The sequence below is a fragment of the Burkholderia sp. LAS2 genome (assembly GCF_018417615.1).
Lineage (GTDB): Bacteria > Pseudomonadota > Gammaproteobacteria > Burkholderiales > Burkholderiaceae > Burkholderia > Burkholderia sola.
Window position 1 is genome coordinate 2,334,056 of the sequence record NZ_CP071052.1, and the last position, 112,897, is coordinate 2,446,952.

106 protein-coding genes and 1 other RNA gene (2 of these 107 cut by a window edge) are annotated in these 112,897 nt (G+C 67.3%); 31 read left to right on the forward strand and 76 right to left on the reverse strand.

Annotation, left to right across the window (positions count from 1 at the left end):
* A protein-coding gene (locus JYG37_RS10755) for a YciI-like protein (protein WP_050015457.1) crosses the window boundary here: on the forward strand, positions 1 to 254 show its 3' portion. 40 nt of this gene lie to the left of the window's left edge; only the last 254 of its 294 coding nucleotides appear in the window; its start codon lies off the left edge, out of view; it ends in the stop codon at positions 252 to 254.
* 40 nt (positions 255 to 294) lie between these two features.
* Here the strand turns inward: JYG37_RS10755 and corA are convergent, their stop codons facing one another.
* Positions 295 to 1,272 (reverse strand): magnesium/cobalt transporter CorA, encoded by a 978-nt coding sequence (gene corA, locus JYG37_RS10760; protein ID WP_050015565.1) that lies wholly within the window; start codon positions 1,270 to 1,272, stop codon positions 295 to 297.
* A 200-nt stretch (positions 1,273 to 1,472) separates the two neighbouring features.
* Between corA and cydX the strand changes: the two genes are divergently transcribed.
* Together cydX and JYG37_RS10770 are read left to right on the forward strand one after the other, a co-directional pair.
* Positions 1,473 to 1,619, forward strand: coding sequence for a cytochrome bd-I oxidase subunit CydX (gene cydX / locus JYG37_RS10765; RefSeq protein WP_063772904.1), 147 nt, complete (start codon positions 1,473 to 1,475; stop codon positions 1,617 to 1,619).
* A complete protein-coding gene (locus JYG37_RS10770) occupies positions 1,616 to 2,233 on the forward strand; it encodes a P-loop nucleotide/nucleoside kinase family protein (protein WP_050015459.1) in 618 nt (205 codons plus the stop codon). The genes cydX and JYG37_RS10770 overlap by 4 nt, the downstream gene beginning before the upstream one ends.
* A 121-nt stretch (positions 2,234 to 2,354) precedes the next feature.
* Here the strand turns inward: JYG37_RS10770 and JYG37_RS10775 are convergent, their stop codons facing one another.
* Positions 2,355 to 3,455: a saccharopine dehydrogenase family protein gene (locus JYG37_RS10775; protein WP_034181371.1), complete on the reverse strand. Its 1,101-nt coding sequence runs from the start codon at positions 3,453 to 3,455 to the stop codon at positions 2,355 to 2,357.
* A gap of 489 nt (positions 3,456 to 3,944) precedes the next feature.
* A complete protein-coding gene (locus tag JYG37_RS10780) occupies positions 3,945 to 4,409 on the reverse strand; it encodes an Lrp/AsnC family transcriptional regulator (protein WP_006481526.1) in 465 nt (154 codons plus the stop codon).
* Between the two features lie 247 nt (positions 4,410 to 4,656).
* On the opposite strand from JYG37_RS10780, the gene JYG37_RS10785 reads away from it, so the two are divergent.
* Positions 4,657 to 5,208 (forward strand): Spy/CpxP family protein refolding chaperone, encoded by a 552-nt coding sequence (locus JYG37_RS10785; RefSeq protein WP_050015462.1) that lies wholly within the window; start codon positions 4,657 to 4,659, stop codon positions 5,206 to 5,208.
* 133 nt (positions 5,209 to 5,341) lie between these two features.
* Positions 5,342 to 5,773, forward strand: a complete 432-nt coding sequence (locus tag JYG37_RS10790; RefSeq protein ID WP_050015464.1) for a PGDYG domain-containing protein — start codon at positions 5,342 to 5,344, stop codon at positions 5,771 to 5,773.
* Between the two features lie 35 nt (positions 5,774 to 5,808).
* Here the strand turns inward: JYG37_RS10790 and JYG37_RS10795 are convergent, their stop codons facing one another.
* The 8 genes from JYG37_RS10795 to JYG37_RS10830 form a co-directional block, all read right to left on the reverse strand.
* Positions 5,809 to 6,171 carry a DUF3022 domain-containing protein gene (locus tag JYG37_RS10795; protein WP_050015466.1) on the reverse strand — a complete coding sequence of 121 codons (363 nt, stop codon included), beginning with the start codon at positions 6,169 to 6,171 and terminating at the stop codon, positions 5,809 to 5,811.
* A gap of 13 nt (positions 6,172 to 6,184) precedes the next feature.
* Entirely contained in the window at positions 6,185 to 6,973 is a 789-nt protein-coding gene (locus JYG37_RS10800; protein ID WP_050015468.1) for a YhfC family intramembrane metalloprotease, read from the reverse strand.
* Positions 6,974 to 7,028: 55 nt separating this feature from the next.
* Positions 7,029 to 8,072, reverse strand: a complete 1,044-nt coding sequence (locus JYG37_RS10805; protein ID WP_213345389.1) for a LacI family DNA-binding transcriptional regulator — start codon at positions 8,070 to 8,072, stop codon at positions 7,029 to 7,031.
* 318 nt (positions 8,073 to 8,390) lie between these two features.
* Positions 8,391 to 9,356, reverse strand: coding sequence for a 2-hydroxyacid dehydrogenase (locus JYG37_RS10810; RefSeq protein ID WP_089488654.1), 966 nt, complete (start codon positions 9,354 to 9,356; stop codon positions 8,391 to 8,393).
* A 4-nt stretch (positions 9,357 to 9,360) separates the two neighbouring features.
* On the reverse strand, positions 9,361 to 10,641 hold the full coding sequence (locus JYG37_RS10815) for an MFS transporter (protein ID WP_213345390.1): 1,281 nt from the start codon (positions 10,639 to 10,641) through the stop codon (positions 9,361 to 9,363).
* Positions 10,642 to 10,753: 112 nt separating this feature from the next.
* Entirely contained in the window at positions 10,754 to 11,746 is a 993-nt protein-coding gene (locus JYG37_RS10820) for a sugar kinase (RefSeq protein ID WP_089488460.1), read from the reverse strand.
* Between the two features lie 28 nt (positions 11,747 to 11,774).
* Positions 11,775 to 12,539, reverse strand: a complete 765-nt coding sequence (locus JYG37_RS10825) for an IolE/MocC family protein (RefSeq protein WP_050015475.1) — start codon at positions 12,537 to 12,539, stop codon at positions 11,775 to 11,777.
* Positions 12,540 to 12,701: 162 nt separating this feature from the next.
* Positions 12,702 to 13,595 (reverse strand): LysR family transcriptional regulator, encoded by an 894-nt coding sequence (locus JYG37_RS10830; protein WP_050015477.1) that lies wholly within the window; start codon positions 13,593 to 13,595, stop codon positions 12,702 to 12,704.
* 112 nt (positions 13,596 to 13,707) lie between these two features.
* Here JYG37_RS10830 and JYG37_RS10835 point away from each other — a divergent pair, with 112 nt between their 5' ends.
* Both JYG37_RS10835 and JYG37_RS10840 read left to right on the forward strand, forming a co-directional pair.
* Positions 13,708 to 14,784, forward strand: a complete 1,077-nt coding sequence (locus JYG37_RS10835) for a YeiH family protein (protein WP_050015479.1) — start codon at positions 13,708 to 13,710, stop codon at positions 14,782 to 14,784.
* Between the two features lie 115 nt (positions 14,785 to 14,899).
* Positions 14,900 to 16,633: a ClcB-like voltage-gated chloride channel protein gene (locus tag JYG37_RS10840; RefSeq protein ID WP_200891631.1), complete on the forward strand. Its 1,734-nt coding sequence runs from the start codon at positions 14,900 to 14,902 to the stop codon at positions 16,631 to 16,633.
* A 28-nt stretch (positions 16,634 to 16,661) separates the two neighbouring features.
* Here the strand turns inward: JYG37_RS10840 and JYG37_RS10845 are convergent, their stop codons facing one another.
* On the reverse strand, positions 16,662 to 17,282 hold the full coding sequence (locus JYG37_RS10845) for a TetR/AcrR family transcriptional regulator (RefSeq protein WP_213345391.1): 621 nt from the start codon (positions 17,280 to 17,282) through the stop codon (positions 16,662 to 16,664).
* Positions 17,283 to 17,470: 188 nt separating this feature from the next.
* Here JYG37_RS10845 and JYG37_RS10850 point away from each other — a divergent pair, with 188 nt between their 5' ends.
* The 4 genes from JYG37_RS10850 to JYG37_RS10865 all read left to right on the forward strand — a co-directional run bounded on the left by JYG37_RS10850 (position 17,471) and on the right by JYG37_RS10865 (position 24,466).
* The gene (locus JYG37_RS10850) at positions 17,471 to 18,580 is read left to right on the forward strand and encodes an efflux RND transporter periplasmic adaptor subunit (RefSeq protein WP_124556887.1); all 1,110 of its coding nucleotides are present in this window, start codon (positions 17,471 to 17,473) and stop codon (positions 18,578 to 18,580) included.
* Positions 18,577 to 21,738: an efflux RND transporter permease subunit gene (locus JYG37_RS10855; protein ID WP_213345392.1), complete on the forward strand. Its 3,162-nt coding sequence runs from the start codon at positions 18,577 to 18,579 to the stop codon at positions 21,736 to 21,738. The genes JYG37_RS10850 and JYG37_RS10855 overlap by 4 nt, the downstream gene beginning before the upstream one ends.
* Before the next feature lie 2 nt (positions 21,739 to 21,740).
* Positions 21,741 to 23,306, forward strand: a complete 1,566-nt coding sequence (locus JYG37_RS10860) for an efflux transporter outer membrane subunit (RefSeq protein WP_124630360.1) — start codon at positions 21,741 to 21,743, stop codon at positions 23,304 to 23,306.
* Positions 23,307 to 23,437: 131 nt separating this feature from the next.
* Positions 23,438 to 24,466, forward strand: a complete 1,029-nt coding sequence (locus JYG37_RS10865; protein ID WP_213345393.1) for a MerR family transcriptional regulator — start codon at positions 23,438 to 23,440, stop codon at positions 24,464 to 24,466.
* A 47-nt stretch (positions 24,467 to 24,513) separates the two neighbouring features.
* Here the strand turns inward: JYG37_RS10865 and JYG37_RS10870 are convergent, their stop codons facing one another.
* The 5 genes from JYG37_RS10870 to JYG37_RS10890 form a co-directional block, all read right to left on the reverse strand.
* Positions 24,514 to 25,200, reverse strand: a complete 687-nt coding sequence (locus JYG37_RS10870) for a hypothetical protein (protein WP_176015648.1) — start codon at positions 25,198 to 25,200, stop codon at positions 24,514 to 24,516.
* Positions 25,175 to 25,399, reverse strand: a complete 225-nt coding sequence (locus tag JYG37_RS10875) for a helix-turn-helix domain-containing protein (RefSeq protein WP_050015494.1) — start codon at positions 25,397 to 25,399, stop codon at positions 25,175 to 25,177. The genes JYG37_RS10870 and JYG37_RS10875 overlap by 26 nt, the downstream gene beginning before the upstream one ends.
* An 8-nt stretch (positions 25,400 to 25,407) precedes the next feature.
* Positions 25,408 to 25,968 (reverse strand): DUF2975 domain-containing protein, encoded by a 561-nt coding sequence (locus JYG37_RS10880; RefSeq protein WP_050015496.1) that lies wholly within the window; start codon positions 25,966 to 25,968, stop codon positions 25,408 to 25,410.
* A 173-nt stretch (positions 25,969 to 26,141) separates the two neighbouring features.
* Positions 26,142 to 26,666, reverse strand: coding sequence for a M949_RS01915 family surface polysaccharide biosynthesis protein (locus tag JYG37_RS10885; RefSeq protein ID WP_089488465.1), 525 nt, complete (start codon positions 26,664 to 26,666; stop codon positions 26,142 to 26,144).
* Positions 26,667 to 26,747: 81 nt separating this feature from the next.
* The gene (locus JYG37_RS10890) at positions 26,748 to 28,130 is read right to left on the reverse strand and encodes a sigma-54 interaction domain-containing protein (RefSeq protein ID WP_213345394.1); all 1,383 of its coding nucleotides are present in this window, start codon (positions 28,128 to 28,130) and stop codon (positions 26,748 to 26,750) included.
* A gap of 253 nt (positions 28,131 to 28,383) precedes the next feature.
* Between JYG37_RS10890 and JYG37_RS10895 the strand changes: the two genes are divergently transcribed.
* From JYG37_RS10895 to JYG37_RS10905, 3 genes are read left to right on the forward strand one after another with little or no spacing between them, the layout of a single operon-like run.
* On the forward strand, positions 28,384 to 29,268 hold the full coding sequence (locus JYG37_RS10895; RefSeq protein ID WP_050015500.1) for an MBL fold metallo-hydrolase: 885 nt from the start codon (positions 28,384 to 28,386) through the stop codon (positions 29,266 to 29,268).
* 31 nt (positions 29,269 to 29,299) lie between these two features.
* Positions 29,300 to 30,967: a bifunctional protein tyrosine phosphatase family protein/NAD(P)/FAD-dependent oxidoreductase gene (locus JYG37_RS10900; RefSeq protein ID WP_213345396.1), complete on the forward strand. Its 1,668-nt coding sequence runs from the start codon at positions 29,300 to 29,302 to the stop codon at positions 30,965 to 30,967.
* An 18-nt stretch (positions 30,968 to 30,985) separates the two neighbouring features.
* Positions 30,986 to 31,792 carry a sulfite exporter TauE/SafE family protein gene (locus JYG37_RS10905; RefSeq protein WP_050015504.1) on the forward strand — a complete coding sequence of 269 codons (807 nt, stop codon included), beginning with the start codon at positions 30,986 to 30,988 and terminating at the stop codon, positions 31,790 to 31,792.
* Between the two features lie 103 nt (positions 31,793 to 31,895).
* Here JYG37_RS10905 and JYG37_RS10910 read toward each other — a convergent pair whose 3' ends face one another.
* The 4 genes from JYG37_RS10910 to JYG37_RS10925 form a co-directional block, all read right to left on the reverse strand.
* Positions 31,896 to 32,717, reverse strand: coding sequence for an ABC transporter permease subunit (locus tag JYG37_RS10910; protein ID WP_124640148.1), 822 nt, complete (start codon positions 32,715 to 32,717; stop codon positions 31,896 to 31,898).
* Positions 32,714 to 33,640, reverse strand: a complete 927-nt coding sequence (locus JYG37_RS10915) for an ABC transporter permease subunit (RefSeq protein ID WP_050015507.1) — start codon at positions 33,638 to 33,640, stop codon at positions 32,714 to 32,716. Before JYG37_RS10915 ends, JYG37_RS10910 begins: the two co-directional genes overlap by 4 nt.
* Complete coding sequence (locus tag JYG37_RS10920) at positions 33,637 to 34,797, reverse strand: ABC transporter ATP-binding protein (protein WP_050015509.1); 1,161 nt, start codon at positions 34,795 to 34,797, stop codon at positions 33,637 to 33,639. The genes JYG37_RS10915 and JYG37_RS10920 overlap by 4 nt, the downstream gene beginning before the upstream one ends.
* Positions 34,798 to 34,883: 86 nt before the next feature.
* Positions 34,884 to 35,978 carry a polyamine ABC transporter substrate-binding protein gene (locus JYG37_RS10925; RefSeq protein WP_050015511.1) on the reverse strand — a complete coding sequence of 365 codons (1,095 nt, stop codon included), beginning with the start codon at positions 35,976 to 35,978 and terminating at the stop codon, positions 34,884 to 34,886.
* A 361-nt stretch (positions 35,979 to 36,339) separates the two neighbouring features.
* On the opposite strand from JYG37_RS10925, the gene JYG37_RS10930 reads away from it, so the two are divergent.
* Positions 36,340 to 36,543, forward strand: coding sequence for a DUF1289 domain-containing protein (locus JYG37_RS10930; protein WP_006493160.1), 204 nt, complete (start codon positions 36,340 to 36,342; stop codon positions 36,541 to 36,543).
* A gap of 83 nt (positions 36,544 to 36,626) precedes the next feature.
* Here JYG37_RS10930 and JYG37_RS10935 read toward each other — a convergent pair whose 3' ends face one another.
* The 3 genes from JYG37_RS10935 to JYG37_RS10945 form a co-directional block, all read right to left on the reverse strand.
* The gene (locus JYG37_RS10935) at positions 36,627 to 37,268 is read right to left on the reverse strand and encodes an OmpW/AlkL family protein (protein ID WP_124640150.1); all 642 of its coding nucleotides are present in this window, start codon (positions 37,266 to 37,268) and stop codon (positions 36,627 to 36,629) included.
* A gap of 65 nt (positions 37,269 to 37,333) precedes the next feature.
* Positions 37,334 to 38,524, reverse strand: a complete 1,191-nt coding sequence (locus JYG37_RS10940) for an NAD(P)H-dependent flavin oxidoreductase (RefSeq protein ID WP_213345398.1) — start codon at positions 38,522 to 38,524, stop codon at positions 37,334 to 37,336.
* Between the two features lie 122 nt (positions 38,525 to 38,646).
* The gene (locus tag JYG37_RS10945; RefSeq protein ID WP_050015516.1) at positions 38,647 to 40,083 is read right to left on the reverse strand and encodes an aldehyde dehydrogenase family protein; all 1,437 of its coding nucleotides are present in this window, start codon (positions 40,081 to 40,083) and stop codon (positions 38,647 to 38,649) included.
* A gap of 268 nt (positions 40,084 to 40,351) precedes the next feature.
* Between JYG37_RS10945 and JYG37_RS10950 the strand changes: the two genes are divergently transcribed.
* From JYG37_RS10950 to JYG37_RS10960, 3 genes are all read left to right on the forward strand, one after another.
* A complete protein-coding gene (locus JYG37_RS10950) occupies positions 40,352 to 40,717 on the forward strand; it encodes a hypothetical protein (protein ID WP_006488152.1) in 366 nt (121 codons plus the stop codon).
* Positions 40,718 to 40,927: 210 nt separating this feature from the next.
* Complete coding sequence (locus JYG37_RS10955; protein WP_050015518.1) at positions 40,928 to 41,479, forward strand: hypothetical protein; 552 nt, start codon at positions 40,928 to 40,930, stop codon at positions 41,477 to 41,479.
* 16 nt (positions 41,480 to 41,495) lie between these two features.
* Complete coding sequence (locus JYG37_RS10960; RefSeq protein ID WP_176015646.1) at positions 41,496 to 42,074, forward strand: polysaccharide deacetylase family protein; 579 nt, start codon at positions 41,496 to 41,498, stop codon at positions 42,072 to 42,074.
* 12 nt (positions 42,075 to 42,086) lie between these two features.
* Here JYG37_RS10960 and JYG37_RS10965 read toward each other — a convergent pair whose 3' ends face one another.
* Positions 42,087 to 43,052, reverse strand: coding sequence for a phosphotransferase (locus JYG37_RS10965; protein WP_213345399.1), 966 nt, complete (start codon positions 43,050 to 43,052; stop codon positions 42,087 to 42,089).
* 25 nt (positions 43,053 to 43,077) lie between these two features.
* On the opposite strand from JYG37_RS10965, the gene JYG37_RS10970 reads away from it, so the two are divergent.
* On the forward strand, positions 43,078 to 43,767 hold the full coding sequence (locus tag JYG37_RS10970; RefSeq protein WP_089488469.1) for a cephalosporin hydroxylase family protein: 690 nt from the start codon (positions 43,078 to 43,080) through the stop codon (positions 43,765 to 43,767).
* On the opposite strand, the gene JYG37_RS10975 is transcribed toward JYG37_RS10970, so the two are convergent.
* From JYG37_RS10975 to JYG37_RS11000, 6 genes are all read right to left on the reverse strand, one after another.
* On the reverse strand, positions 43,724 to 44,932 hold the full coding sequence (locus tag JYG37_RS10975) for a glycosyltransferase (RefSeq protein WP_050015526.1): 1,209 nt from the start codon (positions 44,930 to 44,932) through the stop codon (positions 43,724 to 43,726). The genes JYG37_RS10970 and JYG37_RS10975 overlap by 44 nt on opposite strands.
* Before the next feature lie 7 nt (positions 44,933 to 44,939).
* Positions 44,940 to 46,007, reverse strand: a complete 1,068-nt coding sequence (locus JYG37_RS10980) for an asparagine synthase-related protein (protein ID WP_213345401.1) — start codon at positions 46,005 to 46,007, stop codon at positions 44,940 to 44,942.
* The gene (locus JYG37_RS10985; protein WP_089488471.1) at positions 46,004 to 46,882 is read right to left on the reverse strand and encodes a GTP 3',8-cyclase MoaA family protein; all 879 of its coding nucleotides are present in this window, start codon (positions 46,880 to 46,882) and stop codon (positions 46,004 to 46,006) included. The genes JYG37_RS10980 and JYG37_RS10985 overlap by 4 nt, the downstream gene beginning before the upstream one ends.
* Position 46,883: 1 nt before the next feature.
* The gene (locus tag JYG37_RS10990; protein ID WP_176015640.1) at positions 46,884 to 47,882 is read right to left on the reverse strand and encodes a phosphotransferase enzyme family protein; all 999 of its coding nucleotides are present in this window, start codon (positions 47,880 to 47,882) and stop codon (positions 46,884 to 46,886) included.
* Positions 47,883 to 48,632, reverse strand: coding sequence for an FkbM family methyltransferase (locus tag JYG37_RS10995; protein ID WP_050015530.1), 750 nt, complete (start codon positions 48,630 to 48,632; stop codon positions 47,883 to 47,885).
* Positions 48,633 to 48,865: 233 nt separating this feature from the next.
* Positions 48,866 to 50,458 carry an ABC-F family ATPase gene (locus JYG37_RS11000; protein ID WP_050015532.1) on the reverse strand — a complete coding sequence of 531 codons (1,593 nt, stop codon included), beginning with the start codon at positions 50,456 to 50,458 and terminating at the stop codon, positions 48,866 to 48,868.
* A 159-nt stretch (positions 50,459 to 50,617) separates the two neighbouring features.
* Between JYG37_RS11000 and JYG37_RS11005 the strand changes: the two genes are divergently transcribed.
* A complete protein-coding gene (locus JYG37_RS11005) occupies positions 50,618 to 51,070 on the forward strand; it encodes a lipocalin-like domain-containing protein (RefSeq protein ID WP_050015533.1) in 453 nt (150 codons plus the stop codon).
* A 93-nt stretch (positions 51,071 to 51,163) separates the two neighbouring features.
* On the opposite strand, the gene JYG37_RS11010 is transcribed toward JYG37_RS11005, so the two are convergent.
* Positions 51,164 to 53,473 (reverse strand): AsmA family protein, encoded by a 2,310-nt coding sequence (locus tag JYG37_RS11010; RefSeq protein WP_213345402.1) that lies wholly within the window; start codon positions 53,471 to 53,473, stop codon positions 51,164 to 51,166.
* A gap of 152 nt (positions 53,474 to 53,625) precedes the next feature.
* Between JYG37_RS11010 and JYG37_RS11015 the strand changes: the two genes are divergently transcribed.
* Together JYG37_RS11015 and JYG37_RS11020 are read left to right on the forward strand one after the other, a co-directional pair.
* The gene (locus JYG37_RS11015) at positions 53,626 to 54,327 is read left to right on the forward strand and encodes an ABC transporter ATP-binding protein (RefSeq protein WP_089488474.1); all 702 of its coding nucleotides are present in this window, start codon (positions 53,626 to 53,628) and stop codon (positions 54,325 to 54,327) included.
* On the forward strand, positions 54,324 to 55,127 hold the full coding sequence (locus JYG37_RS11020; RefSeq protein WP_050015539.1) for an ABC transporter permease: 804 nt from the start codon (positions 54,324 to 54,326) through the stop codon (positions 55,125 to 55,127). The genes JYG37_RS11015 and JYG37_RS11020 overlap by 4 nt, the downstream gene beginning before the upstream one ends.
* Positions 55,128 to 55,161: 34 nt before the next feature.
* On the opposite strand, the gene JYG37_RS11025 is transcribed toward JYG37_RS11020, so the two are convergent.
* From JYG37_RS11025 to JYG37_RS11035, 3 genes are all read right to left on the reverse strand, one after another.
* On the reverse strand, positions 55,162 to 55,635 hold the full coding sequence (locus JYG37_RS11025) for a PliI family lysozyme inhibitor of I-type lysozyme (RefSeq protein WP_124556868.1): 474 nt from the start codon (positions 55,633 to 55,635) through the stop codon (positions 55,162 to 55,164).
* Between the two features lie 224 nt (positions 55,636 to 55,859).
* Complete coding sequence (locus JYG37_RS11030; protein WP_050015570.1) at positions 55,860 to 56,411, reverse strand: DUF6013 family protein; 552 nt, start codon at positions 56,409 to 56,411, stop codon at positions 55,860 to 55,862.
* A 163-nt stretch (positions 56,412 to 56,574) separates the two neighbouring features.
* Positions 56,575 to 57,591 (reverse strand): zinc-binding alcohol dehydrogenase family protein, encoded by a 1,017-nt coding sequence (locus tag JYG37_RS11035; RefSeq protein WP_089488477.1) that lies wholly within the window; start codon positions 57,589 to 57,591, stop codon positions 56,575 to 56,577.
* Between the two features lie 124 nt (positions 57,592 to 57,715).
* On the opposite strand from JYG37_RS11035, the gene JYG37_RS11040 reads away from it, so the two are divergent.
* On the forward strand, positions 57,716 to 58,666 hold the full coding sequence (locus JYG37_RS11040) for a LysR family transcriptional regulator (RefSeq protein ID WP_124556866.1): 951 nt from the start codon (positions 57,716 to 57,718) through the stop codon (positions 58,664 to 58,666).
* Positions 58,667 to 58,835: 169 nt separating this feature from the next.
* The gene (serB, locus tag JYG37_RS11045; protein ID WP_050015547.1) at positions 58,836 to 59,681 is read left to right on the forward strand and encodes a phosphoserine phosphatase SerB; all 846 of its coding nucleotides are present in this window, start codon (positions 58,836 to 58,838) and stop codon (positions 59,679 to 59,681) included.
* Between the two features lie 87 nt (positions 59,682 to 59,768).
* On the opposite strand, the gene JYG37_RS11050 is transcribed toward serB, so the two are convergent.
* The 4 genes from JYG37_RS11050 to rimO all read right to left on the reverse strand — a co-directional run bounded on the left by JYG37_RS11050 (position 59,769) and on the right by rimO (position 64,017).
* Positions 59,769 to 60,950, reverse strand: a complete 1,182-nt coding sequence (locus JYG37_RS11050) for a cystathionine beta-lyase (RefSeq protein ID WP_213345404.1) — start codon at positions 60,948 to 60,950, stop codon at positions 59,769 to 59,771.
* 113 nt (positions 60,951 to 61,063) lie between these two features.
* Positions 61,064 to 61,606: a hypothetical protein gene (locus JYG37_RS11055; RefSeq protein WP_213345406.1), complete on the reverse strand. Its 543-nt coding sequence runs from the start codon at positions 61,604 to 61,606 to the stop codon at positions 61,064 to 61,066.
* 119 nt (positions 61,607 to 61,725) lie between these two features.
* The gene (locus JYG37_RS11060) at positions 61,726 to 62,652 is read right to left on the reverse strand and encodes a sugar kinase (RefSeq protein ID WP_124593057.1); all 927 of its coding nucleotides are present in this window, start codon (positions 62,650 to 62,652) and stop codon (positions 61,726 to 61,728) included.
* Positions 62,653 to 62,655: 3 nt separating this feature from the next.
* On the reverse strand, positions 62,656 to 64,017 hold the full coding sequence (gene rimO / locus JYG37_RS11065; protein WP_050015555.1) for a 30S ribosomal protein S12 methylthiotransferase RimO: 1,362 nt from the start codon (positions 64,015 to 64,017) through the stop codon (positions 62,656 to 62,658).
* A 513-nt stretch (positions 64,018 to 64,530) separates the two neighbouring features.
* On the opposite strand from rimO, the gene JYG37_RS11070 reads away from it, so the two are divergent.
* From JYG37_RS11070 to JYG37_RS11080, 3 genes are all read left to right on the forward strand, one after another.
* On the forward strand, positions 64,531 to 65,109 hold the full coding sequence (locus JYG37_RS11070; protein ID WP_124593056.1) for an inclusion body family protein: 579 nt from the start codon (positions 64,531 to 64,533) through the stop codon (positions 65,107 to 65,109).
* A gap of 374 nt (positions 65,110 to 65,483) precedes the next feature.
* Positions 65,484 to 65,738: a hypothetical protein gene (locus JYG37_RS11075; RefSeq protein WP_124593055.1), complete on the forward strand. Its 255-nt coding sequence runs from the start codon at positions 65,484 to 65,486 to the stop codon at positions 65,736 to 65,738.
* A gap of 741 nt (positions 65,739 to 66,479) precedes the next feature.
* The gene (locus tag JYG37_RS11080) at positions 66,480 to 66,755 is read left to right on the forward strand and encodes a hypothetical protein (RefSeq protein ID WP_050014909.1); all 276 of its coding nucleotides are present in this window, start codon (positions 66,480 to 66,482) and stop codon (positions 66,753 to 66,755) included.
* Positions 66,756 to 67,019: 264 nt separating this feature from the next.
* Here JYG37_RS11080 and phaR read toward each other — a convergent pair whose 3' ends face one another.
* The 6 genes from phaR to JYG37_RS11110 all read right to left on the reverse strand — a co-directional run bounded on the left by phaR (position 67,020) and on the right by JYG37_RS11110 (position 74,143).
* Complete coding sequence (gene phaR / locus JYG37_RS11085; RefSeq protein WP_011549704.1) at positions 67,020 to 67,586, reverse strand: polyhydroxyalkanoate synthesis repressor PhaR; 567 nt, start codon at positions 67,584 to 67,586, stop codon at positions 67,020 to 67,022.
* A gap of 119 nt (positions 67,587 to 67,705) precedes the next feature.
* Positions 67,706 to 68,446, reverse strand: a complete 741-nt coding sequence (locus JYG37_RS11090; protein ID WP_006491801.1) for a 3-ketoacyl-ACP reductase — start codon at positions 68,444 to 68,446, stop codon at positions 67,706 to 67,708.
* Between the two features lie 134 nt (positions 68,447 to 68,580).
* Positions 68,581 to 69,762: an acetyl-CoA C-acetyltransferase gene (locus tag JYG37_RS11095; RefSeq protein WP_050014927.1), complete on the reverse strand. Its 1,182-nt coding sequence runs from the start codon at positions 69,760 to 69,762 to the stop codon at positions 68,581 to 68,583.
* Between the two features lie 99 nt (positions 69,763 to 69,861).
* Complete coding sequence (gene phaC / locus JYG37_RS11100) at positions 69,862 to 71,727, reverse strand: class I poly(R)-hydroxyalkanoic acid synthase (protein ID WP_050013180.1); 1,866 nt, start codon at positions 71,725 to 71,727, stop codon at positions 69,862 to 69,864.
* Positions 71,728 to 72,088: 361 nt separating this feature from the next.
* The gene (pgeF, locus tag JYG37_RS11105; protein WP_124557727.1) at positions 72,089 to 72,928 is read right to left on the reverse strand and encodes a peptidoglycan editing factor PgeF; all 840 of its coding nucleotides are present in this window, start codon (positions 72,926 to 72,928) and stop codon (positions 72,089 to 72,091) included.
* 6 nt (positions 72,929 to 72,934) lie between these two features.
* The gene (locus JYG37_RS11110; RefSeq protein ID WP_213345407.1) at positions 72,935 to 74,143 is read right to left on the reverse strand and encodes an RluA family pseudouridine synthase; all 1,209 of its coding nucleotides are present in this window, start codon (positions 74,141 to 74,143) and stop codon (positions 72,935 to 72,937) included.
* 41 nt (positions 74,144 to 74,184) lie between these two features.
* Here JYG37_RS11110 and JYG37_RS11115 point away from each other — a divergent pair, with 41 nt between their 5' ends.
* Positions 74,185 to 75,009, forward strand: coding sequence for an outer membrane protein assembly factor BamD (locus JYG37_RS11115; protein WP_046545840.1), 825 nt, complete (start codon positions 74,185 to 74,187; stop codon positions 75,007 to 75,009).
* A gap of 121 nt (positions 75,010 to 75,130) precedes the next feature.
* Here JYG37_RS11115 and yoaA read toward each other — a convergent pair whose 3' ends face one another.
* The 3 genes from yoaA to JYG37_RS11130 all read right to left on the reverse strand — a co-directional run bounded on the left by yoaA (position 75,131) and on the right by JYG37_RS11130 (position 78,471).
* Positions 75,131 to 77,380 (reverse strand): DNA repair helicase YoaA, encoded by a 2,250-nt coding sequence (yoaA, locus tag JYG37_RS11120; RefSeq protein WP_089488487.1) that lies wholly within the window; start codon positions 77,378 to 77,380, stop codon positions 75,131 to 75,133.
* Between the two features lie 55 nt (positions 77,381 to 77,435).
* Positions 77,436 to 77,651 (reverse strand): HP1242/YdcH family protein, encoded by a 216-nt coding sequence (locus JYG37_RS11125; protein ID WP_006478692.1) that lies wholly within the window; start codon positions 77,649 to 77,651, stop codon positions 77,436 to 77,438.
* Positions 77,652 to 77,727: 76 nt separating this feature from the next.
* A complete protein-coding gene (locus JYG37_RS11130) occupies positions 77,728 to 78,471 on the reverse strand; it encodes a hypothetical protein (RefSeq protein ID WP_089488488.1) in 744 nt (247 codons plus the stop codon).
* Between the two features lie 164 nt (positions 78,472 to 78,635).
* On the opposite strand from JYG37_RS11130, the gene JYG37_RS11135 reads away from it, so the two are divergent.
* Complete coding sequence (locus JYG37_RS11135; protein WP_050013184.1) at positions 78,636 to 80,960, forward strand: Tex family protein; 2,325 nt, start codon at positions 78,636 to 78,638, stop codon at positions 80,958 to 80,960.
* Between the two features lie 115 nt (positions 80,961 to 81,075).
* Here the strand turns inward: JYG37_RS11135 and JYG37_RS11140 are convergent, their stop codons facing one another.
* From JYG37_RS11140 to ndk, 17 genes are all read right to left on the reverse strand, one after another.
* Positions 81,076 to 82,992 carry a potassium transporter Kup gene (locus tag JYG37_RS11140; protein WP_050013185.1) on the reverse strand — a complete coding sequence of 639 codons (1,917 nt, stop codon included), beginning with the start codon at positions 82,990 to 82,992 and terminating at the stop codon, positions 81,076 to 81,078.
* A 275-nt stretch (positions 82,993 to 83,267) separates the two neighbouring features.
* On the reverse strand, positions 83,268 to 83,864 hold the full coding sequence (locus JYG37_RS11145) for a phosphoribosyltransferase (RefSeq protein ID WP_006478688.1): 597 nt from the start codon (positions 83,862 to 83,864) through the stop codon (positions 83,268 to 83,270).
* A gap of 7 nt (positions 83,865 to 83,871) precedes the next feature.
* Complete coding sequence (locus JYG37_RS11150; protein WP_050013186.1) at positions 83,872 to 85,218, reverse strand: adenylosuccinate synthase; 1,347 nt, start codon at positions 85,216 to 85,218, stop codon at positions 83,872 to 83,874.
* A 113-nt stretch (positions 85,219 to 85,331) separates the two neighbouring features.
* The gene (locus JYG37_RS11155; protein WP_069620837.1) at positions 85,332 to 86,480 is read right to left on the reverse strand and encodes an ATP phosphoribosyltransferase regulatory subunit; all 1,149 of its coding nucleotides are present in this window, start codon (positions 86,478 to 86,480) and stop codon (positions 85,332 to 85,334) included.
* A gap of 113 nt (positions 86,481 to 86,593) precedes the next feature.
* Positions 86,594 to 86,785 (reverse strand): DUF2065 domain-containing protein, encoded by a 192-nt coding sequence (locus JYG37_RS11160; protein ID WP_012328623.1) that lies wholly within the window; start codon positions 86,783 to 86,785, stop codon positions 86,594 to 86,596.
* Positions 86,786 to 86,821: 36 nt separating this feature from the next.
* A complete protein-coding gene (hflC, locus tag JYG37_RS11165) occupies positions 86,822 to 87,721 on the reverse strand; it encodes a protease modulator HflC (protein ID WP_050013188.1) in 900 nt (299 codons plus the stop codon).
* A gap of 15 nt (positions 87,722 to 87,736) precedes the next feature.
* The gene (gene hflK, locus JYG37_RS11170; protein WP_213345409.1) at positions 87,737 to 89,077 is read right to left on the reverse strand and encodes an FtsH protease activity modulator HflK; all 1,341 of its coding nucleotides are present in this window, start codon (positions 89,075 to 89,077) and stop codon (positions 87,737 to 87,739) included.
* Positions 89,078 to 89,124: 47 nt separating this feature from the next.
* On the reverse strand, positions 89,125 to 90,297 hold the full coding sequence (gene hflX / locus JYG37_RS11175) for a GTPase HflX (RefSeq protein WP_175975584.1): 1,173 nt from the start codon (positions 90,295 to 90,297) through the stop codon (positions 89,125 to 89,127).
* Between the two features lie 72 nt (positions 90,298 to 90,369).
* On the reverse strand, positions 90,370 to 90,609 hold the full coding sequence (gene hfq, locus JYG37_RS11180; protein ID WP_006399927.1) for an RNA chaperone Hfq: 240 nt from the start codon (positions 90,607 to 90,609) through the stop codon (positions 90,370 to 90,372).
* Positions 90,610 to 90,750: 141 nt separating this feature from the next.
* Positions 90,751 to 92,088 carry a ribosome biogenesis GTPase Der gene (gene der / locus JYG37_RS11185; RefSeq protein WP_050013191.1) on the reverse strand — a complete coding sequence of 446 codons (1,338 nt, stop codon included), beginning with the start codon at positions 92,086 to 92,088 and terminating at the stop codon, positions 90,751 to 90,753.
* Between the two features lie 247 nt (positions 92,089 to 92,335).
* The gene (gene bamB / locus JYG37_RS11190) at positions 92,336 to 93,481 is read right to left on the reverse strand and encodes an outer membrane protein assembly factor BamB (RefSeq protein WP_050013192.1); all 1,146 of its coding nucleotides are present in this window, start codon (positions 93,479 to 93,481) and stop codon (positions 92,336 to 92,338) included.
* 41 nt (positions 93,482 to 93,522) lie between these two features.
* Entirely contained in the window at positions 93,523 to 94,152 is a 630-nt protein-coding gene (locus JYG37_RS11195; protein ID WP_006478678.1) for a tetratricopeptide repeat protein, read from the reverse strand.
* A gap of 58 nt (positions 94,153 to 94,210) precedes the next feature.
* On the reverse strand, positions 94,211 to 95,551 hold the full coding sequence (hisS, locus tag JYG37_RS11200) for a histidine--tRNA ligase (protein ID WP_089488490.1): 1,341 nt from the start codon (positions 95,549 to 95,551) through the stop codon (positions 94,211 to 94,213).
* Positions 95,552 to 95,571: 20 nt separating this feature from the next.
* Positions 95,572 to 96,876 (reverse strand): flavodoxin-dependent (E)-4-hydroxy-3-methylbut-2-enyl-diphosphate synthase, encoded by a 1,305-nt coding sequence (ispG, locus tag JYG37_RS11205; protein WP_027806072.1) that lies wholly within the window; start codon positions 96,874 to 96,876, stop codon positions 95,572 to 95,574.
* 112 nt (positions 96,877 to 96,988) lie between these two features.
* Positions 96,989 to 98,002 (reverse strand): helix-turn-helix domain-containing protein, encoded by a 1,014-nt coding sequence (locus JYG37_RS11210; RefSeq protein ID WP_213345411.1) that lies wholly within the window; start codon positions 98,000 to 98,002, stop codon positions 96,989 to 96,991.
* A 219-nt stretch (positions 98,003 to 98,221) separates the two neighbouring features.
* Positions 98,222 to 99,361, reverse strand: a complete 1,140-nt coding sequence (gene rlmN / locus JYG37_RS11215; RefSeq protein WP_050013195.1) for a dual-specificity RNA methyltransferase RlmN — start codon at positions 99,359 to 99,361, stop codon at positions 98,222 to 98,224.
* A 55-nt stretch (positions 99,362 to 99,416) separates the two neighbouring features.
* Positions 99,417 to 99,842, reverse strand: coding sequence for a nucleoside-diphosphate kinase (gene ndk, locus JYG37_RS11220; protein ID WP_006478674.1), 426 nt, complete (start codon positions 99,840 to 99,842; stop codon positions 99,417 to 99,419).
* Positions 99,843 to 100,091: 249 nt separating this feature from the next.
* Here ndk and JYG37_RS11225 point away from each other — a divergent pair, with 249 nt between their 5' ends.
* The gene (locus JYG37_RS11225) at positions 100,092 to 100,790 is read left to right on the forward strand and encodes a Bax inhibitor-1/YccA family protein (protein WP_006484459.1); all 699 of its coding nucleotides are present in this window, start codon (positions 100,092 to 100,094) and stop codon (positions 100,788 to 100,790) included.
* A gap of 62 nt (positions 100,791 to 100,852) precedes the next feature.
* Here JYG37_RS11225 and rlmD read toward each other — a convergent pair whose 3' ends face one another.
* Positions 100,853 to 102,253: a 23S rRNA (uracil(1939)-C(5))-methyltransferase RlmD gene (gene rlmD / locus JYG37_RS11230; RefSeq protein WP_373452491.1), complete on the reverse strand. Its 1,401-nt coding sequence runs from the start codon at positions 102,251 to 102,253 to the stop codon at positions 100,853 to 100,855.
* Between the two features lie 220 nt (positions 102,254 to 102,473).
* Here rlmD and JYG37_RS11235 point away from each other — a divergent pair, with 220 nt between their 5' ends.
* On the forward strand, positions 102,474 to 103,328 hold the full coding sequence (locus JYG37_RS11235; RefSeq protein ID WP_124630761.1) for an endonuclease/exonuclease/phosphatase family protein: 855 nt from the start codon (positions 102,474 to 102,476) through the stop codon (positions 103,326 to 103,328).
* Between the two features lie 30 nt (positions 103,329 to 103,358).
* Here the strand turns inward: JYG37_RS11235 and JYG37_RS11240 are convergent, their stop codons facing one another.
* The 10 genes from JYG37_RS11240 to ffs all read right to left on the reverse strand — a co-directional run.
* Complete coding sequence (locus tag JYG37_RS11240) at positions 103,359 to 104,135, reverse strand: 3'-5' exonuclease (RefSeq protein ID WP_050013198.1); 777 nt, start codon at positions 104,133 to 104,135, stop codon at positions 103,359 to 103,361.
* Positions 104,136 to 104,138: 3 nt separating this feature from the next.
* Complete coding sequence (rpoS, locus tag JYG37_RS11245; RefSeq protein ID WP_050013199.1) at positions 104,139 to 105,227, reverse strand: RNA polymerase sigma factor RpoS; 1,089 nt, start codon at positions 105,225 to 105,227, stop codon at positions 104,139 to 104,141.
* An 11-nt stretch (positions 105,228 to 105,238) separates the two neighbouring features.
* Positions 105,239 to 106,126 (reverse strand): peptidoglycan DD-metalloendopeptidase family protein, encoded by an 888-nt coding sequence (locus JYG37_RS11250; RefSeq protein WP_050013200.1) that lies wholly within the window; start codon positions 106,124 to 106,126, stop codon positions 105,239 to 105,241.
* A 5-nt stretch (positions 106,127 to 106,131) separates the two neighbouring features.
* Positions 106,132 to 107,064, reverse strand: coding sequence for a protein-L-isoaspartate(D-aspartate) O-methyltransferase (locus JYG37_RS11255; protein ID WP_050013201.1), 933 nt, complete (start codon positions 107,062 to 107,064; stop codon positions 106,132 to 106,134).
* Positions 107,061 to 107,822 carry a 5'/3'-nucleotidase SurE gene (gene surE, locus JYG37_RS11260; protein WP_050013202.1) on the reverse strand — a complete coding sequence of 254 codons (762 nt, stop codon included), beginning with the start codon at positions 107,820 to 107,822 and terminating at the stop codon, positions 107,061 to 107,063. The genes JYG37_RS11255 and surE overlap by 4 nt, the downstream gene beginning before the upstream one ends.
* Positions 107,823 to 108,039: 217 nt before the next feature.
* Positions 108,040 to 109,245, reverse strand: coding sequence for a CaiB/BaiF CoA transferase family protein (locus tag JYG37_RS11265; protein ID WP_050013203.1), 1,206 nt, complete (start codon positions 109,243 to 109,245; stop codon positions 108,040 to 108,042).
* 80 nt (positions 109,246 to 109,325) lie between these two features.
* The gene (recR, locus tag JYG37_RS11270) at positions 109,326 to 109,922 is read right to left on the reverse strand and encodes a recombination mediator RecR (protein WP_006478665.1); all 597 of its coding nucleotides are present in this window, start codon (positions 109,920 to 109,922) and stop codon (positions 109,326 to 109,328) included.
* Positions 109,923 to 109,953: 31 nt separating this feature from the next.
* Positions 109,954 to 110,280, reverse strand: a complete 327-nt coding sequence (locus JYG37_RS11275; RefSeq protein ID WP_006482124.1) for a YbaB/EbfC family nucleoid-associated protein — start codon at positions 110,278 to 110,280, stop codon at positions 109,954 to 109,956.
* A gap of 95 nt (positions 110,281 to 110,375) precedes the next feature.
* Positions 110,376 to 112,760, reverse strand: coding sequence for a DNA polymerase III subunit gamma/tau (locus JYG37_RS11280; protein WP_213345412.1), 2,385 nt, complete (start codon positions 112,758 to 112,760; stop codon positions 110,376 to 110,378).
* A 127-nt stretch (positions 112,761 to 112,887) separates the two neighbouring features.
* An RNA gene (gene ffs, locus JYG37_RS11285) (signal recognition particle sRNA small type) lies at positions 112,888 to 112,897 on the reverse strand (it continues 89 nt past the right edge of the window).

Genomic DNA, 112,897 nt, shown 5'->3' on the forward strand with positions numbered 1-112,897 from the left:
TGTCGCGGCGCGACGCGTTCCGTGCGGAGCATCTCGCGCTCGCGCAGGCCGCGACCGAGCGCGGCGAACTCGTGCTCGCCGGTGCGCTGGCGGAGCCGGCCGATCAGGCCGTGCTCGTGTTCGAAGGCGATTCGCCGGAAGCGGCCGAATCGTTCGCGCGCGCCGATCCGTACGTGCAGAACGGCCTCGTGAAGTCGTGGCGCGTGCGGCCGTGGCGCGTCGTGGTCGGCAAGCACGCGCCGCGTCCCGCGTGAAATCGGGCCTGCGCAAGCCCGTTATTAGCGTGAACAGGCCCTACAGCCACCCTGCCCGCTTGAAGCGCCACCACAGCGCGAGATCGGCGATGGCCATCACCGCGATGCAGCCGTAGAACCCGTATTTCAGGTGCAGCTCGGGCATGTTCGCGAAGTTCATCCCGTAGATGCCGGCGATCATCGTCGGTATCGCGAACAGCGCGGCGAACGAGCCGAGCCGCTTGGTCACCTCGTTCTCCGCAAGCGAAATCATCCCGAGGTTGACCTGGATCGCGGTGACGACCATCTCGCGGCGCCCTTCGATCGTCTTCACGATCCGCTGCAGATGGTCGTACACATCGCGGAAATAGGCCGCCATCCCGCTGCAGACCTGCGGCACGCGCCCGCCGGTGAGCTTCGCGAGCGGCTCCATCAGCGGCGCCGTGTGCTGGTACAGCAGCACGAGCCGGCGCTTCAGCGAATAGAGATCCTCGATGATCGCGCGCGACGACGCAGGCGTCGCCTTCGCGAAGATGCGATCCTCGAGTTCCTCGAGTTCGGCTCCGAGCGTTTCGAGGATCGGGAAATACCGGTCGACGACCTGGTCCATCAACGCGTAGAACACAAACGCCGACCCCTCCCGCAGCAGATGCGGCTCCCGCTCGCAGCGCTTGCGCACGTCGCGGAAATCGTGCTCGGTATGGTTGCGGATCGACAGCACGTAATTCGGACCGACGAACACGTTCAGTTCGCCGACCTTGAATTCGCCGTCATCCTCGAGTTCGACGGTATGCAGCACCGCGAACAGCGAATCGCCGTATTCCTCGATCTTCGGCCGCTGATGTCCCTTGCGGGCGTCCTCGAGCGCCAGTTCGTGCAACCCGAATTCCTCGCCCATCAGGTCGATTTCCTCGGGCGTCGGATCCTTCAGCGCGACCCATACGAAGCATTCGGGCTTCGACACGTAATCGCTGATGGCGTCGATGTCGATGTCGGCCAGCTTGCGGCCGTCCTGGTAAGCAGCGCAGTTGATCAGCATGTTGTCCACGATGTTGCGGTTTGCGCATCAGTTTACCGGTTTGCTGCACGGACGGCCCGGCTTGCGCGGTACGCCGATATTGGTCATGATCGTGCTGCGTGCGCCGCAGCACGCGCGTCGGGGCACGTCGACAGGCCCACCGGGCCTGCGTTGCGCAACGCACAACGACCGTGCGACCCCACCGTCAAGGAGACAGACCTATGTGGTATTTCTCGTGGATACTCGGCATCGGCGTGGCGCTCGGCTTCGGCATCATCAACGCGATGTGGCTGGAAGCGGAAGTGTTCTCGCGCGGCGACAAGCGCAGCGACACGTCGCGCCAGGAGGCGGGGAGCCGGTATTCGTGACGCATCTCGTGTTCTTCTGCGGTCACGCCGGCACCGGCAAGACCACGCTCGCGAAGCGGCTCATCGGGCCGCTGATGCGCGCGACCGGCGAGGCGTTCTGCCTGCTCGACAAGGACACGCTGTACGGCCGCTACAGCGCGGCCGCGATGGGCGCGCTCACGGACGATCCGAACGACCGCGACAGCCCGCTCTACCTGAAACATCTTCGCGATCCCGAATACCAGGGCCTGCTCGACACGGCCCGTGAAAATCTCGCGCTCGGCATCGGCGCGCTGGTCGTCGGCCCGCTGTCGCGCGAAGTGCGCGACCGGCGCATCCTCGATCGCGCATGGCTCGGCATCGCGCCCGACGTCACGCTGACGGTCGTCTGGGTCCACACGTCGGAAGACGTCGCGCACCAGCGGATCGTCGCGCGCGCCAATCCGAACGATGCGTACAAGCTCGCGCATTGGGACGAATACCGGCAGCGCCGCTTCGTGCCGACCGGCCGCGAATGCGACGGCATCGTGATGTTCGACAACACCGCGCCGTCCGACGCAGACATCGACGCGCTGCTGCACCGCATCGTGCCGCCGCCGCAACCGGCGACGATCGTCCCGCCGCTGCCGGCCTGAGCGCGCCGCCCGGCGCCGTTCCCGCTTCTCCCAAAAAACAACGCCGGAAGCGCTGCTGCGCTCCCGGCGTCGTACGGCCCTCGTGCCGGAGATGGGCTGGCGAATCGTCTGATAACGACGGTCAGGCGACCGCGTGCACGCGCTCCATCGTGCCGCCTTCGTACAGTTTGCCGAAGCGGTTCGACAGGAACGCCTTCAACGACACCTTTTCCTGCGGGATGAAACCGCTCTGCGGCAGCTTCTTTTCGCGGAACAGATCGAGCACCGCGCACATCGCGCCGGCCGTCGTGATCTGGATCGCGCTCATGTGCATCCCGCACACGTCCTTCGCGAAGATCTTGCGCGTGAACACGTCCTGCACCAGCTGGCCGTCCTTCACGCCCGTCACCGTGACGAACACGAGCACGACGTCCTGCTTCGTCGACGGCACCGCGCGGCGCATGATCGACTTCAGCGTGTCGCGATCGGTCGACAGGCGCAGGTCTTCCAGCAGGAACTGCACGAGTTCGCGGTGGCCCGGGTAGCGCACCGACTTGTAGTCGAGCGTCTCGACCTTGCCCGACAGCGTCTCGCACAGCGTGCCGAGGCCGCCCGACGTGTTGAACGCTTCGTATTCGGTGCCGTCGAGCGAGAAGTGCTCGAGGCCTTCGAGCGGCTGCACCCACTGCTTGCGGCCGTCGCGGATCGCTTCGCACGGCTGGCAGTATTCGTTGATCAGGCCGTCGACGCTCCACGTCAGGTTGTACTTCAGCGCGTTGGTCGGATATTCGGGCAGCGCGCCGACGCGCATCTTCACGTCGCGCACTTCGCTGAAGCCGTTCACGAGCTCGTGCGCGGCGATGCCGATGAAGCCCGGCGCGAGGCCGCATTGCGGCATGAACGCGCGGTCGGAGCCGTCGGCCAGTTCGCGGATCGCATGGGTGGCGCGCACGTCTTCGGTCAGGTCGAAGTAATGAACGCCCGCGGCCTTCGCAGCGGCGGCCACGTTGACAGCGAGGTAGTAAGGCAGCGCGTTGACGAGCGCATCGAAGCCCTTCACCGCTTCGCGAATCGCATTCGCGTCGGCCGAGTCGACCCGTTGCGTCGCGATGCCTTCGCGCGACAGCTTCGCGAGCGCATCCGCGTCGCGGTCGAACGCGACGACTTCGTAGTCGCCCGTTTCGCGCAGCATGTGAGCAATGGTGTGGCCGATCAGACCTGCGCCGACGATGGCGATTTTCATGCGCTTATCTCCTGATGATGGGTTGGTGTTGTGGACGGCGTTGAGCCATGGACACAGTGTAGGGACGCTCAAAATCAGTTCCAAGACGAAGAATGATGCGAAACGACCTGTAGTTTCGACGTTATGACGATATATTTCGTCTAAACGACCAAATCATCTAAAAATCGCGTAGAGGCACTGCCGCAAACCGGCCGTTGGCGGTTGCGCATTGCGAGGACGAAAACGAGGACACACCGCGTGACATCGGACGCACGCACTGACCGTGCGTCAAGATGCAACACGCCGGTCAAAGCGGAATACGAAAGGAGATTCGGGAGAGATGCGCGAAGGGACGACCGCGGTCATCCGTGTCGATCATGAAGTACGACGAAGGCCAATACGAATGCGAGCGGAGACGTACCCGTCGTCAAGCCGAGCACCTGTGATGCACCGCTCCCTGCGCGGTGCATGCACGCGCGCCGTCATGCACGCGCCGCGTGCAGCAACAAGTCAGCCGCCGATCGTCCCGCGATCGATCTTGCGCGACAGGATGATCGACGTCGTCGTGCGCTCGACGCCTTCGAGCGTGCCGATCTGGTCGAGCAGATCGTTGAGCCGTTCGGGCGAATCGGCGCGCAGCCAGGCGACGTAGTCATACTCGCCGCTCACCGCGCACAGCAGCTGGACTTCCGGCATCCGGTCTAGCTTGCGCAATACGTCCTTGCCGAACTTCGGCGTGAGGATGATGCCGACGTACGCATAGATGCTCGCATCGAGCACGTCCTGCCCGAGCCGCACGCTGTACCCGGCGATCACGTTGGTGCGTTCGAGCCGCGCGATGCGCGCGACGACCGTCGTGCGCGCCACGTCGAGCTGGCGCGCGAGATCCGCGACGCTCGCGCGCGCATCGGCTTGCAGCAGCGCGACGAGCTGCCGGTCGAGATCGTCGAGTTGGTCGAGGCGGGGTGGACGCATGACGCTGGGCCGGCACGCACGTGCCGGCGGAGTGGAAAGTGACGCGATGATAGCGCCGAACGCCGGCGCGCCCAACCGGCATGGCCCGGATACGAACCGTCGATTTCGATTCGTATCGGATGTAAGCAAGTGTCGCATTCACTGCCGCCCCGCAGGCAACGTGCTACTAATAACGACGACGCGAGAGGCGCGCCGGCGGCGATGGCCGCCGCGCCCGCTCGCAAGACACCACCCCGGAGAGCCAACCATGAAGAAAATCTCGCTCACCCTCGCTACGCTCGTCGTTGCAGCCAGCGCATTCGCGCAAACCCCGGCGCAGCCGCAAGCACCGGCCCAGGCGCCGGCCACGACGGCCGCGGCATCGGCCCCGAGCGCCGAGCAGCGCGCGGCACGCCACGAAGCGCGCACCGAGCAGCGCATCAAGTACCTGCACGACCAGTTGAAGATCACGTCGGCGCAGGAGCCGCAATGGAAGACGTTCGCCGATACGATGCGCGACAACGGCGCCACGATGGGCCGCCTCTACAGCGAACGGATGGCCAAGCACGACGTGTCCGCGCTCGACGACATCAAGCAGTATGCGGAGCTGTCGCAGGCGAATGCCGACGGCGCGAAGAAGCTCGCCGACGCGTTCGCGCCGCTCTATGAGAGCTTCCCGGCCGAGCAGAAGGCGCTGGCCGACACGACCTTCCGCAGCTGGCTGCACCACGGCGGCGAGCACCACGGCAAGGGCAGGACGAAGGGCAAGGAAGGCAAGGCGGCCGCCGCGCCGGCCGCGAGCGCGCCGGCGCAGCCCTGACGCGCCCCGCCGGCGCCGTGCCGGCCCGCCCGGGCCGAACGGCGCCGCGCCGCGATCGGCGACGGCGCGTCACACGGCGCGCCGAATTCGGGATAAGCTCCCGGCTTTTCCCGCTTTCCCGCCCTTCCCCGCCATGCTCGAACTCAAGCAACTCGATCTGCGTACCGATCCGCAGGCCCGTCGTGTCGTCAAGGACGAAACCGTCGCCGTGTCCTTCGCGGACGCCGACGGCGAACTGATGAGCCTCGAAGGCCCGAACCGTTATGTGACGGGCGACGCGCTGATCACCGGCTCGACCGGCGACCGCTGGGCCGTGTCGCGCGCGCGCTTCGACGCCAAATACCTGCCCGCCGACCCGGCGCTCGCGCACGGCGCAGCGGGCGCCTACCGCAACCGGCCGGCCGTCGTGCTCGCGCGCCGGATGGACGAACCGTTTACGATCGCCCGCTCGGAAAACGGCGACACGCTGCGCGGCGTGGCCGGCGACTGGGTGATGCAATACGCGCCCGGCGACTACGGCGTCGTGCAGGCGCAGCGCTTCGCGCAGGTCTACCGCGACGCGTAACGCGTCACGCGCCGGCACGCGGCCGGCGCCACCGCTCACGCAAAGTCTTCGTCGAGCTCGAGTTCCGCGTCGCGCTCGACGGCCTCGCCGGCCGCGTGCCGTTCTTCGAGCGACCCGAGCATCGCTTCCGTATACGCATGCAGCACCGCATGGCTGCGCGCGCGCTGCATCGGCTTGAGCGCCAGATAGCGCGCGAGCGCGGCCGGCACGATCCGGATGTCGAGCGTCATCCGCTTCGGCGTCGCGCCGAACCGCATCGCCAGCCAGTGCACGGACAGGAAGCGCCCGCGCGCGTCGCTGCTTTCGGCGAAGCGCGTCTGCTCCGGAAACAGATCGCAGATCACGCGCGCGAGCGCGTCGAATTCCGCGCTCTGGCATTCGATCAGGTAGTCGTCCATTCCGTCTCTCCCGTCAGGCCGCCGCACGCGACGGCCGGCACGTCTTCACCAGCACGACCACCAGCACCGCGGTCAGCACGAAATACGCGGCCTCGACCCACGCGGCCGGCAGCACGCGCACCTGGTACAGCAGCGTCGGCGTCGCCGCGAGCGCATGCAGCACGATCGCGAGCGGCAACACGGCGATTCGGCCGGCCCGCACGCCGCGCCACACCAGCACCGACAGCGCCAGTTGCACCGCGAATGCCGCGCAGCGTTCGAGCAGCAACAGCAGGATCGACTGGGCCGACAGCGTCGCGAGCATCATGTGCAGCCGCACCACGGTGTCCACCGGCAGGTCGGCCAGCTGCGTCTCGAGCTGGCCGCGGCTCGCGAGCCACGCGAGATACGACCACTGGCCCCACACGAGCACGCCGACGAACCACGCTTCGGCGCCGCCGTGACCGATCCCGTAGCCGATCCCGCGACCGTCGCCGGCCGATGCGCCGTAGCGGCGCTCCAGAAAACGCATCCCGAGATAGCGGCCGACTTCCTCGAATACGGCGGTCGCGAGCGCGCCGTATGCGACGAATGCGAGCGGCTGCGTCAGCCAGCCGTCCTCGGGCGTGTGGCTCAGCACGAGACCGTGGAACGCGCGCTCGAGAATCATCGCGAACAACGTGAAAACGGCGACGCCGACGATCGTGTCGCGGCGGTTGAGCGCAAGCGGCTTGCGCAGGATGCGGTAAAGGACGAGCGGCAGCAGCGCGATGATCAGCGTGGCGGCGATCAGCGCCGCCAGCGTGACGGGAGCGACAGTCATGTATTTCCTTGGTTCGGGGCAGCGCACCTGACGCGCCGCGTGCCCCGAATGATACTCAGCTTGCGGTCGACGCGCGCGCGATCAGCTCGCCGGGCAGCATCGCGACGCGCACGTCGCCCGCCGCGCCGTCGATCCGCTCGTGCACGAATTCGACGGCCTTGTAGCCGATTTCGTAGGTCGGCTGACGGATCGTCGTGATGCCGATCAGCTCGGCCCATTCCGGATCGTCGATCGACAGCAGCGCCGCCTGCTGCTGCCACGCGGCGCCGAAACGCGCGCGCAGATGGCGCGCGATCGCCAGCGCGACCGGTGCATTCGCGGCGAACAGTGCGGCGCGCACGCCGCGCCGGGCCGCATCGTCGAGGCGGGCATCGACGTCGGCGAGCGCCGCCGCGGCCACGTCGGGTTCGTTCAGGTCGAGCACGATCGTCGGCGGCACCGGCAACCCGCGCGCCGCCAGCGCCGCGCGGAACGCGGTCTCGCGCACGCGCCGCGAGCTGACCCGCTCGAACGGCTGCACGACGAAATGGATCGCGTCGAAGCCGTGTTCGACCAGGTGCGCGAGCGCCGTCTCGATCGCGTCGGTATTGTCGAGGCCGATCAGGTCGGCCTCGAAGCCCTCGACCGTGCGGTCGACGAGCACGGCCGGAATGCCTGCGCCGCGCAGCGGGCGCAGCACGTCTTCGTCGGCGCCGAGCGCGTTGACGATCAGCCCTTCGACGCGGTAAGTCGTGAGCAGTTGCAGGAAGCGGCGCTCCATCTCGACTTCGTTCGCCGCGTGACAGATGAGCGGCATGTAGCCGAGCGCATGGCACGCGGCCTCGACGCCCTGCAGCACTTCGACGGTATAAGGATTGGTCAGGTCGGCGGCGAGCATGCCGAGCAGCCGGTTACGGCCGCGCTTGAGCCCTCGCGCCATCTGGTTCGGCCGGTAGTTGAGCCGCGCGATGGCCGCCTCGATCCGCTGGCGCAGATCGACGGACAGCACATGCGTCTCGCCGTTCAGATAGCGCGAAACGCTGGTCTTGCCCGTGCCGGCCTCGCGCGCGACGTCGCTGATCGTCGCCGGACGCGTCGTGGAAGGTTGCGAATCGGTCACTGTCGTGCCTCGCGACGTACGATCCGCGCCGCTTCGTGAGCAGACGGACCATTGTTGTTGGAAACGTAAGCCAACCGGCGGCCTCCCCTGTCGTGGCGCGTGGGCGCCTGCGCTGGCCCGGTGCGCTGTCGAGCCGCGCCCGCCAGCAGCGTGCTACGGCAGTCGGCCGCACCGGACCTGGCGCGGATGCCCGTCGCGCGACACCGCCGGCCGCGTGGCCGGCCGTCGATACGACGAGCGCGGGCGATCATAACGCAGCCAGCCCTCTCGCACCAAGATCATCGACTCTAATGGCGCCGGGCGGTTATCGCAGGCGGCTCAGGCATGCGCCAGCGCATCCGGATTGACGAGATTCGTGCGCAGCGTGCCGGCCAGCGCGCCGACCAGGTTCTCCGCGGCGCAACGCGCCATCGCATCGCGCGTCTCGTGCGTCGCCGAGCCGATATGCGGCAGCGCGACGACGTTCTTCATCTGCAGCAGCGGCGAATCCGCCGGCAGCGGCTCCTTCTCGAATACGTCGAGCCCCGCGCCGCGGATCGTCCCCGCGCGCAGCGCGTCGACCAGCGCGGCTTCGTCGACGACCGGCCCGCGCGACGCGTTGATCAGGATCGCGCCGCGCTTCATCTTCGCGAATTCGGGCGCGCCGATCAGGTGGCGCGTGTCGGGCGACAGCGGCACCTGCAGGCACACGAAATCCGACTGCGCGAGCAATTCGTCGAGCGTCACGCGCCGCGCGCCGTACTGCGTCTCGGCCTCCGCATGCGCGGACCGGTTCGCGTACAGCACCTGCATCCGGAAGCCGAGCGCCGCGCGGCGCGCGACCGCGCCGCCGATCCGCCCGAGCCCGACGATGCCGAGCGTCTTGCCCTGCACGTCGGTGCCGTACAGGTCCGGGCCGATGCTGCGATGCCAGTGGCCGGCCTTCACCCACTCGGCCAGCTCGACCACGCGGCGAGCGGAGGCCAGGATCAGCGAAAACACCGTATCGGCCGTCGACTCGGTCAGCACGTCCGGCGTATGCGCGAGCACGATGCCGCGCCGCGTGAGATCGGCGACGTCGAAGTTGTCGTAGCCGACCGAGATCGTCGACCACGCCTTCAGCCGCGGCGCACGATCGAGCATCTGCGGCGTGACCTTCAGGCTCGCGCCGATCGCGCCGTCTGCGTCGCCCAGCGCGGCGGCGAGTGCGTCGGCGCCGTCGGCCTGCACGACGTCCGCATGCTCGCGCAGGTACGCGAGAACGTCATCGGGCAGCGGCTTGTACGCGACGATACGGGGCTTCATCGTTTCATTTTCCTTGCAGCGGCGCGGCGAGCGGATGCGCATCGCGCGCCTGGGGTTTGACGGACAGCGTGAGGATCACCGCGGCGACGAGCGCGGCGCTCATGAATGCGTACGACGCGACGGGCGACCCGGTCGCGCCGTTCAGGTAGCCGACGAAATACGAGCCGACGAACGAGCCGAGCGCGCCCATGCTGTTGATCAGCGCCATCGCGCCGCCGGCGACGTTCCTCGGCAGCAGTTCCGGCACGATCGCGAAGAACGGGCCGTACGGCGCATACATCGCGGCGCCCGCGACGACCAGCAGCGCATACGAGATCCAGAAATGCGACGAGCCGAGCGCGTACGACGCGGCGAACGCGGCCGCGCCGACCAGCAGGAACGGCCACACGAAACCACGACGCGAACCGACCTTGTCGGACGCCCACGACGCGGCGAGCATTGCGATCGTCGCCGCGAGGTACGGCAGCGCGGACAGCCAGCCGGTCGCGACCATCCCGAGGTCGGAGCCGTTCTTCACGATCGACGGCAGCCACAGCACGAAGCCGTACACGCCGATGCTCCAGCAGAAATACTGCGCGCACAGCTTGATCACGGCCGGCGAGCGGAACGCCTCGCCATAGTTGCGCACCGGCTTGATCGCCGCCTGCTCGGCCGCGAGCGCGGCGTCGAGATCGCGCTTTTCCTGGGCGCTGAGCCACGGCGAATCGGCCGGCTTGTCCTGCACGAGCACCCACCAGCACGCGGCCCAGATGATGGCCGGCACGCCTTCGGCGATGAACATGTGGCGCCAGCCGAATTCATGCACGAGATAACCGGACACGATCGACATCCACAGCACGGTGACCGGGTTGCCGAGGATCAGGAACGTGTTCGCGCGCGAGCGTTCGTTCTTCGTGAACCAGTTGCTGATGTAGATCAGCATCGCCGGCATCACGGCCGCCTCGACGATGCCGAGCACGAAGCGGATCGCCATCAGCGACGGAATGTTGCTGACCACGCCGGTCAGCGCCGCGCAGCCGCCCCACAGCACGAGGCTGACGAACACGAGCTTCTTCACGCTGCGGCGTTCCGCGTAGATCGCGCCGGGGATCTGGAAGAAGAAATAGCCGAGGAAGAACAGCGCGCCGATCAGCGACGACAGGCCCTTGCTGATGCCGAGATCCTGGTTGATGCCGGCTGCGGCCGCGAACCCGTAGTTCGCGCGATCGAGGTAGGCGAGGCTGTACGTGATGAAGACGATCGGCATGATCGTCCACCAGCGTCGAGCTGCGAGATTGGCTGCCATCAGAGTGTCTCCTGAGTAGACCGGCATCGGCGCATCGTTGCGTCGTCCGGTCTCATGCAAAACCGTGCATGAAGCACGAAATGGATCCGCGGATTGTGCCGTGTCCGGCCTCTCATTGCGCGGTGACGGTTTCCTCTAAGCGATCGGCGCGATTGCTGACCTTTTCGAGCCGGTCGAGCGCATCGCGCGTCGGCAATCCTTCCGAATCGCCGATCACCTGGATCGCGAGCGCACCGATCCGGTTGCCGCGCGCGACCGCCTGCTCGACGCTGCGCCCTTCGAGCAGCGCGCTGACCACGCCGACCGCGAAGCCGTCGCCGGCGCCGACCGTATCGACGACCTTCTCGACGCGCTCGCCGGCGACCGTGCCTTCGCGGCCGTCGGCCGTGCGGAAATACGCGCCTTGTTCGCCGAGCTTGATCACGACGCCGCGCGCGCCCTGCGCGAGATAGAAGCCCGCGATGTCGGCCGGCGTGTCGTGCCCGGTGAGCTGCCGCCCTTCGGCGAGGCCCGGCAGCACCCAGTCGGCGAGCGTCGCGAGCGCATTCAGCGTCTTCGCCATCACGTCGGCGGACGGCCACAGCGTCGGGCGCAGGTTCGGGTCGAACGAGATCGTCTTGCCGGCCGCCCGCATTTCGCGCGCGAGCCGGAACGCGAGTTCGCACGACGTCGCCGAGATCGCCGGCGCGACGCCCGTCAGATGCAGGTGGCGCGCGCCGAGCACGTAGTCGGCCACGTAGTCGTCGCACGACAGGTGGCTCGCCGCCGAACCCTTGCGGAAATATTCGACGGTCGGGTCGCTGCCGTCGTCGTTGCGCGACTTCAGCTGGAAACCGGTCGGGTAGCGCGGGTCGACGGTCACGCACGACGCGTCGATGCCCTCGCGCGCCAGCGTGTCGAGCACGTAGCGGCCGAACGAATCGCTACCGACCCGGCTCATCCAGCCGACCCGGAAGCCGAGCCGCGACAGCCCGATCGCGACATTGAGATCGGCGCCGGCGATCCGCTTCGCGAATTGTCCGGCGTGCGCGAGGTGGCCGGGCTCCGTCGCGACGAACATCGCCATCGCTTCGCCATAGGTCACGACATCGAGTGCTGCTTTCATGACTGAACTCCTCAGGATCCTTCCGCGGTCACGCGGTTGCAAGCCACGCGACGCGCCGGCACGCATCGCCGGCCAGGTCGGCCGCGTCGAACGGAAACTCGATGCCGCGCGGCGCATGCTGCGGCAGCGCCGCGAGCACGCCGGTCACGAGCGGATCGTTCGGCGCCGGCGCGACGGCGAACCGGCGCGCGCCCTCGCCTTCGGTGGCCTTGCAATGAATGTATTCCACATGCGGCGCGAGCACCTGTGCGCAGTCGAGCGGCGCTTCGCCGCGCCACTGCCAGTTGCCGATGTCGAACGTCATGCCGAGCGCATCGCGCATGCCGGCATCGGCGAGCGCATCGAACAGCCCACGGAACTGCGCGAACGCGCCGCCGACCTCGAGCTGGCCGTTCTCGACCACCACGCGGGCCTGCGCGCCGCGCGACAGCGCGACGATTTCGGCCGCGTGCGCGTCGCCGGCGAAGCCCCCGAGCTGGAATTTCACGAAGCGTGCGCCGAGCGCATCGGCTTGCGCGAGCCCGTCGCGCAATGCGTCGGCATCGAGCGCGCCCGTTTCCGTATACAGCGAGTCCGGCGTCGAATAGACCGACCACAGCCCGTGGCCGGCGATCTGCGCGCCGAGCGCGGCCAGCGCACCGGGCGCCGTGTCGTCGTCCGACGCGAACAGTTCGCGCCGTACCTCGAAACCGGTCGCGCCGGATGCCGCCACGGTCGCGATGAATGCACTGTGGCCCTCCTGGCGCACCCGGTCCATCCCGAATGCGCTCGCCACGATCACGATGTCTGCCATGTTGCCCTTTTTCACCGGAATGGAACCGGTTCCATTTGCTTGAGACGGATGGTGCGCTTCGCCTCGGACGCACGCCATAGAGGAAATCCCTAACGCTCCGTTATCGCACGAATGCGCGCCGCGCCCGCGTGCAACGCATGTTCCCGGCGCAACTTCGGTCGACTACGCGAGGCGCTGCGCGAGACTCATTTCGAGGAATTGCGCGGCGAGCCGCGACGGCGCGCCGCCATGCGGGACGAGAATGGAGAAATGCCGCGTGAGCGGTGCGGGCGCCAGCGAGCGCAGCACGAGCGCCGCATCGTCGTGACGCAGCGACATCGCGGACACGAACCCGACGCCCATCCCCGCGCGCACGGCCTCCTTCACGGCCTCGACCCCGGCGATCTCGAACGCGACGCGCATCGGCGCGCCGCCATGTGCGAACGCGCGCTCGACGAGCTGCCGTACGGCGGAGCCCGCCTCGCGCAGCACGAGCGGATGCGCGGCGAGCGCGTCGAGCGTCACGCCCGCGTCGTAGCCGGGCGCCGCGAGCGGATGGCCGGCCGGCACGATCGCGACGATCTCGTCCTCGTGCCACGCGTGCACGGCCGTACCGGGCGGCAGCGCCTCGCCGGGCGGCCCTTCGATCAGCGCGAGGTCGAGCGACGGCAGCGCCGCGACCACGTCGGCCGTGTTGCCGCTCATCGTCTGGATCGCCACGCGCGGCGCGCGCGGCTGGAACGCCGCGATCAGGTACGGCAGCAGGTAGCTCGCGGGCGTCGTGCTCGCGCCGATGCGCAGCGTGCCGGCTTCCAGCCCGCGCACCGCGTCGCGAAACGCACGCGCCTGCGCGAACGTGTCGCGCTGCGCGTTCGCGTACTGCGCGAGCTGTTCGCCGACCGGCGTCAGGCGGATGCCGCGGCCGTCGCGCTGGTACAGCGGCTCGCCGAACTCGTCCTGCAGCAGCCGCAACTGGCCCGATACGGCCGGCTGCGACAGATGCAGCGCCACGGCGGCGCGGCTGATGTTCAGATGCTCGGCGACGGCGGCGAACGTTATCAGTTGATCCGGGGTCATGGGAACGAATTATCGGCTTTCCGGATAGTTTACGTCACAAATCACAATTTTTCATATCGATATAACGAAATTAGGATTACACCATCGCCACACGCTCCATCACGGTGCTTCCATGTCCACTGCTCCGACTCCCTCTCTCAGCCACGCCGCGCCGTCGATGCGCGGCCAGTTGAACGGCGTGCTGTTCGTCGCGCTGTTCGCCGCCGCCGTCACGAGCCTGTCCGAGCTTCCCGCGATCGCGGGGCTCGGCCTGTCGCCGCTGATCGTCGGCATCGTCGCCGGCGCGTTGTACGGCAACGCGCTGCGCGACGGCATGCCGGCCAGCTGGGCGGCCGGCGTCAATTTCTCCGCCCGCAAGCTGCTGCGCATCGCGGTCGCGTTCTTCGGCTTGCGCGTGAGCCTGCAGGAAATCGCGCAGGTCGGGCTGCCGGGCCTCGCGGTATCGGTGCTGGTCGTCGTCAGCACGCTCGCGATCGGCACCTGGGTCGGCATGAAGCTGATGAAGCTCGACCGCGACGCCGCGCTGCTGACCGCCGCCGGCAGCGCGATCTGCGGCGCGGCCGCCGTGCTCGCGTTCGAATCGACGCTGCAGTCGAAACCGCACCAGAGCGCGATGGCCGTGGGCAGCGTCGTGCTGTTCGGCACGCTGTCGATGTTCCTGTATCCGCTCGCCTATCACGCCGGGCTGCTGAACCTCGATCCGGCCGGCCTCGGTCTGTTCTTCGGCGGCACGATCCACGAAGTCGCGCAGGTGGTCGGCGCGGCGAGCGACATCAGCCCGCAGGTCGTGCACGTCGCGACGATCGTGAAGATGACGCGCGTGATGCTGCTGGTGCCCGTGCTGCTGGCCCTCGGCTGGTGGCTCGCCCGTTCGGCGCGCTCGGCGCACGACGCGGCCGGCGGCACGCACGGCAAGCGCAAGGTGGCGGTGCCGTGGTTCGCGCTCGGTTTCCTCGGCTTCGTGATCGTCAATTCGCTGAACGTGCTGCCCGCGGACGTCACGCATACGCTGAACGTGCTCGACACCTTCGCGCTGACGATGGCCATGACCGCACTCGGCATCGAGACGCGCGTCGCGCAGATCCGCGCGGCCGGCCCGCGCGCGCTGATGACCGGCCTGATCCTGTACGTGTGGCTGATCGCCGGCGGCTACGCGATCACCTGGGCCGTGCAGCACTGGCTTGGCTGAGCCGCACGTCCGCGACGGCTCGCGCGCCGCGCCCTACGGGAAGCCCGACGGGGAAGTCCCGCGGGCGCGGCGCAGTGCTATGCTTCGCGTCGTTTTCCATCGCCCCCTTTCAGCCGTGCTCTCGTTCCTGCTGAAGCTGCGCACTCGCGCGCGAACGCTGCTCCGCCTGTCGGACGCCCATACGATGCTGATCTGGTCGGCCATCGTCGGCGTCGGCGGCGCCTTTGCCACGATGGCGTTCCGCGAAGGCATCGACCTGATGCAGCGCCTGATCTCGGGGCACAGCGGCAGCTTCGTGCAGATGGCGAAGAGCCTGCCGTGGTACGTGCGATTCTGGATGCCGGCCGCGGGCGGCTTCCTCGCCGGCTGCGTGCTGCTGCTCGCGACGCGCGGCGACAAGGCGGCCGCCAAGACCGACTACATGGAATCGGTCGCGCTCGGCAACGGCGTCGTGCCGGTGCGGCAGAGCCTGTGGCGCAGCGTGTCGTCGCTGCTGACGATCGGCAGCGGCGGCTCGATCGGCCGCGAAGGCCCGATGGTGCAGCTCGCGGCGCTCGCCGCGTCGCTCGTCGGCCGCTTCGCGCACTTCGACCCGCCGCGCCTGCGTCTGCTGGTCGCGTGCGGGGCCGCGGCCGGCATTACGTCCGCGTACAACGCGCCGATCGCCGGCGCGTTCTTCGTGTCGGAGATCGTGCTCGGCACGATCGCGATGGAGAGCTTCGGGCCGATGGTCGTCGCGTCGGTCGTCGCGAACATCGTGATGCGCGAATTCGCCGGCTACCGGCCGCCGTACGAGATGCCGGTGTTTCCGGCCGTGACGGGCGCCGAGGTGCTGCCGTTCGTCGTGCTCGGCGCGCTGTGCGGCGTGCTCGCGCCGCAGTTCCTGCATCTGCTCGACGCGTCGAAGACGCAGTTCAAGCGACTGCCGGTGCCGCTGCCCGTGCGGCTCGCGCTCGGCGGCCTCGTGGTCGGCGTGATCTCGGTGTGGATTCCGGACGTGTGGGGCAACGGCTACAGCGTCGTGAACCACATCCTCCATTCGCCGTGGACCTGGCAGGCGCTCGTCGCGGTCCTCGTGTTCAAGGTGATCGCGACCGCCGCGACGGCCGGCTCGGGCGCGATCGGCGGCGTGTTCACGCCGACGCTGTTCGTCGGCGCGGTGTTCGGCTCGCTGTTCGGGCTCGCGATGGACGCGCTGTGGCCGGGCCATACGTCCGCGTATTTCGCGTACGCGATCGTCGGGATGGGCGCGTTCATGGCGGGCGCCACGCAGGCGCCGCTGATGGCGATCCTGATGATCTTCGAAATGACGCTGAGTTATCAGGTCGTGCTGCCGCTGCTGGTGTCGTGCGTGTTCGCGTATTTCGTCGCGCGCGCGACGGGCACGACGTCGATGTACGACATCACGCAGCACCACTACCAGGACGCGCAGGAGCGGCAGCGGCTGCGCACCACGCAGATGCGCGAGCTGATCCAGCCCGCGCAGACCGTCGTGCCGCTCACCGCCAGCGTCGCCGACATGACGCGCGTGTTTCTCGAATATCCGGTGAAATATCTGTACGTGACCGACGACGCCGGGCGCTTTCGCGGCGCGGTCGCGCTGAAGGACATCACGTCCGATTTGCTCGACAAGCGCGACACGACCGACAAGACAGCCGCGCACTACGCGCATACGCCGTTTCCGCTGCTCACGCCCGACATGCCGCTCGCGACCGCGCTCGAGCGCTTCATGGCGTTCCAGGGCGAGCGGCTGCCGGTGATCGAGAGCGAAGCCGAGCCGACGCTCGCGGGCGTCGTCTACAAGACGTCGCTGCTCGACGCGTACCGGCGGATGACCGGCGAGCGCTGACGCGCACCGCCCGCGCCGCCTGCCGTGTTCAGTCCGGCGCGCGCCCCAGCACGACCCGCGCGAAGAACCCCGCGAGCACCGATTCGGCCACGTCGACCGATACGTGCTGCGGATCGGCCGTGTAGTACGACTGCACGCCGTCGCACAGGCACATCAGCCCGAACGCGAGCGTGTCGGCCGGCAGCAGCAGCGGCGTGCCCGAACGCTCGGCGAAGCGCTCGATGAATTCGGCCATCTGCACGCGCTTGCCGTGCAGGAACTGGTTGAAGCGCACGCGGAGCTTCGCGTCGCGCGCCGCCTGCAGCTTCGCCTCGCCCCACAGCAGCGAGTATTCGTCGTCGCGAAACAGCGTCCGGTAATACGCGAGCGCCATCGATTCCATCTGCTCGCGCGTGCCGCCCCCTTCGAAAATCGCCTCGAAGTCGGCCCGCACCTCCTCGTGATTGCGCTCCAGCAGTTCCAGCAGCAGGTCGGACTTGCTGCGGAAATTCGAGTAGAACGCGCCGCGCGTATAGCCGGCCGCCGCTGCGATGTCCTCGACGCTCGCGGCCACATAGCCTTTCTTCAGAAAAATGCGATGCGCGGCTTTCAGCAGACGCTCGCGCGTCTGGTCCCTGCTCTGCTCGCGAGTTAAGCGCTGTGGTTTCATGCCGCGCAGTCTAGCATCTCTTCCCTTTCGGATTCATCTTTGCATTCAGATACAGGTGTGTATTAGAATCCGCCACAGTTTCCGAAGATGTCGTTCGTCTGTCCGTGTGCGCCGCTGCCGGCGCCACTTGGGGCAAGCGCCCGCCGCGCTTGCCGGCCTCGTTCCGCTCCACCTCACCTGGGGGTTTCGTGAATCGCTCCGGTTCCCGCGCCGCGCTGCTGATCGGCGCCGCGCTCGTCCTTGCCGCCTGTCATCCGAAAGAATCCGCGCCGCCCGCCCCGCGCCCCGTCGTCGCGCTGCCCGCGCGGGCCGACACCGTCGCGGCCGCACGCACGCTGCCCGGCGACATCCAGCCGCGCTATGCGACCCCGCTGTCGTTCCGCATCGCCGGCAAGATCATCGAGCGCCGGGTGCGGCTCGGCGATACGGTGAAGGTCGGCCAGGTCGTCGCGCTGCTCGATCCGTCCGACGTCGAGAAGAACGTGGCGAGCGCGCAGGCGCAATTCGATGCCGCGTCGCACAGCCTCGCGTTCGCGAAACAGCAGCTCGACCGCGATCGCGCGCAGGCCCGCGAAAACCTGATCGCGACCGCGCAGCTCGAGCAGACGCAGAACAGCTACACGTCGGCGCTCGCGCAGCGCGACCAGGCGCAGCAGCAGCTCGCGCTCGCGAAGAACCAGCTCCGCTACGCGACGCTCGTCGCCGACCATGCGGGCACCATCACGGCCGAACAGGCCGACACCGGCCAGAACGTGTCGGCCGGCCAGCCGGTCTACCAGCTCGCGTGGTCGGGCGACGTCGACGTCGTCAGCGACGTGCCCGAGGCCGCGCTCGCGTCGCTCGCGCCCGGTCATGCCGCCACCGTCACGCTGCCGTCGCTGCCGGGCCGCCAGTTCGCCGCGAAGGTGCGCGAAATCGCGCCGGCCGCCGATCCGCAAAGCCGCACCTACCGCGTGAAGCTCACGCTCGGCGCGCCCGATCCGGCGATCCGGCTCGGGATGACCGCGGACGTCGCGTTCGACGGCGCGCCGGCCGCGGGCGATACGCAGCCGATCACGCTGCCCGCGACCGCGCTGTTCCACGACGGCGCGCAACCGGCCGTGTGGGTCGTGCGCACGAAGGACGACACGCTCGAACTGCGCCGCGTCGACGTCGCGCGCTTCAACGAGCGCACGGTCACCGTGTCGCACGGGCTGCAGCCGGGCGAGCGCGTCGTGCTGCAGGGCGTGCATACGGTCAGCGCGGGCGAGAAGGTGCGCGCGATCGCGCCGCTGCATCCGGAGGACTTCGCATCGTGAGCGTCTCCCACGAAGAAGGCCGCTTCAACTTGTCCGCATGGGCGCTGCGCCACCAGGCGCTGGTCGTCTACCTGATCGCGCTCGCGACGCTCGCGGGCATCCTCGCTTACACGCGGCTCGCGCAATCCGAAGACCCGCCGTTCACGTTCCGCGTGATGGTGATCCGCACCTTCTGGCCGGGCGCGAGCGCGCGGCAGGTGCAGGAACAGGTGACCGACCGGATCGGCCGCAAGCTGCAGGAAACGCCGGCCATCGACTTCCTGCGCAGCTATTCGCGCCCCGGGGAATCGCTGATTTTCTTCACGATGAAGGATTCGGCGCCCGTGAAGGACGTGCCCGAAACCTGGTACCAGATCCGCAAGAAAGTGGGCGACATCGGCTATACGCTGCCGCCCGGCGTGCAGGGCCCGTTCTTCAACGACGAATTCGGCGACGTCTACACCAACATCTGGACGCTCGAGGGCGACGGCTTCACGCCCGCGCAACTGCACGACTACGCGGACCAGTTGCGCACCGTGTTGCTGCGCGTGCCGGGCGTCGGCAAGGTCGATTATTTCGGCGACCCCGACCAGCGGATCTTCATCGAGGTCAACAACGCGCAGCTCACGCGCCTCGGCATCTCGCCCCAGCAGCTCGGCCAGGCGATCAACGCGCAGAACGACATCTCGTCGACCGGCGTGCTGACGACCGCGGACGATCGCGTGTTCGTGCGGCCGAGCGGCCAGTTCGACAACGTCGACGCGATCGCGAATACGCTGATCCGCATCAACGGCCGCACGTTCCGGCTCGGCGATCTCGCGACCGTGAAACGCGGGTACGACGATCCGCAAGTCACGCAGATGCGTACGGCCGGTCCAGGCACCAACGGCCATGCCGTGCTCGGCATCGGCGTGACGATGCAGCCGGGCGGCGACGTGATCCGGCTCGGCAAGGCGCTCGACGCCGAATCGAAGGAGCTGCAGGCGCAACTGCCGGCCGGACTGAAGCTGACCGAGGTGTCGAGCATGCCGCACGCGGTCTCGCATTCGGTCGACGACTTCCTCGAAGCCGTCGCCGAAGCGGTCGCGATCGTGCTGGTCGTGAGCCTCGTGTCGCTCGGGCTGCGCACCGGGATGGTCGTCGTGATCTCGATCCCGGTCGTGCTCGCGGTCACCGCGCTGTTCATGTACCTGTTCGACATCGGGCTGCACAAGGTGTCGCTCGGCACGCTCGTGCTCGCGCTCGGGCTGCTCGTCGACGACGCGATCATCGCGGTCGAGATGATGGCCGTGAAGCTCGAACAGGGCTACACCCGCGCGCGCGCCGCCGCGTTCGCGTACACGAGCACCGCGTTCCCGATGCTGACCGGCACGCTCGTCACGGTGTCGGGCTTCCTGCCGATCGCGCTCGCGAAATCGAGCACCGGCGAATACACGCGCTCGATCTTCGAGGTGTCGGCGATCGCGCTGATCGCGTCGTGGTTCGCGGCCGTCGTGCTGATCCCGCTGCTGGGCTTCCACATGCTGCCCGAGCGCAAGCGGCACGCGCACGAGGCGCACCTGCCCGATGATCACGAGCACGACATCTACGACACCCGCTTCTACCGGCGGCTGCGCGGCTGGATCGACTGGTGCATCGAGCGGCGCTTCGTCGTGCTGCTGATCACGGGCGTGCTGTTCGTCGTCGCGATGATGGGCTTCTCGCTCGTGCCGCAGCAGTTCTTCCCGAGCTCCGACCGGCCCGAGCTGCTGGTCGACCTGCGGCTGCCCGAAGGCGCGTCGTTCGCGGCGACGCTGCGCGAGACGGAGCGCCTCGAGAAAGCGATCGACAAGCGGCCCGAGATCGACCATGCGGTGAACTTCGTCGGCAGCGGCGCGCCGCGCTTCTATTTGCCGCTCGACCAGCAGTTGCAACTGCCGAACTTCGCGCAGTTCGTGATCACCGCGAAATCGGTCGAGGATCGCGAGAAGCTCGCGACCTGGCTCGAAACCACGCTGCGCGACACATTTCCTGCCGTGCGCTGGCGCCTGTCGCGGCTCGAGAACGGCCCGCCGGTCGGCTATCCGGTGCAGTTCCGCGTGAGCGGCGACAGCATCGCGACGGTCCGCTCGATCGCCGAGAAGGTCGCGGCGACGATGCGCGGCGATGCGCGCACGGTCAACGTGCAGTTCGACTGGGACGAGCCGGCCGAGCGCTCGGTGCGCTTCGAGCTCGACCAGAAGAAGGCGCGCGAGCTGAACGTCACGTCGCAGGACGTGTCGAGCTTCCTCGCGATGACGCTGTCCGGCACGACCGTCACGCAGTATCGCGAGCGCGACAAGCTGATCGCCGTCGACCTGCGCGCGCCGCGCGCCGACCGCGTCGATCCGGCGAAGCTCGCGGGCCTCGCGCTGCCGACGCCGAACGGCCCCGTGCCGCTCGGCTCGCTCGGCCGCTTCACGCCGACGCTCGAATACGGCGTCGTGTGGGAGCGCGACCGTCAGCCGACCATCACCGTGCAGTCGGACGTGCGCGCCGGCGCCCAGGGCATCGACGTCACGCATGCGGTCGACGCGAAGCTGAACCCGCTGCGCGCGCAACTGCCGGTCGGCTATCAGATCAACATCGGCGGCTCGGTCGAGGAAAGCGCGAAGGCGCAGGCGTCGATCAACGCGCAGATGCCGCTGATGGCGATCGCCGTGTTCACGCTGCTGATGATCCAGTTGCAGAGCTTCTCGCGCGTGCTGATGGTCGTGCTGACCGCGCCGCTCGGGCTGATCGGCGTGGTCGCGACGCTGCTGCTGTTCGGCCAGCCGTTCGGCTTCGTCGCGATGCTCGGCGTGATCGCGATGTTCGGGATCATCATGCGCAACTCGGTGATCCTGGTCGACCAGATCGAGCAGGACATCGCGGCCGGCCACGGCCGCGTCGACGCGATCATCGGCGCGACCGTGCGGCGCTTCCGCCCGATCACGCTGACGGCCGCGGCCGCGGTGCTCGCGCTGATCCCGCTGCTGCGCTCGAACTTCTTCGGGCCGATGGCGACCGCGCTGATGGGCGGCATCACGAGCGCGACCGTGCTGACGCTGTTCTACCTGCCTGCGCTGTACGCGACGTGGTTCCGCGTGAAGCGCGACGAACGCGACCCGCAGGACGGCCCGCCGCCAGGCGGCACGCCTGCCGCGCCGTCGGGAGCCTGACCATGGATCGATCGATGACCCTGAAAAAGAAAGTCGTGCGGGTGCTCGCCGCGGCGAGCGTCGCCGGCCCGCTCGCGGGCTGCGCGTGGTTCGCGCCGAGCGGCGAGCCGCCCGCGATGCCGTCGCCCGCGCACTACGGCGCCGCGCCGCAAGTCCAGCAGACGGTGTCCGCACAAGGCGTCGCGCAACAGTTCGAGGTCGGCGCGCAGCCCGTGCCGGACTGGTGGAAACAGTACCGTTCCGATGCGCTGAACGCGCTCGTCGATGAAGGGCTGCGCAACAGCCCGACGCTGAGCGCGGCGTCGCATTCGCTGGATGCGGCGCGCGAGCAGTTGCGCGGGCAGATCGGCAGCTCGATGCTGCCGTCGATCGACGCGGTCGGCCAGGCCACGCGCCAGCGCGCGCTCGGCGTGCCGATTCCCGCGCTCGGCGCACCGACGCTGCTGTACGACACGTTCGTCGGGCAACTGCAGGCGAGCTACACGGTCGACCTGTTCGGCGTGTCGCGCTTCGCGAACCGCGCGCTCGCGAAACGCGTCGACGTCAGCGCGTTCCAGCTCGAATCCGCGCGGCGCGCGCTGGCCGCGAACATCGTGACCGCGTCGATCACCGTATCGGTGCTCAATGCGCAGATCGACACGACCGAGCGGCTCGTCGCGCTCGCGAACGACCAGGCGCACGACGCCGAGCGCCGCCACGCGCTCGGTTCGGCCTCGCGCAGCGACGCGCTGAACGCCCGGCAAAGCGCCGACACGTTCGCGGCAAGCCTGCCCGCGCTGCGCCAGCAGCGCGACTCGGCGCGCCACGCGCTCGCCGTGCTGGTCGGCCGTACGCCCGACCGGCCGCCGGCCGATCTCGCGCTCGCCGATCTGCATCTGCCCGAGCAGGTGCCCGTCGTCGTGCCGTCGGACCTGCTGCAAAGCCGCCCGGACATCCAGGCCGCCGACGCGGGGCTGAAGGCCGCCGCCGCCGAAGTGGGCCTCGCGACCGCGCAAATGTTTCCGCAACTGTCGCTGTCGGCGGCGATGGGCAAAGGTGGCTTCAGCTGGCCGGCGATGCTGTCGGGCGCCGGCGCGATCTGGAACGTCGGCGCGTCGCTGAGCCAGCCGATCTTCCACGGCGGCGCGCTGCTCGCGCAGCGCCGCGCGGCGAAGGCAACCTACGAGGCCGCGGTCGACCAGTACAAGCAGGCGGTGCTCGGCGCGTTCCAGAACGTCGCCGATTCGCTCGCGGCGCTCGAGCACGACGCCCAGGCGCTCGATGCGACGTCGCGCGCCGCGCTGTCCGCGCGTGGCGCGTACGACGACGCGGCCGCCCGCGTGCGGCTCGGCGCGCTGCCGCCGTCGGCCGCGCGCGCGAGCGAGTTGCAGTACCGCAATGCGCGGCTCGACGAGATTCGCGCGACCGGCGCACGGTTCGCGGATACCGCGCGGCTTTACCAGGCGATGGGCACGCCGCCGGCCGACAACGGCGACACGTCCGGTAAAAGCGGCCACGCCGCCGGCGACGGCACGACCGGCACGCAAGCACGCGCCGCCGCGCCCGACCCCGCTCCTTCGGCGCAATAACCGCCATACCCCCCCTCCGATCGAACGTGCGTGCGGCGCCCCGCCACGCGCGTTCGATCGCCGATCTTCCGCTTGACCCTCACGTAGCGTAACGTTCGAGACTCCAGTGTGCGTACCGAACGGAGGAACGAATGCGACTGAAAGTGGGAGAACTGGCGAAACGCAGCGGGCTGACCGTCCGCACGCTTCATCACTATCACGCGATCGGTCTGCTGACGCCTTCGGCGCGCGCCGACAACGGCTACCGGCTGTACGACCGCGACGACATCGCCCGGCTCCACCAGATCCAGGCCCTGCGTCGCTTCGGACTGTCGCTCGCCGAAATCGGCGATTACCTGAACCGGCCCGGCACGCCGCTCGTCGATCTCGTCGCGAAGCAGATCGCGTCGCTCGACCGCCAGCTCGCGCAAACCGCGCAGCTGCGCGAGCGGCTCGCGAGCCTGCATGCGCAGCTCGCGGCGGGCACCGAGCCGGAACTGGCCGATTGGCTCACCACACTGGAGTTGATGACCGTGTACGACAAATATTTCTCCGAGGAAGAACTCGCGCGCCTGCCGATGTACCAGAAGAGCCAGGCCGGCGACGCGGAATGGATCGCGCTCGTCGACGAGGTCCGTACGCTGCACGAGGCGGGTGTGCCCGCCGAGGACGAGCGCGTACGTGCGCTTGCCGCGCGCTGGATGGCGCTGCTGGTACGCGACACGAACAACGATCCGCGGTTGCTCGCGAAGCTGAATCTGATGCATGAGCAGGAGCCGTCGATGCAGTCGAAGATCGGCATCTCGACGGCGTTGCGCGACTATGTGCTGCGGGCCTCGTCGGAAACGAAGATGCGGCTCTTCGAGAAGTACCTCACGCCGGACGAGAGCCGCTTCATGCGCGCGCACTACCGTCAACGGGCGATGGAATGGCCGCAACTGATGGCCGACGTGCGCGACGCGATCGATGCGGGCACGCGGCCCGATTCGCCGCAAGGCCGCGCGCTCGCGCAGCGCTGGCTCGAGCTGTTCTGCAGCTACGCGGGCCACGATCCGGCCACGCACGCGAAATTCCGCCACGCGCTGATGAACGAGCCGGCGCTGACGAAGGATTCGTGGACCGACGACACACTGCTCGGTTTCATGCGCGAGGCGATGGCGCAGCTGGCGCCGGCGCGCTGATCGCGTGATTCGCGGGCGGCAAGCGGGGTTCCCGTGTGCCGCCCGTTTCACCATTGGCAGCCGGTATCGCGAACCGCATCCAGCGCGAGCATCGGCAACGCGAGCAGGCCGGCACCCGCGTACGCGTTGCGGCAATCGGCGCGACGCGCGCCCGACATGCCGTCGGCCAGCCTGGCGTCGACGGCGCGACGATGCGCAGATGTGTCGCCGGACGATGCGCCCAGCGCGCCGACGGCCGCCTGCGCGGGGCTGCGCGCCGTGCGTGGCTGTGCACCGATTGCATCCAGATCGCGACGCCAGTCGAGATCGGGGCTCGCAGCGGTCGCCGGCTCGTTGGCACTTGCACTGGCCGTCGTCTGGCCTTGCCTGTGCGATGCATCCGGCATATCCGCAGACGAACGCGCGGCCCTTTGCGCGTTCGCCACCACCGCAGAACGTTTCGCCGATTGCACGTTGCCGCGCCCGCCTGCATTCGGGCCGACCCGCCCGATCTCGCGTGCGATCACCTCTGGCGTCGGCCGCGCGGGAATCAACTCGACGCGCAGCGCGGTGCGCGGCCGCTCGACGGATTTCGGGCTACCCGCTGGCGGCACTCGTTGCATCAGCAACCATCCGAGCAGGTGGAGCGATACGGACACCACGACCGCGAGCGCGACGACGCGCGACCGACGGCGCCCCGCCGCATCGGCACGCCGCGAGCGCGCTGCGTCAGTCGGGCGTGCCGCCGCCGTCATCGCTGAACGCGAGCAGGTCGCCCGGCTGGCAGTCGAGATAACGGCAGATCGCGTCGAGCGTCGCGAAGCGGATGCCCTTCACCTTCCCCTGCTTGAGCAGCGACAGATTCTGTTCGGTGATGCCGACGGCGGCCGCCAGATCCTTCGAGCGGACCTTGCGCATCGCGAGCATCACGTCGAGCTTGACTACGATCGTCATCGCGCGCCTCAGACGAACTGCCGATGCTCGGCATCGAGCTCGCTCGCCTGCCGGAGAATGTGCGCGATGATCGCGATGCAGGCCGCGGTGAACAACGCGACCACGTACGGCATGGTGAAGCCGAGGCTGACCACCCGATGGCCGACCGGTTCGCGCAGCGTCGCCCACACGCTCAGCAGCGGCTCGCACAGCAGGCTCAGCAGCACCCACAGGCCGATCGCCCGCCCCGTCTTGCCGAGATGGCCGGCCGCCTGTGCGGAGAAATAGTCGCGCCGCGCATACGTGCGGAACAGCGCGCGCAGATGCCGCAGGCCATTCGCGAGCGCGACGAGCGGCACGCTCGACAGCAGGATGCCGACCGCCTTCTGCCACCACGGGAACGCGGCAACGTCCACGTGCAGGTTGGTGAGTACCGAATCCGTGAGGCCGAATACGAAGCCGGGCCCCGAGGCTGCGCTCAGCGACGGAAACAGCCAGCACGCAGCGTTGAGCACCAGCATGCAGACGATGAACCCCAGCGTGACGGTGGCCATCTGCTGGCTGATACGGGCAATGCGATCGGAATGCATGGCGTCTCCTCGACGACGATTGAACGAGCGTCGATTGTACGTCGATAATTATCGTAAAACGATAATTAATTGTCGTCTTGTTGTGATTTTTTATTGCGTGGCAGGCTCAACCCGTATCGACCCGCCCGTACCGCACGCAACGGCCGGGCATCCGCCTAGGGCGTGTTCACGCCCTAGTCGTTGCGCATGCTGATCCCGCGCCAATGCTTCGTCATATAGCGTAGAAACGCGGGCTGCGCCTTCAGGTCTGCGTTCGGCACGGGCGCCGCGCCCCCGTCGACGAACTTGCCGTTGACCGTGACGATCTCCTCGCCACGAAGCACGTATTTCGTCCCTGCGTCGATCAGGAAGTACTTGACCTGATCGGCGCTCACGTCGCCGCGGCAACCGATCTTGTACGCGAACAGGAACTGCTTGCGGCCGTTGCCGAGCAGGTCGCGCATTTCGATCGACTTCGGCACGACGTCGAGAATCACGTCGACCGGGCATGCCTTCACGTAGTCGCGCACTGCCCAGTCGGGGCGGCCGTCGAGCGTCGCGGACACCTTGAGTTCGACGTCGTCGCCGGACGCGGTTCTGGCGAGCGTCACCGCGTGCGCGCCGGCCGCATCGGTCCACGTGTAATCGGCGGCGTGCGCCTGGCTGGCCAGCGCTGCGACTGTGAGCAACAGACAACTCGAAAGAACATGCCTTTTCATCGGAGATGGAGAGAGCCGGAATCGAACGCGCCATTATCGACAAAGCCGTGTGCCGCTGCCAGCGGCACGCACCACGCCCGTTCAGCGCTCGCGCGTGCCGAGCCCGAGCGCCTTCATCCGGCGGTACAGCGTCCGTTCGCTCAAGCCGAGCTGCGCGGCGAGCGCCTTGCGCGTGCCGTCGAACGCGCGCGCGATCCGGACGAGCTCCGCATCCGACACGCCGCCCGCATCCGCCGCCTGCGCATGCGGCGCCGCCGCGGCCACGACGAGCTCGGCCGGCAGATGTTCGACGCGGATCGTCCCGTCGTCCGCGAACAGGCACGCGCGTTCGAGCACGTTGCGCAGCTCGCGGATGTTGCCGGGCCACGCATACGCATCGAGGCACGCGCGCGCACGCTCGGTCAGCGTGAACGGTCGCGCATTCGCGTCGCCCGCGTTGCTGCGCGCGTTCGCGATCCGCCGCAGGATCGATTCGGCCAGCAGCGCGACGTCGCCCTGCCGTTCGCGCAGCGCCGGCAGCGGAATCGGAAACGCGTTGATCCGGTAGTAAAGATCCTGCCGGAACCGGCCGTCGTCGATCATCTCGCGCAGCGGCTTGTGCGTGGCCGCGACGAGCCGGAAATCGGCGCGCAGCGCCTCGACGCCGCCGACGCGCCGGAACGTGCCCGATTCGATCAGCCGCAGCAGCTTCACCTGCATCGGCAGCGGCACGTCGCCGATCTCGTCGAGAAACAGCGTGCCGCCCTGCGCGGTCTCGACGAGGCCCGGCTTGCGCTGGTTCGCGCCCGTGAACGCGCCTTTCTCGTAGCCGAACAGTTCGCTCTCGAACAGCGTCTCGGCGATCCCCGAGCAATCGACGACGACGAACGGCCCCATCGCGCGATCGCTCGCCTCGTGCAGCGCGCGGGCGAACAGCTCCTTGCCGGTGCCCGATTCGCCGAGCAGCAGTACCGGCAGCGTCGACGGCGCCACGCGCTGCAGCGCGCCGAGCGCCGCGTTGAACGCGTCCGAGCCGCCGACGAGCCCTTCCGCGCTCGGCTGCGCGGACGCGCTGCGCACCGTCGTCAGCCGCTCGACGTACGCGATCACGTTGCCGTCCGCGTCGAAGATCGGCCGCAACTCGACGTCGACATGCTCGGGGCCGCGCGGCGTGTGATGGATGTGCAGCACGCGGTTGAGCCCGCGCGATTCGAGCGCCTGCTTCATCGGGCAATGCTCGCCGGCCTGGTCGCACGGCACGTTGTAATGATGCGACACCTGAAAACAGTGCCGGCCCACATGCTCGACGCCGGCCACGCCGAACTGGCGCCGGTACGCATCGTTCGCCGCGAGGATCCGGTAGTCGGGGTCGACGACGATCATCGGCTGCGGGTCCTGCTCGAGATATGCGACGAGCGCGCGTACGTCGGGCATCGCGTCGTGACGCGCGGAGGGGACGATCGGAATGGTGTCGTGCGGATTCATGCGGCGGCTCGCTCGGCGAAGGGGCGCCCGGATGGACTGCCAGGCTGACTGCCAATTCTGCCACGACACTGCCAGATGTGGCAGTTCTCGTCCGCCATCGGCTGTCGTTGACATCTCCACAGGGCCGCCGACGTCCCGAAAATCCGAGCCGAATCAAGCCCCTGCCACATTGGCCGGTACCGCGCCGCAGGTTGGCATGCTTCTTGAGATAAAGATCGCGATTGCAGATGCAGCACCCGATCGAGGACACCCCGTGAGCAACGCCCCCGCCCTGTCGGTCGAAGGCTTTTTCGACCCGGCGACCCACACCGTCAGCTATCTCCTGCTCGATACGACAAGCCGCGCATGCGCGCTGATCGACAGCGTGCTCGACTACGACCCGAAATCCGGCCGCACGCGCACCGCCAGCGCCGACCGGCTGATCGCGCGCGTCGCCGAACTCGGCGCGACCGTGCACTGGCTGCTGGAGACGCACGTGCACGCCGACCACCTGTCGGCCGCGCCCTACCTCAAAGCGCAGGTCGGCGGCCAGATTGCGATCGGTTCGCACGTGCGCCGCGTGCAGCACGTGTTCGGCACGCTGTTTAACGCAGGCCCCGGCTTCGCGGAAGACGGCCGCCAGTTCGACCGGCTCGTCGACGACGGCGACACGCTCGCACTCGGCGCGCTGACGATCCGCGCGCTGCACACGCCGGGCCACACGCCCGCGTGCATGACCTACTGCGTGGACGACGCGACGCAGCGCGCGGCGTTCGTCGGCGACACGCTGTTCATGCCCGACTACGGCACGGCCCGCTGTGACTTCCCCGGCGGCGATGCGCGCACGCTGTACCGCTCGATCATGCGCGTGCTCGCGCTGCCGCCCGACACGCGCCTGTACCTGTGCCACGACTACCAGCCGGGCGGCCGCGACGTGCAGTTCGTGACGACCGTCGCCGAGCAGCGCCGCGCGAACGTGCACGTGAGGGATGGCGTGAGCGAGGACGATTTCGTCGCGATGCGCACCGCGCGCGACGCGACGCTCGACATGCCGGTGCTGATGCTGCCGTCGGTGCAGGTCAACATGCGCGCCGGCCACCTGCCCGAACCCGAGAACAACGGCGTGCGCTACCTGAAGATCCCGCTCGACGCGATCTGAGCCGCGCGCCCCCAAACGGAGCCCCCCCAATATGACCATCCGCAAGCTGACCGACACGCTGTCGGTCTCGCCGCAGATCGCGACGGCCGACCTGCCCGCGCTTCACGCGGCGGGCATTCGCGCGATCATCTGCAACCGGCCCGACGGCGAAGGCGCCGACCAGCCGACCGTCACCGAGATCCGCGCGGCCGCCGCGCCGCTCGGCATCGACGTGCACTACCTGCCGGTCGATACCGGCAAGGTGACCGACGACCAGGCCGCGCAGTTCGGCGCGCTCGTTGCGTCGCTGAATGGGCCCGTGCTCGCGTACTGCCGCAGCGGCACGCGGTCGGCCACGCTGTGGGCGCTGTCGCAGGCGGGGCTGCGCCCGCTGGACGACCTCATCGCCACCGCCGGCGCGGCCGGCTACGACCTGAGCGCGCTCGCCTCGCGTATCGCGCAGGACGGCCGCCAGAGCGCGCCGGCCGTGGACGCGCGACACGACATCGTGATCGTCGGCGCGGGCGCGGCCGGCATCGCGGTCGCGTCGAGCCTGCTCGCGCGCGACGCGTCGCTCGACATCGCGGTGATCGATCCCGCCGACGTTCACTACTACCAGCCCGGCTGGACGATGGTCGGCGCGGGCGTGTTCTGCCCCGAGACGACCGCGCGCAGGATGACCGACGTACTGCCGCGCGGCGTGCAGCGGATCCAGGCCGCGGTCGCCGGCTTCGAACCCGACGCGCACGTGGTGGTGCTCGACGGTTGCCGGCGCATCGGCTATCGCCGGCTCGTCGTGTGTCCGGGGCTCAAGCTCGACTGGCATGCGATCGACGGCCTCGCCGACACGCTCGGCCGCAACGGCGTCACGTCGAACTACCGCTACGATCTCGCGCCGTATACGTGGGAGCTGGTGCGCGCATTCCGCGGCGGCAATGCACTCTTCACGCAACCGCCGATGCCGATCAAGTGCGCGGGCGCGCCGCAAAAGGCGATGTACCTGTCGTGCGACCACTGGCGGCGCACGGGGCGTCTCGACGCCGCGAACGTCGAATTCCTGAATGCGGGCGGCGCGCTGTTCGGCGTCGCCGATTACGTGCCGGCGCTGATGGAGTATGTGAAAAGCTATGACATCGCGCTGTCGTTCGGCCACAACCTCGTCGCGATCGACGGGCCCGCGCGCCGTGCGACGTTCTCGCGCGCGCTGCCGGAAGGCGGCAGGGAAACCGTCGAGCGTTCGTTCGACATGATCCACGTCGTGCCGCCGCAGAAGGCCCCCGATTTCGTACGCGCGAGCCCGCTCGCCGACGCGGCCGGCTGGATCGACGTCGATCCGGCGACGCTGCGCCACAAGCAATTCGAGGACATCTACGCGCTCGGCGACGTCACCAACACGACCAATGCGAAAACGGCCGCGGCCGCCCGCAAGCAGGCGCCCGTCGTCGCGCACAACCTGCTCGCGTCGCTCGGCCGCGCACAGGGCGACGCCGCGTACGACGGCTACGGTTCGTGCCCGCTCACCGTCGAGCGCGGCAAGATCGTGCTCGCCGAATTCCTGTACGGCGGCAAGGTCGCGCCGACCTTCCCCGCGTGGCTGATCGACGGCAAGCGCCCGTCGCGGCTCGCGTGGCTGCTCAAGGAACGCGTGCTGCCGCCGCTCTACTGGAAGGCGATGCTCAAGGGCCGCGAATGGCTCGCGAAGCCCGCGATCGCCCGTTGACCGGAGCGCGATGACGTCATGCTGATTTCCCTCGTACTCGGCGGCTTCGTCGGTGCCGTGCTCGGCCTGACCGGCGCCGGCGGCGGCATTCTCGCGGTGCCGGCCCTCGTCGTCGGGATGAGCTGGCCGATGCAGCAAGCGACGCCGGTCGCGCTCGTCGCGGTAGCCGGCAGCGCCGCGCTCGGCGCGCTCGAAGGCTTCCGCCGCGGGCTCGTGCGCTATCGCGCGGCGCTGCTGATGGCCGTGGCCGGCGTGCCGCTGACCACGCTCGGCGTGCGACTCGCGCACGTACTGCCGCAGCGCCTGCTGCTCACGTTGTTCGCGCTGACGATGCTGGTCGTCGCCAGCCGCCTGCTACGACAGGCGCTGCGGCGGCAGGCGACCGACGCGGACGCGTCGCCGCTGTGCGTCGGCCGCGTGAATCCCGATACGGGCCGGCTCGTGTGGTCGTGGCCCGTGGGCATCGCGCTGGCGTCGACCGGCGCGGTCACGGGCTTGATGACGGGATTGCTCGGTGTCGGCGGCGGCTTCGTGATCGTGCCGATGCTGCGCAAGTTCACGAACGTGTCGATGCATGGGGTGGTCGCGACGTCGCTGATGGTGATCGCGCTGGTCGGTACCGGCGGCGTGTTCGCGACGCTCGTGTCGGGCACGCGCGCGCCGCTCGACGTGACGCTGTGGTTCAGCGTCGCGACCGCGCTCGGCATGGCCGCCGGCCGCGGCGCGTCGCGCCACCTCGCCGCGCGGCACGTGCAGGCCGGGTTCGCGGCCGTGCTCGTCTGCGTCGCGCTGGGATTGCTGGCGAAGGCGGCGCTCGGCGCATAAACGCCGGCGATGGGCCGGCGATCGTTACGCGCCGCCAAACAAAACGCCCGGGCCGACTCGTCGTCGGCGCCGGGCGTTTTTCTTGAAGGCCACAACCGCCGTATCAGGCCGCAAACCCCGCCATCCGCTTGCGTTCCTGACGCAGCATCACGAAGTTCGCGATCACGACGCCGGCCGTCACCGCGATGATGAACAGCGTCGCGAGCGCGTTCATCTCCGGGTTCAGCCCGAGGCGCACGCGCGAGAACACGACGAGCGGCAGCGTCGTCGAGCCGGGGCCCGACAGGAACGCCGACAGCACGAGGTCGTCGATCGACAGCGTGAACGACAGCAGCCAGCCCGCGATCAGCGCCTGCGAGATCAGCGGCAGCGTAATCGTGAAGAACACCTTCAGCGGCGTCGCGCCGAGATCGAGCGCGGCTTCTTCCAGCGACGGATTCAGCTCGCGCACGCGCGACTGCACGATGATCGCGACGTACGAGATGCACAGCATCACGTGGCCGAGCCAAATCGTGAACACGCCGCGCTCGGCCGGCCAGCCGATCCACTTCGCGAGCTCGATGAACAGCAGCAGCAGCGAGATCCCCTGGATCACCTCGGGGATCACGAGCGGCGCGTTGATCATCCCGCTGAACAGCGCGAAGCCGCGAAAGCGGCCCATCCGCGCGAGCACGAAGCCGGCCCACGTGCCGATGAACACCGACGCGAACGCGGTCAGCACGCCGATCTTCAGCGACAGCCACGCGGCCGTCAGCAACTCGTCGTCCTCGACGAGCGCCTCATACCAGCGGAACGAGAAACCCGACCACACGGTGACGAGCTTCGACTCGTTGAACGAATAGACGATCAGGCTGAGGATCGGGATGTACAGGAACGCGAAGCCGACGAACAACGCCGCGAACTGCAGGTAGCGATTCGGCTTCATCGACGGCCTCCCTGTTCCTTCGCCTGGAAGTGCTGGAACATCGCCATCGGCACGAGCAGCAGCAGCACCATCGCGCAGGTCACGGCAGACGCCATCGGCCAGTCCGCGTTGTTGAAGAACTCGTTCCACATCACGCGGCCGATCATCAGCGTATTCGCGCCGCCGAGCAGCTCCGGAATCACGTACTCGCCGACCGCCGGGATGAACACCAGCAGGCAGCCCGCGATGATCCCGTTCTTCGACAGCGGCAGCGTGATCTGCACGAACGCCTTCCACGGCTTCGCGCCGAGGTCGTACGCGGCTTCGAGCAGGCGCAGGTCCATCTTCACGAGGTGCGCGTAGAGCGGCATCACGAGGAACGGCAGGTACGAATACACCATCCCGATGTACACCGCATAGTTCGTGCGGTACAGCTCGATCGGCGTATGCGTGAGCCCGATCCACATCAGGAAGTTGTTCAGGAGCCCGTTGTTCTTCAGGATCCCGATCCAGGCATACACGCGGATCAGGAACGACGTCCAGAACGGCAGCATCACGCCCATCATCAGCAGGTTGCGGGTGGCCGGATTCGAGCGCGCGATGTAATACGCCATCGGATAGCCGAGCAGCAAACACAGCAGCGTCGTGATCGCGGCGACCCACACCGAGTTCACGTAGGTCGCGAAATACAGGCTGTCCGTGAACAGGAACGCGTAGTGCGACAGGTTCAGCGCGACGTGCACGACGCCGTCGGCGTACGACGCGAGCTCCGTATACGGCGGGATGCCGAGCTGCAGCTCCGCGAAGCTGATCTTCACGACCAGCACGAACGGCACGAGGAAGAACAGCACGAGCCACGTGAACGGCCCGGCCACGACCGCCGTGGCGCCCGTCAGGTTGAAGCGCCGCACCGGCCACTCGAGCAGGGACTTGAACGCGTTCATGACGTCAGCACCACGCCGGCGGTCGCGCTCCAGCGCACGTAGATCTCGTCAGCGAGCACCGGCGTGTCGAGTTCGGAAATCGCGAGGCTCGACACGTTCGCGATCACCGTCTTGCCCCCGTCGAGCTTCACGTGATACAGCGAATAGCCGCCCATGTACGCGACGTTGCTGATCCGGCCGCGCGCCCAGTTGAACGCACCTTCGGGCGGCTTGCGGGTGAGCGCGATCCGCTCGGGGCGCACCGACACCGTGACCGGCATCCCGAGCGGGCCCGAGATCCCGTGGCTCACGTACAGCCGGCTCGGCAGTTCCGGCGATTCGATGTACACGTGATCGGGTTCGTCCTCGACCGTCACGCCGTCGAACAGGTTCGTCGAGCCGATGAATTCGGCCGAGAAGCGGCTGTTCGGGTATTCGTACACTTCGTTCGGCGAGCCGATCTGCACGATCTGCCCTTCGCTCATCACCGCGAGGCGGTTCGCCATCGTCATCGCCTCTTCCTGATCGTGCGTGACCATGATGCAGGTGACGCCGACCTTGTTCAGGATGTTGACGAGCTCGATCTGCGTACGCTGGCGGATCTGCTTGTCGAGCGCGGACATCGGCTCGTCGAGCAGCAGCAGCTTCGGGCGCTTGACCAGCGAACGCGCAAGCGCAACGCGCTGCTGCTGGCCGCCGGAAAGTTGATGCGGCTTGCGCTTCGCATACTTGCCCATCTGCACGAGTTCGAGCGCGGACGCGACGCGCGCCTTCAGCTCGGCCTTCGGCGTGCCTTCCTGCTTCAGCCCGAACGCGACGTTCGACTCGACCGACATGTGCGGGAACAGCGCATACGACTGGAACATCATGTTCACGGGCCGCTTGTACGGCGGCATCTGCGCGAGGTCCTCGCCGTCGATCAGGATCTTGCCCGACGTGACCGTCTCGAGGCCCGCGAGCATCCGCAGCAACGTCGACTTGCCGCAGCCCGAGCTGCCGAGCAGCGCGAACAGCTCGCCCTGGCGCACGGTCAGGTTGACGCTGCGCACGGCTTCGGTGTCGCCGAATTTCTTGACGACGTCGACGATCTGGACAAAGTTCTCGGCGCGCGCATCGGCGCCGGAGGAGGAAACGGAGAACGGCGCGCCCGCGACCGGCGCGCCCGACTGGCTATTCATGATGTGCTGCTTCTCTCCTGCGTTAGACGAACAAAGCCCCCGGGGGCACCAGGGGCTTCATGACTGCTGATTCACTTCGGCTCGCGTCAGCGGCCCGACTTCAGCTCGGTCCACAGACGCGTCTGCAGACGCTGGATTTCAGGCGGCAGCGGCTTGAGCAGGAACAGCGTCTTCACGACGTCGGCCGGCGGATACACGGCCGGGTCGTTCGCGACGTCGGGCCGCACGTACTTGCGTGCCTCGGCGTTCGCGCTCGGGTAGTACACCGCGTTCGTGATCGCCGCGTGCACCTTCGGATCCTCGATGTAGTTGATCCACTGCAGCGCGGCTTCCTTGTTCTTCGCATCCTTCGGGATCGCCATCACGTCGAACCACACCGGCGCGCCGCCCTTCGGAATGTAGTACTCGACCTTGTACGGCTTCTTCGCCTCGATCGCACGATGCTTCGCGATCACGACGTCGCCCGACCAGCCGAACGCGAAGCAGATGTCGCCGCCGACCAGGTCGTTGATGTAGCCCGACGAGTTGAATTGCGTGATGTACGGACGGATCTTCTTCAGCACGTCCATCGCGGCCTTGTAGTCGGCCGGGTTCGTGCTCATCGGGTCCTTGCCGATGTAGTGCAGCGTCGCCGCGAACATCTGGTCGGGTGCGTCGAGCACCGACACGCCGCAGGTCTTCAGCTTCGCGAGGTTTTCCGGCTTGAACAGGATGTCCCAGTTGTCGAGCGGTACCTTGCCGAGCGCCTGCTGCGCCTTCGTCAGGTTGTATGCGAGGCCGGTCGTGCCATATGCCCAGGGCACCGAATACTTGTTGCCCGGGTCCGCGCCGGCGACGAGCGCCATCAGTTGCGGATCGAGGTACTTGAGGTTCGGCAGCTTCGACTTGTCGAGCGGCGCGAAGATGCCGGCGGCGATCTGCTTGCCCGCGTAGTTGCTGGTGGGCACGACGATGTCGTAGCCCGAGCTGCCGGTCAGCAGCTTCGCCTGCAGCGTGTCGTCGCTGTCGTAGTTGTCGTAGCGAACCTTGACGCCCGCCTGCTTCTCGAAGTTCGGGATCGTGTCCTTCGCAATGTAGTCCGACCAGTTATAGACATTGAGCTGCGTATCCTTCGCCGCTGCCGCCGACGCCCCCACGCACAGCGCGAGCGCTGCGAACCGGCCCACTACCTTTGCTTTCATCCCGTTCTCCCTTCGGCCGGACGCGTTGCCCGGCTGCCGTCTGCCTCGTCATGGCGGCGCATTCTGGCGCGCCGCCCCTCGAAAACCCCGAAAACTACCATCATTCGCGCCCCGTCACAAAAAAATCATGCCGGTGTCGCGCAAACGGAACAGATTCCCGCCGCCGGTCGGTCGAACCGCCCGTGCGGCGGGGCGTTCCGGGGGAATTCTATCGGGTAATCGGCGGCTGTCCACCGGGAAAAACGGGCAGCGGCGAAGCGGCGTTCGGATGGCGGGCGCGTGCGCCCGGCGCCGGCGGCCGGCCGGGCCGTCGCGATGCATTAAAATGGCGGCTGACGATTCAACTGCGCGAACCCTCCCGATGGCCTCCAATCTTCACGACCTCCCCGACAGCCCCTGCATCGGCGTGTGCTCGACGCTCTTCGACGAAGTCTGCAAGGGCTGCGGCCGCACGGCCGCCGAAGTGTCGAACTGGGTGTTCCTGAGCGACGACGAAAAGCGCGCGGTGTGGGAGCGCATCACGCGCGAAGGCACCGCGATGCGTTTCCAGTACGACAAGCTGTAAATCCACTGCACAAAAAAAGAGCGGCATGCCGACCGCCATGCCGCCAACCCCAACTCTGTTCCTTTCGCGCGAGCGCGTCGTGTCTAGAACTTCATCCCGACGCCGATGCCGACGATCAGCGGATCGATGTGCAGCGTGCCGATGCCCTTGTCGCCGAGCGTCGCATCGGTGCTCATCCAGATCTTCTTCACGTCGACGTTCATGAACACCTTCTTCGTCAACTGCACGTCCACGCCGAACTGCAGTGCCGGACCGAAGCTGCTCTTGTTGATCGACACGCCCTCGCCGCCGACGTTGAGCCCGTTGTTGTAGAAGTACGTGTAGTTCAACCCGGCGCCGACGTACGGACGCACCTTGCCCGCATGGTTGAAGTGATACTGCAGCAGCAGCGTCGGCGGCAGCACGCCCACGCCGCCGAGATTGCCGAGGCTCGACGTCATTTGATGCCGCGACGTGCCGAGGATCAGCTCGACGCCGAGGTAGTCGCGGATCATGTACGTGAAGTCGAGCTCGGGCACGATCGCGTTGTTCACGCCGGTGTTGATCGCGCCGAGCGTGTCGCTCGCGCGCTCGTTCGGCTGGATGCTGATCGCGCGAAGCCGGACCAGTACGTCACCCTGATTGATGCCGTCGCCGGGCGACGCCGCGTGCGACAGCGACGGCATCGCGACGAAGCTGGCCGCGACGGCGGCTGCGGTGACACATGTTCGAATCGTTTTATGCATGGTACGGACCCCCAAAGAATGGTTTCCATTCTCCCTGTAGGGTCTTTCCGTCATCTTGATATTGGTCAAGCCAGCGTAAACGTGGGACGGTTTGCCGCAGGCTCGGTCGCACTGCCCGTCAGCAGCAGGTCGAGCAGATCGCGCACGCTGCGGATCGCGCGGCCGAACGGCAATGCTTCGCGGCCGCGGAAGAACAGCCCGTTCGAGACGTCGCCGCGCAGCGCGGCCGCAAGCCGCGTGTCGATGCAGAAGTGGCCGAATTTCTCGATGCCGTCGCGCAGCCCGCATACGCTCAGGCATTCGAGCGCGGTCGGGCAGCGCTGCTTGAACGCGCCGAGCTTGTTGCGAATGCGCGTCTCGTTGCGCAGGTAACGATCGAGCCACGGCGTCTTCACCGCGCGTGCCGGCAGCCCCGTCACGCTGACGAATTCGACGATGTCGTCGGGCGTCGCATCGGCCAGCACACGCTTGAAGTTCGGGTGCGCGTCGCCTTCTTCCGTCACCGCGAACGGCGTGCCCACCTGCACACCGTTCGCGCCGGCCGCGAGCGCCGCGCGCACCGTGTCGTGACTGTTGATCCCGCCGGCCACGATCAACGGGATCGTGTCGCGCGCGAGGCCGAGCGATGCCATCACCTGCGCGGTCTCGTCGAGCACGCGCGCGAAATCGAAGCGCGCGTCGTGCATGTCGTCGATCTGCGTGACGCCGAGGTGGCCGCCCGCGTGCGCCGGATGCTCGATCACGATCGCATCGGGCAGCCGCCCCTTCTTCATCCACTTCTTCAGCACCAGCGCGATCCCGCGGCTGTCCGACAGGATCGGAATCAGCGCGATGTCGTGCCCTTGCGTGAGATCGGGCAGATCGAGCGGCAGGCCCGCGCCCATCACGATCGCGTCCGCGCCCTCGTCGCACGCGACCCGCACGTAGTCCGCATGCGCGCTCACCGCCTTCATCACGTTGACCGCGATCATCCCGCGCCCTTCGCTGTACGTTTTCGCGAGACGGATCTCGCGCGCGAGCGCGTCGAGGTTCGACGCCTCGAGCGTCGCGCGATCGGGGTGCGCGCGGCAACGCGCGAGCAGGTCCGCATGATGGTGACGCAGGTCGATGCTCGCGATCGTGCCGACCGCGCCTTCGCGCGCGACGCTGCCCGCCAGCCGGTGCGCGGAGATGCCGACGCCCATGCCGCCCTGCACGACCGGCAGCAAGGTGCGGCCGCGGATCGTCAGCGGCGGAAAGGAAGTGCGTACGGTCATCTGAAACCTCGTCGGAACATCGAAATCGCGATGATCGACGATCCACCGCCGCGCACCTTGACGGCCGTCAATAAAAAACGGCACGCGAGCGTGCCGTTGCGCGGTCATGCGGGATGAAACGCTCAGGCCGGCTTCGCCGGCCTCAGCTGCATCGACTTGTATTCGAGGTATTCCTCGAGCCCGTACACGCCGTTCTCGCGGCCATGCCCCGACTGCTTGAAGCCGCCGAACGGCGCGGCGGCGTTCCACGTGCCGCCGTTGATGTCGACCTGCCCCGTGCGGATGCGGCGCGCGACGCGCATCGCGCGTTCGTCGCTGCCGGCCCACACCGCGCCGCCGAGCCCGTACGGCGAATCGTTCGCGATCCGCACGGCCTCGTCTTCGTCGCGATACGTGATGATCGACAGCACCGGCCCGAAGATCTCTTCCTGCGCGATCGTCGCTTTCGGATCGACGCGGCCAAACACGGTCGGTTTCACGAAGAAGCCCTTCGCGAGCCCTTCCGGCAAACCGGTGCCGCCCGTCACGAGTTCCGCGCCTTCGTCGATGCCTCGCTGGATGTACGCCTGCACGCGCTGCTGCTGCGCGGCCGACGCCAGCGCGCCGAGGCGCGTCGTCTCCTGCCGAGGGTCGCCCGCGACGTACGTTTCGGCCGCGGCCTTCGCGATCTCGCGCGCTTCGTCGTAGCGGGCTTCCGGCACCAGCATCCGCGTATGCGCGGAGCAGGTCTGGCCCGCGTTCAGGTAGCACGCGTTGACCGTGCCCTTCACCGCCGTCGCGAAATCGGCATCGTCGAGGATCACCGACGCCGACTTGCCGCCCAGCTCCAGCGCGACGCGCTTGACGCCCGCGGCCGCCAGCTCGGCCACGCGCTTGCCCGCGCGCGTCGAGCCGGTGAACGACACCATGTCGACGTCCGGATCGGTGACCAGCACCTCGCCGACGACCGGGCCATACCCGCACACGAGGTTGAACACGCCGGCCGGCAGCCCGGCTTCGTGGATCGCTTCGGCGAGCATGAACGCGTTGAGCGGCGCGACTTCAGACGGCTTCAGCACCACCGTGCAGCCGGCCGCGAGCGCCGGCGCGACCTTCAGCGTGATCTGGTTGAGCGGATAGTTCCACGGCGTGATCGCCGCGACGACGCCGACCGGCTCGCGCACCACCAGCGAATTGCCGACCCGCGCCTCGAATTCGAACGATTCGGCGAGCTTCGCGTACGCCTTCCAGTTGTAGACCGGGCCGCCGACCTGGATTGCGCGCGACAGCTTGATCGGCATGCCGACTTCGCCGGTGATCGACTGCGCGAGTTCCTCGCTGCGTGCCTGCAGATGCTCGACGATCTTGCGCAAGTAGCCCGCGCGCGTCGCGGCCGGCGTGGCCGCCCACGCGTCGAAGGCCGCGCGCGCCGCGCGGATCGCGTCCTGCGCGTCGGACGCGACGCCCTCGGGAATCCGGCCGATCACGGCTTCGGTGCCCGAATCGATCACGTCGATCGTGCCGGCGCCGGCCGGTTTGCGCCACGCGCCGTCGATGTAGAACTGGTCGTAGATTTTCATCGTGTTCCGCCTCCAGGGAAGCCGCCATTCTAGCGAGCGTTTCGGTGGCTGGTGTGACGAATGACAGCCATTCGAAAGGACCGGCGCGCCCTAGCGCCGGTGCTCCGCCGCGCGCCGCGCACGGCAGGCGCCGCACGCTTCGGGCCGCCGTCACGTCGGCATCCGCCCGGGTGCGCGGCCGGGCCCGCATCGTGCTATGTTTTTAATATCGGCATCGGCCCGTTGCGGCCGGCGCCGCCCGGAATCGACGCACTTCGTGAGCGCTGCCATGTCCGACGCATCCCATACCCTCGGCTCGCAAGACCGCCTGGAGCTGCTTTGCTGGCTCACCTGCGGCAACCTCGGCGCGTTTTACCTGAACGAATCCTGGCCGGACGCCGCGTTCCAGGTCCAGGCCGCGCACCGCTGGCTCGACCGCCATCACCGCCAGGCCGACTGGCTCTCGGTCGCCCGGCTCGCGGCGCTCGCGCAGGACATCGCGAAGCGGCATGCGGGCTTCGTCGACGCGTCGTGGGCGCGCGACGCGGTCGAGGAAATCGTCGATACCGACGATCTCGACTATCGGGCCAAACTCGTGCAGTGGGTGTACGAGGACTGCTGCAAGGCGCTCGCCGACAAGCGGCTGGCCGATTGAGCGGCGCCGGCGCCGCCCGGTGCGCGAGTCGCGGTGTCGCCGGGCGCGACGCCCTTTCGCCGTGACGACCGTCACGGCCGGAACGATTGTCGGGGTACGGTGCATGCGCGCTGCCCCGGCGCCCGCACGCGCGAAGCGTCATACAATCGTCGCCGCCGGCCATTCGGCCGCCGCGGCCCGACCTCGATCTCGACCATGAAAGACACTCGCGTGGCGCTCGCCCATCGACTTCTGCTGATCGCCGGCGCATCGGCCGCACTGACGGCCGGCGCCACCGGTGCTGCGCCCGCAGCCACGGCGGCCGCGGCCTGTGCATCGCCTGCGTTCGACCGTTACCCGGCACCGGCCGCCGCCGCCCGCGCGCCGCGCAAACCGGCTGCCGCGCCTCGGCTCACCAGCCACGAAGCGCGCCTCTATCGCACCGTTATTCGTGACGCGTTCGCGCAACCGGCCAACTTTGCCGGTCACTACCGCGTCGCGATCTGGGGTTGCGGAACGGATTGCCGAAATTTCGCGATCGTCGACAAGGACACGGGCGCGACGTACACGATGCCCGGCGTGACGGCCGTCTCGGGCGTGATGGGCAACGACGACGAGCGCGTCGACTTCCGTGCCGGCAGCAGGCTGCTGATCGTCGCCGGCTGCTTCAACGACGATTGCGGCGACGGCAATGCGAAAGCGGCCCGATTCTTCTACGAATGGACCGGCACCCGGCTGCGTCCGGTCGGCACGTGCCCGCTGGCCATCGAGCCAGTTCAGTGAGCGGCCCGGGCAACCGATGATATCCATTCATTTCAGTTTCGACGACGGCCCCGGGCCCTCGACGCCCGCGCTGCTCGACGTGCTGCGCGATGCGTCGTGCACGGCGACCTTCTTCGTGCTCGGCAAGCATCTGGCGGGCGCGCTCGGCGTCGCAACGAGCATCGCGCGCGAAGGCCACCGGCTCGGCAATCACACCTATTCGCACGCGAAGCCGGGCGCGCTCGCGGACGCCGCACTGATCGACGAAATCGACATGACCGATGCGCTGATTCGCGATGTGTATCGCCGCGCCGGCGTTGCCGCGCCGCACGCGATCCCGCTGCGGCTGCCGTACGGGTTGATGCCGCACGACGATCGCGCCGCCGTGCTCGCGCGCCTGCAACGCGAACACACGAGCTGGACCGCGATACTGGACGACTGGCAACGGCCGGCGCCCTCGTCGCAAGCGCTGTTCGACGCGATGTGCGCGCATGTCGACGCGTGCACGGCGCAGCATCGCGACGTACTGTTCTGCCTGCACGACGGATCGCGGCACGGCGACGCGCGGCCCAACACGGTCGAAGCCGTGCGGCTGTTCCTGAACCGGCAGCGCTGACGCGCCTGCCGGCTAGCCCGCGGGCGCCGCGCCGTCCAGCAACTGGCGCCAGCCGCCGAGGAACCCGATGCCGGGCCCCGGCATCCATAGGCCGCGCTGCGCGGCTTCGAGATGGATCAGCGACTGGTCCGCGCAGAACAGCGTCGTCAGCGTGTCGTGGTTGTCGCGCAGCCAATCGGGCGCCGCATCCGGCCGCGTCGCCATATAAGTGTGCAAGCAGGCCGTCCATCGCCCGCGGTCGAATACAAAGCCGTCGTCCCGGCCCGCATCGCGCGACAGCGCGAACGACGCGAAGGCCGCCTCGAGCCATTGCGCACCCTGCCCCACATCGTCGAAATCGAGCACGCCGTTCACCGCGTTGCCCACATACAGCAGGTTGCCCGCGTGATAGTCGCCGTGCAGCCACTGCACGGGCCCCGTGAGCCACGCCGCCGCCGCGTCGAGATGCGTGCCGATGCGCCGGATCACCGTGTCGTAGTCGTCGTGCAAGTCGGCCGGCAGCGACGGCATCGCGCGCGCCGCCACGCGTGCATGACGTGCGGACAGCCATGCGAGCGGCGTCGCTTCGCTCGCGGGGATCGCGGCCAGCGCCGTATGCAGATGCGCGAGCGTGCGCATCGCATCGATCGCTCCCGCGTGCCGGTCGTCCGGCAGGCCGGGACGGCCGTCGATATGCTCGAACAGATGCAACCAGCTTCCGTCGGGCGTCTGCACGCCGGTTTGCGCGTCGACGGTCGGCCGCAGCCGCGGCAGCGCGGGCAGCGTCGAGGCCATGCGCGCCTCGCCGAGACGCGCGAGTATCGACGCCTCGCGCCGCATCTGCGCGACCGGCTTGCCGGCCCACGACACGCGCAACACCGTCCGCCCCGCATCGCACTCGACGAGATAGGTTTTGTTAGTATGGCCCGACGCCAGCGCCTGCAGGCGCGCCGGGCCGATGTCCCAGTACCGGTGAAGCCACGGTTCCAGCGTTTTCACGTCACTCCTACTCGTTGCATCGACCATGTCAGAGCGTCCTTCGGCCCGCATGCGGGACATCAACATCGAATGGCTGACGCGCGCCGGCGAATTCGGCCATCTGTTCCAGACCCGCTGGCTCGGCGAGCGCTTCTTCCATCTACCCGGCGACATGCTCGCGCTCCAGGAACTGATCTGGCGCGAGCGCCCCGACTGCATCGTGCAGACCGGCATCGCGGCAGGCGGCGGCGTGGTGTTCACCGCGTCGATGCTGGAACTGGCGGGCACCGAGGGCCGCGTCGTCGCGATCGAACCGCGCCTGCGCGACGAGGTTCGCCAGCGCCTGCAATCTCACCGGCTCGCCCATCGCATGATGCTGATCGAAGGCGAATCGTGCGCGGCCGACACGCTCGCCTCGGTGCGGGCGCAGATCCACGACGGCGCGCGCATGATGGCGATCCTCGATCTCACGCATACGCACGCGCACGTGCTGCGCGAACTCGAATGCTATGCGCCGTTCGTGACGCCCGGCAGCTACGCAATCGTGATGGACACCATCATGGAGTACCTGCCCGAGTCGATGTTCGACGGCAAGCCGTACGGCCGCGGCAACAACCCGGCCACCGCCACACGCGAATTTCTCGCCCGCGACGACCGGTTCGAAATCGATCACGACATCGAGGACCGCGTGCTCATGACGCTGTCGCCAGGCGGCTTCCTGAAGCGAGTGCGCTGACCAGGCGGGCCGCTTGCGCGGAGCCGTCGCACGCGGCATAGCTGTCGCGGATCCGCGCCGCGTGCTCGCGCAACGATCCCGCACGCAACAGGCGTTCGAGCGCGCCGGTAATGGCCGCGATACCGGCCTGCCGCAGATCGAGCACGCAACCCGCGCCGGCCCGCTCGACGAAGTGCGCCGAATGGAACTGGTCGTTGCAGAACGGCGACAGCAGCATCGGCACGCCGCACGCGAGCGACTCCATCACCGAATTCGCGCCGCCGTGGCTGACGAACGCATGCGTGCGCCGCAGCAGCGCCAGTTGCGGTGCGTAACGCACCGCGATCACGCGTTCGTCGCCGGCCGGCAGCAGATCCGAATCGACCAGTTCGCCGACCGACAGCACCAGTTGCGCGGCGCTCGCGCGCGTCGCGTCGATGACCTTCGCGAACACCTCCGGGTGGTAGTAAAGCTGGCTGCCGAGCGACATGTAGACGAGCGGACGATCCGCGTCCAGGCGCTCCCATGGAAATGCCGTCTCGTCGCCGCGCGGGCCCGACGGCATCGCGGGGCCGACCAGATCGACACCGCGCGGCGGCGCGCCGACCAGCGCGTCGGTCGTGAACGCGAGCGTCAGGTGCGGCGACAGCACGTCGCAACCGCGAAAGCGTGCGTCGAGGCCGTAGCGCGCGAACAGGCGCGTGCGTTCCGGTGCGAGCCATCGCACCGTGCGCAGCAGTTCCGAATCGAGATCGTCGGGCAGCACCGGATTCAGCGAATTCGACATCGATACCCACGGCAGCCCTTCCAACTGGGCCGCAATCGCCGCCGCATACAGCAGCGGGTCGATCACGACCACGTCGGGCTGCCATTCGCGCAGCACCGCGCGGATGCCGTCCACCTGCGCGGGCGCCAGATCGATCAGCAGCGTGCGGATCCAGTGCCGCAGCCAGTCGGCGTCGCGAATGTTCGCGGCGAAGCTCGCGCCGCGCGACAGGTCGTGGCGCTCGGGCGTCTCGCGCGGCCCGACGAACGCGAAGTCGCCAGCGCCGTCGAGCTGTGCGCTGATGTCGGCCGGCGCATAGAACGCGACGTCGCAGCCGGCCGCGCGCAAATGCTGGGCCGGGCCGATGCACGGATTGACGTGGCCCTTCTCGGGCACCACGCAGAACAGGATGCGTTTCATGAGCGGCTCAGGTTGGGCGATGCGCGACATCGGGATGAAGGCGACCGAGATGATCGAGGATCAGTGTCAGCGTCGTCCACAGCACGCGTTCGGTATCTGTCTGCAAAGTGGGCGTGGCAAGGCCGAGCGTGTCGGCCAGCGCATGCGTGCGGTCGCGATCGAGCAGCGGCGCCAGATTCATCGCCGGCGCGAGCCGCCCGCGCTTCGGGCCGTGCACGAGACGCTCCGGCAGGTTCAGGCGCGCGCCGAGATCGCGCAGGCACTGCTTGTCCGGGTCGGGCGCGATGCTCGTCAGATGCGCGACGACGGCGGCGTCGACGAACGGCGGATGCAAATCGACCGACGCGGCGTCGAACAACGCATGGCACAGCGGCAGATAGTTGGCCGACCGGTCGCGGCGCAACACCTGGTCCGCGCCGTCGCCGGTAATCGCCACCTCGACGCCGTCCACCGCCATCGCATCGGCCAGCAGCAGCTTCGCGACCGGATGCAGGTTGAACATCGGCTCCTCGACCGCGTGGGTCGTCCTCGGCAGCGCCGCGACGAAATCGGCCTCGTTCGCGCGCACGATCTTCACGTTCGCCTGCATCTGCGCGGCGAGTTCGAGCGCCGCGTCGCGTTCGCAGTAATCGGGCATGTCGGTCGCGAGGATGTAGGCCATCACGTGCCGCAGCGCGCCGAGTTCGCGCAGCAACGCGAGCAGCAGCGCCGAATCGAGCCCGCCGCTCAGCGCCAGCGCGACGCGCTTGCCGCTGTCGAGCGCGCGGTGCAGCGACGCGCGCAGCGCGGTGTCGAGATCGGCTGGCTGCGGCCGCTCGGGCGCCGGCTGTACCGTCAACCCTTGCGGCGACCGGATCAATGCATGACCGGGCGGCACCGCGAGCACGTCGCGCAGCACGGTACGGCCGATGAGGCGCTCGCCGCTCAGGTAGCCAGCGATGGCCGCCGTGTCCGGCGCGCCGGCCGGTTGCCCCGACGCCCGCAATACCGCGCGGATGCCGGACGCCGACACGCCGCTGCGCGGATGGTAGTGCAGACGATCGAAACCGAACGGGTCGCGCGTGCCGACGATCATGGATAACGAGCCTTCAAGGTGTTCACTTCAATGCGTTTCAGGATGCGATGCGGCGCCACCGGCGCGCTGCCGCCCTGGCAATGCAGGCAGGCTTCGAGCGGCGTCTCGCGTTGCAGATAGGCAAGCATCGCGTCGAGCATGCCCGCGTCGTCGCGCAGTGCCAGGCCGTCGGCCTGAAAATCCTTCTCGCCCTTGTACAGCGTGTGGAAGTGCGCGGGACGCGTGCACGTGTAGAACATGCCGTCGCGAATCATATGGCAGCGCTCGCGGATCCAGCAATCGTGATACAGGCGTCGGGCTTCATCGCGATCCGTGCCGGGCCGCGCACGGTTCATCGTCGTGAACACGTTCTGCACCTTCCAGTTCAGCCGCACGTCGAAGCGCGCGGCCTGATGCTCGACATGCGCGATCAGGTCGGCGGAAAGCGCGGGTTTCGGATAGCGCGAGATCGTCAGCGCATCCACTGCCTGCCAGAACGCGTCGGGCATCTCGCCGAGCTTCAGGCCGTTCGTCGTGACCGAGATCACGGGCGCGATGCCGGTGCCACGCACGCGCTCGACGAGTTCGACGAGCGCCGGATGCAGCAACGGTTCGCCGCCGACCAGCTTGAACATGCGCGGGCGCAACACCTTCGCGGCCTTGCGCAGATCGGCTTCGATCGATTCGGGGCTCGCGTACCACTCGGGCAGCAGCGGCGACAGCGAGCAGCATTCCGCACAGGTCAGGTTGCAGTGATCGACGATATGCGCTTCCAGCGAACGGGTCTGGACGCGCCCGTCCTCGACGCGGTAATCGCGATCCAGCGGCGGCGGAAACACATGCTGCCGCTCGCCGGCGCGCAGCGGATTCGGGGTCTCGTTCGGATTCGCACTCACATCAGCTTCCTGCTTCCACGCAACGGGAAAAGAAATCGATCAGACGGTCGCGCGCGTCCACCATCGCGGACGCCATCGTCATCGCGCCGTTCAGGTGCGACGCGAAGCGCGACGGATCGTCGAGCCAGCCTTGTACGATCCACAGCTTGAGCGCGTGCTGCACGCATGCGGCATCGACCGCCCACGCGATGTACGCCGGGTTTGCCGGCCGCACGCGCAGGTACGCACGCACGAACGCTTGCGCGAGGTGCGGTGCCTCCAGCGGCAAATGATTCAGGCAGCGCACCAGTTCGTATTCGCGCGGCGCGCCGATCGACGCTTCCCAGTCGACGATCAACGGCGGCAGCGTGCCCGTGAACAGATAGTTGAACTGGTTGTAGTCGTTGTGGATCGGGTGCTGCGGATCATCGGCCGGGAACGCATCGACGCTGCCCGGATAGTAGCGGTCGAGCATGCGTAGCGCGAGATCGACGTAGCGGCGCAGGTTCGTGGCGTCGGCGGCGTTCGCATCGGCTCGATCGAGCGCGTCCAGCAGGCTGCGGCGCACCGCATCCGCGTCGATCGCGGTCAGCCGCGCGCGGATCGTATCGAGCGACGGCAGAGGCAATTGTTCGAGACTCAGGTGCAACGCGGCCAGGCTCGCGCCGAGCACATCCCATTCGGGTGGCGAAAACGTATCGTAGGTTTTGAATTGCCCGGCTTCCCAGCGCGTCAGCATCGCATGGGAATGTTGTCCCGACCAAAGCGATTCGCCGGACGTCGTGCGCTTCAGCGTCTGCACGTGGAAGCGAGTATCGCCGTGCGTTTCGAGATGCGCGAGGACGGCGGTTTCCTTGAGTGCGCGCGCATGGTGTTCGGGCGCATAGCGTTTGACCGCCACGCCCGCGCCGCTGCTGGTCGGCAGATGCCACACCCGCTCGCTGACCTGCGTCGGCGGGCCGCCGCGACCGAGCCCATAGGCATCGCGAATCTCGTCGAAGGTGACGGCGAGCGAATCCATTCAGATGTGCTCGGCCGGCCCGTGCCGATACGGATGACCGGTCAGGAACGTGTTGTGTCCGACGTAGCGCAGCTTGTACATCGCCGGCCGGAACAACACCGACGGATCGTTGTTCGCGATGCCGAGCAGCGGGTACAGGTCGTGTCGCACGAAGAACGCGTTGTTGCCCATGTCGTCGCAGCAGACGAGTTCATAGCCTTTCTGGCGGCCGAGGTGCACGAGCGATTCGAGGCTCGCGCCGTAATAGGTCGAGCCGTCCCATTCGTGGTCCGGATTGAAGCACATGACCCAGCGCTCGGGCGGCGTGTAGTACGGGTTGTATTCGATCACGACGATGCGCGGCTGGAACGCTTGCAGGCCGCGCCACACCCAGTAATCGTTGCCGTCGATGTCGATCGACAGCAGATCGAAGTCGGTCGGTACGTTCGCATCGGCGAGCAGTTGATCGACCGTATCGGGCTGCACGCGATCGTGGTGCAGGCGGACGCGCTCCGCGCCCGCGTAGTGGGCGGCAAGCTTGCCGAACCGGTATGCGCTGCCTTCCACGAGTACGCCGGCCCAATCCTGTTCGCGCAGCAACCGCGCGGTGTTGCTGTTGCGCAGGCCGTCGCTTGCGCCGATATCGACGCAGAAGCGGTTGGTCGGTGTGAGGCGCTCCATCAGGCGCGACAGGATGCCCTCCTCGGCGCCCTGCGCGTACAGGCTGGGCGCAAGGCCGGACAGGTCGAGCGGGAGAGGATGGTCCTGCATCGAGGGCGGCTCCGGGGTGAAATGGGGAATGATGGGGGCGTTGGGTGGGTAATTTACCTGAAGTCGATTACGCGGAGGAAACTGGAAAGCGCCGCGTGGCGGGGTTTGGCCGCGGGGAAATGAAAAAGCCCGCATCGACATTGCTGTCGATGCGGGCCTGCAGCGCTTCTGGCGGCTCGCTCCGTGTGGTGATGCTTAAGCTCGACTCACGACCGGAGGAAACCTCAGGACACTTACTCCTGCCCCTGACTCGTCAGGAACTCCTCGTAATTCCCGCCGAAGTCGAACAGCGTGCCATCCGTCTTCACTTCGATGATCCGGTTCGCCAGCCCGCTCACGAACTCACGGTCGTGCGACACGAAAATCAGCGTGCCTTCGAACTGCTCGAGCGCGATCTGCAGCGACTCGATCGACTCCATGTCCATGTGGTTGGTCGGCTCGTCCATCAGCAGCACGTTGTGGCGGCCGAGCATCAGCTTGCCCCAGATCATGCGGCCCTTCTCGCCGCCCGACAGCACCTTCACCGACTTCCTGATGTCGTCCGACGAGAACAGCAGGCGGCCCAGCGTGCCGCGCACCATCGTTTCGTCGTCGCCGTCCTTGCGGTACTGGTCGATCCAGTCCATCAGCGTGATGTCGTTCGGGAATTCCTCGTACGTGTCCTGCGGCATGTAGCCGACGTTCGCGTTCTCGGACCACTTCACCGTGCCGTGATCGAGCGGCAGCGCGCCGAGCAGCGAACGCAGCAGCGTCGTCTTGCCCGCGCCGTTCTCGCCGATGATCGCGATGCGCTCGCCCGGCTGCACCGACAGGTTGAAGTTCTGGAAGATCGTGCGCTCGTACTTCTTCGTGATCTCTTCGGCGACCACCGCGACGTTGTGCAGCTTCTTCTCGAACTCGAAACGGATGAACGGATTCTGGCGCGACGACGGCTTGAATTCCTCGATCTTGATCTTGTCGATCTGCTTCGCGCGGCTGGTGGCCTGGCGCGCCTTCGACTTGTTCGCCGAGAAGCGGCGCACGAAGTCCTGCAGTTCGGCCACGCGTTCCTTCGCACGCGTATTCGCCGCGGCCTGGCGCTCGCGCGCCTGTGCCGATGCGAGCATGTAGTCGTCGTAGTTGCCCGGCCAGACCTTCAGCGTGCCGAAGTCCATGTCGGCCATGTGCGTGCACACCGAGTTCAGGAAGTGACGATCGTGCGAGATGATGATCATCGTCGAGTTGTACTCGTTGAGCGTTTGCTCGAGCCAACGGATCGAGTTGATGTCGAGGTTGTTGGTCGGTTCGTCGAGCAGCAGCACGTCCGGCTTCGAGAACAGCGCCTGCGCGAGCAGCACGCGCAGCTTCCAGCCCGGCGCGACGTCGGCCATCGTGCCGTTGTGGAACTTCTCCTCGATGCCGATGCCGAGCAGCAGCGCACCCGCGCGTGCTTCGGCGTCGTAGCCGCCGTATTCGGCGAACTTGCCTTCGAGCTCGGCCGCGTGCATGTAGTCGTCGTCGGTGGCGTCCGGGTTCGCGTAGATCGCGTCACGCTCGGTCATCGCGGCCCACATCTCGGTGTGGCCCATCATCACGACGTCGAGCACGCGCACGTCTTCGTACGCGAACTGGTCCTGGCGCAGCTTGCCGAGGCGGACGTTCGGCTCCAGCGCGACGTTGCCGGCGCTCGGCTCGAGGTCGCCGCCGAGGATCTTCATGAAGGTCGACTTGCCACAGCCGTTCGCGCCGATCAGACCGTAGCGGTTGCCCTCGCCGAATTTGACCGAGATATTCTCGAACAAGGGCTTCGGCCCGAATTGCATCGTGATGTTGGCAGTAGAAAGCACGGCAGGTCCCGTTAAGAGAGAAATCGACGGAAAACCGTGTATTTTAGCAGGTGTCGGAGAAACTGCCGACCGCCCCGCCCCGGCAGCGTATTCCCGGCCCTCCCGCCGGCCCGTCAACATGACGGCACGCGCGTCACCGCCGTCTCACCGGAATCCCGCATGCTCGCCAGCCAGCTTCGCGAACAACTCGTCGGCGCATGGCGCCTCGTGTCGTACGAAATCCGCCCGCGCGACGGGAGCACCGTCACCTATCCGCTCGGCCGCGACGCGCGCGGCTGGATCCTGTACACGCCCGACGGCTACATGTCCGCGCAACTGATGGCGGCCGGCCGCCCGCCCTACGCGGACGGCGACCTGCAAGGCGGGAGCGTCGAGGAGCGCGCGGCCGCGGCGCACGGCTACATCGCGTATTCAGGCCCCTTTAGCGTCGACGACGACGGCACGTTGACCCATGAAATGGACGTCAGCCTGTATCCGAACTGGATCGGCAACGTCCAGCAGCGTGTCGTGAGCCTGGACGGCGACCGGCTGCAGCTCGGCACCGCCGGACCGGTGCGGATCCGCGGCCGGGAGGTCGACCCGGTGCTCGTCTGGGCACGCGCCCGCCGTTGAGCGCGCTGGCCGCGCAGCACGGCCGGCGCTCAGCCAGGCGCGGCAACGACGCCGAGGCCGCACGGTGGCGCATGCCGCGCCCGTGGCCGCGCGTCACTTGCCGGCCTTCGCCGCCCCCTTCTGCGCCGCCTTGGCCTTCAGCTGCCCGAACAGTTCCGAGCACGGCACGTCGCGATTGTTGCTCGGCGCGATCAGCGGGATCAGCGCCGCGAACGGGTTGAGCAGCCCGAGCCCGACCATCGCACCGGCGCGCAGCGCGAGCGCGCCCGCATCGACGCCGACCTTCGGGTTCTTGAACGTGCCCTTCGCATACAACGGCGAGCGCAGCGAGAAGATCCGGAAGCCCTTCGTGTGCGGATGGATCTTCAGGTCGATCGATTCGTCGCGCAGGTTGATCGGGCCGTCGACGTTGATCAGCGCATCGTCGGTATCGAGCGCGAACACCTTCGGGTCGAGCATGCCGTCGGTCGCCACGAAGTCGATCGCCGCGCAGTTGATGTTGACGTCGCGGTTGCCGAACAGCTTCTCGTAGACCACGTTCGCGACGTTCAACCCCGCGGCCTCCATCAGCAAGCGGCTGATGCGGCCGTTGGTGATCAGCGCCTTCACTTCGCCGGTCGACGTCGCCGCGAGCGCGGCCGGCGAATTGCCCGTTGCCGACAGCGACGCATCGCCGTTGATTTCGCCGAGGGCCGTCTGCATCACCTTCTGCGTCGGGAACAGCTGCTTGAGCTTCAGATGCCGCGCAGCCAGCGTGAAGCGGCCCTTCAGCGGCGTGCGGCTGCCGTCGAGATGCGCATTCGTCGCGAGCGTGCCGCCCGCGACGCCGAACTGCAGCGGCTCGAGCGTCAGCACGCCGTCCTGCAGCAGGATATGCGTGTACAGGTCGGTGATCGGCAACTGCGGGCTCTTGATCAGCTTGCGGCCGGTGAACTTCACGTCCGCATCGATCGCGCTCCACCGTTCGGTGCGGAACGCCGCGACCGGCAGCACGCGGTCCGGCGGCTGGCGCGTCGTGTCGCCGCGCTTCTTCTTGCTGGCAGCCGAGTCGGCGCCGATCACCGGCGCGAGGTCGGAGAACTGCAGCAGGTTCGACACGAGCTCACCCGACAGCTTCGGACGCGGCTCGCGCTGCGCCCACGTCAGCGTGCCGTGCAGATCGCTGCCGCCGACGCGCCCGTTGAAGTTCTCGTAGCGGAACGTGCTCGCGTCCTGCTTGATGTTGCCGATGAGGTGCCCCTCGGTCGCATACGGCGGCGTGTCGGGCAGCGTGATCCCGGTGAGCTGGTAGAGATGCGACATCGACGTGCCCTGCAGCCACAGTCGCAGGTCGAGCGCCGCCAGATGCATCGGATCGGTCAGCGTGCCGACGATCGCGAGCCGCGTGTCGCCGGCCTTCACGTCGGCCTGCAGCGGGAACGGCTGCGTCGCGTTCTCGATCGCCAGCACGCCGCCCACCTTGCCGGTGCCGGTGACCGGCATGTTCTTGTAGCGGCCGTCGAACTTCAGGCCAAACGCATAGGTCGGCCCGGACGGCTTCGCGGGCACGGTGGCGCCGGAGGTGGCCGATGCGCCGCTCGCGCCGGATGCGGACGCAACCGTCGATGCGGACGAAGCCGTATTCACCACGGACGCAGGCAGCACACCCGATGCGGACCCGGACGTCGATGCCGCGCTCGGGACCTGCGCCGCCGATGCGCGGGATGCATCCGACGCAGCCTCGGCGTTCGCCTTCGCGCTCAATTGCGCGGCGCCGCGCTTGCCGACGCGCTGGGCGGACGCCGCGCGCGACTTCTGTTCCTGCTCCTTCAGCACGTCGCCGAGCGGGATCGGCTGGCCGAGCGTATCGATCCCGATCGTCAGATCGGCCTGGGTGACCGCATCGCGATAGACGACGGTACCCTTCGCGAACCCGAAGCTGTCGAGCCGCACTTTCCACTTGTTCGGTTGCCCCGATTGCTTGAACTGGAAGGTCCACGTATTGCTGCCGTCCGCGCGCCGTTCGAGATCGACGGCAGGATTGACGACGTCGATAGAAGGGATGACGATTTCATGCGCCAGCAGCGGCAAGAGCGCGAGATCGAAGTGCGCGGCATCGAGCGTGACGAACTTGGGCGTCTGCGCCCAGTCGGGATTGCCGATCTCGAGTTGCGTGGCCGAGAAGCTCGGCCAGGGTATCCATGCACGCCAGCCGGTCTCGCCATCGGGACGACGCCAGCCGACCTTGATGTCGCCGTTGATCGCAAACGGGCGGCCGAGCGCGGTACTCACGTGTTCGTTGACCCACGGTTTCGCGCGGTTCCAGTCGAACGTGAAAATAAAGATGCCGGCCGCCGCGATGAGCACCGCGACGATACCGACGATCCATGCAGCCGATTTGCCGATGGTTCGGGCTAGCGTCATGGCGGTTCCGTTGTTGTTCTGAAGCGTTGCCGCACGATGCCGCGCCGCTTGCGTGGACGAACGGCGCACGACAACGGCGGCTTTTCAATGGGTATTATGGCGCACGACATGGCGGCCTTTCGGCGCCATTAACGCTTTTTTTCATTTGTGACATGACCTCCCCCACCGGCCTCATCGACGCGCAGCACATCACGCGGCGCGACGCCCGCAGCGGCAAGACGCTGCTCGCTCCGACCGATTTCAGCCTCGCCGCGGGATCGCGAATTGCTATCACCGGACCATCCGGGTCGGGCAAGAGCGTGCTGCTGCGCGCGCTCGCGCTGCTCGATCCGCTCGACGGCGGCCACCTCCTGTGGCGCGGCCGCCGGATCCGGCGCAGCGCGATTCCGCGCTATCGGCGCAGCATCGCCTATGTCCGCCAGCGCCCCGCGCAGATGGACGGCACCGTCGAATCGCAGTTGCGCTACCCGTACTCGCTCGCGATCTATCGCGACGTCGCGTTCGATCGCGCCCGCGCAGAAGCGCTCGCCGCGCAGGCCGGCCGCGGCGCCGATTTTCTCGACCAGCGCGCGAGCGACCTGTCCGGCGGCGAAGCGCAGATCACCGCGCTGCTGCGCGTGCTCCAGCTCGATCCCGACGTGCTGCTGCTCGACGAGCCGACCTCCGCGCTCGATCCCGAATCGGCGCGCGCGATCGAAGCGCTCGTCGGCGCGTGGTTCGACGCGGCGCCCGACGCCCGCGCGTACATGTGGATCTCGCACGATCCGGCCCAGGCCGCGCGGATCGGCACGATGCGGCTCGTGATGCAGGCGGGCGTGCTGCACGCGGCCGACCCGACGGAGGCCGCGCAATGAGCCCCACCTTGCAGGACTTGAGCCTCGTCGACGTCGGCATCGCGGCCGCGCTCGTCGCCGTCAACGGCGCGATCTCGGCGGCGCTGTCGCTTGGCCTCGGCCGCAAGCTCGCGCTCGCGGCGGTACGCACCGTCGTGCAGTTGCTCGCGATCGGCTACGTGCTCGGCTGGGTGTTCGGCCATCCGCACTGGTACGTCGTGCTGCCGCTCACCGCGCTGATGACGCTGATCGCCGGGTTCGCCGGCGCGGGGCGCGGCAAGCGTACATACCGCGGCCAGCGGATCGACAGCATCGCGTCGATCTGGTTCAGCAGCTGGTTCGTCGCGGCGGTCGGGCTGTTCGTCGTGATCCGCATCCATCCGTGGTTCGCGCCGCAATACGCGATCCCGATTCTCGGGATGATTCTCGGCAATACGCTGACGGGCGTGTCGCTCGGCGTCGAGCGGATGATGGAAGAACTCACCGCGCGCCGCGATCGCGTCGAGACCGCGCTCGCGCTGGGCGCGACGCGCTGGGAAGCCGCGCAGCACGCCGCGCGCCAGGCCGTGCGCGCCGGCATGCTGCCGACGCTGAACCAGATGGCGGTGGTCGGCGTCGTGAGCCTGCCGGGGATGATGACGGGCCAGGTGCTGGCCGGCCAGTCGCCGCTGCAGGCCGTGCGCTACCAGATCGTGATCATGTTCCTGATTGCCGCGGCGTCCGCGCTCGGCACCGTCGGCGCGGTGCTGATGACCTATCGCCGGCTGTTCTCGGCCGATCACCGCTTTCTCGCGTCGCGGCTCGAAGAGCGAACGCACTGACGCGCGGCGGCGGCACATCGTGCGATCGGCGCGATCAGTGCGCGCCGCGTCGCTTGCCGATTGCCTGCCGAAGGGCGGCCGCGATATCCGCGTCGGGCGCGAGCCCGTCGACCGATGCGACGAGCCGCACCGCACGCGGCGTCGTCACATACGCCTGCGCGCCGACGTAGCCGCCGCTGCCGGCCGAGCGCGTGGTCACGACGAGCGCCTGCGGCGCGCGTGCGCCGAGGTCGGCCGTGTACGCATCGGCGACCGTGCCGTCGCGCGCGTGCAACGTGCCGGTCACGTAATCGTCGGTATCGAAGCCCGGGGCGGCATGCGCGGTCGAATACACGCGCACCGCGTAGCTGCCGGTCGAGCACGGCTCCAGTGCGCCGCTCGACACTACCGCCACCTGCTGTCGCGACGGCAGCTCCACCTTCTTCACGAAACTGCACTCGTCGGCCGCATGAGCGTGCGCGGCGACGAACGCAATGGCGGACAGCAGCGCACGCATTCGAAGTTTCATCGGGGTGTCGTGACGGAAAGGAAAGAATGCGGGCGAGCATAACGTGACATCCGCATGACGTCACGCATCGCCGTTGCACGGTCGGCGCGCCGTACCGCGAAGCAGGTTGCGGAAACGCATGGCAACGGCGACGCGGCGCGATCTGCTCGCGTGCCGCCCTGCTCGTTCCGCCAATCGAACCGGTTGCGCGCGCACCGGACGAAACGCCGGCCCACGCGCGCCGCTCAATGCTTGATCGACACCGTCACCTTGGTGCCGTCGCTCATCGTCACGGCCTTCGACCCACCGTTGGTCGGCAGCGACACCCACTTCACCTGGCTCACCGACACGACGTCCGGACACTGCAGCGACTTGCCGCCGGCCGTCACGCTGCGCGTGCCCTTCGGCGCGGCCGCCTGGAAGCTCAACTGCACGTTCGCGACACCCTTCGCGTCGACCGACGGCGCGAGCCGCACCTGGGTCTGCCGCACCATCGCGCCGTTCGCGTCGCGCGGCAGGTTGTCGGCGTTCGGGCAGCCGTCCGGCATCGCGACCGCGCCGCTCGGCGGCACCGACTTCCAGTTGAAATCGTCCGTCTCGCCCGAGCGGATCTTGCGGGTCTCCTGCGTATTGCCGAAGGTCTTCGAGTCGACCTTGACGGTGTATTCGAGTTGCCCCGTCCCGCCGCCCTTCAGGCTGCCCTTGACCGGCGGCGCCGCGAATACGCTCGCGCTGGCGCACACCGCCGCGAACACGACCGACCACGATGCGGCGACCGACAAGCTGCGTTGGCTCATGCTGACCTCCTTGTCATGCGGCGGCACGCGCGTGCCGCGCGGTTTTAGATGCATGATGCGTTGCCAGTCTACCGCCAAGCGCGATGCAATGCGCCGCGAACGCATCGGGTGTTACCCCGCTTGCGTTCGCGGCGCCGTCACCTTATTGGCGCGCGCTGCCGGCTCAGAAGCCGCTCAGCACGAGCTTGCCGATCGCGCGCCCGCCCTCGAGCATCCGGTGCGCGCGCCGCACGTTCTCGGCATTGATCGCGCCGAGCCGTTCGCCGAGCGTCGTACGCAGCGTGCCGCCGTCGACGAGCCGCGCGACCTCGCTCAGGATCTTGTGCTGCTCGATCATGTCCGGCGTCTCGAACATCGCGCGCGTGAACATGAACTCCCAGTGAAACGCGGCGCTCTTCGCCTTCAGCAATTCGACCGGCACCGGCTTCGCGTTCTCGACGATCGTGCAAATGCCGCCCTGCGGCCGGATGACTTCCGCCGCGGCCGGGAAATGATGGTCGGTATCGTTGAAGATCAGCACGTAGTCGACGCTCGGATGCCCGGCCTCGCGCAATTGCGCCGGCAAATCGCCGAAATGGTCGACCACCGCATCCGCGCCGAGCGTGCGCACCCATTCGGCCGATGCCGGCCGCGACGCGGTCGCGATCACGTGCAGCTTGCCGAGCGTCTTCGCGAGCTGGATCGCGATCGAGCCCACGCCGCCCGCGCCGCCGATGATCAACACGGACTTGCCGGCGTCCGCGCCCTGCGGCGACACGCGCAACCGGTCGAACAGCGCTTCCCATGCGGTCAGCGCGGTGAGCGGCAGCGCGGCCGCCGCCGCGAAGTCGAGCGTGCGCGGCTTCAGCGCGGCGATCCGCTCGTCGACCGCGTGGAATTCGCTGTTCGCGCCGGGCCGCGTGATGCTGCCCGCGTAGAACACTTCGTCGCCGGGCCGGAACAGCGTGACGTCGGCGCCGACCGCGACGACCGTGCCGGCCGCATCCCAGCCGAGCACGCGCGGCGTCTCCTCGACCTGCGGCTTCGGCGCACGCACCTTGGTGTCGACCGGGTTCACGGAAATCGCATCGACTTTCACGAGCAGGTCGCGCGGGCCCGGCACGGGCTGCGGCAGTTCGACGTCGAGCAACGCTTGCGGGTCGTCGATCGGCAGATAACGGGTCAATCCAACGGCTTTCATCTCGATACTCCTTTCAGGGGATCCGGCAGGCTGCGGCGCAACCTCCATGCGTGCCATCGTAGGCAACCCGATCATTCGAGAAAACCGCTATATTTCCTGAAACATTTTCAGGAATTTCAGAATAATGTCGTCTGATCCTACGCCTGCTGCCATTCCCGCGTCCGACAAGCCGCTCGACCTGCTCGACGTCGCGCTGTTCGTGCGCGCGGCGCTGCTCGCGAACGTCAGCGCGGCCGGGCGCGAATTCGGCGTGTCGGCCGCGGTCGCGAGCGCGCGCATCGCCCAGCTCGAACGCCAGCTCGGCGCGCGGCTGCTGCACCGCACCACGCGCCGCATCAGCCTCACGCAGGACGGCGAAATCTTCATGGCGCGCGCCGACGCGCTGCTCGCGGCGGCCGACGCCGCGCGCGCGTCGGTCGGCCGCGGCCGCAGCGAGCCGTACGGGCGGCTGAAGGTGTCGATGTCGTCGTCGTTCGGCCGCCAGCACGTCGCGCCGGTGATCCCGGCGTTCCTGCGCCGCTACCCGTCCGTGTCGCTCGATTTGCGCCTGTCCGACGAGATCGTCGATCTGGTCGACGACGGCTACGACGTCGCGATCCGCCTCGGCGCACTGAAGGATTCGACGCTCGTCGCCCGCAAGCTCGCCACCAACCGCCGCGTGCTGTGCTGCTCGCCCGCCTATCTCGCCGAACGCGGCATGCCGCGGCACCCGGCCGATCTGACGCAGCACGAGTGCGTGATCCTCGGCGACCAGCGCGACTGGTCGTTCGCGACGCCGCAGGGCCCGCTCACGGTGCGGGTCGGCGGCCGGCTCGTCGCGAGCAACGGCGAGGCGATCCGCGAAGCGCTCGTCGACGGCTTCGGGATCGCGATCAAATCGACCTGGGACGTCGGCCCGCTGCTCGCGAGCGGCGCGCTCGTCACCGTGCTCGACGACTATCCGTTCGCGGACGACGTCGCGATCTGGGCCGTCTATCCGAGCCGCGCGCACGTGCCGCTGAAAACGCTCGCGTTCATCGCGTTCCTGGCCGAGCATTTCGGCGATCCGCCGTACTGGGATCGCGCAAACGGGTGACCGCCGCCGTACCGCGCCCGGTTTCGCGCCGGCACCGGCCGCCACGCGCGACCAACCGGCTACAATGGCGCGTTCGCGACGCACTGGCCCGCAGCCGCACGGGGCCCGCGCGCGCAGGCGGCCACCCGTGGGCCGCGCACGTCATTCATTCGCTTCCCAACCACTCGTCATGACCCACAATCTCGTCATCCAGAGTCTTGCGCCGCTATCGGACGCCCATCACAAACCGCTGCTCGCGCTGTCGCGCGGCACCCGCGTCGTGCAGACCGACGATCACGCGCTGCGCATCGAAAACGCGAGCCCGGCGCAACGCCTCGACATCGACGCGTACTGCGGCACGCATGCGCTCGACTTCGGCTTCGTCGAGGCCGGCCGCACGCTCGGCGATTTCGGGCTCGCGGTGATGGACATGGATTCGACGCTGATCACGATCGAATGCATCGACGAGATCGCCGATTTCTGTGGGCTGAAAACGCAGGTCGCGGAGATCACCGAAGCGGCGATGCGCGGCGAGATCCGCGATTTCAACGAAAGCCTCACGCGCCGCGTCGCGCTGCTGGCCGGGCTCGACGCGCACGCACTCGAGCGCGTGTACGAAGAACGGCTGCAACTGTCGCCGGGCGCCGAGACGATGCTGGCCGGCGTGAAGGCCGCCGGCCTGAAGACGCTGCTCGTGTCGGGCGGCTTCACGTTCTTCACCGAGCGGCTGAAAGCCCGCCTCGGCCTCGACTACGCGCATGCGAACACGCTCGAGATCGTCGACGGCAAGCTGACCGGCAAGGTGCTCGGCGAGATCGTCAACGCCGACGTGAAGGCGCGCCTGCTGCGCGACACGTGCGCGTCGCTCGGCCTCGAGCCGAGCCGCGCGATCGCGATGGGCGACGGGTCGAACGACCTGAAGATGATGGCCGAAGCCGGGCTGTCGGTCGCGTTCCACGCGAAGCCCGTCGTGCGCGATGCGGCCACCGTCGCATTCGACCATGTCGGCCTCGACGGGCTGCTGCGCCTGTTCTGATCCCGCGGCACCGTCAATGAAAAACGCCGGCGCGATGCGATATCGCGCCGGCGTTTCGTTTTTCTGCCGGACGTTGCCGGCGCGCAATCAGCCGAGCGTGGCCTGCATCGCCCGCTCGATGTCGGCGCGCAAATCCGCTTCGTCTTCCAGACCCACGTAGAAACGCACCAGCGTGCCGCGATGCGGCCAGTCCGGACGCATCGACGCGACGTCGTAAGGCATCGCGAGGCTGCACGCGCCGCCCCAGCTCCAGCCGATCGCGAACAGCTCGAGCGACTCGACGAAACGGTCGATCTGCTCCGCGCTGTAGCGTGCGTCGAACACCACCGAGAACAGCCCGCCCGCGCCCGTGAAATCGCGCATGAACGACGCATGCCCCGGGCAGTCGGCGATCTGCGGGTGCAGCACCGCCGCGATCTCCGGCCGCGCCTTCAGCCACTGCGCGAGCGCGAGCGCGCTCTTGCTGTGCGCATCGAAGCGCACCTGCATGCTCGGCAGGCTGCGCAGCACGAGCGAGCAATCGTCGACCGATACGCCGATCCCGCAGCGCATCCGCGCGAGCTTCAGCTTCGCGTGCAGTTCCGCATTCGCGGTGATCGTCGCGCCCATCAGCACGTCGCTGCCGCCCGACTGATACTTGGTCAGCGCCTGCACCGAAATGTCGACGCCATGCGCGAACGGCTTGAACGCGAGCCCCGCCGAAAAGGTGTTGTCGATCGCGGTGACGATGCCGCGCGCCTTCGCGGCGGCCGCGATCGCCTGCACGTCGGGCACCTCCATCGTCACCGAGCCCGGCGCCTCGAGCCAGATCAGCCGCGTGTTCGGCTGGATCAGCTCGGCGATGCCGGCGCCGATCAACGGATCGTAACCGCGCACGGTGATGCCGAAATCGTTCGCGAGCCAGTTGCCGAAATCGGCGTTCGGGCCGTACACGTTATGCGGAATCAGCACGTCGTCGCCCGCTTTCACGATCCCGAAGTAGACGTTCATGATCGCCGCGAGGCCCGACGGTTGCAGCAGCGCATGCGTGCCGCCTTCGATCTCGGCGAGCCGCTGCGCGAGCGCGAGCGACGTCGGCGTCGCGTGCAGCCCGTAGCGCCACTGGTTGTCGTCGTGCCAGACCAGCGCGCGCATCGTCGCGAGATCGGGGAACACGACCGTCGACGCGCGCGCGACCGGCGGCACGAACGAACGGAAGCCTTCCGGAATGACGTCGTCGGGTTGAACGATGCGGGTTTGCAGCGCGCGCTTGGGAGTGGATGCAGTCATGACTGGGGGCCGGGCACGAGGCCGTTCGGTTGCGGAATATGTCGTTAGAGTAGCCAAAATCGGCGCGCTTGGCCCGGTACAATGCGCGCCGCGCGCACCGAGCCAGCACGCGCTCAGTCGTCGGTACGCAGGTTGACGACGCCGCCCACCGTCTCGATTTCCTGCACCCGGCCGTCGCGCACCTGCAGCGCCGCGCGCTTGCCCGGCGCCAGATGCAGCACGACCGGCTGCGGGTCCGATTCGTCCGAGTTCATCCGGTCGGCCTTCAGGTCGCCCGTCGCGTCGAAGCGGCCGATCCACACGCCGGTGATGTTCGTGCCGTCGTTCGACTCTTCGATCTCGAGCGTATCGCCGTCCCGGTCGCCCGCGAGCAGCACGACTTCGCCCGTGTCGGCGAACTGGTATTCGCCGTGCACGCCTTCCTCGTCCGTCTTCGGGCCGAGATGCACGACGATCGGTCGATCGCCGAGCGTGCCCTCGTAGCGCGGCAGGCCGGCGAACTCGGGATTCGGCTTCAGCGGCCGCGCCGGCGCCGGTTCATCCTGCTGCACGCCCGGTGCGACCGCCTGCGCGGCGGCCACCGTCGGCATCGCGATGCCCGCTGCCAGCGCACCCGCGACGACGAGCGCCCGTTGCCATTCCGAATATCGACCCACCTTGTGTCGCTCCTTGCTTCAGATTCGCCCGACCATCGCGGACCGTGCCGGGCCGCGACCCGGTTCCTGCATGACCACGCAAGCCTGCGCCGCGAATGCGCGGGCAGGCGCGTGTCGCGTCAGCCCTGCATCAGGCGTTCCACCGCGTCGCGATGCGGAATCGGCGCGACCGCGCCGTAACCGGTCGTCGACAGCGCCGCCGCCGCGTTCGCATAACGCGCGGCCGCGAACGGATCGTCGCCCGCGACGATCCGCGCGACGAACGCGCCGCCGAAACAGTCGCCCGCGCCGGTCGCGTCGACGGCCTCGACCGCGAAGCCCGGCACGACGCGCCGTTCGTGCGGCGTCGCGACATACGCGCCTTCCTTGCCGAGTTTCAACGCGACGACCTGCGGCCCGTGTTCGAGCATCGCGTCGACGATCGCGTCGCGATCGTTCGCGCCCGTGAGCGCCGTGACGTCGTCCCAGCTCGGCAGGCAGATGTCCGTCTGCCGCAGCGCCTCGCGCATCACCGCACGGGCACGCGGCAGCGGCCACAGCTTCAGGCGCAGGTTCGTGTCGAAGCTGACCTTCGCGCCGCTGCGACGCGCATGGTCGATCGCCGCGAACGCCGCGTCGCACGCGGCCGTGCTGATCGCGAGACTGATGCCCGACAGGTGCACGGCCTTCGCGGCCGCGAGCGCGTCGAGCGGCAGGTCGGCCGTCGCGTAGCGGCTCGCCGCCGACCCCGCGCGCAGATAGTCGAACTGATGGCCGTCGGCGCCGTGCGTGACGAAATACACGCCGGTCGGTGCCGAGCGGTCGATCCGCACGTACGTCGTGTCGACCTGCTCCGACGCCCACAGGTCGGCCAGCAGGCGGCCGAACGGGTCGTCGCCGATCGCCGACACGAAGCCCGTCGATGCGCGCTGGCGCGCCGCCGCGATGCAGAAGTTCGACGTGTCGCCGCCGAAGCCCTGCAGGAATTCAGGACGCCCCGGCTGCGACTGGTTGAATTCGATCATCGCCTCGCCGAGCGCGAGGATCTCCGGGAATGCGGCGGCCATCGCTTACACCTCGCCCCACAGATCGTGGCCGTCGGCGCCCGTGATCTTCACGGACACGAAATCGCCGACCTTGTAGCGCTTCGATGCCTTCGCCGCCGGCTCGACGTAGACGACGCCGTCGATCTCCGGCGCATCGGCTGCCGTACGGCCGATGCCGCCTTCCGCGCTGACTTCGTCGATCAACACCTTGAGCGTCTTGCCGACCTTGCGCTGCATGCGCTTCGCCGACACTTCCTCCGCCACTTCCATGAAACGCGCGCGACGTTCCTCGCGAACCTCGTCCGGCAGCGCGCCATCCAGGTCGTTCGCGGTCGCGCCTTCGACCGGCGAATACGCGAAACAGCCGACGCGATCGAGTTCCGCTTCGCGGATGAAGTCGAGCAGCGTTTCGAACTGTGCTTCCGTCTCGCCGGGGAAGCCGGCGATGAAGGTGCTGCGGATCGTCAGGTCCGGGCAGATCTCGCGCCACTTCTGCACGCGCTCGAGCACCTTCTCAGCGTTCGCCGGCCGCTTCATGCGCTTCAGCACGTCCGGATGCGCGTGCTGGAACGGCACGTCGAGATACGGCAGCACGTGGCCCTTGAACGGGCCTTCGGCCATCAGCGGGATCACCTCGTCGACGCTCGGATACGGATACACGTAGTGCAGGCGCACCCACGCGCCGTACTGCGCGGCGAGTTCGCCGAGCGCGGCGACCAGGTCGGTCATCCGCGTCTTGATCGGCTTGCCGTTCCAGAAGCCGGTGCGGTACTTCACGTCGACGCCGTATGCGCTCGTGTCCTGCGAGATCACGAGCAGTTCCTTCACGCCCGACTTGAACAGGTTCTCGGCTTCCAGCATCACTTCGGCGACCGGCCGCGACACGAGGTCGCCGCGCATCGACGGGATGATGCAGAACGTGCAACGGTGGTTGCAGCCTTCGGAGATCTTCAGGTACGCGTAGTGACGCGGCGTGAGCTTGATGCCGGCCGCGGGCACGAGATCGACGAACGGGTCGTGCGGCTTCGGCAGGTGCGAATGCACGGCCTGCATCACCTCGCCCACCGCGTGGGGGCCGGTGACGGCGAGCACCTTCGGGTGGACTTCCTCGATCAGGTTCGAGCCGCTCGCGCTCGACTTCGCGCCGAGGCAGCCGGTGACGATCACCTTGCCGTTCTCGGTCAGCGCTTCGCCGATCGCGTCGAGGCTTTCCTGCACGGCTTCGTCGATGAAGCCGCAGGTGTTCACGACGACGAGGTCGGCGCCGTCGTAGCTGCCGGAGATTTCATAACCTTCGGCGCGCAGTTGCGTGATGATTTGTTCGGAATCGACGAGCGCCTTCGGGCACCCGAGGGATACGAACCCTACTTTGGGGGATTGGGACATCTGGAATGGGGGGCGTGGCAGCAAAAGCGTGAGTTTACAGCGATTTAGGGTCCAGCGAGCCAAAATGAATGACGGGCGGTTGCGGGAACGGGCACGTTCGCCGCCCACGCAAATCGTGCGCGGGACAACTCTATGCCGGATGCAGCGACGGCGGAACGCGAGTCCATGGATGAGACCCCAATACCCTCTCTGGAAACCGCTCCGGATCTCGCCGTGCTGGTCAGCGCAAGCCCAACATCGAGCTTTGCCGCTTTTAGCAAATCACATGGAATTCAAATGACTTGGACACGTAATCGAGTGTAATGGATGTGTCGCGCGGGGGAAGTTATGTTTTTCGTGCGCGAGATGCCGTCTGTCACGCCGTGAACTCAAAGGTCGCGAATCAAATTGAGTCAATCATGGTTTTTCGGCCAACGGTCCACGACAGTCAGGTTGCCGGCTACTACAACCCGGCCTTGCAGACAAATCGCGCAGCCCTTTGACCTGCGGTAGCAATTCACTCGAGGAAACGAAATGTACAAGCAGCCCAACATTGACGCCGGCATTCAGGAAATCACCTTGCTCGCGGTGATCAATGCAGAAAAAGTGATTGAAGAGGCGCGTGGCAGAACGTCCATGGTCAAAACCGCCCCGGTCCAGATCGGGCACAATCATCAATACTTGCTGTGCGACGACCCTTATCGCCCTTCCAAAAATCAAGGCGCATGGAATATCGAATTCTATGCAAAGAAATTTGACTCCGTTAACTTCACTGGAACGACGATTCACGCCAACTCACGCTATGCCGTGATCGTCTATGACATCGTGCATCAGAGCGGCGACAACGTCCTGGATTTGCGCCCCAATGTCGGACTTACGCACCGCGGCTATCCGCTGGAAAGGGCGGCAGAACCCAACACGGAATCTGCTGACGGCCTGCCCGCGATTCATATCAAGAGAACCTTCTCACTCTTTGATACCCGTGTCCTTGCAAACGGAACAGAGAATTTCTGGATTCGGTTCGCACTATACAAGCTCGACGCAGACGGGGAGACGCAAAGCCTTCACAGCTACTACGAATGGGACCCGACGATTACCACGTTGGCGCTGTAAATAAAAACCTGAGAGGCCGTGCGACGGGTGTCCGCTTCGATAAAGTGGGCACCCGTGAATGACACCTTCTGTGCTCGCGCCACATGGCTCGCAAGGACGGAGAGCGCTTTTCGACAGCCCGCCCGTCGCCGACGACGCATTCAACGGACATCCTGATGCGACGAGAAGATTGAGCATCAGAAGAAGATCGGCCTGACACTGCCGGGGGTCGTTCTGCTGTTGGGTAACGCCGAGCTTGTCGCGAAAGAGCACACGCACATCCGGAGATGTGAAGCGGCGGTCAAGCGTATCGCACAAAAATCGGCACGGATTCGCGGCGCCGCTATGCGAAAATCGAAGCCATCGCTCTCTTCCATCCACTGAACGGGATTCGCATGACCACCCACATCACGATCGAATTCACCGAACACGCCGCAGAAGCCATCGGTGAGCAGACCAGCACCAGCTTCTCCTACGACCAGGGTGCCCACGTGCCGCAGCCCGGCGATTTCGTCGAGCTCGAAAATTCCCGGCAGACGTTTCTCGTGATCGGCCGCGTGTTTTCGCTCAAGGCCAACTACAGCGCAGTCAAGCTCGTTCTCGATCTGCCGCCGCCGGATGGCGAAAACGGATTCGATCCCGAGTCGTGACGCATCCCATCCCGTGACGAAATCGCAACACGCCCGCCAAAGCGGGCCCGTACTCGATCCGATGCGCACTTCGAATACGTCGGTGCCGTCAGGCACCGTTTGAATCAGACCGCATCGTCGCCATCGCCGATGAGCCGCAACGCCGCATCGAGTGGCGGCCAGCCGGTTGTCGGCGCGGGCGCGTCACTATCGCTATCGGCCGCCCCCTCACGCACGCAGCCTGCACACCGCCGTTATCGCATGCCTGCGCCAGCGCCTCGCAGAACGGCACCGGGCGAATCTTCCCACCATCAACCGCCCTCACCGCGGTACTGACAAACCGCACCGCCCGCCCATCCTCGCTCTGGCTGCAGACACGCGCACGATGCCGCACGTGTACCGCATCTCATTTTCAAAAAAAACCGGCCAAGCAAATAAAAATAGAGAAATAAATAAAAATAACCGCAAGCGACGCCACAACAAAAAATCATCAGCCAAAAACAATCGATGGATCTATTTATCCTCAACCACCCTTTATTCCCAGCCCCACCTTCCAGCACAACACAATTCACCAGAATAATTCAAAGCACTCAACAATCCAAAAAAATCATTTCCAAATCCGCCACCCCCATTCAACGCCCGATTAATCTCCGATACATTTCACATCGATCAGACATCGGCACCTATTCGGCCAGCCAATACTGAACCGTGCATGACCCGCATCACAACCCCAGCAATCCACTCATTCACCAAGGAAAGACCATGAGAAAACTCGCGGCCACCCTCGTTTGCGCCATGACGCTTGCAGCATCCTCGTACGCGTCCGCGGAATCGCTTTGCAAGGCAGGCAAGATCGACAAGATCGAAACCGATACGAGCGGCAACCTCCTCGTATCCATCAACGATGGCATTTACTCGTTCAGCGCCAAGGAAGTTTTTCCGATCATCTACTCGGCATTTTCCGAAAACAGAAATCTCTTTATTTACGGAAATAACTGCGCGAACGGATCGGCGGCAAGCCGCTTCGCGGTTCGATAAGCCGGCCGAAAATCCGGCCATCGGCATCTTCTACAATCAGCGCTTTATCTGATATTCGGCCGACCGGGCTTTGCCGGTCGGCCTTGTGCGTTTTATTTGCACTGAGGCGCTACGGCACGACGACGCCCATGCACGCGCGTGCGATGCCGCCGTGCGAACGATCGTCCCGCGACGCGGCCCGTTGCCGTCCCGAATGGGTCGTCCCAAACGGCCGTCCCGCACGATGCCGGCGCGACACTTTGCGCGTCCACGCCGGCTCGCCGCTTACTTCTTTTCGGGCTCCGGCGCGCCCGGCTGCTTGAACGGGAACGTGCTGAACATCGACTTCGCCTGGTTCTGCATCTGCTCCTGCATCTGCACGAACATGTTCTTCGACTGCTCGATGTAGCTCGTCATCATCCCTTGCATCATCGGCGCCTGCATGTTCATGAACTGCGACCAGACTTCCGGATTCATCGCGTTACCTTCGTAGAGGTTCTTCGATTGATCCGCGAGCTTGTTCTGGATGTCGATGAATGCCTGGATGTTCTTTTCCAGGTACGTGCCCATCATGCCCTGCATCGCATGACCGTAGAAACGGATGATCTGCGACAGCATCGACGACGAGAACATCGGTACGCCACCGCTTTCCTCTTCGAGGATGATCTGCAAGAGGATGCTGCGCGTCAGGTCTTCATTGGATTTCGCATCGACGACCTTGAAATCCTCCTGCTCCAGCACGAGCTGCTTCACGTCGGTCAGCGTAATGTACGTGCTTGTCTCGGTATCGTAGAGCCGGCGGTTCGGGTATTTCTTGATGAGCCGTTCGGCCGTCTTCTTTGTAGTAGTCATGTAACGCCTTTGAGTGCAGCGTAGCGCAAGTGACGAATCCCCGCCGCCCGAATCCGGGAGGCGGGGGCCTTCGGAAAACGCCCGGCTGCGCGGCCGTCCGGCTCGCGCAGCCCGGACGCTCAGCCCATGTGCAGGCCGCCGTTCAGCGAGAAGTCGGCGCCCGTCGCGAAGCCGGAATCGTTCGACGCGAGCCACGCGACGATCGAGCCGATTTCCTCCGGCCCGCCGAGACGCCGCACCGGAATCGTCGCGACGATCTTCTCCAGCACGTCCGGACGGATCGCCTTCACCATGTCGGTGCCGATGTAGCCCGGCGACACGGTGTTGACCGTCACGCCCTTCGTCGCGACTTCCTGCGCGAGCGACATCGTGAAGCCGTGAATGCCGGCCTTCGCGGTCGAGTAGTTGGTCTGGCCGAATTGCCCCTTCTGGCCGTTCACCGACGAAATGTTGATGATGCGGCCCCAGCCACGTTCGACCATCCCGTCGATCACCTGCTTCGTCACGTTGAACAGGCTCGTCAGGTTGGTGTCGATCACGGCCGTCCAGTCTTCATGCGTCATCTTGCGGAACACGACGTCGCGCGTGATGCCCGCGTTGTTGACCAGCACGTCGATCTCGCCGACTTCGGCCTTGACCTTGTCGAACGCTTCCTTGGTCGAGTCCCAGTCGCCGACGTTGCCTTCCGACGCGATGAAGTCGTACCCGAGCGCCTTCTGGTCCTCGAGCCATTTCACCCGGCGCGGCGAGTTCGGGCCGCAACCTGCGACCACCTTGAAGCCGTCTTTCGACAGGCGCTGGCAGATGCTGGTGCCGATGCCGCCCATCCCGCCCGTTACGTACGCAATTCGCTGAGACATAAATCTCACTCCATTTTTTGGTTTCGAGAGCTGCCGGAGCCCCCTCTGACTTCACGTGACGCCGGCCGAAGCCGCAATCGGCCGGCGCACGAATTCGGTTCGCCAGTGGCGAACGGCCGGTGACGGAGGGCCGGTTACGGACGCTCGACCGCGAGCGCGACGCCCATGCCGCCGCCGATGCACAGCGACGCCAGCCCGCGCTTCGCGTCGCGCTTGACCATCTCGTGCAGCAGCGTCACCAGGATCCGGCAGCCCGACGCGCCGATCGGGTGGCCGATCGCGATCGCCCCGCCGTTCACGTTCACCTTCGACGTGTCCCAGCCCATCTGCTTGTGCACCGCCAGCGCCTGCGCCGCGAACGCTTCGTTGATCTCCATCAGGTCCAGGTCGCCCGGCGTCCAGCCCGCGCGCTCCAGCGCCCGGCGCGACGCCGGCACCGGCCCCATGCCCATCACGCTCGGATCCACGCCCGCGTTCGCATACGCCTTGATCCGCGCCAGCGGCGTCAGGCCCAGCGCCGCCGCCTTCTGCGCCGACATCACCAGCACCGCCGCCGCGCCGTCGTTCAGCCCCGACGCGTTCGCCGCCGTCACCGAGCCGTCCTTCGCGAACGCCGGCTTCAGCCCGGCCAGCGACTCCGCCGTCACGCCGTGACGCACGAACTCGTCGGTCGCGAACTGCAGCGGCTCGCCCTTGCGTTGCGGGATCGACACCGGCACGATCTCGTCGTCGAAGCGCCCGGCCTTCTGCGCAGCTTCCGCCTTGTTCTGCGACAGCGCCGCGAACGCGTCCTGCTCTTCGCGCGTGATCCCGTATTCCTTCGCGACGTTCTCCGCCGTGATGCCCATGTGGTACTGGTTGTACACGTCCCACAGCCCGTCGACGATCATCGTGTCGACCAGCTTCGCGTCGCCCATCCGGAACCCGTCGCGCGAGCCCGGCAGCACGTGCGGCGCCGCGCTCATGTTCTCCTGGCCGCCCGCGATCACGATCTCCGCGTCGCCCGCGACGATCGCATTCGCCGCCAGCATCACGGCCTTCAGGCCCGAGCCGCACACCTTGTTGATCGTCATGCCCGGCACCGCGCTCGGCAGCCCCGCCTTGATCACCGACTGCCGCGCCGGGTTCTGCCCGGAGCCGGCCGTCAGCACCTGGCCCATGATCACTTCGCTGACCTGGTCGGGCTTCACGCCCGCACGCTCCAGCACCGCGCGGATCACCGTCGCGCCCAGTTCCGGCGCCGCAATCTTCGCGAGCGAGCCGCCGAATTTGCCGACCGCGGTCCGCGCGGCCGATACGATCACTACATCCGTCATTTCCCTTTCCTCCAGGCCCGCACGACACGGCGCATCGTTACCGGCCCTGTTAAAAAAACTGCGGTGCGCCGGACAGCGTGCGCCGCTGTCCGGTTTTCGTCAATCGCGCTGCAATACGTAGCGCCCGGGCGCCGGCTCGATCACCGGGAATTGCGCGGAACCCGGCTGGGCCGGCGGCGCGACCTTGCGGCCGCCGTACGCGTCGAGCCACTCGACCCACGTCGTCCACCAGCTTCCCGGCTGCTCGGTCGCCGCGGCGAACCAGTCGTCCGCGGATTCGGGCAGGTCGCCATCGTTGACCCAGTAGCTGCGCTTCTTCTTCGCCGGCGGATTGATCACGCCCGCGATGTGTCCCGACGCGCCGAGCACGAACTTCAGCGGCCCCGACAGGATCGACGTCGACGCGTAGGCCGTCTGCCACGGCACGATGTGATCCTCGCGCGAACCGTAGATGAAGGTCGGCACGTCGATCAGTGACAGGTCGACCGATTCGCCGCATACGGTCAGCGCGCCCGGTTCGCGCAGCTTGTTTTCGAGATAGGTATGGCGCAGGTACCACGCGTACATCGGGCCCGGCAGGCTCGTCGAGTCGCTGTTCCAGTACAGCAGGTCGAACGGCGCGGGCGTGCGGCCCTTCAGGTAGTTGTCGACGACGTAGTTCCACACGAGATCGTTCGGCCGCAGGAACGAGAACGTGTTCGCGAACTCGACGCCGCGCATCAGCCCCGGTTGCGCCCCGTTCTTGCCGCCGATGGTCTGCTCGCGCATCTGCACGTGCGCCTCGTCGACGAACACGTCGAGGATGCCCGTATCGGTGAAGTCGAGCATCGCGGTGAGCAGCGTCATCGATGCGGCCGGATGTTCGCCGCGTGCGGCGAGCACCGCGAGCGCGGTCGCGAGCATCGTGCCGCCGACGCAGAAGCCGAGCGTGTTGATCTGTTCGCGGCCGCTGACCTGCTGCACCGCGTCGATCGCCGCGAGCAGCCCTTCGTTCATGTAGTCGTCCCACGTCTTGTGCGCGACCGATGCGTCCGCATTGCGCCACGACACGAGGAACACCTGATGGCCGCTCGACAGCGCGTGCGCGACGAGCGAATTCTCGGGTTGCAGGTCGAGGATGTAGAACTTGTTGATGCACGGCGGGACGATCAGCAGCGGCCGCTCGAACACCTTGTCCGTCTTCGGCGTGTACTGGATCAGCTGGATCAGGTCGTTCTCGTACACGACCGCGCCTTCGGTACACCCGAGGTTCTTGCCGACCACGAACTGCGATTCGTCGGTCTGCGAAATCTTGCCGCGCTGCAAGTCGCCGAGCAGATTCATCATCCCCTGCCGCAGGCTTTCGCCGTGCGTTTCGAGGATCGATTTCTGTGCGTCGGGATTGAGTGCGAGGAAGTTGCTCGGCGCGGCGGCGGCCGTCCATTGCTGGACCGTGAAACGGATGCGCTCGCGCGTCTTCGGATCGGTCTGCAGCGCGTCGGCCAGTTCTTGCAGATAGCGCGCGTTGAGCAGATACCAGGCGGCCGCGAACGCATGCGCGGGCGACGCCTTCCACGCGTCGCCGCTGAAGCGGCGGTCTTTCAATTCCGGCGACTCGAGCTTCGCGGCGGCCGCCTGCTGCATCAGCGTCATGCAGTCGCGCGCGTAATCGGCCTGCAATGCCTGGAGCCGTTCGGGCGGAATCGCGGCCACCGGCAGCTTCAGCCCCGCGAACGGCGACGCCATCGCGCCGAAGTCGGGCATCGACGGCATCTGGAACGGAAACGACGTCGGAAACTGGAATGTCGCGAATGGATTGACCGAGGCCGATACCGTCGCGGCACGCGCCGGATCGGCAAAACCGCGCCACGCGTTCAACCACGACTCGAACATCTGCTGCATCGGCTGGGCGGCCGGATCGACACCGGCGCTGCCCGCGGAAGTGCCCGCATGCGCGGACGTCGACGAATTTTTCGATGCTGTCATTACCTGCCTTACCGGTGATTCGTGAGCGTCAATCGTGAAATCCTGCTCGCGCGCGGCGTGCCGGCTGCGAGCCGGGCCGTCATGCTCTGGAGAGGCGTCTCCAGATTCTGCCGCAGTGCGGTATTTTTATCATTATCGTTTTCCCCATGTGAAGCGCGAGATCAAACCACTGAACATTTCTGCACGGAGATAATCCACGCGCAACAGACGGGACAAGGGTTCCGGCGAAACATAAAACATTTTTTCCGGCTTGACCTCGGGATTTTTCATTCAGTCGCGCATGCAACGCCGCATTGCCGCCTCAATATCGAGATAACCCGATTTCGCGGCGCAACAAAACCACGCGCGCATGCGCATGCCGTCAATCGGCCAGCCAGATTGCCGCGGCCATGCGGCCCGTCACGCGGTCGCGCCGGTACGAATAGAAGCGCGCGCGTTCGGCGACCGTGCACGCCGTCCCGCCGCTCACGTGCGCCACGCCCGCACGCGCGAGGCGCAGGCGCGCAAGCGCGTAGAGGTCGGCCAGAAACTTGCCGGGCGCGCCGTCGATCGCGACGAACGCATGACGGGTTTCATCATGCTCCGACTGCGGAGCCGTGTCGAGAAACGCGTCGCGCACGTCGGCGCCGACCTCGAACGCCTGCGGGCCGATCGCCGGACCGAGATACGCATGCAGCGCGTCGATCGCGCCGCCCGCGAGCGCCGCGACGCGCGCGGCCGTCTGCTCAACGATGCCCGCCGCAAGCCCGCGCCAGCCTGCATGCGCGGCGCCGACCGCGCGGCCCTGCGCGTCGCACAGCAGCACGGGCAGGCAATCGGCCACCATCACCACGCAGACGGCGCCTGGTCGGTTCGTGACGCTCGCGTCGGCCCGCACCGGCGCCGTTGCAGCGGGCGCCGCGGCGATCACCTCGTCCGCCTGCACGATCTGCGCGCCGTGAACCTGCTCGAGCCACGCGGCGCCCGACTGGCCCGCGAGGGCGAGCACGCGCGCGCGATTGACGGCGACATGGTCGGGATCGTCACCGGTATGCAGGCCGAGATTCATTCCGCCCGGCAGCGCGGCACCGTCCCGCCAACGCCCGTACGGGCCTTCGCTCACACCGCCGTCGCGCGTCGTGATCAGCGCGCGCACGCGCGGCGACACCTGCCAGTCGGGCCGCACGCAGTCCTGCCACGTCAACGGCGCCAGGTTCGTCATCGGCACTCACTCCTCCTCATCGTCCAGGTACGGCTCGTCGTCGTGATACTCGCCGCCGAAATCGTCATCGTCGTAGACACCGTCGTCGTCGTCGAATTCCTCGTCGCCCTGCCCGAAGCCGAGCGCCGCGACCAGTGCGTTCATGTCGTCCGGCAGCGGGCAGCGCCACTGCATCGCCTTGCCCGTGACCGGATGCACGAGGCCGAGCCGCCACGCATGCAGCGCCTGTCGCGCGAACCCGTCCGGCAGCGGCGCGACCGAGCGCTTGCCGCGCGCGCGCCCGTAGACGGGATCGCCGAGCAGCGGGTGCCCGGCGTGCGCGCAGTGCACGCGGATCTGGTGCGTGCGGCCGGTCTCGAGATCGCACTGAATCGCCGATACCGGCTGACGTTGCCACAGGCATGTGTCAACCGTTCGGAAATGCGTACGCGCGGGCTTGCCCGACGCGCCGGTGACGACAGCCATGCGCGTGCGCTCGCGCGGGTCGCGGCCGATCGGCGCGTCGATCGTGCCCTCCTCGGGCATCGTGCCCCACACCAGCGCGAAATAACGGCGCTTCACCGTGCGGGCCTGCAGTTGGCGCACGAGATCCGTCTGCGCGGCCAGCGTGCGGGCGACCACCATCAGGCCGGAGGTTTCCTTGTCGAGCCGGTGGACGATCCCCGCGCGCGGCAGGCCGGCCGCCGCGTCGCCGTAACGATGCAGCAGACCGTTGAGGATCGTGCCGCTCCAGTTGCCGGCGGCCGGATGGACGACGAGGCCGGCCGGCTTGTTGATGACGACGAGCGCGTCGTCCTCGTAGATCACGTCGAGCGGCACCGGCTCCGGCGTGAACGCGAGCTGCTCGGGCAGCAGATCGGGCACGAGCTGGATCTTCGCGCCCAGCGGCACCGGCTGGCGGATCTTCGCCGGCGCGCCGTCGACGAGCACGCGCTGCGCCTCGATCCAGCTCTGCAGGCGGCTGCGCGAGAATTCGGGGAACAGTTGGGCAAGCGCCTTGTCGAGGCGTTCGCCCGCGAGCGACAGCGGCACTTCGACGATACGCGGCGCGTCGTCGCGCGCCGCGGACGGCACCACGGGCGGCTGCAATGCGTCGCCGGCCAGATCGTCATCGAGGGAATCCCCCGACGCAGCGTCGGCGGGCCGATCGCTTGGGCTATAATCTTCGCGATTTGGTGTGCCCGGCTGGGCATTCTGCGAACTTGAACGGGTCATTTAGACTGGGTCACCGAGACTTGAAGCTAGGACATGCGAGCATGATGAATTCGACCAAACGCACGGCCAGAACCGTCGCCGCCCGGGCTGCGGCGGTAGCGGCCGCGGCCCTCATCGCCGGCTGCCACGGCTTGCCGCAGAAGCAGGACGAGACGGCTACCTGGTCGAACAACAAATTATACTCAGAGGCCCAGGACGCACTGTCCGGCGGCGACTGGGGCAAGTGCGCGAAATATTTCGAATCGCTGCAAGGCCGCGATCCGTTCGGCCATTTCGCGCAACAGGCGCAGATCAACGTTGCCTACTGCAACTGGAAGGACAACGAAGCGGCAGCCGCCGACCAGGCCGTCGATCGCTTCATCCAGCTCCACCCCGATCATCCGGACATCCCGTACGCGTACTACCTGAAGGGGATGATCCACTTCAACGACGATCTCGGCCTGTTCGGGCGCTTCTCCGGCCAGGACATGAGCGAGCGCGATCCGCAGGCGCTGCGCGAATCGTACGATGCGTTCAAGGTCGTCGTCGACCGCTTCCCGAAGAGCAAGTACGCGCCCGATGCGGCTGCACGGATGCGCTACATCGTCAACGCGCTCGCATCGCACGAAGTGCACGCGGCCGACTACTACTACCGGCGTGGCGCGTATGTCGCGGCCATCAACCGCGCGCAGCTCGCGATCAAGGACTACAAGGGCGCGCCGGCGATCGAGGATGCGCTGCACATCATGATCCTGTCGTACGGCAAGCTGAACCAGCCGGAACTCGCCGAGGACACCAAGCGTGTGCTCGCCGGCACGTTCCCCGACAGCCCGTACGTGACCGGCCATTCGCGCCCCGGTACGAAGAAGTCGTGGTGGCAGTTCTGACGCACGGCGCGATGTAACACCCGTTGCGCACGCAAAAAACCCGGCCATCGAGCCGGGTTTTTTATTGGCGCCGCATTCGGGCGGCGTCGGGGCGTTCACGCGGCATGCGCCGCGCGTGCGGTCACGCACCCTTGTCGGAGCGGCGCTCGTCGAAGAAATCCTGCACGACCGCGATCTCGCGCGTGCGCTTGAACGGCGGCAGGCTTTGCCAGATCCGGCGCCCGTAAGGCTTGTCGACGAGCCGCGTGTCGCAGATCATCAGCACGCCGCGATCCGTCTCCGCACGAATCAGCCGGCCCGCGCCCTGCTTCAGCGTGATCACGGCCTGCGGCAACTGGTGCACGGCGAACGGGCTCAGCCCCTTCTTCGTCAATGCATCGAGCCGCGCGGCCAGCACCGGATCGTCCGGCGGCGCGAACGGCAGCTTGTCGATCACGACCAGCGACAACGCATCGCCGCGCACGTCGACGCCTTCCCAGAAACTCTGACTGCCGACCAGGATCGCATTGCCGTACGCGCGAAAGCGGTCGAGCAGCTCGGTGCGGCTGGCGTCGCCCTGCACGAGCAGCGGCGTGTTCCAGCCGCGCGATTCGATCACGTCGCGCAGCTTCGACGCGATCCGGTCGACCGCGCGCAGCGTCGTGCACAGCATGAACACGCCGCCGCCGGATGCCTCGATCGCCGGCAGCGCGGCATCGAAGACGGCATCGGTAAACGCCGGCGACGACGGCTGCGGCAGGTTGCGCGGCACATACAGCAGCCCCTGCGACTGGTAATCGAACGGGCTGGCGAGCGTCATCGAACGACGCGAACTGAGGCCCATCTGCGCCGCGTAGTGCGTGAAATCGCCGCGCACCGACAACGTGGCCGACGTAAACACCCATGCGCGCGGCACGCCCGCCCGCTGCTTCGCGAAAATCGGCGCGACCGACAGCGGCGTTTCGTGCAGCTGCACGGTATGCGCGAACACCTCGACCCAGCGCACCTTCTCGTTCGGATCGCCCTCGGCTGCCGCCTTGTCGCCGGCTGCCGCCGCATCGGCCTGCGCGGCTGCTTCCGTCGCGCCGGGCGCGACCCAGCCGGCCAGCAGGTCCTGCAGCTCGCGCGCGCGCCGCAGGCACGCACCGAGCGATTCCGCGCGCTCGGCCTGGCCCGCGAGCGCCGATGCGAGCGCATCGAGCGCAGCGTCGAGCGCGTCGAGCGCGCCGAACATCGGGTGATCGTCGCCGAGCTGCGCGAGCGACATGCGAACGATCTGGTCGTTCGCGAACGCGAGGCGCAAGTCGCGCGCCGCGCGCTCGAGATCGCCGCCGAGCTTCACCCATTCGACCGCGTCGCGCGCATGGCTCAGGCCTTCGGCCACCGTGTCGCGCGCGAGCTCGAGGATCTGCGTCGTCGACAGCGTCTCGCCGAAGAACAGCGTCGCCGTCTCCGGCAACTGGTGCGCTTCGTCGAAGATGATCGTGTTCGCGTTCGGCAGCAGTTCGGCCATCCCCGTGTCGCGCAGCATGATGTCCGCGAAGAACAGGTGATGGTTGACGACGACGACGTCGGCCTGCTGGGCCTCGCGCCGCGCCTGCATCACGAAGCATTCCTTGTAGTGCGGGCATTCCTGGCCAAGGCAGTTGTCGCGCGTCGACGTGACCATCGACCACACGGGCGCGTTTTCCGGCACGCTCGCGAGCTCGGCCTTGTCGCCGCTCTTCGTGATTTTCGCGAAGCGGACGATTTCCTGCAGATAAGCGGTGTCCTGCCGCGACGGCAGCCGGCCGTTGTCGGCCGTGCGCTGCAGGTAGTAGTGGCACAGGTAGTTGGCGCGGCCCTTGAGCATCGCGACCGTCACCGGCACCGCGAGCGCGTTGCGCACGGTGGGGATATCGCGCTGGAACAGCTGGTCCTGCAGGTGCTTCGTGCCGGTCGACACAATCACCTTGCCGCCCCACAGCATCGCGGGCACCAGATACGCATAGGTCTTGCCGGTACCCGTGCCGGCCTCGACGATCAGCGTGTTGTCGCCGGCGTCGCTGTCGGATTCGGTTGCCGCGGCATCCTCCGCGGCCGGCCCGCCCGGCTTGTCGGCGTCGCCCAGGCGGCGCGCCGGCCGCTTGCGGGTTTCGAAGATCTCGGGCTCGGGCATCCGGCGCGCCGACGCTTCCATCGCGGACGCGACCGCGCGCGCCATCTCGATCTGCGACGTACGCGGCCGATAGCCGTCGAGCGCGCGCGCCAGCAACCCGCCAACGCCAAAGATCGTGTCGAGTTCGTCGACGCGTTTGCGGCTCAGCTCGAAGGTGCCTTCGGGCGCACGAGCGCGCCCGGCGGACGTCGTGTCACGCCGGGCATCGGGGGTGGCTTCAAGCGGTGAATTCAAGGCAAGCGTTCCTGTGTCCAGCGCCCGGGCGGCGCCGGCGCTTGCCAGGCCGCGCTCAGGCGCGCTTATCCGGTTCGAGCTGCGATTGCAGCAAAATGATTTTGTCCTTGGCCGCCAGCTTTTCCTTCTTCAGCCGGTGCAGCGTGATGTCGTCGATGTCGGAGTGTCCTTCCTTCAGCTCGATCTCCCGAGCGAGCTGCTGGTGCTGCTCCTGCAATGCAGCCAAACGGTTGTGCAATTCCTGCTGCTGTTCCGTGTGACGGTTTTGCATACTTGCCTCCTCATCGAAGCAGCGCGACGACTGGCGTGCCGACGCGCCCGAGACTGATCCCGATCAATTCAACACGTTACTGCCCCTGCTGTTGCTGCTGCTTGGCCTTCTGGGCCGCTTCCTGCTGACGCCGCTCGACATCGGCCTTGTGCTGCGCGGCTTCCTTCTGCTTCTGCTCGTAACGCGTGGCGTTGTCCGCCCGCTCCTGCGCCTTCTGCGCGGCCTGCTGGTGCGCCTGGTCGAGCTTGCGCTGGAAATCCGCCTGCTTCTGGTCGTACGCCTGCTTGCTCGCCGCGCGTTGCGGCCCTTCCGCGCCGCGCTGCGCCTGCTTCAGTGCATTCTGCTCCTGCTTGTCGCGGAATGCAGCCGCGTTGGCCGCGTCGTTCGCCGCCCGCTGCGGCGCTTCCGCCGCGTTCTGGGCCTGCTTCAGCGCCTGCTGCTGGTCGCGCTGCTGCGCCCGCACCGCGCGCTGCTCGTCGTTGAGCGCGAGCTGCTCCTGGCGGATGCTCGCGCGCTCCTCGCGCATCTGGTCACGCGCCTTGCCCAGACAGTGATTGACGAAGAATTTGTTGTAGCAATCGTGCTCCGCCACCGCATAACGATAATCGTTTTCCGCGGAGCGTTGATTGAGCACTTTTTGACGGGCGTCGAAATCCGGGGCGGCGGAGGCGGCAACGGACGCGGACGCGGACGCGGCGGCGTCCGAGGCCTGCGCGAATGCGCCGGAAGGCCCGGCAGACAAAGCCGCGGCGAGCGCTGCGCCGAGCGCGACGAGAGAAATACGGGAAGTTGGCAACGTCGTAGGAAAGCTGCGGGACATGTGTCAAATTCTATCACCCCCGGCTGGACGCTCCGCCATTTATGGCAAAATGCCCCGCTTCATTCACCCGCGGCCTCTGGCCCGCCGGGCCCGCCGGGCAGCCCGCCGCTTCGGGCCTGCCGGCCCGCGCCGCGATTTCAGCAGGCAGACAGACCATCCACGACATGACGGAAACCGTAGCATTCAAGATCGTACAGCGCATCGCCACCGAACTGTCCGTCCAGCCGCGCCAGGTCGCGGCGGCCGTGCAACTCCTCGACGAAGGCTCGACCGTTCCGTTCATTGCCCGGTACCGCAAGGAAGTGACCGGCAACCTGGACGACACGCAGCTGCGCAACCTCGAGGAACGCCTCCTGTACCTGCGCGAACTCGAGGATCGCCGCGCCGCGATCCTGTCGAGCATCGACGAACAGGGCAAGCTGACCGACGAACTGCGTGCCGCGATCGACGCGGCCGACAGCAAACAGGTGCTCGAGGACCTTTATCTGCCGTACAAGCCGAAGCGCCGCACGCGTGCACAGATCGCCCGCGAAGCCGGCCTCGAGCCGCTCGCGCACGCGCTGCTCGCGAACCCGCTGCTCGACCCGCAGGCCGAGGCGGCCGCGTATGTCGACGCCGACAAGGGCGTCGCCGACGTGAAAGCGGCGCTCGACGGCGCGCGCGACATCCTGTCCGAGCAGTTCGGCGAGACGGCGGAGCTGCTCGGCAAGCTGCGCGACTACCTGCACAGCCAGGGCGTCGTGTCGTCGGCCGTCGTCGAGGGCAAGGAAAACGAGGAAGGCGAGAAATTCCGCGACTATTACGACTACGCGGAAACGATCAAGACCGTGCCGTCGCACCGCGCGCTCGCGCTGTTCCGCGGCCGCAACGCGGGCGTGCTGACGATCAAGCTCGGCCTCGGCGAGGAACTCGACGCGCAGGTGCCGCATCCGGGCGAGGCGATGATCGCGCGCCATTTCGGCATCGCGAACCAGAACCGTCCGGCCGACAAATGGCTGTCCGACGTCTGCCGCTGGTGCTGGCGCGTGAAGGTGCAGCCGCATATCGAAAACGAATTGCTCACGCAGCTGCGCGAAACGGCCGAAACCGAAGCGATCCGCGTGTTCGCACGCAACCTGAACGACCTGCTGCTGGCCGCGCCGGCCGGCCCGAAGGCCGTGATCGGCCTCGACCCGGGCCTGCGCACGGGCGTGAAGGTCGCGGTCGTCGACCGCACCGGGAAGGTGCTCGCGACCGATACGATCTACCCGCACGAGCCGCGCCGCGACTGGGACGGCTCGATCGCGAAACTCGCGCGCATCGCCGCGCAGACGCAGGCCGAACTGATCAGCATCGGCAACGGCACCGCATCGCGCGAAACCGACAAGCTCGCGAGCGAACTGATCGCGAAACACCCGGAGCTGCGGCTGCAGAAGATCGTCGTGTCCGAAGCCGGCGCGTCGGTCTACTCGGCGTCCGAGCTCGCCGCGAAGGAATTCCCGGACCTCGACGTGTCGCTGCGCGGCGCGGTGTCGATCGCCCGCCGCCTGCAGGACCCGCTCGCCGAGCTCGTGAAGATCGAACCGAAGGCGATCGGCGTCGGCCAGTACCAGCACGACGTGAACCAGCGCGAACTCGCCCGCTCGCTCGACGCGGTCGTCGAGGATTGCGTGAACGCGGTCGGCGTCGACGCGAACACCGCGTCGGCCCCGCTGCTCGCCCGCGTGTCGGGCCTGAACGCGACGCTCGCGCGCAACATCGTCGACTACCGCGATGCGAACGGCCCGTTCCCGTCGCGCGAGCATCTGCGCAAGGTGCCGCGCCTCGGCGACAAGACCTTCGAGCAGGCCGCCGGCTTCCTGCGCATCAACGGCGGCGAGAATCCGCTCGACCGCTCGTCGGTGCACCCGGAAGCGTATCCGGTCGTCGAACGGATGCTCGCGAAGATCAACAAGCGCATCGACGACGTGCTCGGCAACCGCGAAGCGCTGTCGGGCCTGTCCCCGACGGAATTTGTTGACGAACGTTTCGGCCTGCCGACCGTGCGCGACATCCTGGCCGAACTGGAGAAGCCGGGCCGCGATCCGCGCCCGGAATTCAAGACGGCCACGTTCCGCGAAGGCGTCGAGAAGGTATCGGATCTCGTGCCGGGCATGACGCTCGAAGGCGTCGTGACGAACGTCGCCGCGTTCGGCGCGTTCGTGGATATCGGCGTGCACCAGGACGGCCTCGTCCACGTGTCCGCGATGTCGACGAAGTTCGTCAAGGACCCGCACGAAGTCGTGAAGGCCGGCCAGGTCGTCAAGGTGAAGGTGATCGACGTCGACGTGAAGCGCCAGCGCATTGCGCTGACGATGCGCCTCGACGACGACGCGGCAGCGCCCGGCATGACGTCGCGCGGCGGCCAGGATCGCGGCAACGCGGGCCGCGGCGCCGCCCGCCCGCAGCGTTCGCGCGAGCCGGAACCGGCCGGCGCGATGGCCGCTGCATTCGCGAAGCTGAAGCGCTGAGCACGCGAAGCGTCGACGCACAAAAAACCCGCCGAAAGGCGGGTTTTTTATTGCTTCGGCGACACGCGCCGCCTGCTCGGCATGGTCCGCCGCATGGGCGGCCCCATCGCGCCCGTCAGATCTCGATCTTGGTGCCGAGCTCGACGACGCGGTTCGCCGGAATCGAGAAGAAGTCGGTCGGCTTCGCCGCGTTCTGATGCATCCACGCGAACACGCGCTCGCGCCAGATCGACATCCCCGGCAGATGCGTCGGCACCACCGTTTCGCGCGCGAGGAAGAACGACGTGTCCATCAGTTCGAACGTCATGTCGTGCGTGCGGCCGAATTCCTCGAGCACGGCCTTCACGTCCGGCGTCTCGTTGAAGCCGTACTCGGCCTTGACGATGTACAGCCCGCCGCTCGCATCGCGCGAACTCAGGCGCTTGTCGTCGCGCACGTACGGAATGTCGCGCGTGACGAACGTCAGGAAAATGGTCCGCTCGTGCAGCACCTTGTTGTGCTTCAGGTTGTGCAGCAGGCTGACGGGCACGAGCTTGTCGTTGCCGGTCAGGTAGATCGCGGTGCCCGACACGCGGTGCGGCGGATGCGCGAGCAGCCCCTGCAGGAACGGCTCGAGCGGGATACCGTCGGCCGCCGTGCGTTCCTTGACGATGTGACGCCCCTTGTACCAGGTCATCAACAGGAAGAACAGCAAGGCGCCGATGCCGAGCGGCAGCCAGCCGCCCTGCGCGACCTTCAGCAGGTTCGCGCCGAAAAAGCCGAGGTCGATCGCGAGGAACACGGTGATGATCGCACCGACCAGCAGCCGGTTCCAGTTCCACACCTTGACCATCACGACGCACGCGAGCACGGTCGTGATCACCATCGTCGCCGTCACCGCGATGCCGTACGCGGCCGCGAGGTTGTCGGAGCTCTTGAAGCCGACGACGATACAGAGGATCACGGCCAGCAGCAGCCAGTTCACGACCGGCACGTAGATCTGGCCGATCGCGAGCTCGGACGTATGCAGTACCTTCATGCGCGGCACGTAGCCGAGCTGGATCGCCTGCGACGTCAGCGAATACGCGCCCGAGATCACCGCTTGCGACGCGATCACGGTCGCGACCGTCGACAGCACGACGAGCGGCAGCAGCCCCCATTCGGGCGCCAGCAGGAAGAACGGGTTTTCGATCGCCTTCGGATTCTGGATCAGCAGCGCGCCCTGGCCGAAGTAGTTCAGCACGAGCGACGGCATCACGAGCCCGTACGCGGCGTACCGGATCGGCTTTGCGCCGAAGTGCCCCATGTCCGCGTAGAGCGCTTCCGCGCCGGTCAGCACCAGCACGACCGAGCCGAGCACGACGTACGCCTGCAGCAGGTGGTCGGCCATGAACGACGCCGCGTAATACGGGTTGATTGCCGCGATGATGCCCGGCACGCGCACGATGTGGTACACGCCGAGCGCCGCGATCACGACGAACCACAGCACCATGATCGGGCCGAACAGCTTGCCGACCAGCGCGGTGCCGTGCCGCTGGATCCAGAACAGCGCGATCAGGATCACGATCGTGATCGGCAGCACGAGATGGGACAGGTGCGGCGTCGCGATCTCCAGACCTTCGACGGCCGACATCACCGAGATCGCCGGCGTGATCACCGCGTCCCCGTAGAACATGCACGCGCCGAATATCCCGAGCGCCATCAGCGCGCCCGCGACCCGGGTTTTGGAATCGAGCGGCCGCAGCGACAGCGCCATCAGCGCGAGCACGCCACCTTCGCCGTTGTTGTCCGCCCGCATCACGAATAGCAGGTACTTGACGCCGACCACCAGCACGATCGCCCAGAACAGCAGCGAGATCACGCCGAGAATCGACCCTTCGGTCAGCGGGATGCCGTGCGCGGGGCTGAACGCCTCCTTGAGCGAATACAACGGGCTGGTGCCGATGTCGCCGAACACGACGCCGATGGCTGCTATCGCTAGCGCCCGCATCGAGTGTTGTTGCGTCGAATGCGGCGCGTGTGCGGCGTCGGTCGCGTGAGTCGTGTCGTTCATATGAAGCGTAATAATCGGGTCCGGGTCGGACAAAACGAGCGCTATTCTACTCGCGCCCCCGTGAAACACCGCCCTGCCGTGTTGCCGTGGAACCACGCGATCCACGCTGCGCATGCAATCCGGCGCGAGCTGTGGCAGGGCTGCCATCATAGCCGGGGCCGCGCCGCCTGCCTATCGGGTACGCAACGCGCACCGCGTGACGCACCGCGCGCGCCAACGAAAAAACGGCGCCGCAAGCGGCGCCGTACAAGGCTTTCCTTCGATCGGCCGGCCGCTTACGCGCCCGAACCGTCGCGCTGCGCGCGACCGCGCTTGATCCACGCCTCGAGGTTGTGCGGACGCACCGTGTCCCACTCCTCGAACGGCTGATGAATCCACGGATTCGTCGGCAGGAACTGCGTGTGATAGTCCGGCTTGACCTTCGAGCAACCCTTGTACCAGAGCACAGCCGAACGCACGGCCGTGACCGCCGGATAGCGCTCCTTCAGGTGCTCCTGCACGCGCGCGAGCGTGACGCCCGAATCGACGAGATCGTCGACCAGCAGCACGTTGCCCGCGAGATGGCCGCGCGTCATCGTGATGTACTGCGCGATGTCGAGCTCGCCCTGCTCGGTGCCGGCCGCTTCCCGGTACGAGCTCGTCGCGAGGATCGCGAGCGGCACGTCATAGATACGCGACAGCTGGTCGCCGACGCGCAGGCCGCCGCGCGCGAGGCACAGGATCTGGTCGAACTTCCAGCCCGACGCATGCACCTGGAGCGCGAGCAGCTCGATCAGACGGTGATACTCGTCCCAGCCTACCCACAGATTCTTGTCGTCGTTGCGCGGATCGGTCATCAAGTCTGCCGCCGTCATCGTGATTTGCTGCGTCATCTGGCAATTACACCTTGAACGGATGGCGGAGCAGGATCGTTTCGTCGCGGTCCGGGCCCGTCGACACCATGTCGACCGGCACGCCAGCCACTTCCTGGACGCGGGCGAGGTAGGCCTGCGCATTCGCCGGGAGCGCGTCCCACGTATTGATCCCGACGGTGCTTTCCTTCCAGCCGGGGAACGTCTCGTACACCGGCTCGCAACGCGCGACGTCAACCGCGCCGCGCGGCAGGATGTCCACGTCCTTGCCGTCGACCCGGTAGCCGACGCACAGCTTCACTTCGTCGAGGCCGTCGAGCACGTCGAGCTTCGTCATGCACAGGCCCGACACGCCGTTGATCTGGATCGAGCGACGCAGCGCAGCCGCATCGAGCCAGCCGGTGCGGCGCGGACGGCCGGTGACCGACCCGAATTCCTTGCCGACGTTCGCGAGCGTGACGCCGATCTGGTCCTGACGCTGCGGGTTGTCCGCATCGTACAGCTCGCTCGGGAACGGGCCCGAGCCGACGCGCGTGCAATACGCCTTCGTGATGCCGAGGATGTAGTTGAGCTTCTGCGGACCGACGCCCGCGCCGGCCGACGCCGCACCCGCGACGCAGTTGCTCGACGTGACGAACGGATAGGTGCCGTGGTCGATGTCGAGCAGCGTGCCTTGCGCGCCTTCGAACAGCAGGTTCTGGCCCGCGTTGTTCGCGTCGTACAGACGGCGCGACACATCGGCCACCATCGGCTTCAGGCGGTCGGCATAGCCGAGCATCGTGTCGAGCGTGGCCTGAAAATCGACGGCCGCGCCGCCCAGATACTGGGTCAGCACGAAATTGTGGAAATCGAGATTTTCGCGCAGGCGATCGGCGAACGTCTTCGCGTCGAACAGGTCCTGCACGCGCAGTGCGCGGCGGCCGACCTTGTCTTCGTACGCGGGGCCGATGCCGCGGCCGGTCGTGCCGATCTTGCCCGCGCCCTTGCGCGCTTCGCGCGCCTGGTCGATCGCGATGTGGTACGGCAGGATCAGCGTCGTGGCTTCGGAGATGAACAGACGGTCGCGCACGTTCACGCCGGCTTCTTCAAGCTCGCCGATTTCCTTGAACAGTGCTTCGGGGGACAGCACGACGCCGTTGCCGATGTAGCAGGCGACGCCTTCACGCATGATGCCCGACGGAATGAGGCGCAAGATCGTTTTCTTGCCGCCGATGATGAGGGTGTGGCCGGCGTTGTGACCGCCCTGGAAACGCACGACGCCCTGAGCGTGGTCCGTCAGCCAGTCGACGATCTTGCCCTTGCCTTCATCACCCCATTGCGTTCCCACGACGACGACATTGCGCCCGGGAGTCACGTTCACTGCGCTGGCAGACATGTTGATTCGTTAGCTGGTTAAAAACGTATTCTACCTATGTTCGCGGGCGTTTCCGAATTTTTCCGTTTCGCTTCAACGATATGCACGCCGAAGCACGGCCCGCGAACACCTCTTTATCGGGGTTCGACCACCCATGCGCCGTTACGCTCGACGAGCGAGCGATCGCACGCGAACTCGTCGAGTACGTGGTCATGGCCCGGCAGCGCCTGGATCACGACCTCGCCCGCATCGCGCAGCGCCGCGACGGCCGCGCCCAGCGCGTCGTCCTGCGCCCACGGCGCGAGAATCGCGGTGCCGCGCGCCTCGACCGGCGAGATCCGCGCGAGCTCGCGCAGGTCCAGCGAGAAGCCGGTCGCCGGACGGGCACGACCATAGGCCTGCCCCACGTGGTCGTAACGGCCGCCGCGCGCGATCGCGTTCGGCACGCCGTCGACGTAGGCGCTGAACATCGCGCCGCTGTGGTACGCGTAGCCGCGCAGGTCGGCGAGATCGATCGCGACTTCGACGCCCTTCGCCTGCGACGCAAGCTGCGCGAGATCGTCGAGCGCCCGCGTGATTTCGGGCAGCACCGGCAGGCGCGTGCGCGCCTCGGCGAGCACGCTCGCGTCGCCGTACAGATTCGGCAGCGCGCGCAGCGCGGCGCGCGTATCGGCGCCGAGATCGTCGGTGAGTTCGTTCAGCAGCGGCACGTCCTTGCCCGACAGCGCGTCGTACAGCGACTCGCCGCGCTCGGCAGCCTGCGCGTCGCGCGCCAGCAGCGCCGCGAGCACGCCCGCGTGACCGAGGTCGAGACGGATGCGCGACAGGCCCGCCAGATGCAGCGCATCGAGCATCAGTTGCTGGATCTCGAGATCGGCTTCGAGCCCGGCGTGCCCGTAGATTTCGGCGCCGATCTGGATCTGCTCGCGCGTCGCGTGCAGACCGCGCGGACGCGTATGCATCACGTGGCCCGCGTAGCAGAGGCGCGTCACGCCCTGACGGTTCAACAGGTGCGCGTCGATCCGCGCGACCTGCGGCGTGATGTCCGCGCGCAGGCCGAGCGTGCGGCCCGACAGCTGATCGACCAGCTTGAAGGTGCGCAGGCGCAGATCGGCGCCGCCGCTCGTCAGCAGCGACTCGAGATATTCGAGCAGCGGCGGCATCACCATTTCGTAGCCGTACGAACGGAAGCGGTCGAGCAGCCTGCGGCGCAGCTCCTCGATCTTGCGCGCTTCCGACGGCAGTACGTCGGCGATATTCTCGGGAAGTAACCAGGTCGACATCGGTACGGTCCTACGACGGGAAACGGCGCGCGTCACGCGCGCCGCGAGTTGAATCGGAACTTCGAAATCGGGCGGAACGAACGGCGGATGCGCCGTCCGGATCAGGGTGCCGGTCAGGTCGCGAGCAACAGCAGCACGAGCCCGAGCACCATCACGATCAGCCCGCCGATCCGGATATGATGCGGCGGTCGCTCCGCTATTCTACGAAACGTGTCGCGCCATGCGGACGGAAACACGAAGGGGAATGCACCCTCGATAATCAGCATCAGCGCTACTGCGAGCAACAACGAGCCAGCCAGGTCCATGCGAGCGACGGCGCCGCTCGACGCGGCGCCCCAAGGTCAATGTTTGCGGGGAGCAGGCGCCGCCGGTGCGGCACCGCCCGTCGGGCTGCGCATGAAGCGGAAGAACTCGCTGTCGGGATCGACGACGATGATGTCGTTGCGCTTGAACGTGTTCCGGTACGCCTGCAGGCTCGCGTAGAACTGATAGAACTGCGGATCGCGGCCGAACGCGTCGGCGGCGATCGTCGCGGCCTTCGCATCGCCCTCGCCCTTGATCGTCTGCGCGGACTTGTACGCGTTCGCGAGCACGGCCTGCTGCTCGCGTTCGGCGTCGGCCTTGATCTGCTCGACGTCGGCCGCGCCTTGCGCACGCACCTGGGCCGCCTGATCGCGCAACGCGCCGATCATCCGCTGATAGACGGCGTCCGTCTGCGCAGCCGGCAGGTCGACACGTGTCAGTTGCACGTCGACCACGTCGACGCCGAAACCGGACGCTTGCGCCTTCGCCGCATCGCGCGCCGCATCGGCGATCGCGCGCTGACCGCCGAGGGCGTCGTCGAGCGCGCGCTTGCCGAATGCGTCGCCGAGCGCGCCCTTCAGCGCGCCGGACAGCCGGTCGGCCGCCGCCGCCGGATCGCCGCCCGTCGCGGTGAAATATTTCATCGGATCGCTGATCCGGTACTTCACCGCATACGCGACGAGCAGGTCGTGCTTGTCCTCGGTCGCCAGCTGCAGCGGATCGGACGACTCGAGCGACTGCACGCGCGTGTCGATCAGCGTGGCCGTCTGCAACGGCGGCGGCAGCTTGAAATGGACGCCGGGGCCCGCGAGCTCCGGCTGCGCGCCGTCGCGCCCCGACAGCACGGCCGCATGGCGCGGATCGACGGTGAGGACCGTCGACGACGCCGCGAAGGCAACGATCACGATTGCGACGACGAGCGCAATGATTCGGTTCATGTTCTGCGCTCCCCGTTACTTCGTATCGTCTTCACGCGACCGGCTGCGAAACGCTTCACGCGATCGCAGCACGTCGACACCCGACGCCGTGGCGGCCGGTGCGGCGCTCGCCGGCGCGGCTGCGGCCGGCGCCGTGGCCGCCGGTGCCGACGCCGCATCGGGCGCGGACGCGCCGGTCGACGCCGCGGCGTTTTGCCGCCCCTGCTCGACGAGCTTGTCGAGCGGCAGGTACACGACGCTGTTGCCGCCCTTGTTGCCGACGAACACCTTCGTCGCGTTCGAATAGATTTCCTGCATCGTCTCGAGGTACATCCGCTCGCGGATGACCGCGGGCGCCTTCGAGTACTGCGCATAGACCTGCTTGAAGCGGTCCGCGTCGCCCTCGGCTTCCGTGACCACGCGATCGGCATACGCCTTCGCTTCGTCGACGAGCTTCGCCGCATCGCCCTGCGCCTTCGGCAGCAGGTCGCTCGCATACGCCTGCGCGGCGCGCTTCGCGGCCTCGCGCTCGTCGCGCGCCTTCGCGACTTCGGCGTACGCGGCCTGGGTCTGCTCGGGCGCCGCGACGCTCTGCATCGTGACGGCCGTCACCTCGAGCCCTGACCGGTAGCGGTCGAGATCGCGCTGGATCGCGGTGGAAAGCTGCTCGCGCAGCGCATCGCGATCCTGATTCAGCATGTCGGCCGCGCTGCGCGTGCCGACGATCGCACGCACCGCGGCCTGCGCGGCCTGCGACACGCTGCGCTCGGGATCGACGCTGCGGAACAGGTAATCGGTGGCGGAACGGATCCGGTACTGGACGATGAAGCGCACGTCGACGATATCGGCATCGCGCGTCAGCATCGCGGCCTCCTTCACGTTCGCGAGGCGCACGACGTTGTTGCGGCCGATCTCGATCGAGCGGACCTGCGACGTGTCGACGATCTCATGCGACGCGAACGGATACGGCGCGCGCCAGTGCACGCCCTGGCCGACCGTGCCCGACAGCTTGCCGAACTGCAGCACGACGCCCGTCTGGCCGTCCTGCACGACGAACAGCCCGCTGCCCGCATACACCGCGACCAGCACGCCGATCACGATGCCGACGCCGACCCGGGCGGCCCGGCCGTTGTCGGGACGGAAGCCGTTGCCGCCCTTGCCGCCGAACAGGCCGCTCAGGCGCCGGTTGAAGTTGCGCCACATCTCGTCGAGATCGGGCGGACCGTCGCCGTCGCCGCCTTGCGGACGCTTCGATTCGTTCGCGCGGGGGCGGGATCCGTCCTTGCCATTGCCTTCGCCGCGTCCCCAGCGGGGATCGTTGATCGACAGCAAGGCGCGCATCCGCCGCCAGGTACTCCGCTCGTTGTATTCGTTCACCAGAGTTTGTTCACCAGATTGGACGCCGGCGAACCGGCCGGGACCGGTTAGCGCCCGTGTTCGGAAATCGTGTGGTCTTCGTGCGGTTCAGCGGACGTGCCATCGAGCGCGTCGGACAACGTCGCGCTGGAGAGATGTTCCGCGGAGGCGATTTCGGCGATGGCGGCACGCAACGTATCGAGACCCTGACCGGTGCGCGCGCTCAAAAAGACGCGCGAAATATTACCATACTCGTCCCGCTCGACCGCGTCGCCGCGGGCCGCCAGCTCGGGCACGGCGTCGATCTTGTTGAACACCAGCACCTGGCGGATCGTGTCCGCGCCGATCTCGTGCAGCACGCCGTTGACCTGCTCGATCTGCTCGAGCCGGACCGCGCTCGACGCATCGACCACATGCAGCAGCAGATCCGCGTGGATCGTTTCCTCGAGGGTCGCGCGGAACGCCGCGACGAGCTGGTGAGGCAGCTCACGAATGAACCCGACCGTATCGGACACGACGATCTGGCCGACCTCGTCGCCGAGGTACACTCGCCGCGACGTCGTATCGAGCGTCGCGAACAGTTGGTCGGCCGCGTACGCCTGCGCTTTCGTCAGCGCATTGAACAGCGTCGACTTGCCCGCGTTCGTATAGCCGACGAGCGACACCGACATCGTGCCGCTGCGCGCGCGCTGCCGGCGCTGCGTGCTGTGCTGGCGACGCAGCCGGTCGAGCCGCGACTTCAGCATCTTGATGCGTTCGCCGATCAGCCGGCGGTCGGTTTCGAGCTGGGTTTCGCCGGGGCCGCGCAGGCCGATACCGCCCTTTTGCCGCTCGAGGTGGGTCCACGCGCGAATGAGCCGGGTCGACAGGTATTGAAGCTGCGCGAGCTCGACCTGCAGCTTGCCTTCGTGGCTGCGGGCGCGCTGCGCGAAGATGTCGAGGATGAGGCTCGTGCGATCGACCACGCGCCTGTTAAGTGCCTGCTCCAGATTACGTTGCTGGGCGGGCGCCAACGCGTGGTTGAAGATGACGATTTCGACGTTGTGCGCGTCGCAGGCAAGCCGCAGTTCTTCGGCTTTGCCGCTGCCGATGAACATCTTGGCATCGGGACTGGCGCGACGACCGGTGAGGGTGACGGCGGGACGGGCCCCCGCACTGGAGGCGAGAAGACTGAGTTCTTCGAGACTGGCTTCGAAATCGGTCTTGCCGAAATCGATGCCGACGAGCGCTGCGTTGATCAAATTATCGGGTGTCAAGATAAGGCGGCTGGCATCGGTCGCTCGCGGCGACCGGATGCCGGCCGCTGCGATAGGTTAGGACGAGGCTTCCGCGTCCGGGTGGAAATTCACCGGGCGCGCCGGCACGACCGTCGAGATGGCGTGCTTGTAAACCATCTGGGTCACCGTATTACGGAGCAACACGACGTACTGGTCGAACGATTCAATGTTCCCTTGAAGCTTGATGCCGTTGACGAGGTAGATCGAAACGGGAACGTGCTCTTTGCGCAGTGCGTTCAAAAACGGGTCTTGTAACAATTGCCCTTTGTTGCTCATGGCGTACTCCATCTTTTTTTGCAGGTTGATCTGGATTGGCGGCGAAGAAAAAGAGATCCGGCGCCAATCGCTACACTATAGCTGATTTTGCCTGCCCCGCCCGGCCACTGGCCATGCGGCCGATGCCTTGCGCGGCGTGCTTCAGCCCTTGTCCGCGTACGGGTTGTTCGACGAACGGAACTCTATGCGCAATGGAGTCCCGGTCAGCGAGAAAGTTTCGCGGAATCGGTTTTCGAGGTAACGCTTGTAGGTTTCCGTCACCGCGTCGAGCGCGTTGCCGTGGATCACGATGATCGGCGGATTCTGGCCGCCCTGGTGCGCATAGCGCAGCTTCGGACGCACCGGGCCGCGACGGCGCGGCTGCTGGAATTCGACGGCGTCGATCAGCGCGCGCGTGAGCTTCGGCGTCGGCAGCTTCGCCATCGCCGCCGCGTACGCGTCGTCGACCGAGCGCATCAGCGTGCCGATACCCGTTTTCTTCGCGGCCGAAATGAAGTGCGATTTCGCGAAGTCGAGGAATTTCAGCTTGCGGGTCAAATCCGCTTTCGCACGGTCGCGCGCGTGATCGTCGAGGCCGTCCCACTTGTTGACGCCGATCACGAGCGCGCGGCCCTGCTCGACGACGAAGCCGGCGATGTGCGCGTCCTGGTCGGAAATGTCCTGCTGCGCATCCAGCAGAAGAATGACGACGTTCGCGTCGGAGATCGACTGCAGCGTCTTCACGACCGAGAACTTCTCGATCGCCTCGAACACCTTGCCGCGGCGTCGCAGGCCGGCCGTGTCGATCAGCGTGTATTTCTTGCCGTTACGCTCGAAGTCGACGTAGATCGAGTCGCGCGTCGTGCCCGGCATGTCGAACGCGATCACGCGGTCCTCGCCGATCAGCGCGTTGACGAGCGTCGACTTGCCGACGTTCGGGCGGCCGACAATCGCGATCTTGATGCCGCGCGACGGATCGTCCTCGTCCGCTTCCTCGGGCTGGCCAGCATACGCGACTTCCAGCGCCTCGTTGATCATGTCGGTCACGCCGTCGCCGTGCGCGGCCGAGATCGCGCGCGGGTCGCCGAGCCCGAGCTCGTAGAAGTCCGTCGCGACCGCGGTGTACTTCATCCCCTCGGCCTTGTTGACGACGAGGAAGATCGGCCGGCCGGTCTTGCGCAGGTAGTCGGCGATCGACTTGTCCTGCGGCGCGAGTCCGTTACGGCCGTCGACGATGAACACGACGACGTCGGCTTCCTCGACGGCCTGCCGCGTCTGGCGCGCCATTTCGTGCAGGATGCCGTCCTTCGCGACGGGCTCGAAGCCGCCGGTATCGACGACCAGGTACGGTCGTTCGCCGACGCGCCCTTCGCCGTAATGGCGATCGCGCGTGAGGCCCGGCAAGTCGGCAACCAGCGCATCGCGCGAGCGCGTGAGCCGGTTGAACAGCGTGGATTTCCCCACATTGGGGCGCCCAACGAGGGCAATGACCGGTTTCATCTGTGTTTTCTACGGTGATGCGCAGCAGCGGGAGGCCCGCTGCTGCGGGCGGCTGCGCTGAATGAAAATATCACGAATTCGCGCCGCGCCGGATGCGCGCGCCTGGCGCGCGTTGCGCGCCGTCGTCTTTCGTCTCGAACTGCCTTTCAAATACCGAGCGGCCGGGAACGCCGGCCGCCTTCAAGTCGCGCGGCCGCGGCGCACGGGACCTGCCCGCCGCGCCACGGCCGCACCGGTTTCCTGCGTGTCAGCGCGGGCGGAACCCGTACAGGCCGCCGTCCTTCGTCTGCACGACGAGCGTATTGCCCGCGAGGACCGGCGCCGCCGTGATCGCGCTGCCGTCGGTCTTCATCCGCGCGATGAAGCTGCCGTCTTCGCGCGACAGGAAGTGCACGAAGCCCTGGTAATCGCCCATCACGACCGCGTGCCCGAGCAGGTACGGCACGCCGACGTCACGGCTCTTCAGCTTGTCGTTGCGCCAGAGCTGGTTGCCCGTGGCCGCGTCGTACGCAGTGACGACCGACCAGTCGTCACCGCCGGCGACCACCGAATCGTCCTGCGCGAGGCCGCTGCGGCTCGAGAACGGCTTTTCCCACAGCGGCCGGCCCGAGTTCGCATCGAAGCAGCCGAGCTGACCCTGGAACGTCACCGCGCAGGCTTGCGCGCCCACGAGCGTCGGCGGACCGCTGACGTCGTTGATGCGCTCGACTTCGGTCACGCCCTTCGGGAACGACACCGGGGTCTGCCAGAACGGCTCGCCCGTCTGCAGGTTGATCGCGACCAGACCGCCGCCCGGGAAGCCCGCGAGCACGGCCGCGTCGCCCGCGAACGTCATGCCGGCCGACACGCGCAGGTTCAGCGGCACCGCACGGTTGCGGTAGTTCCACTTCTGCTCGCCCGTCTGCGCGTTGAACGCGATCACCTGGCCGTCGATCGTGCGGACGACCACGAGGCCGTTGCCGACGAGCGGCGGCGAGAAGATCTCGCCCTGCACGCTGGTCTTCCACAGCTGCTTGCCGTCCGGGCCCAGCACGAACACGCCGCCCTTCAGCGCACCGACCGCGGTCAGGTTGCCGTCGCTGCCGACACCGGCCGACAGGTCGGAACCGACCTTCGAACGCCACAGCGTCTGGCCCGTCTTCGCGTCGATCTTCTCGACCGAACCGTTTTCGCCCGCCGCATAGACGGCGTCGCCCACGGCCACCGGCGAAAACAGGTAGCGTCCGCCCTTGCCGACGCTCGCCTTCCAGACCTGTTGCACGTCCATGACGGGCTTGAACTCGGTGAGCGGCGTCGGCACGCGGCGCGCGTCCTTCGACGACGAGCAAGCCGCCAAAGCGAGGACAGCCGCCGCGCAGGCAACGGGCACAGCGTAACGTTTCAGCAAATTCATCGGTTAGCGAAGCAGAGTTAAGAGGTTGAGGGGACCGGGATTCAGCCGCCGAGCGCGTCCAGCTTGAACTGCACGAGCTGGCGCGCGGACTGGTCGTCCTTCGACAGGCCGTCGAGCGCGAGCTTGTAAGCCGCGCGCGCATCGTCGGTCTTGCCTTGCGCGGCAAGCAGATCGCCGCGACGATCGGCCACGAGGCCCTTGAATGCATCGACCGGCGTACCCGACAGCAGCGCGAGGCCCGCATCGTACGCCTTCTCGTCGAGCAGCAGCGACGCGAGACGCAGCTTCGCGATCTGCTTGTACTCGTCGTCCTTGGCGTGATCGACGGCCCATTGCAGCTGCGCCTTCGCGCCTGCCGCGTCGCCGGCCGCGTACAGCGTCTTCGCGGCCGCGAGCGCCGTCATCTGCGCATACGGCGTGCTGCCGAACTTGTCTTCCATGTCAGCGGCCGCGCGGGCCATCGTCGCCTTGTCGTTCGCGGCGGCGGCCTTCTGGACCTGCTCGTACAGCCCGGACGCCTCGGCAGCCTGACGGCGCTGCCAGTAGTTCCAGCCGTTGAAACCGGCCGCGACGACAAGCGCCGCGAGCACGATCCACGTGGTGAGGTTACCCCAGCGGGCCCACCACGCCTTGAGACTTTCAATCGATTCTTGTTCGTCGTGATAACTCATCGGCGAGCGATTCCTTCTTCCTGTTCAGGCTTTTCTTGTCGAGCGGATGCCAGCGCGATCAGTCGTCGCCGTCTTCGGCGGATGCAACCATCGCATTGATTAGGAATTCGGTCAAGCTTTCGACCGGTACGGTCTGCTGAACGTTCTTTTCCCCTTCCGCACCCACGCCGCGCAACGCTTTCACGCCCACCGTGCCGTTCGCGACCTCTTCTTCGCCGAAGATCACCGCGAACGCGGCGCCGCTCGCATCGGCCCGCTTCATCTGCGACTTGAAGCTCGCCGGCGCGCCGTCGGCGCTGCAGTGGAAGATCACGTCGAGGCCCGTGTCGCGCAGGCGCTCGGCCGCGATGAACGCCTGTTCGCGCGCGGTCTCGCCCTGGTGCACGACGTACACGTCGACGCCTTCCTGCTCGGGCGCGAGATCTTCTTCCTTCAGCAGTTCGAGGATCCGCTCGATGCCCATCGCCCAGCCGCACGCGGCGGTCGGCTTGCCGCCGAGCTGCTCGATCAGCGGATCGTAGCGGCCGCCGGCCGCGACCGTGCCCTGCGCGCCGAGCTTGTCGGTCACCCACTCGAACACGGTCAGGTTGTAGTAATCGAGGCCGCGCACGAGACGCGGATTGATCTTGAACGGAATGTTGTTCGCGAGCAGCAGGCGCTGCAGCCCTTCGAAGTGCGCGCGCGATTCGTCGCCGAGGAAGTCGATCAGCTTCGGTGCGTTCTGCGCGATGTCCTGCAGCGCGGGATTCTTCGTGTCGAGCACGCGCAGCGGGTTCGTATACAGGCGGCGCTTCGCGTCCTCGTCGAGCACGTCGGCGAACTGCTCGAGGTACTTGATCAGCTCGACGCGGTGCGCGGCGCGCTCCTCGGCGAGGCCGAGCGAGTTGATCTCGAGCTTGATGCCGGTCAGGCCGAGGTCGTCCCACAGGCGCTGGCACATCATGATGATCTCGGCATCCGCATCGGGGCCCGCGAAGCCGAGCGCCTCGACGCCGACCTGGTGGAACTGGCGATAGCGGCCGCGCTGCGGACGCTCGTGACGGAACATCGGGCCGATGTACCACAGGCGCTTCGGGCCGTCGTACAGCATGTTGTGCTCGATCGACGCACGCACGACGGCCGCGGTGTTTTCCGGACGCATCGTCAGGTTCTCGCCGTTCAGCGCGTCGGTGAAGCTGTACATCTCCTTCTCGACGATGTCCGTGACTTCGCCGATGCCGCGCGTGAACAGCTGCGTGTGTTCGACGATCGGCGTGCGGATGTTCTGGTAGCCGTACGCGCGCAGCAGCGATTTCACGGTAGCTTCGAAGAATTCCCACAGGCCGGCATCCTGCGGAAGGATGTCGTTCATGCCTTTGACGCCGGTGAGCTTCTCGATCTTGCGTTTCTGTTCAGTCATCGTTCGTGTGTGTGGACGAATTAGTTCAGGGCCTCGGTGCGGCCGTAATTGCGTGCGACGTAGTCGCTGACGATCTGCTGGAATTCCTCGGCGATCCGCTCGCCGCGCAGCGTCTTGACCTTCTCGCCGTCGATGAAGACGGGCGCGGCCGGGTTCTCGCCCGAACCCGGCAGGCTGATGCCGATGTTCGCGTGCTTCGATTCGCCCGGGCCGTTGACGATGCAGCCCATCACCGCGACGTTCATCTTCTCGACGCCCGGATATTCCTTGCGCCACGCCGGCATCTGCTCGCGCAGATACGTCTGGATCTGCATCGCGAGTTCCTGGAACAGCGTGCTCGTCGTGCGGCCGCAGCCCGGGCACGCGATCACCATCGGCGCGAACGAGCGCAGGCCCATCGTCTGCAGGATTTCCTGGCCGACGATCACCTCGCCCGTGCGCGACGCGCCCGGTTCCGGCGTCAGCGAGATGCGGATCGTGTCGCCGATCCCTTCCTGCAGCAGCACGCCAAGCGCCGCCGTCGACGCGACGATGCCCTTCGAGCCCATGCCGGCCTCGGTCAGCCCGAGGTGCAGCGCGAAGCCGCAGCGGCGGCCGAGTTCGCGATACACGGCGATCAGGTCCTGCACGCCGCTGACCTTGCACGACAGCACGATGCGGTCGCGGCCGAGGCCGAGCTCGACCGCGCGTTCCGCCGAGCCGATCGCCGACTGAATCAGCGCCTCGTACATCACGCTCTGCGCGTCCCACGGCTGCGCACGCGCGCCGTTCTCGTCCATCATGCGCGCGAGCAGGTCCTGGTCGAGGCTGCCCCAGTTCACGCCGATCCGCACCGGCTTGTCGTACTTCGCCGCGGCCTCGATCATCTGCGCGAACTGCGTGTCGCGCTTCGCGCCCTGGCCGACGTTACCGGGGTTGATCCGGTACTTCGACAGCGACTCCGCGCAGCCCGGGTAGTCGCGCAGCAGCAGGTGGCCGTTGTAGTGGAAATCGCCGACGAGCGGCACGGTCACGCCCATCCGGTCGAGCTGCTCGCGAATCGCCGGCACGGCGGCCGCGGCTTCGGGCGTGTTGACCGTGATGCGTACCAGTTCGGAGCCCGCGTTCGCGAGTTCCTTGATCTGGATCGCCGTGCCGATCGCATCGGCCGTATCGGTATTCGTCATCGACTGCACGCGCACCGGCGCGTCGCCGCCGATCGTCACGAGTTGCCCGCCCCAGCGGACATCCACCGCATGCGATACGCGGCGCGGCTGATGCCCGCCGAACACCGGCTCGGTTGAACAAATCTGACTGCTGCGTGGGGATTGAGCTTCGGATTGCATCGATAGATCCATTTACGCGGAATGCGCCGCGACGCGGCGCATGAATTGAAAAAGCGCCGTGCCCTCACGGCCTGCCGGTATCGACGGCAAGCCTTCGCCACGGCGCTTGACGTCAGGGCAACGTGAACCGCGCCACGTTACCCCGCGCTGCCGAATATTTTGCCGGATCGACCGGTTTTCCGTCGAACGCAACCGCGTCGAGGCCGGCCTTGTTGCCGATCGTGACCTTGAACGGCCCGTCACCGGCAACCTGCTTCGTTTCGCCGGCGCGCACCAGCGCCGAGAACAGCTCCTTGCCGTTCTTGTCGCGCACGCTGAACCAGCAATCCTGCTTGACCTTCAGTTCGACCATCGACTGGCCTGCCGCCACCACGACGCTCGCCGGCTGGGCCGGCGCCGCCGTGCTTGCCGCCGCCGTTGCCGCAACGGGCTGCGACGCAGCCGCCGTCGCGACCGGGGTCGCCGGCGCCGGAACGGCCGATGCGATTGTCTGCGCCGGCGCAGCCGATGCAGCGGCCGGGGCCGGAACCTCATTCGCGACCGCCGTCGACGCGCCGTTCGTCGCCGCTTCTTCGGCGGACGACGATGCCGCCGCGCTCGCCGCCGACGCATGTCCGGCGTCGCCGCCCTTGAAGCGCGCGAGCAGGCCCGACGAATCGCCGCCAGTGTGCCACATCAGTACGGCGACCACCGCGACGATGACGATCCCCGTTCCCCACAGCCACGGATGGTGGCGCGACGAACCGCCGAGCGGAATCGACACGCGGCCGCGCGGCAGATCCGTGCCCGACGACGCCGGCATCGACAGGTCGACTTCCGGCACCCCGCGCTCGCGGCGCAGCGCCTGCGCGAACGGTTCCGGATCGACGCCGAGCATCTTCGCGTAGCTGCGCACGACACCGAGCGCGAACGTCACGCCGGGCAAATGGCTGATGTCGCCGGCCTCGAGCGCCCGGAGCTTTTGCGGTGCGACCTTGAGTCGCGCCGACACGTCGTCGACCGACCAGCCCTTCGTCTCCCGAAGCTGCGCCAGGCGGCTGCCGACCGCGGCCAGCGTTTCCAGTCCCGCCGGTGCCGGCTTCGCGGCATTCGTCTCTGCGCCGTTAGACGGCTGCGGCTCACTCATCCTTGTCCTCGCGTCGATTCTTCTTCACTGGCGGCTGCCGCCGGCTCCTGCCGGCCGGCACCCGCTACGGTTCATACCATGCGCGGCGCCGAGGCGCCGCGACCGATCGCTATTCGCGTGTTGCACCGCCAAAGGGTTCGGGCACCCCGGCCAACTGCCCCCAACTTGGCGTCCCCGACTTGGCGTCCCCGACTCGGCGTCCCCGACTCGGCGTCCCCGTCAAACTGCCCGAACTTCGATGATTTTTCCTGCTGCGCCCGTCCGCTCCGCGAGGCGCGTGCGATCCTTCACCGCGCCGGCCAGCTGTCCGCACGCGGCATCGATGTCGTCGCCGCGCGTCTTGCGCACGGTCGTGACGACACCCGCATCGATGAGGATCTGCGCGAAGCGCTTGATCTGCTCTGGCTTCGAGCGGATGAGGCCCGATTCCGGAAACGGATTGAACGGGATCAGGTTGAACTTGCACGGCACGTCGCGCGTGACGGCCAGCAGTTCGCGCGCATGCGCTTCGGTGTCGTTGACGCCGTCGAGCATGCAGTATTCGAATGTAATGAAGTCGCGCGGCGCGACTTTCAGATAACGCTGGCACGCGGCCATCAGCTCGCGCAGCGGATACTTCTTGTTGAGCGGCACCAGCTCGTCGCGCAGCGCATCGTTCGGCGCGTGCAGCGAAACGGCCAGCGCGACAGGCAACTCGGCGCCGAGGCGGTCCATCATCGGCACCACGCCGGACGTCGACAGCGTGACGCGACGGCGCGACAGGCCGTATGCGTTGTCGTCGAGCATCAGCCGCATCGCGGGCACGACCGCGCTGTAATTCAGCAGCGGCTCGCCCATGCCCATCATCACCACGTTGGTGACGACCCGTTCGGCCTTGCCGTTCGGTCCGGGCGCCCGGCCCAGCGACGCTCGCAATGCAAATTCAGCCATCCGGAGCTGGCCGATGATTTCGGCTGTCGACAGGTTGCGGGAGAAGCCCTGCTTGCCCGTCGAACAGAAGCGGCAGTTCACCGCACACCCGGCCTGCGACGACACGCACAGCGTGCCGCGCGTCTCTTCCGGGATGAACACGGTTTCGACCGCATTGCCGTTTCCGACGTCGATCAGCCACTTGCGCGTGCCGTCGGCGGAAACGTGATCGCTGGCGATGTCCGGCATCACGATCGATGCGCGGCCCTTGAGTTTTTCCCTCAGGGACTTCGCGAGATCGGTCATGCCGTCGAAATCGCCGGCGTTGTATTGGTGGATCCAGCGCTGCAACTGCTTGGCGCGGAACGGCTTCTCACCCAGGCTGCCGCAGTACGCGACAAGACCCTCGGCGTCGAAGTCGAGAAGATTGACGGAAGTTTCGCTCGTCATGATGTGCTGCCTTGCCGCGTGCGCTGAATCCTGCCTACTTGCTGTCAGCCAGGGCTTAACGCGAGTAAACGTTCATTTCCGGGAAGAAGAACGCGATTTCGACCGCTGCCGTTTCCGCAGCGTCCGAGCCGTGCACGGCGTTCGCGTCGATGCTGTCGGCGAAGTCGGCGCGGATCGTGCCCTTTTCCGCCTTCTTCGGATCCGTCGCGCCCATCAGGTCGCGGTTCTTCAGGATCGCGCCTTCGCCTTCCAGAACCTGGATCATCACCGGGCCCGAGATCATGAAATCGACGAGATCCTTGAAGAACGGACGCGCTGCGTGAACTGCGTAGAACTTCTCTGCGTCAGCACGCGACAGGTGCGCCATGCGCGATGCGACGATCTTCAGGCCGGCGCCTTCGAAACGGCTGTAGATCTGGCCGATCACGTTCTTTGCCACCGCATCCGGCTTGATGATCGACAGGGTGCGCTCGATTGCCATAAAAACTCCAAAAAATTAAGAAGTTACAGGTTCAAATGAATCCGCTATTGTAGCACGATCCCGTGTATCATTGCGATTGAACCCTTACACGCATGAAAGGTTCAGAATCCGTATGTTTTGTTCCGCCGGGCCATTGAAACCTCCGGGCACGGAACGTATCTTAGCCATAGCTGCCCCGGTTTGCTGCGCCGCACATCGCGTGCGCCGAACCGGCCCCGGACGCCCACGCGTTCAATGTTAGGAGAAACCATGAACGACTATCCGTACAATTTCGGCCGCGGCGGTTCCGTCAGCACCGCCGAGGTTCGCAACCGCGTGCTGCGGAACACGTACTGGCTGCTCGCGCTGTCGATGGTGCCGACCGTGCTGGGCGCCTGGGTCGGCGTCGCGACGGGCTTCTCGCTGTTCGCGGCCACGAGCCCGATGATGAGCCTGCTCGCGTTCTTCGCGATCGCGTTCGGCTTCATGTTCGCGATCGAGCGGACCAAGAACAGCGCGGCCGGCGTGTTCGTGCTGCTCGGCTTCACGTTCTTCATGGGCCTGATGCTGTCGCGGCTGCTGAGCTTCATCCTCGGCTTCTCGAACGGCCCGTCGCTGATCATGCTCGCGTTCGGCGGCACCGGCATCATCTTCGCCACGATGGCGACGATCGCCACCGTCAGCAAGCGCGACTTTTCCGGGCTCGGCAAGTGGCTGTTCATGGGCGTGATCGTGATCCTGCTCGCGTCGGTCGCGAACATCTTCCTGCAACTGCCGGCGCTGATGCTCACCGTGTCGGTGCTCGCGATCGCGATCTTCTCGGCCTACATGCTGTTCGACGTCCAGCGCGTCGTGAACGGCGGCGAGACGAACTACATCTCGGCCACGCTCGCGATCTACCTCGACCTGTACAACGTGTTCACGAACCTGCTCGCGCTGCTCGGCATCTTCGGCGGCAACCGCAACTGACGTTCGGCACGCACCATGAAAAACCGGCCCGCGGGCCGGTTTTTTTACGTCCGCCGCCCGGCTCAGTCGCGCTCGAACAGCGCGATCGATTCGACGTGCGACGTATTCGGGAACATGTTCACGACCCCGGCGCCCTTCAGCCGATAACCGGCTTCGTGCACGAGCAGCCCCGCATCGCGCGCGAGCGTCGACGGGTTGCACGACACGTAGACGATGCGCTTCGGCAGCGGACCTTCACCGCTCTGCGCGATCTCGGCCAGCGCCTTCGACACCGCGAGCGCGCCTTCGCGCGGCGGGTCGATCAGGAACTTGTCGAATGCGCCGAGCGCGCGCAGATCGTCGCCCGTCACCTCGAACAGGTTCCGGCACGCGAACGTCGTGTGGCCGTCGACACCGTTCTCGCGGGCGTTCGCGAGCGCACGCGTGGTCAGCGTGTCGCTGCCCTCGATGCCCATCACTTCGCGCGACAGCCGCGCGAGCGGCAGCGTGAAGTTGCCGATCCCGCAGAACAGGTCGAGCACGCGATCGTCGCGCGACGGCGCGAGCAGACGCAGCGCACGACCCACCAGCACACGGTTGATCTGGTGATTGACCTGCGTGAAGTCGGTCGGCTTGAACGGCATGCGGATGCCGAATTCCGGCAGCGTGTAATCGAGCGATACGTCGAGCGGGTAGAACGGCGTCACCGTGTCCGGCCCCTTCGGCTGCAGCCAGAACTGCACGTTGTGCTCGTCCGCGAACGCGCGCAGCAGCGCTTCGTCGTCCGCGTTGATCGGCTCCAGCACGCGCAGCACGAGCGCGGTGACGGCCGAGCCGACCGCGAGTTCGATCTGCGGCATCCGGTCGCGAATCGACAGCCCTTCGACGAGCCGGCGCAGCGGCACGAGCATCGCCGACACGTGCGGCGGCAGCACTTCGCAGCTCGTCATGTCGGCGACGTAGCTGCTCTTCTTCTCATGGAAGCCGACGAGCACGCCGCCTTTCTTCGCGACGTTGCGCACAGTCAGGCGCGCGCGGTAGCGATAGCCCCACGACGGGCCGTGGATCGGCGCGAACATCGTTTCCGCGCGCAGCTTCGCCAGGTGCCACAGATTGTCTTCCAGCACGCGTTGCTTGACCGCCACCTGCGCACGCATGTCGAGATGCTGCATCGAGCAGCCGCCGCAGGTGCCGAAGAATGCGCACTTCGGCTGCGTGCGCATCACGCTCGGGCGCAGAATGTCGACAACCGTCGCCTGCTCGTAGCTCGGCTTGCGGCGATAGCTCGAATAGGTCACGCGCTCGCCCGGCAGCGCGCCTTCGACGAAGATCACCTTGCCCGGCTGACCGTCCTCGGTCATCGTGCGGCCGACACCGCGCGCTTCCATGTCGAGCGATTCGATCTCGAGAACCGGGGCGGGCCCGGGCGCGACGGGCGCGTTTTTCGATTTGCGCGCAGAAGTGGGGACGGCTTCGGACACCAGCTTTTCCTGACAAACGTTGAAGAAGGCGAGATTGTAGACGACGAAGGCTCCCGTCGCGCGCTTTCGTCACGCAAGCGCCGATGCACGTGGCGCGATGCGTGGCGCGTGAGTGGCTGACAACCGCGCGCCCGTTGCGCGCCGACCTGCCGCGCGCAATGCGTGGCGCGGCCCCACCGCGGCACGGGTTCTGCTCGCAGCACCGAGCCAAGGAGACTCGACCATGCGATTGATCGACTGGAACATCCAATGGGGTCGGGATGCGGACGGCATCGTCGACCTCCCGCGCACGATCGCCGCCGCCCGGCAGTTGAGCGATTTCGACGTGCTGTGCGTGCAGGAAGTCACACGCGGCTTCGACGCACTGCCCGGCCGGCCAGGGCCGGACCAGTTCGCCGAACTCGCGGCGCTACTGCCTGGCTATACGATCGTCGACGCCATCGGCGCCGATCTGCCGGCCATCCGGCCGGGCGCACCGCGCCGCCAGTTCGGCAACGCGATCGCGACGCGGCTGCCGGTCGGGCGCGTGCTGCGCCAATCGCTGCCGTGGCCAGCCGACGCCGGCGCGCCGTCGATGCCGCGCGTCGCGCTCGATATCGCGTTGCGGACGCCCCTCGGGTGGTTGCGCGTGGTCACCACGCATCTGGAGTATTACTCGGCGCGCCAGCGGCTGGCGCAGGTCGATGCGCTACGCGACCGGCATCGCGAAGCCTGCGCGCATGCTGACCATCCCGCTCCCGCCGAAACCGCCGACGGGCCGTTCAGCGCGACCGGACAACCGCGCGGTGCGATCGTCTGCGGCGATTTCAACAGTGCATTCGGCGCCGATGCGTACCGGCGCTTCCTGGAGCCGATTGCCGACGCACCGGGTTTCGTCGACGCGTGGGTCGCACGGCATCCCGGTCGTACGCCGCCGCCGACCGCTGGCGTCTACGACACTGTGCAATGGTCGGACGGCCCGCTCGCGTGCGACTTCGTGTTCGTGACCGACACGCTGTTGCCGCGCGTCATCCGCTGCGAGATCGACGGCGACGTACGCGCGTCCGATCACCAGCCGGTGCTGCTCGAACTCGGCTGATCGCGCCGGCTACGGCGCGGCCTGCCCGCACTACGCGTCGAAGCCGGCCAGGTATTCGGCCCAGTGCGGCGCCGGCTCCAGCGCGAGCGCGTTCTTCACGAGCAGGATCTCGTCCGCGTACTCGCTCGGCGTCAGGCCGCCGCGCATCAACTGGAACCGGCAATACAGCAGGTACGTATTGACGACGTCGGTTTCGCAATAGTTGCGGATTTCGTCGATCCGGCCGTCGCGGAACGCCGGCCATACCTGGCTGCCGTCCATCCCGAGCTTGCCCGGGAAACCGCACAGCTTCGCCAGCGCGTCGAGCGGCGCGTTCGCGCGCGCCTGATACATCGCGAGCACGTCCATCAGGTCGGTATGCCGCGAGTGATAGCGCGCGATGTAGTTGTTCCACTTGAATTCGCGGTCGTCCTCGCCGAGATCCCAGTAGCGGGTGGCGGGAATGCCGTGCACGAGCGCGCGGTAATGGAGGACCGGCAGATCGAAACCGCCGCCGTTCCACGACACGAGCTGCGGCGTGTATTTCTCGATCACGCGGTAGAACGACTGGATCAACGTCGCTTCGTTGTCCTGCGGCGTCCCGAGCGAGCGCACGCGAAAACCGTTGTTGTCGCGAAACACGCACGAGATCGCCGCGATTCGCTGCAGATGATGCGGCAGGAAATCGCCGCCGGTCTTCTCGCGGCGTGCGGCAAACGCATGTTCGGCCACCGCCGCATCGTCGAGCGTCGCGGGCAGGTCTTCCAGACGGCGAATGCCGTCGACATCGGGAATCGTCTCGATGTCAAAAACAAGGATTGGGGTCATCGGTTACAGAACGGCGTCCTTGCGCACGCCGTTGGAGGCGAAGAACCGCTTGAGGCGCACCAGCGCCTCCTGCTGGATCTGCCGCACGCGCTCGCGCGTGAGCCCCATCTCGTCGGCGAGCTCCTCGAGCGTCGCCGGTTCGATGTGGTTCAGGCCGAAGCGGCGCTCGATCACATGCCGGTGCTTGTCGGACAGCCGCGACAGCCACGCGCGCGTCAGCGTTTCGAGCTCGCGGTGCTGCACTTCGGCGTCGGGCGACTGGCTCTGGTCGTCGGGCAGCAGGTCGAGCAGGCTGCTCGCGGGATCAAGATCGAGCGGCGCGTCGAGCGACGCCGTGTGTTCGTTGAGCGCGAGGATATCGGTGACTTCCTCGGCGGTCTTGCCGGTGAGATAGGCGATGTCGTCGATGCTGGCTTCGCGGCGCTCGGCCGCCTCGCCCGTCGACATCGAATTCTTTTCGAGATGGCGCTTCGCGCGCAGCACCTGGTTCAGTTCGCGGATCACGTGCACGGGCAGGCGCACCGTGCGGGCCTGGTTCATGATCGCCCGCTCGATGCTCTGCCGGATCCACCACGTCGCGTAGGTCGAGAAGCGGAAACCGCGCGTCGGGTCGAATTTCTCGATCGCGTGCATCAGGCCGAGATTGCCTTCCTCGATCAGGTCGAGCAGCGGCACGCCGCGGTTCAGGTACCCCTTCGCGATACTGACGACGAGACGCAGATTGCGCTCGATCATCACCTGCCGCGCCTCGAATTCGCCGGCCTTCGCCAGACGAGAATAGCGCTGCTCTTCCTCGACGGTCAGCAGCGGCTTCACGCTGATGCGGTTCAGGTAATGCTGGATCGTGTCGGCCGTGAGCTCGGCCTGCAGCAGCGTGCGGAAATCGTCGACGTCGGGCGCGGCTTCCTGGCGGCCTTCGCGCTCGTCGTCGCCGCCGTCCGTGTCGGCGTCGCGCGCCTCGAGATCGCGTTCGTTTTCCGCGACGTCGTCCTCGTCGTCCGTCGAAGCACCTACTCGCCCCACCGATGCTTGCGTGGCACGACTGATCTTCTCAGACTCGGCTTGCGGCTCGTGGCGCTTCGATTTCGGCATGGTCGTCTCGGTTATTGAGGCGGCAAATACTTCAGCGGATCGACAGGCTTACCCTGCCGGCGAACCTCGAAATGCAGCATCACGCGGTCGGCATCGCTGTTACCCATCTCGGCGATCTTCTGCCCCTTCGTTACCGCGTCCCCCTCTTTTACCATCAAAGCGCGATTGTGTGCATACGCCGTGAGGTAAGTTGCATCGTGTTTGATGATAATGAGGTTGCCGTAGCCACGCAGACCGTTGCCGGAGTAAACGACGCGGCCGTCCGCCGCCGCCTTCACGGCCTCGCCGGCCGTCCCGCCGATATTGACACCCTTGTTCTTCGCATCGTCGAACCCGTTCAGCACGGGGCCGCGCGCGGGCCACGCGAACGTCACGGGGCCGCTCGGAGCAGCCGCCGTATCGCTCGACGCGGCTGCCGCGGCAGGCGCCGTCGCGCTCGACGACGACGTACCGGCAGCCGGCGTCGCGGGGCCGCTGCTGAGCGGCGCGGTCGCAACGGCGGCGCCTCCGATCGGCGCGGCGACCTGCGTACCCGCGACCGCGGCACCGGCCTGCGGCGACACGCGCAGCAGTTGGTCGACTTCGATCTGATTCGGGTTCGCCAGATTGTTCCACGCCGCGATGTCGCGATAGTTCTGCCCGTTTTCGAGTGCGATCCGGTACAGCGTGTCGCCCGGCTTCACCCGGTAGTAACCCGGCGGCGCCGGCGGAAGCGGCGCCGCGGGCTGCGCGGCGGCGGTCGTACCGAGCGACCCGGAGCGGTCGACGACGGGCGCGTTGTCGAGCCGCGTCGCACAGGCGGCCAGTAGCGTAGAGAACGCAGCCACACAGATCGCGCGCTGGGCGAGCGTGAGCGGTTCCCTGGATCGGTTGTTTTGCATCGCGCGCAACATACTCATCGGTTTCAAATCACTCCGGATTTTAAAGGGACAAAGAAAACGCGATCAAGCCGGGACTCTCGCCATTGCGCGTGCGCGACGCGCTCGACGAGCGTGAGCACCTGGTGCTGTCCGCTCTGCGCGCCGACCGGCGCGACGAGCCGCCCGCCGATCGCGAGCTGCTCGAGCAGCGCCTGCGGCACGTCGAGCCCGGCCGCTGCGATCACGATCGCGTCGAACGGGGCCGCGGACGGCAGGCCGACACGCCCGTCGCCGTAATGCAGACGGATGTTCGGCACGCGCAGCGGCCGCAGGTTCAGCTTCGCGCGCTCGTAGAGCGGCTTGATGCGTTCAATCGAATACACGTCGCGTGCCACGTGGCTCAGCACGGCGGCCTGATAGCCGCAACCCGTGCCGATCTCGAGCACGCGCTCGAGCGTGCGGCCGGCCATCGCGAGCTCGATCATGCGCGCGACGACCGACGGCTTTGAAATGGTCTGCTGGTGGCCGATCGGCAACGCCGAATCCTCGTAGGCCTGCGTCGCGAGCCCGGGATCCACGAACAGGTGGCGCGGCACCGCGGCCATCGCGTCCAGCACGCGCGCATCGGTCACGCCGTTCGCGCGCAGCCGTTCGACCATCCGCTCGCGCACACGTTCCGACGTGAGCGCGAACGCGCCGGCCGGCGCGATGCTCGGCGCAGCCGGCTTCGGCAGCGCTGGTTTCAGCGCGGTCGGCTTCGGTGCGGTCGCCGGCTTCGCGGCGGCGATACCCGGCAGCGGCGCCCGCGCGGCGGCCGGCTTCACCGCAACCGGTTTCAGTACGGCTGCGGGTTTGTCGGCGGCCTTCGGCACCGCACCCGCCGCTTGGCGTTCGCCGGGCCGACCTTCCGATTTGCGTGGCGCTCGTTTGAGATCTTCGAGCGCGAGCGGGAACCGCTTCGCGCGCTCGCCGCTCATGAAGCCCGCCCTCCGGCGCGCGCCCATTCGCGCGTCGCGGGCAGCATCTGCGTATGCGTGAGATCGAGCTGCAGCGGCGTGATCGATACGAAACCGTTTGCGACGGCGTGAAAATCGGTGCCTTCGCTGGCGTCCAGCGCGTCGCCCGCGGCGCCGATCCAGTAGATCGGCTCGCCGCGCGGGTCGGTCTGGCGAATCACCGGCTGCGACGGATGACGCTTGCCGAGGCGCGTGACCTGCCAGCCCTTCAGTTGGTCGTACGGCAGGTTCGGAATATTGACGTTCAGCAACGGGTTGCCCGGCAGCGGATGCGCGAGGTAGTGCTCGACGATTTCCGCGGCGACGCGCGCGGCGTCGGCCAGATGGGCCCAGCCCTTGTCGACCAGCGAGAACGCGATGGCCGGCACGCCGAACATGATGCCTTCGGTGGCGGCCGCAACTGTCCCCGAATAGAGCGTGTCTTCACCCATGTTCTGGCCATTGTTGATGCCGGACACGACGATGTCCGGCCGCGCGTCGGCCATCCCCGTCAGCGCGACGTGCACCGAATCGGTCGGCGTGCCGTTCACGTAGAAGAAACCCGTACCCGCTGCGCGCTGCACCGACAGCGGCCGCGACAACGTGAGGGAATTCGACGCGCCGCTGCAGTTCTGCTCGGGCGCGATCACCGTAAGCTCGGCCAGCGGCTGCAGCGCTTCGCTGAGCGCGGCGAGACCGGGGGCGAGATAGCCGTCGTCGTTGCTGAGTAGGATTCGCATCCGGCGATTGTAACCGAGGAAAGATGGCGCGAGAGCGACAGTCCGGCCGCCGTGGACGGGCGGGTATACGCATGGGCACGCGATGCGCCGCCGCACTGCGCGGCGGCGTTCCGCGCGTTGGGGAAAACACCGGGCCGCCGGGTTTTCCGCCCGCCGAAAATCTCGTCGGGGAACCCTTCGTCGAGCGGCCCGGCGCAAAGCGCTACGCCGGCTGCGCTCAGATCGCGCCCGCCTCGCGCAGCGCGGCAATCGCGTGCGCGTCGTAGCCGAGGCCGCGCAGCACCTCGTCGGTATGCTCGCCCAGCTCGGGACCGAGCCAGCGCGTTTCGCCCGGCGTGTCCGACAGCTTCGGCGTGATGTTCGGCAGCGGAATGTCCGTACCGTCGGCCAGCTTGAAACGCTGGATCATCTGGCGCGCGACGAACTGCGGATCGGTGAACATGTCGGCCGCGCTGTAGATGCGCCCGGCCGGCACGTCGGCCGCATTGAGCACGACGAGCGCCTCGTCGATCGTGCGCGGCGCGAGCCACGCGGCGATCGCGTCGTCGATTTCCTGCGTGCGCGGCACCCGCCCGTCGTTTTGCGCGAGCGCGGGATCGTCGGCGAGGTCGTCGCGCTCGATCGCCTTCATCAGCCGCTTGAAGATCGGATCGCTGTTGCCGCCGATCACGATGCTGCCGTCGCGGCACGCGTACGTATTCGACGGCACGATGCCCGGCAGCGACGCGCCGGTGCGCTCGCGCACCATCCCGTACACGCCGTACTCGGGCACCACGCTTTCCATCATGTTGAAGACGGCTTCATAGAGTGCAACGTCGACCACCTGCCCCGCGCCGCCGTTGACCTTGCGGTGATGGAGCGCCATCAGCGCGCCGATCACGCCGTGCAGCGCGGCGATCGAATCGCCGATCGAGATCCCGATGCGCGGCGGCGGCAGATCCGGATAGCCGGTGATGTGGCGCAGCCCGCCCATCGATTCGGCTATCGCGCCGAAGCCGGGGCGGTCGCGGTACGGGCCCGTCTGCCCGTAGCCGGACAGGCGCACCATCACGAGGCCCGGATTGTCGGCCGACAGCACGTCGTAGCCGAGCCCGAGCTTTTCGAGCAGGCCCGGACGGAAATTCTCGATCACGATGTCGGCCTCGCTCGCGAGCTGCCGCGCGATCGCCTTGCCGGCGTCGGCTTTCAGATTGAGCGTGACCGATTTCTTGTTGCGCGCCTGCACCGACCACCACAGCGACGTGCCGCCCTGCTCCGGATGGAGCTTGCGCCACTTGCGCAGCGGGTCGCCGCCGTTCGGATCCTCGATCTTGATCACTTCCGCGCCGAATTCGGCGAACAGCCGCGACGCGAACGGTCCCGCGATCAGCGTTCCGAATTCGAGCACTTTGACGCCCGCGAGCGGGCCCTGGCTGGTGCTCATGTGTCTCCTAGGGTCTGTTTACATCTGGCACGTGCATGCGTTGCCACGAGAAACGGCGCCGCCGGCAGGCGGCGCCCGGCTTACATCGTGCGGCGGTCGAGCATCGCGCGGGCAATGGTGCCCGCGTCGACGTACTCGAGCTCGCCGCCCACCGGCACGCCGCGCGCAAGGCGCGTGACGGCCAGCCCGCGCGCCTTGAGCGTCTGGCCGAGGTAGTGGGCGGTGGCTTCGCCTTCGTTCGTGAAGTTGGTCGCGAGCACGACTTCCTTGACGACGCCGTCGGATGCGCGCCGCACGAGGCGGTCGAAATGGATTTCCTTCGGGCCGATTCCGTCGAGCGGGCTCAGTCGCCCCATCAGCACGAAATACAGCCCGCGGTAGGTCATCGTCTGCTCGAGCATGATCTGGTCGGCAGGCGTCTCGACGACGCACAGCAGCGTCGGATCACGCTCCTCGTCGCTGCAGACCTCGCAGATCTGCGCTTCGGTGAACGTGTTGCACTTCTCGCAGTGCTGCAGGTGCTCGGTTGCGAACAGCAGTGACCGGCCGAGCCGCTCCGCGCCCTCGCGGTCGTGCTGCATCAGGTGAACCGCCATGCGCTGCGCGGATTTCGGCCCGACGCCGGGCAGCACGCGCAACGCTTCGACGAGAGCGGACAAGGCGGACGGCTGTTTCATACGGCGGCAAACGGTGGCAAGGACGCGGCGCTCAGAACGGCAGCTTGAAGCCCGGGGGCAGCGGCAGGCCCGACGTCATGCCGCTCATCTTTTCCTGCGACGTGGCTTCGGCCTTGCGCACCGCGTCGTTGAACGCAGCGGCGACGAGATCCTCGAGCATGTCCTTGTCGTCCGCGAGCAGGCTCGGGTCGATCGACACGCGGCGCACTTCGTTGCGGCACGTCATCGTCACCTTGACGAGGCCGGCGCCCGACTGCCCTTCGACCTCGATCAGCGCAAGCTGCTCCTGCATCTTCTTCATGTTTTCCTGCATTTGCTGCGCTTGCTTCATCAGTCCGGCGAGGTTGCCTTTCAACATGGGAATACTCCTTCTTGATCGTGTGAAAACCGGCACGCGGCGCGTGCCGGCCAATGTGTGCGGGGCGTGATTGTGCCTGTCGCGGGGCGGTCAGTTCAATGCAGCGTAGGCGGCGCGCCGTCCGGCGCCGAATCGGCGAGCGGGCGCACCGAGCCCTCGACGATGCGCGCACCGAAGTCGCGCACGAGCTGCTGGACGAACGGATCGCCGTGAATCTCCTGCTCGGCTTCGCGCTGGCGTGCCGCGCGCGCGGCCGCATCGAGCGCCGCCGCGGTGCGCCGGGCGGGCCCGACCTCGACGCTCACCTCGACCGGCTTGCCGAGCGCATCGGCCAGTGCGGCCTTCAGCTTCGCCACCTGCGCGGCGTCCGCATACTGCGGCACCGGCACCGACAATTTCAATGCGCTCGCATCGACGGCCGTCAGTTCGCTGTTGAACGCAAGCTGGTACGCGACGCCCTTCAGCGGCAGCCGCGCGGCGAGCGCCGGCCATTCGCCGTCGAAGCCGATCGCATCGAGCGCGATCGCCGGCGGCAACGGGCGCGTGTCGATCGGCGCGGCCGGACGGGCTTCCGCCTGCTTCGGCGTCACGCGCACATCGTCGGGACCGCTGTCGAACACCGGCACGAAGCCGTCGTCGGAACCGCCGAACATCTCGTCGGCGCTGAGCGGTACGTAGTCGTCCGGCGGGATGTCTTCCCACGGCGGCGACGGCTGGCGCGAATCGGCTGCTTGCGGCGCACGCGCAGCGGCACGCGGCGTCGGCACCTGAACGGCGGGACGCGGCGCGGCCGGTTTTTCGGCGGCCGGCTGGGCCGCCGCCGGCTTCGCTGCCGCGCCTGCGCGCCCGCGGTCCGACGACACGCGCATCCCTGCATTGCGCAGCACGTCGAGCGCGGCGGCGGCACCGCCCGCGCGCGCCGCCGGACGGGCGGCGGCCGGCTCGGGCGACGCGGCGCGCGGCGCCGGTGCGGGCTGCGGCACCGGTTCGTCGTTTCGCTGCGCGGCGGCAACGGCAGGCGGCTCGGGTTCCTTGCGGGCGGGAGGCGGCGCGTCGCCGGCGGGCGCAGCCTTCTCCTCCGGCTGCGGCGGCTCGATCGCTTGAACGTCGGCCGCGACCGGTGCCGGAGCTGCCTTTTCGGGCGCCGAAACGGGTGCTTCCGCCGGTGCCGAAACGACCGCCGGCTTGGTGACCGGCCGGGCGGCTTCGTCACTGGACTGCGCCGGCCCCGAACGCGCGACCGGCGCAACAGGCGCAACAGGCGCAACAGGCGCAGCCGGCGCCGCGGCTTGCGGCCGTGCTGCGGCAGCTACCGGCTTCGCCGCAGCAGCGCGCGGAGCCGGCACCGCACGCGGCGGCACGGACGGCTGACCGGCCGACGCACTGCCGGCGCCAGCGGCCGGCTCGAACGCGAGCATCCGCAGCAGCGTCATCGTGAAGCCGGCGTATTCGTCCGGCGCCAGGCCGAGCTCGGCGCGCCCAACCGTCGCGATCTGATAGAACAATTGCACCTGCTCGGGGCTCAGCGTCTCCGCGAAACGGCGCAGGTCGGCCGCTTCCGGCCATTCGTCGAGCACCGAGCCCGGCGCGAACTGCGCCCACGCGATCCGGTGCAGCAGGCTCGCGAGATCCTGCAGCGCGGTCGAGAACGACAGGCTGCGCAGCGACATCTCGTCGGCAATCGCGAGGATTTCCGGGCCGTTGCCGGCCGCGAGCGCGTCGAGCAGGCGCACCATGTAAGTCTGGTCGAGCGCGCCAAGCATGCCCGACACCGCCGACTCGGTCACCTCGTTCGCCGAATAGGCGATCGCCTGGTCGGTCAGCGATAGCGCGTCGCGCATGCTGCCCTGCGCGGCGCGCGCGAGCAGGCGCAGCGCCTGCAGCTCGAACGTGATCTGCTCTTCGCCGAGGATCCGCTCGAGATGCGACACGATGTGCCCGGCCGGCATCTGCTTCAGGTTGAACTGCAGGCAGCGCGACAGCACGGTGACGGGGATTTTCTGCGGATCGGTCGTCGCGAGGATGAACTTGACGTGCGGCGGCGGCTCTTCGAGCGTCTTCAGCATCGCGTTGAACGCGTGGTTCGTCAGCATGTGCACTTCGTCGATCATGTAGACCTTGAAGCGCGCATCGACGGGCGCGTACACCGCGCGCTCGAGCAGCGCGGCCATCTCGTCGACGCCGCGGTTGCTCGCCGCGTCCATCTCGACGTAATCGACGAAACGGCCCTCGTCGATCTCGCGACAGGCGCGACACACGCCGCACGGCTGCGACGTGACGCCGGTTTCACAGTTGAGCGCCTTCGCGAAGATCCGCGACAGCGTCGTCTTGCCGACACCGCGGGTTCCGGTAAACAGATAGGCGTGATGGAGACGCCCGCCGTCGAGCGCGTGCGTAAGCGCCCTGACGACGTGCTCCTGGCCGACGAGCGAAGCGAAATCCTTCGGACGCCACTTGCGTGCGAGAACTTGATAGGTCATCGGGAAATTGTATCAGTAACGCTGCGTCGCGCCGACACGCGAAACGGTGCGGAACACGGGCAAGGCGCAGGTCGAACGGAGTGTGATGCAGAAATAAAAAACGCCCTGCGAACGGGGCGAGAAGGAAGGTGACGAGC

Bases quoted from the DNA above. Each gene is read 5' to 3' on its own strand.
- hflC (WP_050013188.1), bottom strand. From the start codon at position 87,721: ATGAACCGAATCATTGCGCTCGTCGTCGCAATCGTGATCGTTGCCTTC.
- JYG37_RS10800 (WP_050015468.1), bottom strand. From the start codon at position 6,973: ATGACTGTCGCTCCCGTCACGCTGGCGGCGCTGATCGCCGCCACGCTG.
- serB (WP_050015547.1), top strand. From the start codon at position 58,836: ATGACCCACAATCTCGTCATCCAGAGTCTTGCGCCGCTATCGGACGCC.
- JYG37_RS11110 (WP_213345407.1), bottom strand. From the start codon at position 74,143: ATGACCCGTTCAAGTTCGCAGAATGCCCAGCCGGGCACACCAAATCGC.
- JYG37_RS10980 (WP_213345401.1), bottom strand. From the start codon at position 46,007: ATGATCGTCGGCACGCGCGACCCGTTCGGTTTCGATCGTCTGCACTAC.
- JYG37_RS11140 (WP_050013185.1), bottom strand. From the start codon at position 82,992: ATGAACGACACGACTCACGCGACCGACGCCGCACACGCGCCGCATTCG.
- JYG37_RS11020 (WP_050015539.1), top strand. From the start codon at position 54,324: ATGAGCCCCACCTTGCAGGACTTGAGCCTCGTCGACGTCGGCATCGCG.
- JYG37_RS11240 (WP_050013198.1), bottom strand. From the start codon at position 104,135: ATGACCCCAATCCTTGTTTTTGACATCGAGACGATTCCCGATGTCGAC.
- JYG37_RS11210 (WP_213345411.1), bottom strand. From the start codon at position 98,002: ATGAGTGAGCCGCAGCCGTCTAACGGCGCAGAGACGAATGCCGCGAAG.
- JYG37_RS10945 (WP_050015516.1), bottom strand. From the start codon at position 40,083: ATGAAAATCTACGACCAGTTCTACATCGACGGCGCGTGGCGCAAACCG.
- JYG37_RS10835 (WP_050015479.1), top strand. From the start codon at position 13,708: ATGTCCACTGCTCCGACTCCCTCTCTCAGCCACGCCGCGCCGTCGATG.
- hfq (WP_006399927.1), bottom strand. From the start codon at position 90,609: ATGAGCAACAAAGGGCAATTGTTACAAGACCCGTTTTTGAACGCACTG.
- JYG37_RS11235 (WP_124630761.1), top strand. From the start codon at position 102,474: ATGCGATTGATCGACTGGAACATCCAATGGGGTCGGGATGCGGACGGC.
- JYG37_RS11005 (WP_050015533.1), top strand. From the start codon at position 50,618: ATGCTCGCCAGCCAGCTTCGCGAACAACTCGTCGGCGCATGGCGCCTC.
- JYG37_RS10990 (WP_176015640.1), bottom strand. From the start codon at position 47,882: ATGGATTCGCTCGCCGTCACCTTCGACGAGATTCGCGATGCCTATGGG.
- JYG37_RS10780 (WP_006481526.1), bottom strand. From the start codon at position 4,409: ATGCGTCCACCCCGCCTCGACCAACTCGACGATCTCGACCGGCAGCTC.
- JYG37_RS10960 (WP_176015646.1), top strand. From the start codon at position 41,496: ATGATATCCATTCATTTCAGTTTCGACGACGGCCCCGGGCCCTCGACG.
- bamB (WP_050013192.1), bottom strand. From the start codon at position 93,481: ATGAATTTGCTGAAACGTTACGCTGTGCCCGTTGCCTGCGCGGCGGCT.
- JYG37_RS11080 (WP_050014909.1), top strand. From the start codon at position 66,480: ATGAGAAAACTCGCGGCCACCCTCGTTTGCGCCATGACGCTTGCAGCA.
- JYG37_RS10825 (WP_050015475.1), bottom strand. From the start codon at position 12,539: ATGGCAGACATCGTGATCGTGGCGAGCGCATTCGGGATGGACCGGGTG.
- JYG37_RS11015 (WP_089488474.1), top strand. From the start codon at position 53,626: ATGACCTCCCCCACCGGCCTCATCGACGCGCAGCACATCACGCGGCGC.
- JYG37_RS11095 (WP_050014927.1), bottom strand. From the start codon at position 69,762: ATGACGGATGTAGTGATCGTATCGGCCGCGCGGACCGCGGTCGGCAAA.
- recR (WP_006478665.1), bottom strand. From the start codon at position 109,922: ATGAAACAGCCGTCCGCCTTGTCCGCTCTCGTCGAAGCGTTGCGCGTG.
- JYG37_RS10930 (WP_006493160.1), top strand. From the start codon at position 36,340: ATGGCCTCCAATCTTCACGACCTCCCCGACAGCCCCTGCATCGGCGTG.
- hisS (WP_089488490.1), bottom strand. From the start codon at position 95,551: ATGACTGAACAGAAACGCAAGATCGAGAAGCTCACCGGCGTCAAAGGC.
- JYG37_RS10995 (WP_050015530.1), bottom strand. From the start codon at position 48,632: ATGCAGGACCATCCTCTCCCGCTCGACCTGTCCGGCCTTGCGCCCAGC.
- JYG37_RS11160 (WP_012328623.1), bottom strand. From the start codon at position 86,785: ATGGACCTGGCTGGCTCGTTGTTGCTCGCAGTAGCGCTGATGCTGATT.
- JYG37_RS11090 (WP_006491801.1), bottom strand. From the start codon at position 68,446: ATGTCTCAGCGAATTGCGTACGTAACGGGCGGGATGGGCGGCATCGGC.
- JYG37_RS10815 (WP_213345390.1), bottom strand. From the start codon at position 10,641: ATGGCAGCCAATCTCGCAGCTCGACGCTGGTGGACGATCATGCCGATC.
- JYG37_RS11195 (WP_006478678.1), bottom strand. From the start codon at position 94,152: ATGAGTTATCACGACGAACAAGAATCGATTGAAAGTCTCAAGGCGTGG.
- cydX (WP_063772904.1), top strand. From the start codon at position 1,473: ATGTGGTATTTCTCGTGGATACTCGGCATCGGCGTGGCGCTCGGCTTC.
- JYG37_RS11125 (WP_006478692.1), bottom strand. From the start codon at position 77,651: ATGCAAAACCGTCACACGGAACAGCAGCAGGAATTGCACAACCGTTTG.
- JYG37_RS11130 (WP_089488488.1), bottom strand. From the start codon at position 78,471: ATGTCCCGCAGCTTTCCTACGACGTTGCCAACTTCCCGTATTTCTCTC.
- JYG37_RS10830 (WP_050015477.1), bottom strand. From the start codon at position 13,595: ATGACCCCGGATCAACTGATAACGTTCGCCGCCGTCGCCGAGCATCTG.
- JYG37_RS10940 (WP_213345398.1), bottom strand. From the start codon at position 38,524: ATGACCGTACGCACTTCCTTTCCGCCGCTGACGATCCGCGGCCGCACC.
- JYG37_RS10950 (WP_006488152.1), top strand. From the start codon at position 40,352: ATGTCCGACGCATCCCATACCCTCGGCTCGCAAGACCGCCTGGAGCTG.
- JYG37_RS11050 (WP_213345404.1), bottom strand. From the start codon at position 60,950: ATGACTGCATCCACTCCCAAGCGCGCGCTGCAAACCCGCATCGTTCAA.
- JYG37_RS11035 (WP_089488477.1), bottom strand. From the start codon at position 57,591: ATGAAAGCCGTTGGATTGACCCGTTATCTGCCGATCGACGACCCGCAA.
- pgeF (WP_124557727.1), bottom strand. From the start codon at position 72,928: ATGACGAACCTGGCGCCGTTGACGTGGCAGGACTGCGTGCGGCCCGAC.
- JYG37_RS10775 (WP_034181371.1), bottom strand. From the start codon at position 3,455: ATGAAAATCGCCATCGTCGGCGCAGGTCTGATCGGCCACACCATTGCT.
- JYG37_RS11250 (WP_050013200.1), bottom strand. From the start codon at position 106,126: ATGAGTATGTTGCGCGCGATGCAAAACAACCGATCCAGGGAACCGCTC.
- JYG37_RS10820 (WP_089488460.1), bottom strand. From the start codon at position 11,746: ATGAAAGCAGCACTCGATGTCGTGACCTATGGCGAAGCGATGGCGATG.
- JYG37_RS10910 (WP_124640148.1), bottom strand. From the start codon at position 32,717: ATGAAGCCGAATCGCTACCTGCAGTTCGCGGCGTTGTTCGTCGGCTTC.
- JYG37_RS11150 (WP_050013186.1), bottom strand. From the start codon at position 85,218: ATGTCTGCCAGCGCAGTGAACGTGACTCCCGGGCGCAATGTCGTCGTC.
- JYG37_RS10870 (WP_176015648.1), bottom strand. From the start codon at position 25,200: ATGACGGCGGCGGCACGCCCGACTGACGCAGCGCGCTCGCGGCGTGCC.
- JYG37_RS10920 (WP_050015509.1), bottom strand. From the start codon at position 34,797: ATGAATAGCCAGTCGGGCGCGCCGGTCGCGGGCGCGCCGTTCTCCGTT.
- JYG37_RS10810 (WP_089488654.1), bottom strand. From the start codon at position 9,356: ATGAAGCCCCGTATCGTCGCGTACAAGCCGCTGCCCGATGACGTTCTC.
- rpoS (WP_050013199.1), bottom strand. From the start codon at position 105,227: ATGCCGAAATCGAAGCGCCACGAGCCGCAAGCCGAGTCTGAGAAGATC.
- JYG37_RS10885 (WP_089488465.1), bottom strand. From the start codon at position 26,666: ATGAAAAGGCATGTTCTTTCGAGTTGTCTGTTGCTCACAGTCGCAGCG.
- JYG37_RS10905 (WP_050015504.1), top strand. From the start codon at position 30,986: ATGCTGATTTCCCTCGTACTCGGCGGCTTCGTCGGTGCCGTGCTCGGC.
- JYG37_RS10860 (WP_124630360.1), top strand. From the start codon at position 21,741: ATGGATCGATCGATGACCCTGAAAAAGAAAGTCGTGCGGGTGCTCGCC.
- JYG37_RS10975 (WP_050015526.1), bottom strand. From the start codon at position 44,932: ATGAAACGCATCCTGTTCTGCGTGGTGCCCGAGAAGGGCCACGTCAAT.
- JYG37_RS10915 (WP_050015507.1), bottom strand. From the start codon at position 33,640: ATGAACGCGTTCAAGTCCCTGCTCGAGTGGCCGGTGCGGCGCTTCAAC.
- JYG37_RS11280 (WP_213345412.1), bottom strand. From the start codon at position 112,760: ATGACCTATCAAGTTCTCGCACGCAAGTGGCGTCCGAAGGATTTCGCT.
- phaC (WP_050013180.1), bottom strand. From the start codon at position 71,727: ATGACAGCATCGAAAAATTCGTCGACGTCCGCGCATGCGGGCACTTCC.
- JYG37_RS10970 (WP_089488469.1), top strand. From the start codon at position 43,078: ATGTCAGAGCGTCCTTCGGCCCGCATGCGGGACATCAACATCGAATGG.
- surE (WP_050013202.1), bottom strand. From the start codon at position 107,822: ATGCGAATCCTACTCAGCAACGACGACGGCTATCTCGCCCCCGGTCTC.
- JYG37_RS10880 (WP_050015496.1), bottom strand. From the start codon at position 25,968: ATGCATTCCGATCGCATTGCCCGTATCAGCCAGCAGATGGCCACCGTC.
- JYG37_RS10845 (WP_213345391.1), bottom strand. From the start codon at position 17,282: ATGAAACCACAGCGCTTAACTCGCGAGCAGAGCAGGGACCAGACGCGC.
- JYG37_RS10890 (WP_213345394.1), bottom strand. From the start codon at position 28,130: ATGAATCCGCACGACACCATTCCGATCGTCCCCTCCGCGCGTCACGAC.
- ispG (WP_027806072.1), bottom strand. From the start codon at position 96,876: ATGCAATCCGAAGCTCAATCCCCACGCAGCAGTCAGATTTGTTCAACC.
- JYG37_RS11040 (WP_124556866.1), top strand. From the start codon at position 57,716: ATGTCGTCTGATCCTACGCCTGCTGCCATTCCCGCGTCCGACAAGCCG.
- JYG37_RS11025 (WP_124556868.1), bottom strand. From the start codon at position 55,635: ATGAAACTTCGAATGCGTGCGCTGCTGTCCGCCATTGCGTTCGTCGCC.
- JYG37_RS11115 (WP_046545840.1), top strand. From the start codon at position 74,185: ATGATGAATTCGACCAAACGCACGGCCAGAACCGTCGCCGCCCGGGCT.
- JYG37_RS11255 (WP_050013201.1), bottom strand. From the start codon at position 107,064: ATGAGCGGCGAGCGCGCGAAGCGGTTCCCGCTCGCGCTCGAAGATCTC.
- JYG37_RS10865 (WP_213345393.1), top strand. From the start codon at position 23,438: ATGCGACTGAAAGTGGGAGAACTGGCGAAACGCAGCGGGCTGACCGTC.
- JYG37_RS10795 (WP_050015466.1), bottom strand. From the start codon at position 6,171: ATGGACGACTACCTGATCGAATGCCAGAGCGCGGAATTCGACGCGCTC.
- JYG37_RS11075 (WP_124593055.1), top strand. From the start codon at position 65,484: ATGACCACCCACATCACGATCGAATTCACCGAACACGCCGCAGAAGCC.
- JYG37_RS11225 (WP_006484459.1), top strand. From the start codon at position 100,092: ATGAACGACTATCCGTACAATTTCGGCCGCGGCGGTTCCGTCAGCACC.
- JYG37_RS11010 (WP_213345402.1), bottom strand. From the start codon at position 53,473: ATGACGCTAGCCCGAACCATCGGCAAATCGGCTGCATGGATCGTCGGT.
- phaR (WP_011549704.1), bottom strand. From the start codon at position 67,586: ATGACTACTACAAAGAAGACGGCCGAACGGCTCATCAAGAAATACCCG.
- JYG37_RS11060 (WP_124593057.1), bottom strand. From the start codon at position 62,652: ATGGCCGCCGCATTCCCGGAGATCCTCGCGCTCGGCGAGGCGATGATC.
- JYG37_RS11135 (WP_050013184.1), top strand. From the start codon at position 78,636: ATGACGGAAACCGTAGCATTCAAGATCGTACAGCGCATCGCCACCGAA.
- JYG37_RS11265 (WP_050013203.1), bottom strand. From the start codon at position 109,245: ATGAGCACCAGCCAGGGCCCGCTCGCGGGCGTCAAAGTGCTCGAATTC.
- JYG37_RS11145 (WP_006478688.1), bottom strand. From the start codon at position 83,864: ATGACGCAGCAAATCACGATGACGGCGGCAGACTTGATGACCGATCCG.
- der (WP_050013191.1), bottom strand. From the start codon at position 92,088: ATGAAACCGGTCATTGCCCTCGTTGGGCGCCCCAATGTGGGGAAATCC.
- JYG37_RS10790 (WP_050015464.1), top strand. From the start codon at position 5,342: ATGCTCGAACTCAAGCAACTCGATCTGCGTACCGATCCGCAGGCCCGT.
- rimO (WP_050015555.1), bottom strand. From the start codon at position 64,017: ATGTCCCAATCCCCCAAAGTAGGGTTCGTATCCCTCGGGTGCCCGAAG.
- JYG37_RS10785 (WP_050015462.1), top strand. From the start codon at position 4,657: ATGAAGAAAATCTCGCTCACCCTCGCTACGCTCGTCGTTGCAGCCAGC.
- JYG37_RS10935 (WP_124640150.1), bottom strand. From the start codon at position 37,268: ATGCATAAAACGATTCGAACATGTGTCACCGCAGCCGCCGTCGCGGCC.
- JYG37_RS10875 (WP_050015494.1), bottom strand. From the start codon at position 25,399: ATGACGATCGTAGTCAAGCTCGACGTGATGCTCGCGATGCGCAAGGTC.
- JYG37_RS10900 (WP_213345396.1), top strand. From the start codon at position 29,300: ATGACCATCCGCAAGCTGACCGACACGCTGTCGGTCTCGCCGCAGATC.
- ndk (WP_006478674.1), bottom strand. From the start codon at position 99,842: ATGGCAATCGAGCGCACCCTGTCGATCATCAAGCCGGATGCGGTGGCA.
- rlmN (WP_050013195.1), bottom strand. From the start codon at position 99,361: ATGACGAGCGAAACTTCCGTCAATCTTCTCGACTTCGACGCCGAGGGT.
- JYG37_RS11155 (WP_069620837.1), bottom strand. From the start codon at position 86,480: ATGTCGACCTGGTTACTTCCCGAGAATATCGCCGACGTACTGCCGTCG.
- corA (WP_050015565.1), bottom strand. From the start codon at position 1,272: ATGCTGATCAACTGCGCTGCTTACCAGGACGGCCGCAAGCTGGCCGAC.
- JYG37_RS11275 (WP_006482124.1), bottom strand. From the start codon at position 110,280: ATGTTGAAAGGCAACCTCGCCGGACTGATGAAGCAAGCGCAGCAAATG.
- JYG37_RS11030 (WP_050015570.1), bottom strand. From the start codon at position 56,411: ATGAGCCAACGCAGCTTGTCGGTCGCCGCATCGTGGTCGGTCGTGTTC.
- JYG37_RS10925 (WP_050015511.1), bottom strand. From the start codon at position 35,978: ATGAAAGCAAAGGTAGTGGGCCGGTTCGCAGCGCTCGCGCTGTGCGTG.
- JYG37_RS11070 (WP_124593056.1), top strand. From the start codon at position 64,531: ATGTACAAGCAGCCCAACATTGACGCCGGCATTCAGGAAATCACCTTG.